111 protein-coding genes and 1 pseudogene (1 of these 112 only partly in view) are annotated in these 112413 nt (G+C 69.0%); 47 read left to right on the forward strand and 65 right to left on the reverse strand.

Translation table 11 applies throughout. The annotated features are described in order from the left end of the window. Positions 1 to 129 precede the first annotated feature (129 nt). Together BLV57_RS13735 and BLV57_RS13740 are read right to left on the reverse strand one after the other, a co-directional pair. Complete coding sequence (locus tag BLV57_RS13735; protein WP_091289141.1) at positions 130 to 501, reverse strand: four-helix bundle copper-binding protein; 372 nt, start codon at positions 499 to 501, stop codon at positions 130 to 132. A 100-nt stretch (positions 502 to 601) separates the two neighbouring features. Further along, a complete protein-coding gene (locus tag BLV57_RS13740) occupies positions 602 to 1543 on the reverse strand; it encodes a GlxA family transcriptional regulator (RefSeq protein ID WP_091289142.1) in 942 nt (313 codons plus the stop codon). A 120-nt stretch (positions 1544 to 1663) separates the two neighbouring features. Between BLV57_RS13740 and BLV57_RS13745 the strand changes: the two genes are divergently transcribed. Next, positions 1664 to 2281, forward strand: a complete 618-nt coding sequence (locus BLV57_RS13745; RefSeq protein WP_091289143.1) for a DJ-1/PfpI family protein — start codon at positions 1664 to 1666, stop codon at positions 2279 to 2281. Here BLV57_RS13745 and BLV57_RS13750 read toward each other — a convergent pair. Continuing rightward, positions 2265 to 3539 (reverse strand): helix-turn-helix domain-containing protein, encoded by a 1275-nt coding sequence (locus tag BLV57_RS13750; RefSeq protein ID WP_091289144.1) that lies wholly within the window; start codon positions 3537 to 3539, stop codon positions 2265 to 2267. The genes BLV57_RS13745 and BLV57_RS13750 overlap by 17 nt on opposite strands. A gap of 72 nt (positions 3540 to 3611) precedes the next feature. Between BLV57_RS13750 and BLV57_RS13755 the strand changes: the two genes are divergently transcribed. Next, positions 3612 to 3794, forward strand: coding sequence for a hypothetical protein (locus BLV57_RS13755; RefSeq protein ID WP_091289145.1), 183 nt, complete (start codon positions 3612 to 3614; stop codon positions 3792 to 3794). Between the two features lie 44 nt (positions 3795 to 3838). Here BLV57_RS13755 and BLV57_RS13760 read toward each other — a convergent pair whose 3' ends face one another. From BLV57_RS13760 to BLV57_RS13775, 4 genes are read right to left on the reverse strand one after another with little or no spacing between them, the layout of a single operon-like run. Further along, positions 3839 to 4609 (reverse strand): 3-oxoacyl-ACP reductase, encoded by a 771-nt coding sequence (locus BLV57_RS13760; RefSeq protein ID WP_091289146.1) that lies wholly within the window; start codon positions 4607 to 4609, stop codon positions 3839 to 3841. 5 nt (positions 4610 to 4614) lie between these two features. Beyond that, a complete protein-coding gene (locus BLV57_RS13765) occupies positions 4615 to 5979 on the reverse strand; it encodes an aldehyde dehydrogenase family protein (RefSeq protein WP_091289147.1) in 1365 nt (454 codons plus the stop codon). Continuing rightward, complete coding sequence (locus BLV57_RS13770) at positions 5976 to 6689, reverse strand: gamma-glutamyl-gamma-aminobutyrate hydrolase family protein (RefSeq protein WP_091289148.1); 714 nt, start codon at positions 6687 to 6689, stop codon at positions 5976 to 5978. Before BLV57_RS13770 ends, BLV57_RS13765 begins: the two co-directional genes overlap by 4 nt. Next, complete coding sequence (locus BLV57_RS13775; RefSeq protein ID WP_091290315.1) at positions 6670 to 8016, reverse strand: glutamine synthetase family protein; 1347 nt, start codon at positions 8014 to 8016, stop codon at positions 6670 to 6672. The genes BLV57_RS13770 and BLV57_RS13775 overlap by 20 nt, the downstream gene beginning before the upstream one ends. A 156-nt stretch (positions 8017 to 8172) precedes the next feature. On the opposite strand from BLV57_RS13775, the gene BLV57_RS13780 reads away from it, so the two are divergent. From BLV57_RS13780 to BLV57_RS13790, 3 genes are all read left to right on the forward strand, one after another. Next, a complete protein-coding gene (locus BLV57_RS13780; RefSeq protein WP_245757311.1) occupies positions 8173 to 8988 on the forward strand; it encodes an amidohydrolase family protein in 816 nt (271 codons plus the stop codon). Positions 8989 to 9066: 78 nt separating this feature from the next. Continuing rightward, positions 9067 to 9582: a YflT domain-containing protein gene (locus tag BLV57_RS13785; protein ID WP_091289149.1), complete on the forward strand. Its 516-nt coding sequence runs from the start codon at positions 9067 to 9069 to the stop codon at positions 9580 to 9582. 116 nt (positions 9583 to 9698) lie between these two features. Further along, complete coding sequence (locus BLV57_RS13790) at positions 9699 to 10151, forward strand: hypothetical protein (RefSeq protein WP_091289150.1); 453 nt, start codon at positions 9699 to 9701, stop codon at positions 10149 to 10151. Here the strand turns inward: BLV57_RS13790 and BLV57_RS13795 are convergent. The 14 genes and pseudogenes from BLV57_RS13795 to rsmD form a co-directional block, all read right to left on the reverse strand. Next, on the reverse strand, positions 10148 to 11095 hold the full coding sequence (locus BLV57_RS13795) for an alpha/beta fold hydrolase (RefSeq protein WP_091289151.1): 948 nt from the start codon (positions 11093 to 11095) through the stop codon (positions 10148 to 10150). The two genes, BLV57_RS13790 and BLV57_RS13795, sit on opposite strands and share 4 nt — an antisense overlap. Positions 11096 to 11191: 96 nt before the next feature. After that, complete coding sequence (locus BLV57_RS13800; protein ID WP_143047055.1) at positions 11192 to 12430, reverse strand: DUF1700 domain-containing protein; 1239 nt, start codon at positions 12428 to 12430, stop codon at positions 11192 to 11194. Continuing rightward, positions 12427 to 12750: a PadR family transcriptional regulator gene (locus BLV57_RS13805; RefSeq protein ID WP_091289152.1), complete on the reverse strand. Its 324-nt coding sequence runs from the start codon at positions 12748 to 12750 to the stop codon at positions 12427 to 12429. The genes BLV57_RS13800 and BLV57_RS13805 overlap by 4 nt, the downstream gene beginning before the upstream one ends. Before the next feature lie 230 nt (positions 12751 to 12980). Further along, a complete protein-coding gene (gene mutM, locus BLV57_RS13810; RefSeq protein ID WP_091289153.1) occupies positions 12981 to 13838 on the reverse strand; it encodes a bifunctional DNA-formamidopyrimidine glycosylase/DNA-(apurinic or apyrimidinic site) lyase in 858 nt (285 codons plus the stop codon). Positions 13839 to 13853: 15 nt separating this feature from the next. Continuing rightward, on the reverse strand, positions 13854 to 15227 hold the full coding sequence (locus tag BLV57_RS13815) for a polysaccharide lyase 6 family protein (protein WP_091289154.1): 1374 nt from the start codon (positions 15225 to 15227) through the stop codon (positions 13854 to 13856). A 71-nt stretch (positions 15228 to 15298) separates the two neighbouring features. Next, positions 15299 to 16051 (reverse strand): ribonuclease III, encoded by a 753-nt coding sequence (rnc, locus tag BLV57_RS13820; protein ID WP_091289155.1) that lies wholly within the window; start codon positions 16049 to 16051, stop codon positions 15299 to 15301. Positions 16052 to 16064: 13 nt separating this feature from the next. Beyond that, positions 16065 to 16247, reverse strand: coding sequence for a 50S ribosomal protein L32 (gene rpmF, locus BLV57_RS13825; protein ID WP_091289156.1), 183 nt, complete (start codon positions 16245 to 16247; stop codon positions 16065 to 16067). Between the two features lie 75 nt (positions 16248 to 16322). After that, the gene (locus BLV57_RS13830) at positions 16323 to 16922 is read right to left on the reverse strand and encodes a YceD family protein (protein ID WP_091289157.1); all 600 of its coding nucleotides are present in this window, start codon (positions 16920 to 16922) and stop codon (positions 16323 to 16325) included. A gap of 24 nt (positions 16923 to 16946) precedes the next feature. Further along, positions 16947 to 17678 (reverse strand): SPFH domain-containing protein, encoded by a 732-nt coding sequence (locus tag BLV57_RS13835; protein ID WP_091289158.1) that lies wholly within the window; start codon positions 17676 to 17678, stop codon positions 16947 to 16949. 104 nt (positions 17679 to 17782) lie between these two features. Continuing rightward, positions 17783 to 18469 carry a hypothetical protein gene (locus BLV57_RS13840; protein WP_091289159.1) on the reverse strand — a complete coding sequence of 229 codons (687 nt, stop codon included), beginning with the start codon at positions 18467 to 18469 and terminating at the stop codon, positions 17783 to 17785. Further along, positions 18466 to 18984 carry an RNA polymerase sigma factor gene (locus tag BLV57_RS13845; protein WP_091289160.1) on the reverse strand — a complete coding sequence of 173 codons (519 nt, stop codon included), beginning with the start codon at positions 18982 to 18984 and terminating at the stop codon, positions 18466 to 18468. Before BLV57_RS13845 ends, BLV57_RS13840 begins: the two co-directional genes overlap by 4 nt. Before the next feature lie 66 nt (positions 18985 to 19050). Continuing rightward, positions 19051 to 19485: pseudogene (locus tag BLV57_RS13850) on the reverse strand (guanyl-specific ribonuclease); the annotation flags it as partial. Positions 19486 to 19658: 173 nt separating this feature from the next. Continuing rightward, the gene (gene coaD, locus BLV57_RS13855) at positions 19659 to 20144 is read right to left on the reverse strand and encodes a pantetheine-phosphate adenylyltransferase (RefSeq protein WP_091289162.1); all 486 of its coding nucleotides are present in this window, start codon (positions 20142 to 20144) and stop codon (positions 19659 to 19661) included. 51 nt (positions 20145 to 20195) lie between these two features. Further along, complete coding sequence (rsmD, locus tag BLV57_RS13860) at positions 20196 to 20759, reverse strand: 16S rRNA (guanine(966)-N(2))-methyltransferase RsmD (RefSeq protein ID WP_176968611.1); 564 nt, start codon at positions 20757 to 20759, stop codon at positions 20196 to 20198. A 125-nt stretch (positions 20760 to 20884) separates the two neighbouring features. On the opposite strand from rsmD, the gene BLV57_RS13865 reads away from it, so the two are divergent. The 14 genes from BLV57_RS13865 (at position 20885) to BLV57_RS13930 (ending at position 37889) form a co-directional block, all read left to right on the forward strand. Continuing rightward, positions 20885 to 23002 (forward strand): HelD family protein, encoded by a 2118-nt coding sequence (locus tag BLV57_RS13865; RefSeq protein WP_091289163.1) that lies wholly within the window; start codon positions 20885 to 20887, stop codon positions 23000 to 23002. 303 nt (positions 23003 to 23305) lie between these two features. Then, the gene (locus BLV57_RS13870) at positions 23306 to 26920 is read left to right on the forward strand and encodes an nSTAND1 domain-containing NTPase (RefSeq protein ID WP_091289164.1); all 3615 of its coding nucleotides are present in this window, start codon (positions 23306 to 23308) and stop codon (positions 26918 to 26920) included. Positions 26921 to 26965: 45 nt separating this feature from the next. Continuing rightward, positions 26966 to 27955 (forward strand): LLM class flavin-dependent oxidoreductase, encoded by a 990-nt coding sequence (locus BLV57_RS13875; protein ID WP_218134795.1) that lies wholly within the window; start codon positions 26966 to 26968, stop codon positions 27953 to 27955. A gap of 176 nt (positions 27956 to 28131) precedes the next feature. Further along, on the forward strand, positions 28132 to 28917 hold the full coding sequence (locus BLV57_RS13880; RefSeq protein WP_091289166.1) for an MlaE family ABC transporter permease: 786 nt from the start codon (positions 28132 to 28134) through the stop codon (positions 28915 to 28917). Between the two features lie 3 nt (positions 28918 to 28920). Beyond that, a complete protein-coding gene (locus tag BLV57_RS13885) occupies positions 28921 to 29721 on the forward strand; it encodes an MlaE family ABC transporter permease (RefSeq protein ID WP_091289167.1) in 801 nt (266 codons plus the stop codon). Continuing rightward, positions 29718 to 30965, forward strand: coding sequence for an MCE family protein (locus tag BLV57_RS13890; protein WP_091289168.1), 1248 nt, complete (start codon positions 29718 to 29720; stop codon positions 30963 to 30965). The genes BLV57_RS13885 and BLV57_RS13890 overlap by 4 nt, the downstream gene beginning before the upstream one ends. After that, positions 30962 to 31963: an MCE family protein gene (locus BLV57_RS13895; RefSeq protein ID WP_091289169.1), complete on the forward strand. Its 1002-nt coding sequence runs from the start codon at positions 30962 to 30964 to the stop codon at positions 31961 to 31963. Before BLV57_RS13890 ends, BLV57_RS13895 begins: the two co-directional genes overlap by 4 nt. Further along, on the forward strand, positions 31960 to 32946 hold the full coding sequence (locus tag BLV57_RS13900) for an MCE family protein (RefSeq protein ID WP_091290320.1): 987 nt from the start codon (positions 31960 to 31962) through the stop codon (positions 32944 to 32946). The genes BLV57_RS13895 and BLV57_RS13900 overlap by 4 nt, the downstream gene beginning before the upstream one ends. 41 nt (positions 32947 to 32987) lie before the next feature. Next, positions 32988 to 33974 (forward strand): MCE family protein, encoded by a 987-nt coding sequence (locus BLV57_RS13905; RefSeq protein ID WP_091290322.1) that lies wholly within the window; start codon positions 32988 to 32990, stop codon positions 33972 to 33974. Then, on the forward strand, positions 33971 to 35017 hold the full coding sequence (locus tag BLV57_RS13910) for an MCE family protein (RefSeq protein ID WP_091289170.1): 1047 nt from the start codon (positions 33971 to 33973) through the stop codon (positions 35015 to 35017). Before BLV57_RS13905 ends, BLV57_RS13910 begins: the two co-directional genes overlap by 4 nt. Then, positions 35017 to 36219 carry an MCE family protein gene (locus BLV57_RS13915; protein WP_091289171.1) on the forward strand — a complete coding sequence of 401 codons (1203 nt, stop codon included), beginning with the start codon at positions 35017 to 35019 and terminating at the stop codon, positions 36217 to 36219. The genes BLV57_RS13910 and BLV57_RS13915 overlap by 1 nt, the downstream gene beginning before the upstream one ends. Beyond that, the gene (locus BLV57_RS13920) at positions 36204 to 36698 is read left to right on the forward strand and encodes a hypothetical protein (RefSeq protein ID WP_425425994.1); all 495 of its coding nucleotides are present in this window, start codon (positions 36204 to 36206) and stop codon (positions 36696 to 36698) included. Before BLV57_RS13915 ends, BLV57_RS13920 begins: the two co-directional genes overlap by 16 nt. After that, complete coding sequence (locus BLV57_RS13925) at positions 36695 to 37237, forward strand: hypothetical protein (RefSeq protein WP_245757312.1); 543 nt, start codon at positions 36695 to 36697, stop codon at positions 37235 to 37237. The genes BLV57_RS13920 and BLV57_RS13925 overlap by 4 nt, the downstream gene beginning before the upstream one ends. A gap of 25 nt (positions 37238 to 37262) precedes the next feature. Then, complete coding sequence (locus tag BLV57_RS13930) at positions 37263 to 37889, forward strand: hypothetical protein (RefSeq protein WP_091289173.1); 627 nt, start codon at positions 37263 to 37265, stop codon at positions 37887 to 37889. Between the two features lie 105 nt (positions 37890 to 37994). Here BLV57_RS13930 and BLV57_RS13935 read toward each other — a convergent pair whose 3' ends face one another. Continuing rightward, on the reverse strand, positions 37995 to 38903 hold the full coding sequence (locus tag BLV57_RS13935; RefSeq protein ID WP_425425995.1) for an RCC1 domain-containing protein: 909 nt from the start codon (positions 38901 to 38903) through the stop codon (positions 37995 to 37997). Positions 38904 to 39181: 278 nt separating this feature from the next. Between BLV57_RS13935 and BLV57_RS13940 the strand changes: the two genes are divergently transcribed. Then, complete coding sequence (locus BLV57_RS13940) at positions 39182 to 39787, forward strand: DUF6801 domain-containing protein (protein ID WP_091289174.1); 606 nt, start codon at positions 39182 to 39184, stop codon at positions 39785 to 39787. 13 nt (positions 39788 to 39800) lie between these two features. Further along, complete coding sequence (locus tag BLV57_RS13945) at positions 39801 to 41093, forward strand: DUF6801 domain-containing protein (RefSeq protein WP_091289175.1); 1293 nt, start codon at positions 39801 to 39803, stop codon at positions 41091 to 41093. Here BLV57_RS13945 and BLV57_RS13950 read toward each other — a convergent pair. The 6 genes from BLV57_RS13950 to BLV57_RS13975 form a co-directional block, all read right to left on the reverse strand. Then, positions 41020 to 42273: a PucR-like N-terminal domain-containing protein gene (locus tag BLV57_RS13950; RefSeq protein WP_091289176.1), complete on the reverse strand. Its 1254-nt coding sequence runs from the start codon at positions 42271 to 42273 to the stop codon at positions 41020 to 41022. The genes BLV57_RS13945 and BLV57_RS13950 overlap by 74 nt on opposite strands. Before the next feature lie 217 nt (positions 42274 to 42490). Next, a complete protein-coding gene (locus BLV57_RS13955) occupies positions 42491 to 43243 on the reverse strand; it encodes an arginase family protein (protein ID WP_091289177.1) in 753 nt (250 codons plus the stop codon). A 4-nt stretch (positions 43244 to 43247) separates the two neighbouring features. Continuing rightward, positions 43248 to 46625 (reverse strand): pyruvate carboxylase, encoded by a 3378-nt coding sequence (locus tag BLV57_RS13960; RefSeq protein ID WP_091289178.1) that lies wholly within the window; start codon positions 46623 to 46625, stop codon positions 43248 to 43250. A 102-nt stretch (positions 46626 to 46727) separates the two neighbouring features. Next, positions 46728 to 47723: a hypothetical protein gene (locus BLV57_RS13965; protein WP_091289179.1), complete on the reverse strand. Its 996-nt coding sequence runs from the start codon at positions 47721 to 47723 to the stop codon at positions 46728 to 46730. Between the two features lie 66 nt (positions 47724 to 47789). Beyond that, a complete protein-coding gene (locus tag BLV57_RS13970; RefSeq protein WP_091289180.1) occupies positions 47790 to 47966 on the reverse strand; it encodes a DUF397 domain-containing protein in 177 nt (58 codons plus the stop codon). Continuing rightward, positions 47967 to 48833, reverse strand: coding sequence for a helix-turn-helix domain-containing protein (locus BLV57_RS13975; RefSeq protein WP_176968612.1), 867 nt, complete (start codon positions 48831 to 48833; stop codon positions 47967 to 47969). Between the two features lie 102 nt (positions 48834 to 48935). On the opposite strand from BLV57_RS13975, the gene BLV57_RS13980 reads away from it, so the two are divergent. Beyond that, a complete protein-coding gene (locus tag BLV57_RS13980) occupies positions 48936 to 49139 on the forward strand; it encodes a hypothetical protein (protein ID WP_091289182.1) in 204 nt (67 codons plus the stop codon). Here BLV57_RS13980 and BLV57_RS13985 read toward each other — a convergent pair. From BLV57_RS13985 to BLV57_RS14005, 5 genes are read right to left on the reverse strand one after another with little or no spacing between them, the layout of a single operon-like run. Beyond that, a complete protein-coding gene (locus BLV57_RS13985; RefSeq protein WP_091289183.1) occupies positions 49136 to 50104 on the reverse strand; it encodes a S8 family peptidase in 969 nt (322 codons plus the stop codon). The two genes, BLV57_RS13980 and BLV57_RS13985, sit on opposite strands and share 4 nt — an antisense overlap. A gap of 9 nt (positions 50105 to 50113) precedes the next feature. Then, complete coding sequence (locus tag BLV57_RS13990; RefSeq protein ID WP_091289184.1) at positions 50114 to 50749, reverse strand: hypothetical protein; 636 nt, start codon at positions 50747 to 50749, stop codon at positions 50114 to 50116. 60 nt (positions 50750 to 50809) lie between these two features. Then, entirely contained in the window at positions 50810 to 51469 is a 660-nt protein-coding gene (locus BLV57_RS13995) for a response regulator transcription factor (protein WP_091289185.1), read from the reverse strand. Beyond that, positions 51466 to 52341 (reverse strand): sensor histidine kinase, encoded by an 876-nt coding sequence (locus tag BLV57_RS14000; protein WP_143047056.1) that lies wholly within the window; start codon positions 52339 to 52341, stop codon positions 51466 to 51468. Before BLV57_RS14000 ends, BLV57_RS13995 begins: the two co-directional genes overlap by 4 nt. Positions 52342 to 52368: 27 nt before the next feature. After that, the gene (locus BLV57_RS14005) at positions 52369 to 53436 is read right to left on the reverse strand and encodes an erythromycin esterase family protein (protein ID WP_091289187.1); all 1068 of its coding nucleotides are present in this window, start codon (positions 53434 to 53436) and stop codon (positions 52369 to 52371) included. Positions 53437 to 53467: 31 nt separating this feature from the next. Here BLV57_RS14005 and BLV57_RS14010 point away from each other — a divergent pair, with 31 nt between their 5' ends. After that, the gene (locus BLV57_RS14010; protein ID WP_091289188.1) at positions 53468 to 54079 is read left to right on the forward strand and encodes a TetR/AcrR family transcriptional regulator; all 612 of its coding nucleotides are present in this window, start codon (positions 53468 to 53470) and stop codon (positions 54077 to 54079) included. A 246-nt stretch (positions 54080 to 54325) separates the two neighbouring features. Here the strand turns inward: BLV57_RS14010 and recG are convergent, their stop codons facing one another. Further along, complete coding sequence (gene recG / locus BLV57_RS14015; RefSeq protein WP_091289189.1) at positions 54326 to 56479, reverse strand: ATP-dependent DNA helicase RecG; 2154 nt, start codon at positions 56477 to 56479, stop codon at positions 54326 to 54328. Continuing rightward, the gene (locus BLV57_RS14020) at positions 56480 to 58069 is read right to left on the reverse strand and encodes a DAK2 domain-containing protein (protein ID WP_091289190.1); all 1590 of its coding nucleotides are present in this window, start codon (positions 58067 to 58069) and stop codon (positions 56480 to 56482) included. A 134-nt stretch (positions 58070 to 58203) separates the two neighbouring features. Here BLV57_RS14020 and rpmB point away from each other — a divergent pair, with 134 nt between their 5' ends. Next, positions 58204 to 58395, forward strand: a complete 192-nt coding sequence (gene rpmB / locus BLV57_RS14025; protein ID WP_091289191.1) for a 50S ribosomal protein L28 — start codon at positions 58204 to 58206, stop codon at positions 58393 to 58395. 98 nt (positions 58396 to 58493) lie between these two features. Here rpmB and BLV57_RS14030 read toward each other — a convergent pair whose 3' ends face one another. From BLV57_RS14030 to BLV57_RS14045, 4 genes are read right to left on the reverse strand one after another with little or no spacing between them, the layout of a single operon-like run. Beyond that, positions 58494 to 59171 (reverse strand): uracil-DNA glycosylase, encoded by a 678-nt coding sequence (locus tag BLV57_RS14030; RefSeq protein ID WP_091289192.1) that lies wholly within the window; start codon positions 59169 to 59171, stop codon positions 58494 to 58496. 17 nt (positions 59172 to 59188) lie between these two features. Beyond that, on the reverse strand, positions 59189 to 59713 hold the full coding sequence (locus BLV57_RS14035) for a gamma carbonic anhydrase family protein (protein ID WP_091289193.1): 525 nt from the start codon (positions 59711 to 59713) through the stop codon (positions 59189 to 59191). Next, the gene (locus BLV57_RS14040; RefSeq protein WP_091290327.1) at positions 59691 to 60176 is read right to left on the reverse strand and encodes a GNAT family N-acetyltransferase; all 486 of its coding nucleotides are present in this window, start codon (positions 60174 to 60176) and stop codon (positions 59691 to 59693) included. The genes BLV57_RS14035 and BLV57_RS14040 overlap by 23 nt, the downstream gene beginning before the upstream one ends. A gap of 45 nt (positions 60177 to 60221) precedes the next feature. Continuing rightward, a complete protein-coding gene (locus BLV57_RS14045) occupies positions 60222 to 61184 on the reverse strand; it encodes a thiamine-phosphate kinase (RefSeq protein WP_091289194.1) in 963 nt (320 codons plus the stop codon). 134 nt (positions 61185 to 61318) lie between these two features. Between BLV57_RS14045 and BLV57_RS14050 the strand changes: the two genes are divergently transcribed. The 3 genes from BLV57_RS14050 to BLV57_RS14060 are packed head-to-tail and all read left to right on the forward strand — an operon-like array spanning position 61319 to position 62691. After that, positions 61319 to 61552 (forward strand): Lrp/AsnC family transcriptional regulator, encoded by a 234-nt coding sequence (locus BLV57_RS14050; RefSeq protein ID WP_091289195.1) that lies wholly within the window; start codon positions 61319 to 61321, stop codon positions 61550 to 61552. A gap of 19 nt (positions 61553 to 61571) precedes the next feature. Beyond that, on the forward strand, positions 61572 to 62108 hold the full coding sequence (locus BLV57_RS14055; RefSeq protein ID WP_091289196.1) for a DUF3515 domain-containing protein: 537 nt from the start codon (positions 61572 to 61574) through the stop codon (positions 62106 to 62108). A 43-nt stretch (positions 62109 to 62151) separates the two neighbouring features. Next, positions 62152 to 62691 carry a hypothetical protein gene (locus BLV57_RS14060; protein ID WP_091289197.1) on the forward strand — a complete coding sequence of 180 codons (540 nt, stop codon included), beginning with the start codon at positions 62152 to 62154 and terminating at the stop codon, positions 62689 to 62691. Here BLV57_RS14060 and BLV57_RS14065 read toward each other — a convergent pair. Both BLV57_RS14065 and pdxR read right to left on the reverse strand, forming a co-directional pair. Next, complete coding sequence (locus BLV57_RS14065) at positions 62688 to 63767, reverse strand: D-alanine--D-alanine ligase family protein (RefSeq protein ID WP_091289198.1); 1080 nt, start codon at positions 63765 to 63767, stop codon at positions 62688 to 62690. The two genes, BLV57_RS14060 and BLV57_RS14065, sit on opposite strands and share 4 nt — an antisense overlap. A 6-nt stretch (positions 63768 to 63773) precedes the next feature. Further along, on the reverse strand, positions 63774 to 65147 hold the full coding sequence (gene pdxR / locus BLV57_RS14070; protein ID WP_091289199.1) for a MocR-like pyridoxine biosynthesis transcription factor PdxR: 1374 nt from the start codon (positions 65145 to 65147) through the stop codon (positions 63774 to 63776). A gap of 81 nt (positions 65148 to 65228) precedes the next feature. On the opposite strand from pdxR, the gene BLV57_RS14075 reads away from it, so the two are divergent. Next, positions 65229 to 65900 (forward strand): pyridoxamine 5'-phosphate oxidase family protein, encoded by a 672-nt coding sequence (locus BLV57_RS14075; RefSeq protein ID WP_091289200.1) that lies wholly within the window; start codon positions 65229 to 65231, stop codon positions 65898 to 65900. Here BLV57_RS14075 and BLV57_RS14080 read toward each other — a convergent pair. Together BLV57_RS14080 and BLV57_RS14085 are read right to left on the reverse strand one after the other, a co-directional pair. Further along, entirely contained in the window at positions 65872 to 67269 is a 1398-nt protein-coding gene (locus BLV57_RS14080) for a sensor histidine kinase (protein ID WP_091290328.1), read from the reverse strand. The genes BLV57_RS14075 and BLV57_RS14080 overlap by 29 nt on opposite strands. A 5-nt stretch (positions 67270 to 67274) precedes the next feature. Then, the gene (locus BLV57_RS14085; protein WP_091289201.1) at positions 67275 to 67979 is read right to left on the reverse strand and encodes a response regulator transcription factor; all 705 of its coding nucleotides are present in this window, start codon (positions 67977 to 67979) and stop codon (positions 67275 to 67277) included. 139 nt (positions 67980 to 68118) lie between these two features. On the opposite strand from BLV57_RS14085, the gene BLV57_RS14090 reads away from it, so the two are divergent. The 7 genes from BLV57_RS14090 (at position 68119) to BLV57_RS14120 (ending at position 72857) form a co-directional block, all read left to right on the forward strand. Then, positions 68119 to 69450, forward strand: coding sequence for a ferredoxin reductase family protein (locus BLV57_RS14090; protein ID WP_425425996.1), 1332 nt, complete (start codon positions 68119 to 68121; stop codon positions 69448 to 69450). Positions 69451 to 69464: 14 nt separating this feature from the next. After that, the gene (locus BLV57_RS14095; RefSeq protein ID WP_091289203.1) at positions 69465 to 69881 is read left to right on the forward strand and encodes an FMN-binding protein; all 417 of its coding nucleotides are present in this window, start codon (positions 69465 to 69467) and stop codon (positions 69879 to 69881) included. A gap of 1 nt (position 69882) precedes the next feature. After that, positions 69883 to 70620 (forward strand): FAD:protein FMN transferase, encoded by a 738-nt coding sequence (locus BLV57_RS14100; RefSeq protein ID WP_245757313.1) that lies wholly within the window; start codon positions 69883 to 69885, stop codon positions 70618 to 70620. 51 nt (positions 70621 to 70671) lie between these two features. Continuing rightward, positions 70672 to 71052: a VOC family protein gene (locus tag BLV57_RS14105; RefSeq protein WP_091289204.1), complete on the forward strand. Its 381-nt coding sequence runs from the start codon at positions 70672 to 70674 to the stop codon at positions 71050 to 71052. Positions 71053 to 71132: 80 nt separating this feature from the next. Continuing rightward, on the forward strand, positions 71133 to 71558 hold the full coding sequence (locus BLV57_RS14110; protein WP_245757314.1) for an SRPBCC domain-containing protein: 426 nt from the start codon (positions 71133 to 71135) through the stop codon (positions 71556 to 71558). Further along, entirely contained in the window at positions 71555 to 71878 is a 324-nt protein-coding gene (locus BLV57_RS14115) for an ArsR/SmtB family transcription factor (RefSeq protein WP_245757315.1), read from the forward strand. Before BLV57_RS14110 ends, BLV57_RS14115 begins: the two co-directional genes overlap by 4 nt. A 10-nt stretch (positions 71879 to 71888) precedes the next feature. Next, a complete protein-coding gene (locus BLV57_RS14120) occupies positions 71889 to 72857 on the forward strand; it encodes an asparaginase (RefSeq protein ID WP_091289207.1) in 969 nt (322 codons plus the stop codon). Between the two features lie 47 nt (positions 72858 to 72904). Here BLV57_RS14120 and BLV57_RS14125 read toward each other — a convergent pair whose 3' ends face one another. From BLV57_RS14125 to BLV57_RS14135, 3 genes are all read right to left on the reverse strand, one after another. Continuing rightward, positions 72905 to 73384, reverse strand: coding sequence for a cysteine dioxygenase (locus tag BLV57_RS14125; RefSeq protein WP_091289208.1), 480 nt, complete (start codon positions 73382 to 73384; stop codon positions 72905 to 72907). Positions 73385 to 73595: 211 nt separating this feature from the next. After that, complete coding sequence (locus BLV57_RS14130; protein WP_091289209.1) at positions 73596 to 74615, reverse strand: NAD(P)H-dependent glycerol-3-phosphate dehydrogenase; 1020 nt, start codon at positions 74613 to 74615, stop codon at positions 73596 to 73598. Positions 74616 to 74617: 2 nt separating this feature from the next. Beyond that, positions 74618 to 75337 (reverse strand): lysophospholipid acyltransferase family protein, encoded by a 720-nt coding sequence (locus tag BLV57_RS14135; RefSeq protein ID WP_091289210.1) that lies wholly within the window; start codon positions 75335 to 75337, stop codon positions 74618 to 74620. Between the two features lie 72 nt (positions 75338 to 75409). On the opposite strand from BLV57_RS14135, the gene cofC reads away from it, so the two are divergent. The 3 genes from cofC (at position 75410) to BLV57_RS14150 (ending at position 79338) form a co-directional block, all read left to right on the forward strand. Further along, positions 75410 to 76054, forward strand: a complete 645-nt coding sequence (cofC, locus tag BLV57_RS14140; protein ID WP_245757316.1) for a 2-phospho-L-lactate guanylyltransferase — start codon at positions 75410 to 75412, stop codon at positions 76052 to 76054. 69 nt (positions 76055 to 76123) lie between these two features. Continuing rightward, complete coding sequence (locus BLV57_RS14145) at positions 76124 to 78385, forward strand: RNA degradosome polyphosphate kinase (RefSeq protein WP_176968613.1); 2262 nt, start codon at positions 76124 to 76126, stop codon at positions 78383 to 78385. Further along, a complete protein-coding gene (locus BLV57_RS14150) occupies positions 78382 to 79338 on the forward strand; it encodes an NUDIX hydrolase (protein WP_091289212.1) in 957 nt (318 codons plus the stop codon). The genes BLV57_RS14145 and BLV57_RS14150 overlap by 4 nt, the downstream gene beginning before the upstream one ends. Positions 79339 to 79478: 140 nt before the next feature. Here the strand turns inward: BLV57_RS14150 and BLV57_RS14155 are convergent, their stop codons facing one another. The 4 genes from BLV57_RS14155 to leuC form a co-directional block, all read right to left on the reverse strand. Beyond that, entirely contained in the window at positions 79479 to 82274 is a 2796-nt protein-coding gene (locus BLV57_RS14155; RefSeq protein WP_245757317.1) for an AfsR/SARP family transcriptional regulator, read from the reverse strand. 605 nt (positions 82275 to 82879) lie between these two features. After that, the gene (locus tag BLV57_RS14160) at positions 82880 to 83539 is read right to left on the reverse strand and encodes an HU family DNA-binding protein (RefSeq protein WP_091289213.1); all 660 of its coding nucleotides are present in this window, start codon (positions 83537 to 83539) and stop codon (positions 82880 to 82882) included. A gap of 253 nt (positions 83540 to 83792) precedes the next feature. Then, positions 83793 to 84392 (reverse strand): 3-isopropylmalate dehydratase small subunit, encoded by a 600-nt coding sequence (gene leuD / locus BLV57_RS14165; RefSeq protein WP_091289214.1) that lies wholly within the window; start codon positions 84390 to 84392, stop codon positions 83793 to 83795. A gap of 14 nt (positions 84393 to 84406) precedes the next feature. Further along, a complete protein-coding gene (gene leuC, locus BLV57_RS14170; RefSeq protein WP_091289215.1) occupies positions 84407 to 85828 on the reverse strand; it encodes a 3-isopropylmalate dehydratase large subunit in 1422 nt (473 codons plus the stop codon). Positions 85829 to 85955: 127 nt separating this feature from the next. Between leuC and BLV57_RS14175 the strand changes: the two genes are divergently transcribed. After that, on the forward strand, positions 85956 to 86657 hold the full coding sequence (locus tag BLV57_RS14175) for an IclR family transcriptional regulator (RefSeq protein WP_176968614.1): 702 nt from the start codon (positions 85956 to 85958) through the stop codon (positions 86655 to 86657). Between the two features lie 72 nt (positions 86658 to 86729). Here BLV57_RS14175 and BLV57_RS14180 read toward each other — a convergent pair whose 3' ends face one another. Next, positions 86730 to 87350 (reverse strand): hypothetical protein, encoded by a 621-nt coding sequence (locus tag BLV57_RS14180; protein WP_091289217.1) that lies wholly within the window; start codon positions 87348 to 87350, stop codon positions 86730 to 86732. A 191-nt stretch (positions 87351 to 87541) separates the two neighbouring features. Between BLV57_RS14180 and BLV57_RS14185 the strand changes: the two genes are divergently transcribed. Further along, the gene (locus BLV57_RS14185) at positions 87542 to 89305 is read left to right on the forward strand and encodes an alpha-L-fucosidase (protein ID WP_245757318.1); all 1764 of its coding nucleotides are present in this window, start codon (positions 87542 to 87544) and stop codon (positions 89303 to 89305) included. Between the two features lie 65 nt (positions 89306 to 89370). Here BLV57_RS14185 and BLV57_RS14190 read toward each other — a convergent pair whose 3' ends face one another. The 3 genes from BLV57_RS14190 to BLV57_RS14200 form a co-directional block, all read right to left on the reverse strand. After that, positions 89371 to 90312 carry a TolB-like translocation protein gene (locus BLV57_RS14190; protein ID WP_091289219.1) on the reverse strand — a complete coding sequence of 314 codons (942 nt, stop codon included), beginning with the start codon at positions 90310 to 90312 and terminating at the stop codon, positions 89371 to 89373. A gap of 78 nt (positions 90313 to 90390) precedes the next feature. After that, positions 90391 to 90702, reverse strand: a complete 312-nt coding sequence (locus BLV57_RS14195; RefSeq protein ID WP_091289220.1) for a hypothetical protein — start codon at positions 90700 to 90702, stop codon at positions 90391 to 90393. 73 nt (positions 90703 to 90775) lie between these two features. Further along, positions 90776 to 91180 carry an SsgA family sporulation/cell division regulator gene (locus tag BLV57_RS14200; RefSeq protein ID WP_091289221.1) on the reverse strand — a complete coding sequence of 135 codons (405 nt, stop codon included), beginning with the start codon at positions 91178 to 91180 and terminating at the stop codon, positions 90776 to 90778. A gap of 222 nt (positions 91181 to 91402) precedes the next feature. On the opposite strand from BLV57_RS14200, the gene BLV57_RS14205 reads away from it, so the two are divergent. Beyond that, on the forward strand, positions 91403 to 92197 hold the full coding sequence (locus tag BLV57_RS14205; protein ID WP_091289222.1) for an SDR family NAD(P)-dependent oxidoreductase: 795 nt from the start codon (positions 91403 to 91405) through the stop codon (positions 92195 to 92197). Here the strand turns inward: BLV57_RS14205 and BLV57_RS14210 are convergent. Further along, a complete protein-coding gene (locus tag BLV57_RS14210) occupies positions 92194 to 92475 on the reverse strand; it encodes a winged helix-turn-helix domain-containing protein (protein ID WP_091289223.1) in 282 nt (93 codons plus the stop codon). The two genes, BLV57_RS14205 and BLV57_RS14210, sit on opposite strands and share 4 nt — an antisense overlap. 433 nt (positions 92476 to 92908) lie before the next feature. Beyond that, positions 92909 to 93319, reverse strand: coding sequence for a MarR family winged helix-turn-helix transcriptional regulator (locus BLV57_RS14215; protein ID WP_091289224.1), 411 nt, complete (start codon positions 93317 to 93319; stop codon positions 92909 to 92911). Positions 93320 to 93393: 74 nt separating this feature from the next. On the opposite strand from BLV57_RS14215, the gene BLV57_RS14220 reads away from it, so the two are divergent. Then, positions 93394 to 94113: an alpha/beta fold hydrolase gene (locus BLV57_RS14220; RefSeq protein ID WP_091289225.1), complete on the forward strand. Its 720-nt coding sequence runs from the start codon at positions 93394 to 93396 to the stop codon at positions 94111 to 94113. Here the strand turns inward: BLV57_RS14220 and BLV57_RS14225 are convergent. From BLV57_RS14225 to BLV57_RS14250, 6 genes are read right to left on the reverse strand one after another with little or no spacing between them, the layout of a single operon-like run. Continuing rightward, positions 94106 to 99043 carry an RHS repeat-associated core domain-containing protein gene (locus BLV57_RS14225; protein WP_091289226.1) on the reverse strand — a complete coding sequence of 1646 codons (4938 nt, stop codon included), beginning with the start codon at positions 99041 to 99043 and terminating at the stop codon, positions 94106 to 94108. The two genes, BLV57_RS14220 and BLV57_RS14225, sit on opposite strands and share 8 nt — an antisense overlap. Positions 99044 to 99065: 22 nt before the next feature. Further along, on the reverse strand, positions 99066 to 99590 hold the full coding sequence (locus BLV57_RS14230; protein WP_091289227.1) for a YbaB/EbfC family nucleoid-associated protein: 525 nt from the start codon (positions 99588 to 99590) through the stop codon (positions 99066 to 99068). A gap of 9 nt (positions 99591 to 99599) precedes the next feature. Then, the gene (locus BLV57_RS14235) at positions 99600 to 99929 is read right to left on the reverse strand and encodes a type VII secretion target (RefSeq protein WP_091289228.1); all 330 of its coding nucleotides are present in this window, start codon (positions 99927 to 99929) and stop codon (positions 99600 to 99602) included. Positions 99930 to 99933: 4 nt separating this feature from the next. Next, the gene (locus BLV57_RS14240; RefSeq protein ID WP_091289229.1) at positions 99934 to 101727 is read right to left on the reverse strand and encodes a hypothetical protein; all 1794 of its coding nucleotides are present in this window, start codon (positions 101725 to 101727) and stop codon (positions 99934 to 99936) included. A gap of 14 nt (positions 101728 to 101741) precedes the next feature. Continuing rightward, positions 101742 to 102134, reverse strand: a complete 393-nt coding sequence (locus tag BLV57_RS14245) for a hypothetical protein (RefSeq protein ID WP_091289230.1) — start codon at positions 102132 to 102134, stop codon at positions 101742 to 101744. A gap of 13 nt (positions 102135 to 102147) precedes the next feature. Beyond that, on the reverse strand, positions 102148 to 102948 hold the full coding sequence (locus BLV57_RS14250; protein WP_245757319.1) for an ESX secretion-associated protein EspG: 801 nt from the start codon (positions 102946 to 102948) through the stop codon (positions 102148 to 102150). Between the two features lie 373 nt (positions 102949 to 103321). Here BLV57_RS14250 and BLV57_RS14255 point away from each other — a divergent pair, with 373 nt between their 5' ends. Then, on the forward strand, positions 103322 to 103900 hold the full coding sequence (locus tag BLV57_RS14255) for a carboxymuconolactone decarboxylase family protein (protein WP_091290333.1): 579 nt from the start codon (positions 103322 to 103324) through the stop codon (positions 103898 to 103900). A gap of 226 nt (positions 103901 to 104126) precedes the next feature. Here BLV57_RS14255 and BLV57_RS14260 read toward each other — a convergent pair whose 3' ends face one another. From BLV57_RS14260 to BLV57_RS14270, 3 genes are read right to left on the reverse strand one after another with little or no spacing between them, the layout of a single operon-like run. Then, positions 104127 to 104879, reverse strand: a complete 753-nt coding sequence (locus BLV57_RS14260) for an SDR family NAD(P)-dependent oxidoreductase (RefSeq protein WP_091289232.1) — start codon at positions 104877 to 104879, stop codon at positions 104127 to 104129. Next, positions 104873 to 106081 (reverse strand): cytochrome P450, encoded by a 1209-nt coding sequence (locus BLV57_RS14265; RefSeq protein ID WP_091289233.1) that lies wholly within the window; start codon positions 106079 to 106081, stop codon positions 104873 to 104875. The genes BLV57_RS14260 and BLV57_RS14265 overlap by 7 nt, the downstream gene beginning before the upstream one ends. 2 nt (positions 106082 to 106083) lie before the next feature. Then, the gene (locus BLV57_RS14270; protein WP_091289234.1) at positions 106084 to 107289 is read right to left on the reverse strand and encodes a cytochrome P450; all 1206 of its coding nucleotides are present in this window, start codon (positions 107287 to 107289) and stop codon (positions 106084 to 106086) included. Between the two features lie 307 nt (positions 107290 to 107596). Between BLV57_RS14270 and BLV57_RS14275 the strand changes: the two genes are divergently transcribed. The 4 genes in view from BLV57_RS14275 to BLV57_RS14290 are tightly spaced (each overlapping or abutting the next) and all read left to right on the forward strand, a layout consistent with a single transcriptional unit that may run on beyond the window. Beyond that, positions 107597 to 108658, forward strand: coding sequence for a polyprenyl synthetase family protein (locus tag BLV57_RS14275; protein ID WP_091289235.1), 1062 nt, complete (start codon positions 107597 to 107599; stop codon positions 108656 to 108658). Then, positions 108659 to 109612, forward strand: a complete 954-nt coding sequence (locus tag BLV57_RS14280; protein ID WP_091289236.1) for a UbiA family prenyltransferase — start codon at positions 108659 to 108661, stop codon at positions 109610 to 109612. It begins immediately after the preceding gene. Then, the gene (locus BLV57_RS14285) at positions 109609 to 111249 is read left to right on the forward strand and encodes a prenyltransferase/squalene oxidase repeat-containing protein (protein WP_091289237.1); all 1641 of its coding nucleotides are present in this window, start codon (positions 109609 to 109611) and stop codon (positions 111247 to 111249) included. The genes BLV57_RS14280 and BLV57_RS14285 overlap by 4 nt, the downstream gene beginning before the upstream one ends. Then, positions 111242 to 112413: the 5' portion of an FAD-dependent oxidoreductase gene (locus BLV57_RS14290; protein ID WP_091289238.1), read on the forward strand. 67 nt of this gene lie beyond the right edge of the window; the window shows 1172 of its 1239 coding nt (coding positions 1–1172); the start codon lies at positions 111242 to 111244; the stop codon falls past the right edge of the window. The genes BLV57_RS14285 and BLV57_RS14290 overlap by 8 nt, the downstream gene beginning before the upstream one ends.

A 112413-nucleotide genomic window follows, 5' to 3' on the forward strand; every position in this document is an offset into this window, starting at 1 on the left:
CCTCGACAGATCAGTACGCTATCAACCACTGACCAGCCAGAAACTGTCCGGAAAGTCCTGACACACATCTGTCTGCGAGGTCCTGAAACAGGACAGCCGGTTCTAACCGGCCGGAACACTCACGACTACTCAGGCGTCCATCATCATCTCGGCGGTGATGGTGCCGCAGAGGTCGGCGCAGCGCATCATCATCGAGGCCGCTTCGTGCATCTCGTGGTCATCGGTCTTCATGCACTCGTCGGCGCACATCCGCATCATCTGCGCGGCGAGGCCGCACATCTTGGCGCACATGCGCATCATCTCGAGGTCGGCCTTCATGGACGAGCAGCGCATCATCATGTCCGCGCACATGCGGGACATGTCGGCGCACGAGACCATCATCATGCCCATCCTGGCCATGCCCATTTCCATGCAGCTGGACATCATCTGCTCGCACATCTCATGGCACTGGTTGCACATATCGATGCATTCCTGCATGGCCGAGCTCATCTGACGGGTCACCGCGAAACCTCCTGGTCATCGGGGCCGGGGCGGCCGCCGCAGACCAAGATCTACCGTCAAGTGACCCACGCCACAATCCCAGCCACTGGGACGAGTGAATTCAGCCTTGACCGCGGAAGGCCGCCCGGTACGCGTGCGGGCTGGTGCCGACGACGCTGCGGAAGCGCTCGCGGAACGCGGTCGGCGAGCCGAAGCCGACGCGGACGGCGATGCGGTCGACCGCCTGGTCCGTGGATTCCAGCAGGAACTGCGCCTGCCGGACCCTGGCGCGGTGCAGCCAGCGCAGCGGCGTGGTCCCGGTCTGCTCGCGGAACCGCCGGTTGAGCGACCGCGTGCTCATGCCCGCGTGCGCGGCGATCTCGTCGAGGGTGAGCTCGCGCGCGAGGTTGTCCTCCATCCAGCGCAGGGTCGGCTCGAAGGCCGAGCCACGCGGCGACGGCGGCAGGTCGTGGACGATGAACTGGGCCTGACCGCCGTCGCGCTCGAGTGGCACGACGGACAGCCGCGCGGCGTCCGCGGCGACCGCGGACCCGTGGTCGCGCCGGATCAGATGCAGGCACATGTCCAGCCCGGCCGCCGCGCCGGCCGAGGTGATGAACTGTCCATTGTCGACATAGAGGACGTCCGGATCCACCGTGATCTCCGGATGGCGCTCGGCGAGCGCGGCGGCGGCCGCCCAGTGCGTCGTCGCGCGCAGTCCGTCGAGCAGCCCGGTCGCGGCGAAAACGAAGGCGCCCGAACAGATCGACGCGACGCGCGTGCCGTTCGCGGCCGCCGCGCGCAGTGCGCCGATGACCTCGCCGGGCACCGGCCCGGCCGGATCGGTGCCCGGCAGGATGATCGTGTCCGCCTCGGCCAGCGCCTCCAGTCCCCACTGGGGCCGGAGTTCGAAACCGGCACTCGCGACGGTCCCGCCGCCGCAGACACGCACCCGGTACGCCGGACGCTCCCCGGGCAGCCGGGTGCGCCCGAACACCTCGATCGGGGTGGCCAGATCGAAGGCCACCACGTTGTCCAGCGCGAGCACCGCCACGGTGTGCATGAGCAGGAAGCTACCCGATTCGAGGCGTTGGCGAGAATCCGTCGCAGGCTGGCAATCCAGCCACTGCCCGAGCGTCGATCAGCTGGCTAGCGTCGGTGTCACCGACGGAAAGGACCCCAGATGCTCGCCCAGTTCGTCTTGTTCAACGGCTTCGACCCGCTCGACGTCATCGCGCCGTACGAAGTGCTCTACGCCGGCGGCATGGAGGCTGAATTCGTCTCCGCCGAAGGAGCCCGCGAAGTACCCAGCGCGTTCGGCGCCCTCTCGCTCACCGCCGTCGGCCGGATCGACCCGCGGCGCGCGGACATCGTCGTGGTGCCCGGGGCGGCGGGGGAACTCTCCGGCGAGAACAGCATCCCGGTCATCCTCGGCCGCGCGGTGGACACCGAACTTCCCTTGCTGCTCAAGGAATCCCTCGATCAGCCGGACACACTCGTGGCCACGGTCTGCGGCGGCTCGATGATCCTCGCGATGGCGGGTCTCCTCGGCGGACGCCCCGCGACGACCAACCACCTGGGCTTGGACACGCTCGCGTCGGCCGGTGTCCGCGCGATCGACGCGCGCGTGGTCGACGACGGCGACCTCGTCACGGCCGCGGGCGTCACCTCCGGCCTCGATCTAGGCCTTTACCTGCTGGAACGCGAACTCGGCGCCCAAGTGGCGCTGGCTGTCGAGAAGCTGTTCTCGCACGAGCGTCGCGGCACTGTCTGGCGCGAGGAGGTCATGCCCCGAAGCTGACGGTGCTCGCCAGCGCGGGCGGCCGCTGTACCCGCCCCGACGGGAGCACCAGCTGCCGCAGCGGCCCGCCCAACGGCACTGGCGGCAGGCCGGAAGCGAGCAGCAGATGCTCGACGATCTGCTCGGACAGCCACGCGACCGTGTCGTTGATCTTGTGGCGGTTCACCGTGTCCCCGTCGACGACGTCCGCGTCGTCGATGCGGACGTCGATGCGGGACGGCAGCCCGGCGACGATGCGTTCGCGGATCTCGTCGTTCTCGCGGATGGCGATGTCCGAGTCCGGCAGGAGCACGTCGCGGTAGACGCGCACCGCGTGCTCGCGCATCCGGGGGCCGTAGGTCACACAGATCGGCAGATAGCCCTCGGTATGCACCCGCAGGCCTTGGCGGAACATGGTCGGTGGCACGGCTTTGACGAACCGCGGCGAGACGTCGGCCAGCTCGCGTCCCACCCACTCCAGGCGTTCCTCCAGCGAATCCGGCATGCCGAAGTAGCGGAAGTCGACGTTGCCGAAGCCGAGCGCGTCCGCGATCAGCGAGCCCATCAGGTAGCCGTAACCCCACACCGGGGCGAAGACGATCATCGGCGGCGCGTCGACCACCGGCAGCGAGGTCGACGGCGGGTGCGTCGATTCCTGTTCCGCCACCTGGATGATCAGCCGCGGCGGGTCCGCCCAGTCGTGCACCATCAGCCGCCGCCAGTACAACCCGAGCGGGCGCCACAGGTGACCGAGCACGTCGCGCTCGATCAGGTCGCGCGCCTCCTCGCCGGACAGCGGGAGGTCCGGTGGCGGCACCACGCCGACATAGTGGTGCAGGGTGAGCGGGACGTCCTCGCCGCGGTTCGCCGTGCGCATGCGCAGTTCCCAGTCGATGCGCGACGCCGACAGCTCGTTGATCACCTGGCTCATCGAGCTCGACGAGACCAGCGAATCGGCCCGGCGCAGGAAGCGTCCGGCCTCCTCGATCCCGTCACGCAACGACTTCGTCGCCTGCGCGAGGTGAATGCTCGAAGTCAGCGAGTCGGGCAGCACACCTGCCGCCTGCAACAGCTCGGCCTCGCCGAGACCGGTGACCTTCGCCAGCGCGGTCCAGTGGTCGAAAATCGTCACCTTGGGCGCGTGGCGGTGCTCGATCCAGCTGCGCAGCGTGGACGTCGGCACGCCGACCTGCCGCGCGGCCTCGTCGAGAGAAAGGCCGCGCGCCTTGAGCCCGGCGCGCACCGTTTCGGCCCAGCGCGCCGCCTGCCACTGGGTCATATGCAGGAAACTAACGAAAACCGCTAGCTTCCGGCAGGCCCAACACGCTGAACCAGGGCCGAACCTGGTCCCATGACCATCACGACGCCCCTTTTGCTGCTCGTCGGCACCCTCGGGTTCGCCGCGGGCGCGCTCATCAGCGCCCAGATCGCCACCTGGTCGCTGAAGGCACGCGAAGCCAAGCTCACGGCCGACCGAAAGCGCCTCAACGCGCTACGTCACGCCGGCAATCTCGCACCCCCGAGACTGCAATAAAGCGGGCTTTATCCCGGCCCGGGATAAAGCCCGCTTTATCCCGCTCAGTCGATGGGCGTGACGTACGCGCCCGCGATGCCGCCGTCGACCAGGAACTGCGACGCCGTGATGAACGAGGCGTCGTCGCTGGCCAGGAACGCGACGGCAGCCGCGATCTCCGACGGCTCGGCGAACCGGCCGAGCGGCACGTGCACCAGGCGGCGGGCCGCGCGCTCCGGGTCCTTCGCGAAAAGCTCCTGCAGCAGCGGGGTGTTCACCGGTCCCGGGCACAGCGCGTTGACGCGGATGCCCTTGCGCGCGAACTCGACGCCCAGCTCACGGCTCATGGCGAGCACGCCGCCCTTGGACGCGCTGTACGAGATCTGCGACGTGGCCGCGCCCATCACCGCGACGAACGAGGCCGTGTTGATGATCGAGCCCTTGCCCTGCTCCAGCATGTGCGGCAGGACGTACTTGCAGCACAGGTACACCGAGGTCAGGTTGACCTGCTGGACCCGCTGCCAGGCCTCGATGCCGGTGGTGAGGATCGAGTCGTCGTCGGGCGGCGAGATGCCGGCGTTGTTGAACGCGACGTCGACCGAGCCGTAGGTGTCGACCGTGGTCTGGAACAGGGCCTTGACCTGCTCCTCGTCGGTCACGTCCACCTGCACGAACAGGCCGCCGACCTCGTCGGCCGCCGCCTTGCCCGCGTCGGCCGACACGTCCGCGATGACGACCTTCGCGCCCTCGGAAGCGAGCCTGCGGGCGGACGCGAGCCCGATCCCGCTGCCGCCGCCGGTGATCACCGCGACCCGGCCTTCGAAACGCTGCACCATTGTTCTCAGTCCTCCGTGCTCAGGAATACGTTCTTGGTCTCGGTGAAGGCGTCGACGGCGTCCGGGCCGAGCTCGCGGCCGAGCCCGGACTGCTTGAATCCGCCGAACGGGGTCCAGTAGCGCACCGAAGAGTGCGAGTTGACCGACAGGTTGCCGGACTCGACGCCCCGCGCCACGCGCAGCGCCCGGCCGACGTCCCGGGTCCAGATCGACCCGGACAGGCCGTAATCGGTGTGGTTGGCCATGGTCACCGCGTCGGTCTCGTCACCGAACGGGACGACCGCGACCACTGGCCCGAAGATCTCGTCGGCCGCCAGCGGATCCTGCAGGGTGCCCGGTGTCACGACGGTCGGCGGGAACCAGTAGCCGGGGCCTTCCGGCGCGCTGCCGCGGAACGCGACCGGCGACGCGTCGGTGATGTAGGACGACACCTTCGCCTTGTGCGCGGCCGAAATCAGCGGGCCCATCTCGGTCTTCTCGGAACCAGGGTCACCGACGACCACGCCACGCACGGCCGGTTCGAGCAGTTCCATGAAGCGGTCGTACACGCTGGCCTGCACCAGGATCAGCGAGCGCGCGCAGCAGTCCTGGCCGGCGTTGTCGAACACTCCGTACGGCGCGGTCGCGGCGGCCTTCTCCAGGTCGGAGTCGGCGAAGATGATGTTGGCGTTCTTGCCGCCCAGTTCCAGCGTCACGCGCTTCACCTGCGCGGCGCAGCCCGCCATGATCTGCTTGCCGACCTCGGTCGAGCCGGTGAACACCACCTTGCGCACCGCCGGGTGCTCCACGAAGCGTTGCCCCACCACGGATCCCTTGCCGGGCAGCACCTGGAAGACGTCCTCGGGGATGCCGGCCTCGCGGGCCAGCTCCGCCAGCCGGAGCGCGGTCAGCGGCGTGACCTCGGCCGGCTTGAGCACCACGGTGTTGCCCGCGGCAAGCGCGGGCGCGAAGCCCCAGCCCGCGATCGGCATCGGGAAGTTCCACGGCACGATCACGCCGACCACGCCCAGCGGCTCCTGGAACGTGATGTTCACCCCGCCTGGCACCGGGATCTGCTTGCCGTTCAAGCGTTCCGGCGCGGCCGAGTAGTAGTTCAGCACGTCGCGGACGTTCCCGGCCTCCCAGCGCGCATTGCCGATGGTGTGCCCGGAGTTGGTGACTTCGAGCTGAGCCAGGTTCTCGATATCGGCGTCGACGGCGTCGGCGAACCGGCGCAGCAGCCGCGCGCGGTCACCGGGTGAGACGGCCTTCCACGCCGGATAAGCGGCCTGCGCGCGGGCGATGGCCGCGTCGGTCTCTTCGAGCGTGGTCAGCGCGACCGACCGCACCACCTGCTCGGTGGCTGGGTTGATCACGTCGAACGTGGTCATGCTTTCTCCTTCGCCGCGGCCACGAGAGCCTCGAAAAGCCTTACGTCGTCGATGTTCTGCTCGGGATGCCATTGGACGCCGAGCACGAAGTCCTCGCCGGGCAGCTCGGCCGCCTCGACCGTGCCATCTTCGGCCCAGCCGACGGGCACGAGGCCGTCGCCGAGCCGGTCGATCGCCTGATGGTGGTAGCAGTGGACCTTGGTGTCGGCGCCGAGGATGACCGCCGCGCGGCTGCCGTCCTTGAGCCTGATCTTGCTGTCCCCGAATGTGCCGGGCGCGGGCTGGTGCTCGGTGCTGCCGGTCGCGTCCGGGATGTGCTGGGTGAGCGTGCCACCCAGCGCGACGCTCAAAACCTGCAGGCCCCGGCACACACCCAGCACCGGGAGCTTGCGCTTCAAGGCCTCGTCGAGCAGCCCGAACTCGAACGCGTCCCGGTTCGGCCTCGTGTAGGTCGTCGCGTGCGGCTCCTGGTCGTACCGCTCCGGCCCGACGTCCGCGCCGCCGACGAGCACCAGACCGTCCACAGCGGACACCAGCGACCCGTACTCGTCGCTGACCGGCGGCAGCAGCACGGGCACTCCCCCGGCCGCGACCACGCAGTCCACGTAAACCCGGTGCAGCAGCGCGGCCTCGGTCTCCCACACCAGGAAGCGGGCGGGCTCGATATAGGTGGTGAGCCCGATCAGCGGCTTAGAGCCGTTCGAAGCCACGGATCCGCTCCCAATCGGTGACGGCCGCGTCGAAGGCGGCGAGTTCGACGCGCGCGGCGTTCAGGTAGTGGTCGACCACGTGGTCGCCGAAAGCCGTCCTGGCCAGCTTGCTCTCGCCGAACAGCGCCGCCGCCTCGCGCAGTGTCGACGGCACGGTCGGCTTGTCCGAGGCGTAGGCGTTGCCGGTGAACTCCGGCTCCAGCGGCAGCTCGTTCTCGATGCCGTGCAGCCCGGACGCGATCAGCGCGGCCACGGCCAGGTACGGGTTGACGTCGCCGCCCGGCACCCGGTTCTCGGTGCGCAGCGACTCGCCGTGGCCGACCACGCGCAGCGCGCAGGTGCGGTTGTCGGTGCCCCACGCGACCGCGGTCGGCGCGAAGCTGCCCGGCACGAACCGCTTGTAGGAGTTGATGTTCGGCGCGAGGAAGTAGGTCAGCTCACGCAGCCCGGCGAGCTGACCGGCGAGGAAGTGCTCCATCAGCTTGGAGAACCCGCCCGGCCCGTCGCCGGCGAGCACGGCCTCGCCCTCGGTCGAGCGCAGGCTGATGTGGATGTGGCACGAGTTGCCCTCGCGCTCGTTGTACTTCGCCATGAAGGTGAGCGCCTTGCCCTCCTGCGCGGCGATCTCCTTGGCGCCGTTCTTGTAGATGCCGTGGTTGTCGCAGGTGGCGAGCGCGTCGGTGTAGCGGAAGGCGATCTCGTGCTGGCCGGGGTTGCACTCGCCCTTGGCCGACTCGACGTACAGCCCGGCGCCGGTCATCTCGTTGCGGATGCGGCGCAGCAGCGGCTCGATCCGCGCGGTGCCGAGCATCGAGTAGTCCACGTTGTACTGATTGGACGGTCGCAGGTCGTGATAGCGCTTGTCCCACGCGGATTCGTAGGTGTCGTCGAAGACGATGAACTCCAGCTCGGTGCCGACGTACGCGCCCAGCCCGCGCTCGGCGAGCCTATCGAGCTGCTTGCGCAGGATCTGCCGCGGCGAGGCGGGGACGTCGCCGCCCTGCACCCATTCGAGATCGGCAAGCACCATCGCGGTGCCTTCTTGCCACGGCACCAGGCGCAAGGTGTTGAAGTCGGGGCGCATGACGAAGTCGCCGTAGCCGGTCTCCCACGACGACATCGCGTAGCCGCCGACGGTGTTCATGTCCACGTCGACGGCCAGCAGGTAGTTGCAGGCCTCGGTGGCATGCGAAACGACCTCGTTGAGGAAGTACTCGGCGGAGCAGCGTTTCCCCTGGAGCCTCCCCTGCATGTCGGTGATCGCGATGAGCACGGTGTCGACCGTCCCGTCGCCGACCAGCTCACGCAGCCGGTCCAAGCTGAGCATGCCCTTGCCAGCCATCCGAGCCTCCTTCTAAAGGATCGAACCAGATCCTTTGCCGGTACTTCCTACCTGACGGCCCGGGTCAGGGTCAACCACTCAATGGTCTTTTTATAGACCTTTTGGATGCGCGGCCGCCGGGCAGAGTCTAGGGTCGTCGCTGTGACTGCGGGCATTGTCGACGCGTGGATGCAGCACCCGAACGAGCGGTTCATGGCCGCGCCATGGCTGGAGTCGATCCTGCGCTGGACCGGCAGGCCGCGCGAGGTCCCCCAGGTCGCCGCGACCCTCGCCGCGATGGACGAGGCGCACGTCGGTTTCGGCCTGCTCTCGGCCTGGCACGGGCCGTCCGGCTCGCTGATCTCCAACGACGAGGTCGCCAGGCTGGTCGAGGCCCATCCCGACCGGTTCGCCGGCGTCGCGACCGTCGACCTGAACGACCCGATGGGCGCGGTCCGCGAGATCCGCCGCTGCGTGCGCAACCTGGGTTTCGTCGCGGTGCGCGTGGTCCCGTGGCTGTGGAACCTGCCGCCGGACGACCGGCGCTACTACCCGGTCTACGTCGCCTGCGTCGAGCAGGAGATCCCGTTCTGCACGCAGATCGGGCACACCGGCCCACTGCTGCCCTCGGAGCCCGGCCGTCCGATCCCGTACCTCGAGCGGGTGCTGCTCGACTTCCCCGAGCTGGTGGTCGTCGGCGGGCACGTCGGCTTCCCGTGGATGTCCGAAGTCCTTTCGCTGGCGATGAAGTTCCCGAACTTCCACATCGACACCTCGGCGTACGCGGTGCACCGGCTGCCCGCCGAACTGGTCGCCTACATGCGCGGCCACGGCCGCACGCGGGTGCTGTTCGGCAGCAACTACCCGATGCTCAGCCCGGCACGCTGCCTCAAGAACCTCGCCGACCTCCAGCTCGACGTGGAGGCCTCGGAGCTGTACCTCGGCGGCAACGCCCAGCGGATCTTCCGCGTTGGCTGAGAATTGCCTGTGGATCTCCGCGGCCAGGCACAAACCGGACCGGTGCCGCGTTGGACAGGGTAAGAGAGGTGAGATGAAATGACTTCCGCATTCACGCAGACCGCTTTCACGCAGCCGCAAGCGAACTCGCAGGCCCCGGCGATGCCGTCCGGGTGGCCGATCGCGTCCTACGACTCGTACGAAGCCGCCCAGCGTGCCGTCGACCATCTCGCGAGCGCCGACTTCCCGGTCACCGACGTGACCATCGTCGGAGTGCAGCCGCTGCTGGTCGAGCGGATCGCCGGCAAGCTGACCCTGAGCAAGGTGCTGAGCAGCGCCGCGATGTCCGGCGCGATCTTCGGCCTGTTCCTCGGCCTGATGCTGAGCCTGCTCAACCCCGGCGTCGGCCTGGTGTCGATCGGTATCGGCCTGGTCGCGGGTGTCGGCTTCAACCTGCTGTTCGGCGCGCTCGGGTACGCCGCCAACAAGAACAAGCGCGGCTACATCTCCCAGAGCCAGCTCGTGGCTCAACGCTATGACGTCCTTTCCCAGCCGCGCAGCGCGGAAAAGGGCCGAGACCTGCTGGCGAACATGGCGGCTCGCGCCGCGTTGTAAGCCCGGCTTGCCCGGAGGGCCTCGCCAGGATTGATCCTGGCGAGGCTTTTCGTTTGCCGCGGTAACGGAACACCCCGTCAGGCGATGGATAGGGCAATACGACATCTGGGGGAAACATGACGAATCCGACACCTGACGCTCCGGAGTTCCCGGCCGCGGAAGGCTACGTGTACGAGCAGCCCGCGGCGCCTATGGCCGCGCCACCCAAGCCGAAGAAGACCGGCCTGATCGTGCTGTCGGTGCTCGCCGTGCTGCTGCTCGGCGGCGCGGCGACGTTCGGCGTCCTCTACTTCAAGGAAAAGGACCACGCCAAGTCCCTTTCCCTGGAGCTGGACAGCACCAAGAAGGACCTCACCGCCTCGGCGTTGCGGGAGAACGCGGCGAAAGCGGACCTCTCCAAGGAGCAGGACCTGCGCAACAAGGCCGAAGAAGCGCAGAAGAAGGCGGAAAGCGCGAGCGTGTCGAACAAGGCGTGCCACGACGCCGCGAACAACCTGCGCGCCGCGGCCATCTCCCAGGATCAGAAGAAGGTCGAAGCCGCGCTCGAGAGCGTCTTCCTCAACTGCTAGGTGCCGCTGGAGACCATCGACTCGTCGATGAGCTCATGGGGTCTGCTGCCGGAGCGCAGCAGACCCCGCCAGCGGCTCGCGTCGTACCGCGCGGGCCTGGTCTCGGTGAGGAACTCGCGCAAGATCGCCAGGAAGCGCCGTGGATCGGCGCGGTGCGGGAAGTGGCCCGCGCCTTCGAAGATCTCCAGCCTGCTGCTCGGCATCGCCTGATGCGCGAGCACCGCGTGCGCGCTCGGCACGACGTGGTCCGTGGTGCCCCAGACGAGCATCGTGGGGATTCCCTCGGTGAGATAGCAGCGGTCGAGCATGTTCACCACCTGCCCGCGCCAGTCCACAACGGACCGCAGCGTCCGCAGGAACGCTTGCCGTGACGTGGATTCGACCAGGCGCATGTACTTCGCGAGCACATACTCGAGGTCGCTGCCGAGCCCGAAGTTCCGCAGGAGCCCACCGGCCCCGCGCAGCGCGGCACGCACCGGCGGAATACCGACCAGTGGAAGCAGGAGGCCGGCGCCGGGCGCCGCGGCGAGGCGCAGCAGCGGGTGGACGCCGGGGCCGATGCCGCCCGAACCGACCAGCACCAGCCGTTCCACCATTTCCGGGAACTGATAGGCGAACTGCATCGCGACACCGCCGCCGAGCGAATGCCCGACCACGGTCACCCGGTCGATGTCCAGCGTGGCCAGCAGGTCGCGCATGCCGCAGGCGTACGCGGCGACGGAATAGTCCGCGCGCGGCTTGGCCGAACCGCCGTGGCCGAGCAGATCCGGCGCGATCACGGTGAAGTCGCCGCTCAGCGCGGCCAGCATGTCCAGCCAGGTCGACGAGTCGTCGCCGATGCCGTGGATGAACAGGACGGCGGGCCCGCGACCGGCCAGCCGATACGCGCGCAGGTAGCCGTGCACCAGGCGGGTCCGCGGTTCGAAGCCGTCGACTGAGTGCACGAACCCAGCAGAGCAGGCTCAGGTTTCCTCGTTGTTTCGTCAGCCGAAAATGACCTGGGTGGGTGAGCCCCGACCGCTCACCCACCCAGGAGTCCGTCATTTCGTCGGCGTCGGGCTGGCAGGCGTCGGGATCGCGCTGGAACTCGGGCTCGGCGATGGCGTCGGCGTCGCGCTGGTGGTCGCGGGCGCCTTCGGGATCGCGACCGAGAACGGCACGCCGTAGACCTCACGGCACGCGTTCTTGTATCCGTTGTAGCCGTTGAAGTTCCCGTTGTTGTCGGTGATGCCCTGCTCGATCTTCGGGCGCGGGAACCGGTTGTCGGCGCCGATCTTCATCGGGTAGTTCGCCGACTTGTCGCAGCCCTGGCGCGAGAGCGTGATCGGCCTGCCGTCCTCGTCGTAGAGGTAGATCTCGTTGAGCGGCTTGCCCTCGGCGTCGAAGGCGTAGATGTTCTCGATCGACTGGTTGCCGTAATAGAGGCTGTCGGAGCCGTCGGAATTCCGGCTGCTGGCCGGGTACGTGTTGTAGCTCTGGTAGCGGTGGTCGACGGAGTCGAAGACGTAGCCGACGAACCCGAACGCGCCGCCGACCACGAACAGCGAGACCGGCAGCGTCAGCCACAGCCAGCGCTTGTCGGCCGTGACCTTCCGGCCACCCCACACGATCGCGACCGCGGCGACCACCAGCAGCGGCAGCGCGGCGATCCCGTCGTTGCCCCGCCGGACCAGCATCAGCCCGAACAGGATCAGCGCGGCCGCGCACACCAGCCACCAGGCGGGCGAGAGATTCCTGAAGTAGTTCAACACCTTCGGCAGGCCTTCCGGGTCCTGCTTCTTGAGGCTCGCGCGCAGCGAACGCACCTCGGGCAGTTCCGCGATCCCGGCGGTCCCCTTGGTCGTCAGGTACCAGACACCGAAGCCGAGCACCGGCAGGATGAGCACCAGCGAGACCAGCGCCTCGGCACGCAGGTTGTTCGCGACGGTGATGCCGACCAGCCCCAGCCCGGCGGACGCGGCGATCAGCCCCCACAGCGCGAGCCGCGGCATGATCCGCTTCGCCTGCTCCTTGATGACCACGGTCTTCGGCGCCTCGGTGGACGCGGCGGGCGGATAGTCACCGGCCACGCGCAGCTCGGCCGCGTAGTTCTCCGGCGTCCCGAGCCGCTCGATCATCTGCTCGACCCGCGCGCCCTGCCCGAGTTCGGCCTCGATCTCGAGCAGATGGGGCCGGACGTCCTCGAGGATCTCTTCGACTTCGGCGGAGGGCAGATCCGCCAGCGCGGTCCGCACCCGCGCCAGGTAGACCCGCACCGCGGTCGAATTCTGCGTGCTCATGCTGCCGCTCCCAACAGGCTGTTCATCGTCGACGCGAAGCTCTCCCACGTCTTGGCCGACTCGGTCAGTTTCAGCCGGCCTGGTTCGTTCAAGCTGTAGTACTTCCGGTGCGGCCCTTCCTCACTCGGCACGACATACGACGTGAGCAGGCCGGCCTTGTAGAGCCGTCTCAACGTTCCGTACACGGACGCGTCGCCCACTTCCTCCAGACCGCCGACCCGCAGCCGGCGGAGCACGTCGTAGCCATAACCGTCTTCCTCGCGAAGCACCGCGAGCACCGCGAGGTCGAGGACACCTTTGAGTAGCTGACTGATCTCCACCTGTCCTCCGTCCTACGCTTCAGACGGTACCACGCAATGCGCAGTACCGCGCACACCACTACGCCAAAGGCCCACGTGGGGTCGTGAGCGTTCCGGGCGGTTAGAACCGCCCGGAACGCTCACGAGCCGCTGGCCGTGCGTCGGTCCCGGCATCCCGGGGGCCGGTCCGCATGAGCGCCACTTTCGCAACGTTGAGCGTTGTGAAAGTGGCGCTCACAACGCGCGAACCGTTATCCCCGCGGGCGGGGTTGGCAGCGGGGGCAGGAGAAGGAGGAGCGGTTCATGAACGGGTCGCGCCGGATCGCGGTGCCGCAGCGACGGCACGGCAGGCCTTCTTGGCCGTAGGCGTCGAGTGAGCGGTCGAAGTAGCCGGACTGGCCATTCACGTTGACGTACAAGGCATCGAACGAAGTCCCGCCCTGCGCGAGCGCCTCGTTCATCACCTCGGTGGCGGCTTCGAGCAGCACTCGCGTCTTGGGCGCGGTGAGCTTGTCGGTCGGCCGGGCCCAGTGCAGCTTCGACCGCCACAACGCCTCGTCGGCGTAGATGTTGCCGACGCCGGACACGAGCGTCTGGTCGAGCAGCGCGCGCTTGACCTCGGTCCGCCGCGAACGCAAAGCGCGCACCGCGGCGTCGAGGCTGAACGCCGGGTCCATCGGATCACGCGCGATGTGCGCGATCGTGCTGGGCAGCGTGGCCCCGTCGACCTCGACGAGGTCCGCGAGCGCCAAGCCGCCGAACGTCCGCTGGTCGACGAAGCGCAGCTCGGGGCCGTCGTCGTCGAAGCGCAGCCGGACGCGCAGGTGCTTTTCGTCGGGGGTGCCTTCCTCCTGGACGAGCATCTGGCCGCTCATCCCGAGGTGCGCGAGCATGGCCTGCTCGTCGGACAGCTCCAGCCAGAGGTACTTGCCTCGCCTGCGGGCGGCGTCGATGCGGACCCCGGCGAGCCTGCCGGTGAAGTCCTCGGCTCCCTGCACGTGGCGCCGGATGGCGCGGGCGTGGAGCACTTCGACCTTGCTGATGGTCCGGCCGGTCACGTGGGCTTCGAGACCGGCGCGGACCACCTCTACCTCTGGAAGTTCAGGCACTCCTTGATTATCGGCCTAGGGAGCCAGCGGGCCGACGTCGGCCGTCGTCAGTGCCTTGCGGGCGCCGCCTGGCAGGAACTCGTCGGCGCCGATGTCGTACTTGCCCGCGCGGGCCTGGAGGTCGAAGTCCGTGGCCGCGTAGGGATAGCTGCCGACGCCCGCGTCGATCGCCGGGCTTCCCGGCGACAGGCGCCACAGGCCGTTGGCGTCCTTGACCAGCTTCGGATCCACGGACTTGTAGCCGTCGGACGGCATGCCCGCGGCGCCGCCCCAGGCGATGTTGCCCTCGTACTTCACGACTGAGCCGCTGGGCATCGAGACGAGGTTGCCGGAGGTACCGATCAGGATGTTGTTGGCCAGCACGCAGTCCTTGGGCTTGAAGGTGCCGCCGTCGCCGTGGATGACGTCCTTCTGGCCGATCACCGTGTTGTAGGCGACGACGTCGCGGTCGGGGCGGTCGTGTTCCTTGCTGGTGGGGCCGCTGTCGGCCTCGCTGCCGGAACCGAAGATGATCCCGCGGCCACCCGTGGTGTCGACGTAGTTGTTGATGATCTTGTGGTCGTTGCCGTGGAAGCGGATGCCGGAGTTGTCGAAGAGCATGTTGCCCTCGACGACGCTGCGGTCACCATGGCGGAGCACGATGAAGCCGCGGCTGTTGCGGATCGTGTTGTAGCGGATGATGTTGTCCGAGGACTTGACCGAGATCGCCTCGGAGTCGCCGTCCGCCTTCTCGAAGAGGTTGTATTCGAGGACCGCGTTGGCCGAGTACTTCTGGTAGCTGCTCAGGCCGAGGCGGATGGACTCGCCGCCGTTCGAGCCGCTGAACTGGTGATTGTAGAAGTAGTTGTGGTGCACGTGGACGCGCTTCGACATCGCGCCGGATGGCCCGAGGATCTGCAGGAACAACCCGGCCGCCGTGCGGTTCTGGAAGACGTTGTGGTCGATCTCGGTGTCGTCGGCGTTGGCCGTCAGCCAGTTGCCGTCCCCGCCGAGCTGGATGTCCAGCCGGGTCAGCCGGTTGTGCGTGGCGCCGGCCGGCACGCTGAAGTTGGCCTTGTGGCGGAGTTTGAAGCCCTGCAGCACCACCCAGGACGTGCCGCCGGAGAACGAGAACCCTGACGAGCCTTTGATTTCGGCCTTGCCGGTGTGCTGGGCCGCGATGGTGATCGGCGCGGCCGCCGTGCCGGACCGCTTGATCGTCAGCGGTGAGCTGGTGGTGTAGCTGCCGTCGGCCAGCAGTATCCGGTCACCGGGATTGGCTTTGTCCATGGCCGTTTGCAGCGCGCTGAGCGAGGAAACGACCTGATCCGCTTGCGCGGAAACGGACACCGAGACGGAAACCGTGAGAAGTAGTCCGGAAAGGACGGACACGAAGGACCATTTGTGCATCGCCGTTGAACCTCACCTTTGAGGGGAATGACGGCGGCAGCTCGTACGGTACTTATTCACGCACCGGACGGTCAACTGGTCTCTTCGTCGGCCTTCTTCTGCTCTTCGACCTCGGCGTGCAGCGTGCGCCAGGCCGTCTCGGCGGCCTTCTGCTCTGCTTCCTTCTTGGTCGTGCCCTCACCGCGGCCGTACTCACGCCCCGCGACGAACACGGTGGCGGTGAACTCCTTGCGGTGATCGGGGCCGGTGTCCTCGACCTTGTACTCGGGCACGCCGAGTCCGGCCTGCGCGGTGAGCTCCTGCAGGCTGGTCTTCCAGTCGAGACCGGCGCCACGCAGCGGGGCCTCGGCCAGCAGGCCGTCGAACAGGTGGTGCACCAGCTTGCGGGCGGCGTCGATGCCGTGCTGCAGGTACGCGGCGCCGATGACGGCTTCGAGACCGTCGGCGAGGATGCTCGCCTTGTCCCGGCCACCGGTGAGCTCTTCGCCCTTGCCGAGCAGGAGATGCGCACCCAGGCCGCCTTCACCGAGGCCGCGTGCGACGCCGGCGAGGGCGTGCATGTTCACGACGCTGGCACGCAGCTTCGCGAGCTGGCCTTCCGGCAGCTCGGGATGGGTGTTGTAGAGATGGTCGGTCACGACCAGGCCCAGTACAGCGTCACCCAGGAACTCGAGGCGCTCGTTCGGCGGAAGCCCACCGTTCTCATAGGCATAAGAACGGTGGGTCAACGCCAAACCGAGCAACTCGGCATCAAAGGTGATGTCGAGGGCTTCGAGCAACGGAGCGGGATCCGAGGCCGGCTTGACCGGCGGTTTTCCCCCCATGATCGACTCAGCCTCAGGCGGGCTCGACGACCTGGCGACCGTTGTGCTGACCGCACGCCGGGCAAGCGATGTGCTGCAGCTTCGGCTGCTTGCAGGCGCGGTTGGAGCAAGGCACCAGCTGAACCGGGGCAGCCTTCCACTGGCTGCGGCGCGAGCGCGTGTTCGATCGCGACATCTTCCGCTTGGGGACGGCCACGAGTAGATCTCCTTATGACGGTCTGCCCGCACCTCGCGAGCGAACTTTGCTTCTCCGGATCGAGCTGGACGCTCGTCAGGCTTGCTTGCCGGGGGCGTCATCACCGTCGAAGCGCTCGACAAGTGCGGCCCACCGAGGATCTATCTTCTCATGCCCGTGTCCGGGCTCGAGATCGGCCCACTTGACACCGCAGCCGGAGCAGAGACCCTGGCAGTTTTCCTCGCACAGGGGCACCAGCGGCAGCGCCAGCACGAGCGCGTCGCACACCAGCGGCTCGAGCTCGATCCGGTCGTCGACCAGGCGATAGATCTCGTCCTCTTCCGTGGTCTCCTCGGTGGTGGAGCCCGGATAGGCGAAGAGTTCGGTGAGCTCGACCTCGACGTCCTCGGTGATCGGGTCGAGGCAGCGCGAGCAGCTGCCGGTGGCGGTGACCGAGGCGGTGCCGGTGACCAGCACGCCCTCGACCACGGACTCGAGCAGCAGGTCGAGGTCGATCTCGGTGCCCTGGGGCACGACGATGACGTCCTTCACGCCCAAGGTCTCCTCGAGCGGGACCTTGCGCTGGACGGGACGGCTCAGCCCGGCGTGGCGGGCGAGTTCACGGGTGTCGACGACCCACGGGCTGCGCAGATCGACGCGCGCGGGGCGCGCGGGCGGGAGCTTGTCTTCAGGCATGAGGGTTCTAGTTTACGCGAGCCTTCACGGCTGGAAGTCGTACAGGGTGCTGCTGCGGCCGACGCCGCCCGCGAGGCCCGTCGGGGCGCGCAGGTGGTTGCGCCCGGAGTCGACGGTGCGCAGCGTGGTGGCCAGCAGCTCGGAGAACTCGGCGAGCTTGCCGTCGACGTAGGCGTCGCAGTCGGCGCGCTGCTTGTCGGCCTCCGCGTGCGCCTCGTCGACGATGCGGGCCGACTCGGCGTGCGCGGCCTGGACGACCTCGGTCTGCGAGACCAGGCGGGCCTGCTCGCCCCGGCCCTCGTCGATGGCGCGGTCGTACGCGTCACGCCCGGCCTGGATCATCCGCTCGGACTCGGCGCGCGAGCGGTCGGTGAGGTTCTGGAACTCGGCCTGCCCGGCGGCGACCATGCGCTCGGCCTCGGCGTGCGCGTCGGCCATCATCTGCTCGGCACGGGCCTGCGCCTCGGCGAGGATGCGCTCGGCGTGCGCCTGCGCCTCCCCGACCGTGCGATCGGCCTCGGCGTTGGCCTCGGTGACCGTCTTGTCGGCTTCGGAGCGCGCGGTGTGGATCAGCTGATCCCGCTTGTCGAGCACGTCCTGCGCGTCGTCGACCTCCGCCGGCAGCGCGTCGCGGACGTCGTCGAGCAGTTCGAGCACGTCACCGCGCGGCACCACGCAGCTGGAGGTCATCGGCACCCCGCGCGCCTCTTCGACGATCGTGACCAACTCGTCGAGCGCCTCGAAAACCCGGTACACGGCAACTCCCTCTGCAGCAATCCCCGATATCGCTGCACCCAGTCTGCCGCTTAACACGCCCGAACCGGTGAAAGCGCGCCGGGCCGGGCGTGTCCGAGCGGCTACTAGTAGTCGAAGGACGGATCGGTGGCGATCCTGATCACCTGCTCGTAGGTCATCGGGACCCCCTCACCCGCTGGCGGGAGGAAGGCGACGGAGATCTCGACCTGTGTGCCGTCGAGCCGGTAGTGGCGGGCTTCGAGCGTGCTCGGCTTGACCGCGCCGGTCGCTCCGTCGACGAACCGGCCCGACTGGCTGATGTGCACCTCGGACCCGTCCGGTTGCGGGAAGTTGGTGCAGCCGGCCGGGCAAGGCACCGGCTCACGGCCACCCGGCAGGATCGGACGGCCGACGTTCCCCTCGATGCGCGCGGGGCGGCCATTCAGGTCGTAGCGGAACCTCAGCATGGCGATCGCCATTTCCGGCGTGGTGACCTCGACGATGTTCTTCGCGTCCGGCTGCACTGCCTTCAGCAATGCGGGCAGGTGCTCGCGGAGCAACGTCAAGGGCATCTCCACGGGCGGCACCGAGACCGTGGTCACCGGGTCCGCGGCGGGCTGGACGACGCCACTCGGCACGACTGTCGTGGCCACGATCGCGACGACCGCCGCGAGGGTTCCCAAGCCGGAAGCAGCGACGAGCCGTTTGCGTTGCCGTGCGGCGGCTTTCGTGGCCACCGCCTCGGTGTCGAAGCCCAGTGGGGGCTCGGTGAAGGACAGGGCCCGCAGGTCCTGTTCGAGCTGTTCGGTCATTTGCTTCCCTCCGCGGCGGGTTCACGCCGTTCGACGGCCGCGCGGAGGATTTCGAGCCCCCGCGCGGTCTGGCTCTTGACCGTCCCTTCCGAACAACGCAGCGTCGCGGCGACGTCGGCTATCGACAGGTCGGCGCAGTACCGCAGCACGATGGCGGCGCGTTGTTTCGGCGGAACCTCGGCGAGGGCGTGCAGTAACAGGTCGGAGATCCCGAGACGGGTGGGATCGGCGTGCGCGTCGGGCCGGTCGGGCACGTGCCCGCTCCGGTTCTCCTTGCGCCGCCACGGCCGTCGCTGCTCGTCGAGCCAGCAGCGCAGCAGTACCTGCCTGGCGTAGTTGTCGGCGGGCCCTGTCCGGGAGACCTTCGGCCAGACCCGGTAGAGCTTCATGAGGGCGCTTTGGACCAGATCCTCGGCGAGATGCCAGTCACCGCAGAACAGGTAGGCGGTCCGTCTCAGCGTGAGCGCCTTCCGCGCGGCGAACTCCCGGAAGCTCGCGTCGTCCCCAGGTTTCATCCGTGTGCCCTCCTCGGCCGTGTTCCAGCATTACTCACGGACGAGGAGGGCCACGGGGTTGCGTCAGACGGTGATGACCTTGAACGAGGCGTAGTGGTCGCCGGTGTAGAAGTACTCGCCGCCGTCGCCGGTGATGATGCGGCGGGCGCCGCGGGTCGACGAGCCGGGCGTGATGACCGTGTACTCGTGGTAGTAGCTCGACGCGCAGGCCGGGAGGATCTTCTCGCGGTTCTGGAAGACCACGCCGTCGTTCTTCGGGTACGGGAACGGGCCGTTGGTCTGGATCAGCTTGTAGGTGTCGGTCGCCTCCTTGGGAAGGCTCGACAGTGCGGCACGGGTGAAGCCCGCGAGGTCGCCGCAGGCGTTCTGCTCGATGCTGACGGGCTCGATGCTGACGGGCTCGTTGCTGATGGGCGAGGCCTCGGCCGTGGCGGTGACGACGCCGAAGAAGGCGACGAAGGCCAGCAGGAAGGCGGCGAAACGCGATCGGTGGTTGGTCATTTTCGGACCGTAACCCGATCGGGTGATCAGGGCTGGTCGAGCAGGTTAACTCCGCGAACCCTGTCGGAAATCCCTACGACCGTCGCACGCCGTTCGGCGCAGAACTGGGAAAATTCCCACTTACCCCCGCGGGGGTCGTGAGTGTTCCGACCGGTTAGAACCGGCCGTACCACTCACGAGTCTTTTTCGCGCAGGCGCTTGGTGAGGCGCTCGAACACGACCGGGGGCACCAGGTGCTCGATGTCGCCGCCGTACGTCGCGACCTCTTTCACGAGCGAGCTGGAGACGAAGCCGTACGCGGGGTTGTTCGGCATGAGCAGCGTCTCGACCTTGGACAGCTCGTGGTTCATCTGGGCCATCTGGAGCTCGTAGTCGAAGTCGCTGACCGAGCGCAGGCCCTTGGTGATGGCCACGATGTCGTTGGCGCGGCAGTAGTCGACGGTCAGGCCCTGCCACGAGTCGACGCGCACGTTGGGCAGGCCCGCCGTGGTCTCGCGGAGCATGTCCAGCCGTTCTTCGACGGTGAACAGGCCCTTCTTGTTCTTGTTGATCCCGACCAGCACGACGATCTCGTCGAAGAGCTTGGCGGACCGCTCGATGATGTCGAGGTGCCCGTTCGTGGCCGGGTCGTAGCTGCCCGGGCAGACTGCGCGACGCATGGCGCGACGCTACCGTGAAGCGGTGGCCGTCGCCCTCTCGTGACGAGAGCGTCACACAGCTTTCGTCACGTATTCGGCCCAGTGCAACGCGGTGTCGCCGTAGCGCTTGACCCGCATGGGCTCGAACGACAGCGGCCAGTCGGGGTCACCGTCACGAGTGGCACGTTCGATGATCACCAGCGCGCCGTCGGTGACCCAGCCGCCGCCCGCCAGCGCCGACAGCACGGCGCCGAGCTGGGCCGCGTCGACCGCGTACGGGGGGTCGGCGATGACGACGTCGAACGCCATCGGGGCGGGCCCGGCGACCACGGCCTCGACCTGTCCAATGCGGACCGTTCCACCGAGATTTAGCTCACCGACATTCCCGCGAAGAACTTCGCCGGCCTTGCGGTCCGCCTCGACGAACCAGGCGTCGGCGGCGCCGCGTGAGAGTGCCTCCAGGCCGAGCGCGCCGGAGCCCGCGTAGAGGTCGAGCACGCGGGATCCGTCCAGCTCACCTGCGACTTCGAGTGCGTTGAACAACGCCTCACGCACGCGCTCCGACGTCGGCCTGGTCCCCTTCGGGGGGACTTTGAGCCGCCTGCCGCCCGCCTTCCCGGCCACGATCCTGGTCACCCCGTCATACTCGCAAACCGCGTCCGCCATGTGGTGTTCGACAGGACTTGCTGACCCTCCGGCGCGCAACGCGTAGTGTTGTTCTTCGCCCTCGAAGGCGATAGCAGCGGTATTAGGAGCAATGCGTGTCCGAACCTCGGGTCAGACGGGCCGAGATCGCCATCGAGCAATCCCACGTGGACCGGGTCTACACCCGGCTCGCGGAGCTGCGCGAGCAGGCGGAAGCCATGCGCAACAAGGGATACGAGATAGGCCATGGCGCTCAGCGCGAGGCCGTGTTCGAGCAGGCGTCGATGCTCTTCGAGCGCGACATGATGGTCTTCCACGCCAACCAGACCCTGCAGACGCTCGACGCCGAGTACGAGGGCCTGGTCTTCGGCAGGCTCGACCATCTGGCGTCCGAGACGATCTACGTCGGCCGTCTCGGGATCAGGGACGCCGACTTCGACAACCTCGTCACCGACTGGCGCGCGCCCGCGGCCGCCGCGTTCTACCAGGCGACCGCCGAGGAGCCGATGGACGTCGTGCGGCGCCGGGTGATCCGGTGCTCCGGGCAGAACGTGCTCGACGTGGACGACGACGTGCTGATCGCCGACGCGGTGCCGGACGACATGCAGATCGTCGGCGAGGGCGCGCTGATGGCCGCGCTCGGCCGCTCGCGCGGCGAGAAGATGCGCGACATCGTCGCCACCATCCAGCGCGAGCAGGACGAGGTCATCCGCGCGCCGTGGCGCGGGGTCACCGAGATCACCGGCGGGCCGGGCACCGGCAAGACCGCGGTCGCGCTGCACCGCGCCGCCTACCTGCTCTACCGCCACCGCCGCCAGCTCGGCGGGGCGGGCGTGCTGGTTGTCGGGCCGTCCGGGGTGTTCACCAGCTACATCTCGCGCGTGCTCCCCTCGATGGGTGAAACGAACGTCGAGCTGCGCGCACTCGGCGAGGTGCTCGACGGGCTCGAAGCCGTCCGCCAGGACCCGGCGCCGCTCGCGGCTGTCAAGGGCTCGCTGCGGATGCGCAAGGTGCTGCTGCGCGCGCTGCGCGACACCCCGCCGGACGCGCCGAGGGAGATGCGGATCGTCTACCGCGGCGAGGTGCTCAAGCTCGACGCCAAGGAGCTGGAGAAGGTGCGCCGGAAGGTGCACACCGCGGGCGGGCCGCCGAACCGGTCACGCGTGCGCGCGGCCGAGATGCTGCTCGACGCGCTCGCCGCGAAGGCCGAGGAGCACGCGAAGGCCGACGGCAGGCAGCTCGACAAGGCCGAGCTGATCCACGACCTGGGTGAGCGGATCGAGTTCCACCGGTTCCTGGTCGTCTGGTGGCCGATCCTCTACCCGGCGCAGGTCCTCAAGTGGCTCGCGGACGAGAAGCGGCTGGCCTCGGCCGCGAAGGGCGTGCTGAACCGCGAGGAGATCACCATGCTCGCGACCTCGATGGCCGACCGCTCGCGCGGCTGGACCGTCGCGGACGTGGCGATGCTCGACGAGCTGCGCGTGCTCATCGGCCCGGAGCCCAAGCGCAAGCGCAGGCACCACGACCCGGTCGAGTTCACCCCGGAGCGGTCCGGCGCGACCACCCACCGCCCCGAGCACTACGACGAGTACTCCCACGTCGTCGTCGACGAGTCGCAGGACCTGTCGCCGATGCAGTGGCGCATGATCGGCCGCCGCGGCAAGTACGCGAGCTGGACGGTCGTCGGCGACCCGGTGCAGAGTTCGTGGCCGGACCCCGAAGAGGCCGCGCAGGCCCGTGACCAGGCGTTCGGCGTGCGCACCACCCGCCGCCGCTTCACGCTGCGCACCAACTACCGCAACTCGGCCGAGATCTTCGACCTCGCGGCGAAGGTCGTGCGCGGCCACGCCCAGGAGGACGAGCTGCCGATCGCGGTGCGGACCACCGGCCTGCTCCCGGACGTCCGCGCGGTCGAAGCGGCGAACCTGGAGACCGCCACGCAGTCGGCCACCAAGGAGCTGCTGGACTCGGTCGAGGGCACGGTAGGCGTGATCACCGCGATGGACCGCGTGCCCGAGGTCGAGGGCTGGTTCGCCGGCCAGACCGACGAGCGGCTCAAGGTCGTCGGCTCGCTCGACTCGAAGGGCCTCGAGTACGACGCGGTGGTCTTGGTCGAGCCGACCGAGTTGATCACGGAGTCGACCACCGGCCGCCGTGTCCTGTACGTGGCGCTGACCCGGGCGACCCAGCAACTCACGGTGCTGGCCTCGAACCCGGACTGGCTGCCCGCCTGACCCTGGCCCAAGACACCAGGCCCAAGACAAAAGCCACCCAGAACCTTCTGGGTGGCTTTTGTCGTCTGGCCGTCTTCGCCCCCAGCGAAGGCGGCGAGACCTTACGCGGCCGCGGTGCCGGTCGCCGCGTGGTAGCCGTACAGGTTGATCTTGAACACGTTCTCTCCTCCTCGTTCGACCTGGTCACCGGCACCCCCCAGCGGGAACCGTGAGACCGGTCAACCCCAGGTATAACCAAAAAGTATTGTTCGGCGTCAGGTTTGATCAACCGAACAACGAAGTCCGAACAACGGGGGTGGGCCAGTGCCTCGTCCTGAGCGGCCGCTCGAGGACGGCGACGACGCCGTCGTCCAGTTCGCCACGGAGCTCCGCCTGCTGCGTGAGAAGGCGGGCTCCCCCACTTACCGTGAGCTGGCGCGGCAGACGAACTACTCCGCGGGCACGTTGTCCGACGCCGCCGGCGGGCGGAAGCTGCCGACGCTGGCGGTCACTCTCGCGTACGTGAAGGCGTGCGCGGGTGACGAGGAGGAGTGGGCGGCGCGCTGGCGCGCACTCTCCGAAGGCGCGCTCGAACCCGAACCGGAAGCCGAGCCTCCGTATGTCGGACTGACCGCGTTCGGGCCCGAAGACGCCGAGCGGTTCTTCGGGCGGAAGCGGGTCGTCGAGAAGGTACTGGAGCGGCTCGCGACGCACCGGTTCATCGCGGTGCTCGGCGCGTCCGGGTCCGGGAAGTCGTCGGTGCTGCGGGCGGGGGTGATCCCCGCGCTCGAAGCGGCCGGGACGACCAAGCTGATCACCCCGGGCGCCCGCCCGATGGCCGAGCTGGCCAAGGCCGGGCCGGTCGACGTGCTGGTGGTCGACCAGTTCGAGGAGGTCTTCACCCTCTGCCAGAACCCGGCCGAACGCGCCGAGTTCATCGCCGCGCTCGTCAAGCTCAAGAAGGTCGTGCTCGGCGCGCGGATCGACTTCCACGCGCGCTTCGCCCAGTACCCCGAGCTGACCGACGCGCTGGAAGACGGCCAGATCCTGCTCGGCCCGATGACCACGGAAGAGCTGCGGCTGGCGATCACCCAGCCCGCCGTCCGGGTCGGGCTGCGGGTCGAGACCGCGCTCGTCTCGCGCCTGATCGCCGACGCGACCGGGCAGCCGGGCATGCTGCCGCTGCTCTCGCACGCGCTGCTGGAGACGTGGAAACGCCGTCGCGGCAACGCGCTCATCCTGTCCGGCTACGAGTCGACCGGCGGCATCGAACGGGCGGTCGCGCAGACCTCCGAGCACGTGTTCACCACGCTCAGCCCGGCTCAGCAGCAGGTCACCCGGCAGATCTTCCTCCGGCTGACCGCGCTCGGCGAAGGCACGGAGGACACCAAGCGCAGGCTCAGCCGCGACGAGCTCGACGACGACCCGGACATCGACGTCGCGCTCGGCAAGCTCGCCGACGCCCGGCTGATCACCCTCGACGAGCACGGCATCGACATCGCGCACGAGGCGCTCATCCGCAGCTGGCCCCGGCTGCGCGAGTGGCTGACCGAGGACCGCGAGGCGCTGCGCGTGCACCGCCGGATCACCGAGGCGGCCGAGGCGTGGGAGTCGCTCGACCACGACTCGGGCTCGCTCTACCGGGGCGCGCGGCTCGCGATCGCCCAGGACTGGGTCACCACGCACGAAGAGGCGCTGAGCAAGAAGGAACGCCAGTTCCTCGATGACAGCTCGGCCGCCGAGGCCGCTGAGCGCGCCGCGACTCGTAAACGGACGCGCAGGCTGCGTCAGCTGGTCGCGTTGATGGCCGTCCTGCTGCTGGTCGCGGTGGGCGCGACCGTTTTCGCGGTGAACGCCTCCCGGACGGCGACCGACGAACGGAACACCGCGCTTTCCCAGAACGTCTCGCACGAGGCGACGTCCCTGCGCCCGACCAAACCGGCGCTGGCGGCCCAGCTCTCGCTCGCCGCGTACCGCCTGGCGCCGACCATGGAAGCCCGCGGCAGCCTGCTCAGCACCTTCTCGACGCCGTACTCCAGTCTCCTGCTCGGGCACACGAACAACGTCAACACCGCCGCGTTCAGCCCGGACGGCAAGCTGCTCGCGACCGGGGCATGGGACAAGACCGTCCGGCTGTGGAACGTCACCGACCCCCATCACCCGATCGAGCTGCCGACGCTGAACGGCCATGACGACAACGTGCTCGCCGTCGCGTTCAGCCCGGATGGCAAGACGCTCGCCACCGCGAGCTGGGACAAGACGGCGAAGCTCTGGGACGTCACCGATCCGCGCCAGGTCAAGCCGATCGCGACGCTGACCGGACACACCGACAAGGTGCTCGCACTGACGTTCAGCCGAGACGGGAAGACGCTGGCCACGGGCAGCGCTGACGACACGGCCCGCGTCTGGAACCTCGCCGACCGCACCGGCAAGGTGCTCACCGGGCACACCGAGGATGTGGTCGCGGTCGGCTTCAGCCCCGACGGCACGACGCTCGCCACCGGCTCCAACGACAAGACGCTGCGGCTCTGGACCGCGGGCGGCGCCGAACTCAAGTCGATCTCGACCGCACCCGCGCTGATCCGCGCGCTCGCCTTCAGCCCGGCCGGGCACACCCTCGCGGGTGGCGAGGACGGCGGCGAGAACCGGGTCCGGCTCTGGGACGTCGCCGACCCCGCCGCGCCGAAAGACCTCTCGGCCATGGCCGGGCACACGATGGCCGTGCGCGCGCTCGCGTTCAACGCCGACGGCACCCGGCTGCTCAGCTCGTCCGAAGACCGGACCGCCAAGGTGTGGAACGTCGCCGAGCCGGCGCAGCCGAGAGCGGTGCTCACACTGACCGGGCACACCGACATCGTCGCGGGCGCCACCTTCAGCCCCGACGGCCGCACGGTCGCGACCACCTCCGACGACTACACCGTCCGGCTGTGGGACATCCCCGGTCCGGTGGTCGCGAGCGGGGAAAGCGACATCTGCCGGGTGACGCTGACCCCGGACGGCCGCACGCTGATCACCGGCGGCCGCGACGGCAAGGTCCGGGTCGTCGATCCGGCGGCGCCCCGCGAAGTCACCACGCTGACCGATCACACGAAGGGCGTCTGTGGTGCGGCGATCAGCCCCGACGGGAGCACGCTCTACACGGGCAGCTGGGACCACACCGTCAAACGCCGTGACCTGGCGGCCCCGGCGAAACCGGTCGTGATCGCCACCCGCGAGGACGACATCGACGCCGTCGCGCTGAGCCCGGACGGGAAACGGCTGGCCATCGCCGGTGACAAGCACACCGTGCGGCTGCTCGACAGCTCCACCGGCCAGGAGCTGGCCGTGCTCACCGGGCACGCCGACGACGTGCACGCGCTCGCGTTCAGCCCGGACGGCCGGATCCTCGCCTCGACGAGCTGGGACTTCACCGTCCGGCTCTGGGACATGACCGCCAACGGCGCGCTGCTCGGCGTCCTGCGTGGCCACACCAAGGCCGTGACCTCGCTGGCGTACAGCCCGGACGGCAAGACGATCGTGACCGCGGGCCGCGACCGCACCGCACGGCTGTGGGACGTCCGCGATCCCCACGCTCCCCGCGAGATCTCGCAGCTGTCCGGGCATACGGACGCGGTGCGGGAGATGGTGTTCAGCTCGGACGGGCACACACTGGCCACCTCGTCACATGACCGGACCGTGCGGCTGTGGGACACCCTCGACCCGGCCGTCCCGAGGCAGGTGGCGGTGCTCACCGGGCACACCGACCGGGTGCTCGGGCTCGTGTTCGCCCCCGACGGCCACACGCTGCTGAGCAGCGGCAGCGACGACGTCGTCCTGCGCTGGGAAACCGAACCGGAGCTCGTCGCGAAGCGGGTCTGTGAGACCGCTTCCCCTCGGATCACCGAGGCCGAGTGGGACCGCTACTTCCCCGGTGTCGCCTTCCAGCCACCGTGCCCGTAGCCACACTCGGGAAGAGATCCACGGGCGATCGTGTTGCCGCTTTACGTGAGCTCTCTGTCTGACGTGCCGCTTTCCGTGCTGGACCTCGCCCCGATCGTGAACGGGTCCGACGCGGGCGCCGCACTGCGCAACACCATCGCACTGTCGAAGCACGTGGAAGCCCTCGGCTACCACCGGTACTGGCTCGCCGAGCACCACAACATGCCCGGCATCGCCTCGTCGGCGACGTCGGTGCTGATCGGCCAGGTCGCGGCGGCGACGTCGACCATGCGGGTCGGCTCCGGCGGCGTGATGCTGCCGAACCACGCCTCGCTGGTGATCGCCGAGCAGTTCGGCACGCTGGAGGCACTGCACCCCGGCCGGATCGACCTCGGCATCGGGCGCGCGCCGGGCAGTGACCAGCGCACGGCGGTGGCGCTGCGCGGACCGGGCGGGCTGTCGGCGGAGAACTTCCCGCAGCAGCTCACGGAGCTCGTCGAGTACTTCGAGGTCTCGGAGAAGCCGGTGCGCGCGGCCGTCGCCGAGGGCAACAAGCCGCCGATCTGGCTGCTCGGCTCGTCCGGCTTCAGCGCGCGGCTCGCCGGTCAGCTCGGCCTGCCGTTCTCGTTCGCGCACCACTTCGCGCCGGACAACACGCTCGCGGCCGTCCGGCTCTACCGCGACTCGTTCCGTCCGTCCGAGGTGCTCGACGCGCCGTACGTGATGCTCGGCGCTTCGGTGATCGCGGCCGACACCGACGAGCACGCCCGGTTCCTGGCCGGACCGAGCGGGCTGACCTTCCTCAGCCTGCGGCGTGGCCGCCCGATCCCGCTGCCCACGCCCGAGGAGGCGGCGGCGTACCCGTACACCGACATGGACCGGCTGTTCGTCGAGGACCGGTTCGCGAGCAGCATCATCGGCTCGCCCGAAACCGTCCACAAAGGACTGGAGACGCTGCTGGCCGACACCGACGCCGACGAGCTGATGATCACCACGATGGTCCACGCGCACGCCGACCGGGTGCACTCGTACGACCTGGTCGCCAGACTGCGCTGACCTGGCCCATTCGGCCATTTGCCCGAGCGCATTTCGCGTGTTCAGACAAAGATGACGGACGTCTTTATCAGGAATGCGCAAAAAATGCCGTGCTTCTTGTCACGGTCACCGGCACCTGGATAGCTTACTCACCAGTAAGAAAGCCGCAGTGGAGCGGCCTTTCCTGGGGAGGGCCAGTGGCGAGCAGAACAGGCATCCCCGGCGCCGCCGCGCTGCGGGAAACCGGGCGGTTGTACGCGCTCGGCCTCGACGTGGTGCGCTGCCTGTTCAAACGGCCTTTCCAAGCACGGGAACTGATCCAGCAGTTCTGGTTCATCGCGAGCGTGTCGATTCTGCCGACCGCGCTGGTGTCCATCCCGTTCGGCGCGGTCATCGCGCTGCACGTCGGCTCGCTGACCACGCAGATCGGCGCGCAGTCGTTCACCGGCGCGGCCAGCGTGCTCGCGATCATCCAGCAGGCCAGCCCGATCGTCACCGCGCTGCTCATCGCGGGCGCGGGCGGATCGGCCATGTGCGCCGATCTCGGCTCACGCACCATTCGCGAAGAAATCGACGCGATGGAAGTGCTGGGCGTTTCACCCATTCAGCGCTTGATCGTGCCGCGGGTACTCGCCGCGATGGGGGTCGCCGCGTTCCTGAACGGCATGGTGAGTGTCGTCGGCGTGGTCGGCGGCTATTTCTTCAACGTCGTCATGCAGGACGGCACCCCCGGCGCCTACCTGGCCAGTTTCTCGGCATTAGCCCAATTGCCGGATCTCTGGATCAGTGAGATCAAAGCCATCATCTTCGGTTTCGTCGCGGCGGTCGTCGCTTCGTATCGCGGGCTCAATCCCAAAGGCGGCCCGAAAGGTGTCGGCGACGCGGTCAACCAGTCGGTCGTCATCACCTTCCTGCTGCTGTTCCTGCTGAATCTGGTGCTCAGCACGCTGTATCTGCAGCTCGTGCCGCCGAAAGGGATGTGAGACGTGAACCTCGGCGTGCTCGACCGGCTGGGTGACCAGATCCTGTTCTACCTCCGCGCGCTCGCGTGGGCGCCACGGGCGCTGCGGCGCTACACCCGCGAGATCACCCGCCTGCTCGCGGAAGTCAGCTTCGGCACCGGCGCGCTGGCCGTCATCGGCGGCACGATCGGCGTGATGATCGGGATGACCGTGTTCACCGGCACGGTCGTCGGCCTGCAGGGTTACTCCGCTTTGAACCAGGTCGGCACGTCCGCGTTCGCCGGTTTCGTCTCGGCTTACTTCAACACGCGAGAAATCGCCCCGCTGGTCGCAGGGCTCGCGCTCTCGGCCACGGTCGGCTGCGGGTTCACCGCGCAGCTCGGCGCCATGCGGATCTCGGAGGAGATCGACGCGCTCGAAGTCATGGGCATTCCGAGCGTGCCGTACCTGGTCACCACCCGGATCATCGCCGGTTTCGTCGCGGTCGTCCCGTTGTACGCGATCGGGCTGCTGACCTCGTATCTCGCTTCGCGGCAGGTCACCATCTGGTTCTTCGGCCAGTCCGCGGGCACCTACGACCATTACTTCCTGCTGTTCTTGCCACCCGGCGACGTGCTGTGGTCGTTCGGGAAGGTGCTCGTGTTCAGCGTGGTCGTCGTGCTCGCGCATTGTTATTACGGCTTCCGCGCGAGCGGCGGGCCTGCGGGCGTCGGCGTGGCCGTCGGCCGCGGGGTGCGCACCGCGATCGTGGCGATCAGCGTGCTCGACTTCTTCCTCAGCCTGGCGATCTGGGGCGCGACGACCACCGTGAAGGTCGCCGGATGAAACTCAAGCTCGCCGGGATCCTGTTCCTGGTCATCATGTCGGCGTTCGTGGTGGGCACGGTCGCCGTCTACGACAAGGCGTTCGTCGACTCCGTGCCGGTGACGCTCAAGGCCGACCGTGTCGGCAACCAGCTGCGGCCCGGCGGCGAGGTCAAGGCGCGCGGCGTGGTGGTCGGCGAGATCCGCGCGGTGCACAGCTCGGGTTCCGGCGCGTCGATCGACCTCGCGCTGGAGCCCGGCAAAGTCGACATGTTGCCACGGGACGTGTCCGCGCTGCTGATCCCCAAGACACTCTTCGGCGAGCGCTACGTCCAGCTGTCCATTCCGGACGGTTCGACCGCGGCACACTTGCGCTCCGGCGACGTCATCGGCCAGGACCGCAGCGCCAACGCGATCGAGCTGGAGAAGGTGTTCGACAACCTGCTGCCGGTGCTGCAGGCCGTCCAGCCACAGAAGCTCGCCACCACGCTGAACACGGTCGCGACGGCGTTGCAGGGCCGCGGCGAGCAGCTCGGCCAGACCATCGCGTCGGCTTCGGCGTACCTCAAGGACTTCAACCCCAGCCTGCCGAAGCTCGAAGACGACCTGCGTGACCTCGCCAAGGTCAGCCACCTTTACGGCGACATCGCGCCCGATCTGCTCGACGCGCTCACCGACTCCGCGAAGACGCTGGGCACCGTCCACGAGAAGCGCGACGCGCTCGCCGGGCTGTACCCGGTCGTCACGACCTCGGCGCAGGACCTCACGACCTTCCTGCGCAACAACAAGGACAACCTGATCGGCCTCGCCGCGACCAGCCGCACGCCGCTGGAGATCGCGGCCGAATACTCGCCCAGTTTCCCCTGCACGCTCAAGGCGCTGACCGACCTCAAACCGTTGATGGACAAGGCGCTCGGCAAAGATTCCGACGAACCCGGACTGCACGTGGACATCACCGTCACCGAATCGCGCGGCAAGTACGTGCCCGGCAAGGACGACCCGGTGTACACCGCGTCCGGCGGGCCGCGCTGCTACCCCAGCGGTGTCGTGCCCAGCCAGGGCACCGCCGCCGCGCCGCCGGGCTCCGAGGCCCATCCGCTGATGCCAGGCCAGGACGACCTCGGCGTGCCGAACTCCCCGCAGGAACGCGAACTCCTCGCCTCGCTGGTCGCGCCGCAGCTCGGTGTTCCCACCGGGCAGGTCCCCGACTGGAGCAGCGTCCTCGTCGGCCCGCTCTACCGCGGCACGGAGGTGAACCTGAAATGAGGAACTTCGCCTCTCCCCTGATCAAGAGCCTGATCTTCATACTGGTCACCACGGTCGCCACCACGCTGCTCGCGTTGTCGATCACCAACACCGGGCTCGGTGATTCCGATGTGTACAGCGCCAAGTTCACCGACGCGACCTCGCTGAACGTCGGCGACGACGTCCGCATCTCCGGGGTCAGGGTCGGGCAGATCGAGTCGCTCGGCATCGCCGACCAGAGCCTCGCCCAGGTCAAGTTCTCCGTCGAAAAGGGACGCAGGCTGCCCGCCGACGTGACCGCGGTCATCAAGTACCGCAACATGGTCGGCCAGCGCTACATCGCGCTGATCCGCGGCAAGGGCACCACCGGCACGCTTGAACCCGGCGCGGAGATCCCGCTCGAACGCACCACCCCGGCGCTCGATCTCACGGATCTCTTCAACGGGTTCAAGCCCCTTTTCCAGGCGCTGTCGCCGAACGACGTCAACCAGCTCTCCGGCGAGATCGTCCAGGTGCTGCAAGGCGAAGGCGGCACCGTCGAGAGCCTGCTCAGCCACACCGGCTCGCTGACCTCGACGCTGGCCAGCCGGGACCAGGTGATCGGCCAGGTCATCAAGAACCTGAACTCGGTGCTGCAGAACATCAACGACAAGGGTGACGCACTGTCCACTTTGCTCTCCACACTGCGGCAGCTGGTGTCGGGGCTGGCCGGTGACCGGGCGGCCATCGGTGACGCGATCACCGGCATCGGCGACCTGTCGAAGGCCACCGCCGGGCTGCTCGAAGTCGCCAGGCCGCCGCTCAAGGACAGCGTGAACCGGCTCGGCCAGCTGTCGGAGAACCTGGCGAACGGCTCGGACGAGATCAACCAGTTCCTCGACAATTTGCCGACGAAGTTCAACGAGGTCGGCAGGCTCGGCACCTATGGCTCGTGGATGAACTTCTACCTCTGCAGCGCGAAACTCGAGACCGACCCGCCGCGCGGGATCGCGCCGACCGAGGCGAGGTGCCGGCCGTGAAATCGTTCAAGGAGCGCAATCCGCTGGTCATCGGCGTCATCGGCAGCACGGTGATCGCCGGGCTGCTGGCCGTCACGTTCAACTACGAGAACCTGCCGATCGTCGGCGGCGGCACCACGTACCAGGCGGAGTTCACCGAAGCGGCCGGCCTGCAGAGCGACGACGAGGTGCGCATCGCGGGCATCAAGGTCGGCGAGGTCACCAGGGTGGCGCTGGCCGACGACCACGTGCTGGTCAATTTCCGTGTGAAGGACGCCTGGATCGGCGACCGGACCTCGGCCGAGATCAAGATCAAAACCCTGCTGGGCCGCAAATTCCTCTCGCTGCGGCCGACCGGTTCGGCCGTGCAGGACCCGAAGCACGCCATCCCGCGCGAACGGACGGTCACCCCGTACGACGTCACCGACGCGTTCAACGGCCTGTCGAAGACCGTCGGCGCGATCGACACCAACCAGCTCGCGGCGAGCTTCCAGACGATCAGCGACACGTTCAAGAACTCGCCGGAGCATGTGCGCAGCGCGCTCGACGGCCTTTCCGCGCTGTCGAAGACGATCTCCAGCCGTGACGAGGAGCTGGCCAAGCTGCTCGGCAACGCGCGCAAGGTGACCGGCACGCTCGCCGCGTCCAATGAGGACTTCGACAAGCTGCTCGACGACGGGAACCTCTTGCTGGGCGAGCTGAACAACCGCCGCGACGCCATCCACGAACTGCTTGTCGGCGCGGAGAACCTAGCCACGCAGCTGTCCGGGCTGGTCGCGGACAACCAGAAGCGGCTGGGCGAGGCGCTGACCCAGCTCCAGACGGTGACCGAGCTGCTGAAGAAGCAGAACGCGAACATCGACGAGGCGCTGCGGCTGGCCGGGCCGTACTTCCGGGTGATCACCAACACCGTCGGCAACGGCCGGTGGGTCGACAGCTATGTGTGCGGCCTGCTCCCGGAGAACCGGAAACCGTGCACCCCGCCCCGGGGCGGTGGCAAGTGAACGCGACCCGCAACCAGGTCCGGCTCAGCCGGTTCCTCACGATGGCGCTGGTGCTCGCCGTGGTCACCGGCGGAATACTGTGGTGGATCTTCGACGGCCACGGCGACAAGCGGATCACCGCGTACTTCACCCGCGCGGTCGGCGTCTACACCGGCTCGGACGTGCGGCTGCTCGGCGTGCGGATCGGCGAAGTGGAGACCGTCACCCCGGACGGCGAACGCGTCGAGGTGACCATGCGGATCGACGGGGGCGTCGGCGTCGCCGAGGACGCGAACGTGCTGGTCATCGCGCCGAGCGTGGTCTCGGACCGGTACGTGCAGTTCTCGAAGCCGTCGCGTGGCGGGCCCCGGCTGGGCAACGGCGCCGTGATCGGCGTCGAGCGCACCGGCACCCCGGTCGAGCTCGACGAGCTCTACGCGAGCCTGAACACGCTGGCCACCGCGCTCGGCCCGAACGGGGCCAACGCCAACGGCGCGCTGTCCGACCTGCTCAACACCGGCGCGGCCAACCTGCGCGGCAACGGGCGGCCGTTCAACGACAGCGTCCGCGAGTTCGCCGACCTGGCCAGGACCCTTGCGGGTAACAAGGACGACCTGTTCGGCACGGTCGACGAGCTGCAGCGGTTCACGAGCATGCTGGCGGGCAACGACAACCAGGTGTCGAACATCAACTCGCGGCTCGCCACCGTCACGCAAACGCTTGCGTCGAACAAGACCGAGCTGACGGGCGCGCTGGACGGGCTCGGACGGGCGCTCGCGGACGTGCAGGGCTTCCTCAAGGACAACCGCGCGCTCATCAAGTCCAATGTGGACAACCTGGCGGTGACCACGCAGACCTTGGTGGACAAGCGGGCCGCGCTGGCGGAGACGCTCGACGACATCCCGCTCGCGGTGACCGACGTGCTGAACGCGTTCGACCCGAAGTCCGGCACCCTGCAGGGCCGCACGGTGCTCGACTACTACCTGCTGCCGCTGCCGGTCACCGGGCCGTTGTACCAGGGAGCGCCGTACCAGGGAGCGCCGAAATGAAGCGCCTCGCGGTGATCGCCGCCTGCTGCCTGCTGGTCTCGTGCTCGTCCTCGGCCGAGTTCAAGGGCGTTTACGACCTGCCGCTGCCCGGCGGCGCCGACCTCGGCGACCATCCGTACCGCGTGACCGTGCAGTTCGCGGACACGCTCGACCTGGTGCCGCAGGCCGCGGTGAAGGTCGACGACGTGCCGGTCGGCCGGGTCGAGACCATCAAGCTCGGCAAGGACGGCTGGACGGCCGAGGCCACGGTCGCGGTCAACGGGGACGTGGTGCTGCCGTCCAACGCGGTCGCGCGGCTGCGGCAGTCCAGCCTGCTCGGCGAGAAGTTCGTGGAGCTAGCGAAGAGCGAGACACCCGCGCCGGACCGGCTGAAGGACGGCGCGGTCATCACGCCGGACCGGACCAACCGCAACCCGGAGTTCGAGGAGATCTTCGGCGCGCTGTCGCTGCTGCTCAACGGCGGCGGGATCGGGCAGCTGCAGACGATCAACCAGGAACTGTCCAAGGTGATGACCGGTAACGAGCAGGAGATCCGGTCATTCCTGTCCGGAGTGGACACGCTGGTCACGGACCTCGACGCGCACCGGGGCGACATCACGTCGGCGCTCGACGGCCTGAACCGGCTCTCGGCCACTTTGGACCGTCGCCGCACGCAGGTGTCCGGGGCGCTGACCGACCTCACGCCGGGCCTGAAGACGTTGACCGATCAGCGTTCCCAGCTGGTGAGCATGCTGTCCGCGCTCGACGATCTGTCCAAAGTGGCCGTCGACACGATCGACCGCAGCCGCGAGGACCTGGTCACCGACCTGCACTCACTCGCGCCGATCCTGAAGCGGCTCGCCGACGCGGGTTCGGACCTGCCGAACGCACTGGAGATCCTGCCGACCTTCCCGTTCACCGACGAGGTCCTGCGCGGCCTGCGCGGCGACTACCTGAACATCTTCGCGACGATCGCGCCGGCGCCGGGGATGGTCATCCCGCCGCCCGGTGAGGGCGAGCCGCCGCTGCCGCTGCCGGTCGCCGGCGAGATGAGAGGCCGCTGATGCTGACCGCGAAGGTTCGGATCCAGGTTCTCGTGTTCGTGGTGCTCGCGCTGGCCGTGAGCGCGTTCGTCGGCGCCAAGTACGCCGGGCTCGGCAGGCTGCTGGGGAGTGGGTCGTACCTGGTCAAGATCGAGCTCGCCGACGGCGGCGGGCTGTTCACCAACGGCGAGGTCACCTATCGCGGGGTCGCCGTCGGCCGGGTCGGCGAGCTGCGGCTGACCCGCACCGGCATGGAGGCCGACCTGCTCATCGACGACTCCGCGCCGCGGATCCCGGTGAACTCGATGGCCATCGTGACCAACCGGTCCGCGGTCGGCGAGCAGTACGTCGACCTGCAGCCGCGCACGGACGGCGGGCCGTTCCTCGGCGACGGCGCGGTCATCCCGCGCGAGTCGACGCGGATCCCGTTGCCGGTACAGGACCTGCTCGGCAACCTCAGCGCGCTGAGCGCCTCGGTGCCGACCGAATCGCTGCGCACGGTCATCGACGAGTTCGACGACGCGCTGCGTAACTCGGGGCCGAACCTGCAGGTGCTGATCGACTCGGCAAACTCGTTCACGCAGAGCGCGGCCGCGCACCTGCCGCAGACCCAGACGCTGATCGGCGACGGTGCGACCGTGTTGCGCACCCAGGTCGACTCGACGGCGGCGTGGCGCACGTTCACCGGCAGCGCCAAGCAGTTCGCGGCCGCACTGTCCAGTTCGGACGGTGACCTGCGCAAGCTGATCGAGACGGCGCCGCAGGCGTCGACGCAGGTCACGTCGCTGCTGCGAGAGAACAGCCCCGGGCTGCCGGTGCTCGTCGCGAACCTGCTGACACTGTCCAAAGTGTTCTCCTCGCGCTCGAACGGACTGGAGCAGCTGCTGGTCAACACGCCGCGCGCGGTCGCGACCACCTCGTCGGCGATCACGCCGGACACCGCGCACCTGTCGCTGGCGCTGACGTTCAACGACCCGCCGCCGTGCCTGAAGGGCTATGAGAGCACGACCGTCCGGTCCAGTGACGTCGTGACGCCGCTGCCGCTCAACACGACCGCGGCGTGCACGCTGCCCTACGGCGACCCGAGTTCGGTGCGCGGCTCGCAGAACGCGCCGCATCCGCCCGTGCCGGACGCGGCCAAGCCCGGCGGCGTCGGCCCGGTCACCCTGCCCGGCCTGCAGGTTTCCACGGACCTGAAGGAGCTGCTGTGGCTTGGCAAATGAAGACGGGCCTGGCGGCCGTCACCGTCGCCACGGTGTTCGCGGGCTGGTCCGGCTGGTCGTGGCTCTCGGCTTCGCAGGACGAATCGCTGACCTACGCCCAGTTGCGCGATGAGGCGTTGCAGGCGGGCCGCGAGCAGATCGCGCAGCTCAGCACGCTCGACTATCACGACGCGCACGCCGGGGTCGCGCGCTGGCTCGACGTGTCCACCGGGGCGCTGCGTGACCAGCTCGAGCACACCGATGAGAACGCGCTGGCCGCGACGGCGACCGTGTCGACCGGCAAGGTGCTCGACGCCGCCGTGAGCGACCTGAACGCGCACGCCGGCACCGCGAAACTGCTGGCGTCGGTGGAGATCACGGTCGCGAAGAACGGCGTCGCGCCCGGCACCAAGCGCAACCGGTTCACCGCGCAGCTGACCAAGACCGACGGCGGCTGGAAGCTCAGCGCGCTCGACCAGATCCCGGTGGGTGCGCGATGACCGCCGTGACGCTCGACCGGACGTTCCTGCCCGCGATGCCGCCGGTCCAGCGCTCGCCGCTGGTGCTGATGGTGGTCGCGGTGCTGCTCTGCGGGCTGGGCGCGTGGTTCACCGTCGAGGCGGGTGACCTGCGCTCCTCGCCTGCCGCCTCGAACCGGGCGCTGGTCGACGTCGGCGCGACGGCCGAGGTCAACTCGGCGGTCACGCTGGCCGTCAACCGGATCTTCTCGTACTCCTACGACAAGACCGACGTCACCGAGAAGGCCGCGTCCGCCGTGCTGCGCGGCAAGGCGCAGGAGACCTACCACCAGCTGTTCGCGCAGGTGCGGCAGCTGGCTCCGCAACAGAAGCTGGTGCTGACCACCCGGGTCGTCAGCTCGGCCGTGCAGTCACTCGACGGCACGCACGCCAGGTTGCTCGTGTTCCTCGACCAGTCCGCTCAGCGTGGCGGGACGGAAAGCGTTGCCGCGTCACAGCTTTCGGTCACCGCCGAGCGGCAGGACGGCACCTGGGTCATCACCGATCTCACGCCAAGGTAAATCACCGAGAGAAGGAGAAATACCGATGCGCTCTCGTTTAGTTGTCATGCTCGCGTCCGCTTTCATCGGCGCGGGAGTGGTCACCGCGACACCCGCTCTGGCCGACGATCCCCTCGAAATCCCGGTCTCCTACACGGTCGCGGGCTCGTCGATCGTCAAGAAGACCGGCAGCGCGCTGCAACTCGGCCCCGGCCAGCTCAACGGCGCCATCGTCATCGACGGCGACAACGTCGGCATCAAGGGCGACCTGTCACTGCCGCCGTCCAAGGCCAACATCTCGCTGCTGTCCGGCATCTTCCGGATCAAGGCGACGGTCAAGGTGATCCCGCTCGGCCAGGTCCAGGGGTCCATCAAGGACGGTGACCTCAAGACGCACGCCTTGGCCAACATGGAGATCAGCGACATCTGGGCGGGCCCGATCATCCCGGTCTTCCCGCTCCCGACGGTCCCGAAGAGCTGCAAGACCGTCTCCCCGATCAGCCTCGACCTGATCACCAAGGACGTCGACCTCTTCGCCCCCTCCATCACCTCGACCGGCGAGTTCACCATCCCGTCCTTCAAGGACTGCTTCATCGCCGACATCGCCTTGGGCGCCCTCGTCTCCGGCCCAGGCAACACCATCTCCCTCACCCTCACCTCCAACCAGCGCTAAAAAAATCCCAATGTGGCTTTCGTCAGGTTCCGTCTGACGAAAGCCACATTGGCGGCCTGAAAACTGACCAATGCCACATTGGGATTTTTTTGGCTTGCGTGGGGGTCAGGGGCAGGGTTGACCTGGGGTTATGAGGGCGAGGCTGAGGCGTTCGCCCGCGGCGAGGGCGAGGATGGGGGCGCAGACGCCGTCGGCGGGGTCGCGCTCGTTGGACTCGTTGGAGCCCCAGCTGACCATGGAGCCGTCGGACTTGAGGACGAGGTTGTAGTTCCAGCCCGCGTCGATGGCGACGACGTCGGACTTGGCTTCGTCGGGGACGTCGCGCTGACCGTACTTGTTGTCACCCCACGCGATGACGCCGCCGTTCTTCAAGGCGAGGCTGTGTTTGTAGCCGGCGGAAATGGCGGTCACGCCGGAAAGGGCGTCGGCCGGGACGTTCGTTTGGCCGCTCGCGTTCGTGCCCCACGCGAGAACGGTTCCGCCTTTCAACGCCAAACTGTGATCGCCGCCCGCGGAAACGGTCGAAACGCCGGAAAGGGCGGCCGCCGGAACGTCGGTGCGAGAGCCCCAGCTGAGCACCCGGCCGCCTTTCACGGCCAAATTGTGGAAAACGCTCGTCGAAATCGACGTTACGCCTGAAGTGGCCGCCGATGGCACGTTCGACTGGCCGTACCAGTTGTTGCCCCAGGCAAGCACGGCGCCATTCTTCAGTGCGAGTTCGTGCCCCCATCCGGCGGCTATCGCCGTTACTCCGGATGCCGCGGCCGCGGGCACCGCGAGCTGGCCGTAGTTGTTGTCGCCCCAGGCGATGACCCCGCCGTTCTTGAGCGCGAGGCCGTTCAAACTCCCTGCCGACATCGCTGTCACTCCGTCCGCGACCGACGGTGGAACCGTTGTCTGGCCGTAACTTCCCCAACCCCATGGGATCACTCCCCCTGGTTCGACGGCGAGCGCTGGCGCGCTTGAGACGAGCATGAGCGCGGCGACGGCCGCGGCTCGGACGACGACGGACATCGATGCCTCATTTCCGTTTCTTTGTCACCGGCGCACAAAATTCATAATCGCAATCGGCGGTCCGTGACAAGAAAACCAGTCAGCTGACAGGTACTGCCGCTATGTCGACAAAGGAGCCTTGTTCCTTACCTAACTCGCGAGTAGCCTCCTTTTCGGCAGGTGAGCCCAGTGGTACTCCAAACCACCCGGAACGGCAATCAAGGAAAGATCACAAGATTGCCGAATGGCGCACGCAGCCAGCCATCGAGACGTAAACTGGATCAAAGGAGATGACAGGTATGTCCCGTAGACTGGGCACATTATCCGCAGGCGCGGCGATCATCGGCGCCGTCGCCATGCTGACCGCCGGAACCGCCGTCGCCGTCACCAACTACCACACCGGAACAGTGGCGTTCACGTGCAACTTCCCGTCGATCGGCTCACAGCAGCTCGACGTCACCGCGCAGTTCAACGGGCCGGACTCGGTCCCGTCGGGCGGCACGGCCACCCCGACCGGCCTCGCGGGCACCGCGACCATCTCCAGCCAGATCCACGCGCTGCTCAACGCCGCGAACTACGACGGCGTGCGCGGTAAGGCCAACGTCCCGGTGGTGGCCACCAACGCGACCCCGGTCAACTCCACGGTGACCAACGTGAACGTGCCGGAGCAGATCTTCCCGTACGTGCCGGGCCCGCTGACCATCCAGATCGTGCAGGACGCGGGCACCGGCATCCCGACGCTGACCGCGGGCTCGCCCGGTGTCGCGTCGCTTTCGCTCAACACCACGCTGAACGCGCAGCTCGAGTTCCACAAGAAGAGCGGCACCTGGTCGGCGTGGACGTTCAACTGCAACGTCAAGGCCGGGCAGAACCGCGCCTTCAGCCCTGACATGCCTGTCACGTAAGGAAAGGACTCACATGCCGCACCCGATCAGGACGAAGGTCTTCGTCGTGCTGGCCACGGCCTGCCTGATCGGGGCGGTGAGTTCCACCGGCTCGGCGTCCGAGCCCGCACCGCAGACCATCACCAAGTCGCTCAAGCACACCTGCCTCTTCGGCGAGGTGCCCCGCCCGGTCGCCTTCGAGGTGACCGCGACGCTCCCGACGGCCGTCCCCAAGGGACAGCCGGTGCCGATCGAGAACTTCTCGCTCAAGTTCGCGCTGCCCAAAGAGGCGCTGCCGCCGGAGACCACCTCGGTCGAAGGCGGCGTCTCACTGGACCTGACGGGCAAGCGCAAAGCCATCCACAGCAAGGAAACCAAGCTTCCGGTCGTGCTCGACATCGCGGCGACCCCGGTCACCTCGGAAGAGCTCACGCTGACCGCCACCGGCAAGCCAGGAGCGCTGGCGATGACCACCAGCGGCAGGCTGATCATCTCCTTCGGCGCCCCCGAACTCGCGCTGAACACCAAAGACGCCAAGGACACCAAGGCGCGCGTGAAGTGCACGCTGGACGCCGATCAGGACGCCGCGCTCGGCAGCGTCGCGGTGATCCCGCCGAAGTCCGAAGAGGACACCCCGGCCACCACACCGGACGGTGACGAGGAAACCCAGGCGCCGAAAGCGAAAGCCGACGAGCCCGACCCGAACGTCATCGTCGTCCCGCTCGACCCGCTGACCGTCAACGGCACGTCGACCATCGTCAAGCTCGGCGCGAAGGCCCCGATCGGCCCGTCGGTCGTGATCGCCGGGCACGTGCTGCTCGACGCGGTCGATCCCACCGCCCCGCTGATCTCCGAGGGCGAGGCGGTGCTCCCGCCGGTGCAGGTCGCGTTCCTGGGCTTCGGCTTCATGCCGGTCAACGCCACGGCCGAATTCCTGCCGGTGGACTACCAGATCAACAACCTGGTCCCGGTCAAGGCGGTCGTCACGGCCGAGCCGGACGGGCTGACCTACGGCCGCTCGCATATCGAGGTCTACGCGCGGCTGAGCAACGTCAAGGTCAACGGCGCCCCGCTCGACGTCGGCACCAAGTGCATGTCGTCGACGCCGATCTCGATCGACCTCTACGGCCCCTACGACGCGTTCAGCGGCGGCGTGCTCAAGACGGACCCGAACTCCCCCGACCCGGCGCTGCGCGGGTTCACCATCCCGAGCTTCGCGGGCTGCGGCGCGGCCGAGCCGCTGAGCCCGCTCTTCACCGGCATGTCATCGGGCCCGATGAACCAAGCCGAGGTGACGGTGGCGTTGCTGTTCCCCAAGCCCGAGTAGCCGCCCGGAGCACGATCTCCAGCTCGAACCGCACGTCCGAGTCGTTCAGCCGGTCGCCGAACACGGCCTGCAGCTGGCGCATGCGGTAGCGCACGGTCTGCGGGTGCACGGCGAGCGCCTCGGCGATGTCCGGCACGTTCCCCTGCGCGTCCAGCCACGCGCGCAACGTCTCCAGCAGGCGCTCGCGCTGCTTGTCGGTCATGGTGCCCAGCGGCTCGAACAGCCTGTCCTCGAGGCGGGCCACGAGATTCGTGTCGGAGTGCAGCAGCAGCGCGGGCAGGTGCTCCTCGGCCCACACCACGCGCCTGGCGGGAATCAGCCCGCGCTCGGCGAGCACCAGCGCCCGGCGTGCCCATCTCAGCGAGTCCGCGACGACCTCCAGGCGCACGGTCGGCCCGATGGCGAGCCTGCACTCCGGCATCGCGGCCTGCAACGTCGTGAGCCGGGCTCCGCCGACTTGGCCGGGGATCACCAGCCGGGGTTCCATGCCGTCGAGCTCGGCGAGCACGTCGGCGTCCAGCGGCGCATGCCGCCTCGGTCTGCCGGTGTCGGCGTGCACCGCGACCGGCGTGACCTCGTCCGGAACGGCCCAGCCGATGAGCTGCGCGAGCTCGGCGATGGCCTTCGGCGGCGCGGGCGGGAATTCGAGGATGAGCTGCAGCAGCTTGCGGCGCCAGGTGTCGAGCGCGCCCGCGGTGGACGCCTTGGCCTCCAGGTATCCGTCCAGCGCGACGGACGCGAGCTCGTCCATGAACGCGAGCATCGCGTCGGCGAGCTGCGACATCACGGCCGAGGAAAGCCCGGCGCGGCGCCCGACGCGCATGATCCGGCGCCACGAGACCCGCGCGCCCACCCGGTAGGCCGACTGCAGGGTGTCGAGGCTGCGGCCTTCGCGCATTTCGTTCTGGCCGAGCCGGTGATGCACCTCGTGCGACTGTTCCTTGGACACCGACGGGTCCGCGATCTGCGCGACGAACAGCGTGATCGCGTATTCGACACCGGCCGTGATCGATTTCCCGTACGGCCCGTCGAGCGGGCGCGCGTACGCGGGGATGGTCGCCCTGATCTCGTCGGTGATCTCCGTGGCGAGGCTGGACAACTCGGGCCTGAGCAGGTCTGCGAGCTTGCGTGGCAGCACCGCCGGGTGGGAAACCGGGTCCGGCCCGCGCTCCAGCGTCATCGCAGCTCCTTTGCTCCGCCCAGAGTTCGCCCCGCCCCCGAATTTCCGTCAGGTCGTGACACCCGACACATCGCGAAACTAGCCTCCAGCGTGTCACAAACCCCAGAAGAAACCGGTTTCTTGTCACCTTCGTGACAATTTCACGGGGTGTGGCTGTGCCGTGGTGACACTTGACCCACCGACTGCATCATCAACTTCGTACAAATGGACGAATTGGCTAGCGCAGCAGTTCGCCGACGGCCGTGATGATCGGTTCGAGCACCCGCGGATCGGTGCCCACACACTCAGTGATGCCCGCGCCGATCACCTCGTACGCGCTCAGCGCGCGGAGTTCGTCGACCAGCCGGGTGATCTTGAAACCCTCGGGTTCGGGGTAGTTGAGCCCGTCGAACTCGGCCGGATCGAGCACGTCGAGATCGAGGTGCACATAGAGCGGGCCGTCGAGCCGGGTGCCGAGCCGGGCGGCCGCTTCACGCTCGGCGTCGTCGAACACCCGCGTGCCCTTGAGCACGACCCTGGCCGGGTCCAGCGCCGGGCTCGCGGCGAAATCGGGGTCACCGTCGCCGAGCAGCGATCGCAGGACCATGCCGTGGAACGCCCCGGACGGCGACGACTCGGCGGTGTTGAGATCGGGGTGCGCGTCGAACCAGGCGACGCTCAGCTCAGTGCCGTGGCGATACCGCGCGACGCCGATCGGAACCAGCTCGACGCCGCAGTCCCCGCCGATGGTCAGTACTTTGGTCCCGGGCGCCTCCAGCGCGTTGAGCTGCGCCGTCCTGTTGGCCAGCAACACTTCCCGGTTCGCGATGCCGTCGATGGTGGCAGAGACGCCGAGCTGCTGCGGCACCTCGTTCACCGGTTCGCCGAGCACCCGCCCGGCGAACGCCGCGAGCGCCAGGCACCCGCCCGGGAGTTCTCCCGAGCGGGCACTGGTCGCGCCCTGACGCTGCGGCACCGCGTTGATGAGCATGCTTCTACTCAAGCACGAGCAGAAGATCCCCGCCTTCGACCTGCTGGACCGAGTTGATGGCCTTGCGCGAGACCTTGCCGCCGACCGAGGCGGTAATCGAGGCCTCCATCTTCATCGCCTCGATGGTCGCGACCGTGGCGCCTGCCTCGACCTGGTCGCCCTCGGAGACCTGCAGCGTGACGACACCGGCGAACGGCGCCGCGACCTGCTTCGGGTTCGACTTGTCCGCCTTCTCCGTCGCCGGGATGTCCGAGGCGATCGCCCGGTCCCGGATCTGGATCGGCCGCAGCTGGCCGTTCAGCGTCGACATGACCGTGCGCACGCCGCGCTCGTCTGCCTCGCCGATGGCCTCCAGCTCGATGAGGAGCCGGACACCCTGCTCCAGGTCGACCTGGTACTCCTCGCCGGGGCGCAGCCCGTAGAAGAAGTCCTTGGACGGCAACACGCTCGTGTCACCGTAGGCCTCGCGGTGCGCCTCGAACTCCTTCGTCGGGCCGGGGAACAGCAGCCGGTTCAGCGTCCGGCGCGGCTGCGACGCCAGCGCGTCACGGTCCTCAGTGGACAGTTCGGCCACCGGCTTGGCCGCCGCGCGGCCTTCCAGCGCCTTGGTGCGGAACGGCTCCGGCCAGCCACCCGGCGGGTCGCCGAGCTCGCCGCGCAGGAAGCCGATCACCGAGTCGGGGATGTCGAACTTGTTCGGCTCCGCCTCGAAGTCGGCGGGCGCGACACCGGCGCCGACCAGGTGCAGCGCCAGGTCACCGACCACCTTCGACGACGGCGTGACCTTGACCAGGTGACCGAGGATCCGGTCGGCCGCGGCGTACATCGCCTCGATCTCCTCGAACCGGTCGCCGAGGCCGAGCGCGATGGCCTGGGTGCGCAGGTTCGACAGCTGCCCGCCGGGGATCTCGTGGTGGTACACGCGCCCGGTCGGCGACGCGAGCCCGGCCTCGAACGGCTTGTAGATCTTCCGCACGATCTCCCAGTACGGCTCCAGGTCCCCGATGGCCTGCAGGTCGAGCCCGGTCGGCCGGTCGGAGTGGTCGGTGGCCGCGACCAGCGCGGACAGCGACGGCTGGGAGGTGGTGCCCGCCATCGACGCCACCGCGCCGTCGACCGCGTCCGCGCCGGCGCCGATGGCGGCGAGGTAGGTGGCGAGCTGGCCACCGGCGGTGTCGTGCGTGTGGATGTGCACCGGGAGGTCGAATTCCTTGCGCAGCGCGGAAACCAGGCGCGCCGCGGCGGGCGCGCGCAGGAGCCCGGCCATGTCCTTGATCGCCAGCACGTGTGCGCCGGCGCCGACGATCTGCTCGGCCAGCTTGAGGTAGTAGTCGAGCGTGTACAGCTTCTCAGACGGGTCCGACAGGTCCGAGGTGTAGCAGAGCGCCACCTCGGCCACGGCCGAGCCCGTCTCGCGTACCGCCTCGATCGCCGGGCGCATCTGCTCGACGTCGTTGAGCGCGTCGAAGATGCGGAAGATGTCGATGCCGGTGGCGGTGGCCTCCTCGACGAAGGCGTTGGTCACCTCGGTCGGATAAGGCGTGTAACCCACCGTGTTCCGGCCGCGCAGCAGCATCTGCAGCGCGATGTTCGGCACGGCCTCGCGCAGCTTCGCGAGCCGCTCCCACGGGTCCTCGGCGAGGAACCGCAGCGCGACGTCGTAGGTCGCGCCGCCCCAGCACTCGAGCGAGAGCAGCTGCGGCACCGTGCGCGCGACCACCGGCGCGACGGCCAGCAGGTCCTTGGTGCGCACCCGGGTGGCCAGCAGCGACTGGTGCGCGTCGCGGAAGGTCGTGTCGGTGACGCCGATGGTCGGCGACTCGCGCAGCCAGCGCGCGAACCCCTCCGGCCCGAGCTCGTCGAGCTTCTGCTTGGACCCGGCAGGCGGTTCGGTGTTGCGGTCCCACTTGGGCAGTTTGAGGTGCGGCTCGATGGTGCGCGGCCGCTCGCCGTGCGGCTTGTTGACCGTCTTGTCGGCGAGGTAGGTCAGCAGCCGGGTGCCGCGGTCGGCGGAGTGCCGCGCGGTCAGCAGGTGCGGGCGCTCCTCGATGAACGAGGTGGTGACGCGGCCTTCGCGGAAGTCCGGGTCGTCGAGCACGGCCTGCAGGAACGGGATGTTCGTGGCCACACCGCGGATCCGGAACTCGGCGACCGCGCGGCGCGCACGGCCGACGGCCGTCGTGAAGTCACGGCCGCGGCAGGTCAGCTTGACCAGCAGCGAGTCGAAGTGCGCGGAGATCTCCGTGCCCGCGAACGCGGTGCCGCCGTCGAGCCGGATGCCCGAGCCGCCCGGCGAGCGGTACGCGCTGATCATGCCGGTGTCGGGACGGAAGCCGTTGGCGGGATCCTCGGTGGTGATCCGGCACTGCAGCGCGGCGCCGCGCAGGTACACCTTGTCCTGGGACAGCCCGAGGTCGTCGAGCGTCTGCCCGGACGCGATGCGCAGCTGGGACTGGACGAGGTCGACGTCGGTGACCTCTTCGGTGACCGTGTGCTCGACCTGGATCCGCGGGTTCATCTCGATGAACACGTGGTTGCCATCCCGGTCGAGCAGGAACTCGACGGTGCCCGCGTTGCGGTAGCCGATCTGGCGGGCGAACTTCACCGCGTCCGCGCAGATCCGGTCACGCAGCTCCGGATCGAGGTTCGGCGCCGGCGCGAGCTCGACGACCTTCTGGTGCCGCCGCTGGACCGAGCAGTCACGCTCGAAGAGGTGGATGACGTTGCCCGCGCCGTCGGCGAGGATCTGCACCTCGATGTGGCGCGGCTCGACGACTGCCTTCTCGATGAACACCGTCGGGTCGCCGAACGCAGACTCGGCCTCACGCGCGGCCGCCTCGATGGACTCGCGCAGCACCTTCGGGTCCTCGACGCGGCGCATCCCGCGGCCGCCACCACCGGCGACCGCCTTGACGAACACCGGGAAGCCGAGCTGTTCGGCGGCTTCGACCAGTGCGTCCACATCGGACGAAGGCTCGGACGAGCCGAGCACGGGCACCCCGGCCTCCCGCGCCGCCTTGACCGCACGCGCCTTGTTACCGGTGAGTTCAAGGATTTCGGCGCTCGGCCCGACGAACGTGATCCCCGCTTCCTCGCACGCGAGCGCGAGGTCGGGGTTCTCGGACAGGAAGCCGTAGCCGGGGTAGATCGCGTCCGCCCCCGCCTTCTTCGCCGCCTGCACGATCTCCTCGACCGAGAGGTACGCGCGAACCGGATGCCCCGGCTCGCCGATCTCGTAGGCCTCGTCGGCTTTCAGCCGGTGCAACGAGTTGCGGTCCTCGTGCGGGAACACAGCCACCGTGCCCGCGCCCAGCTCAAAGGATGCGCGGAACGCACGGATGGCGATCTCGCCGCGGTTGGCGACCAGCACCTTGCGGAACATGCCCGGTCCTTCCCATCTCATCGGATCGGTAGGAGGCGCACGTTACCCGGTCGGTCCCGCTCTGCGGGAGTTCAGTACCAGGTGATGGACATCATCACAACCTCAGTACGGAGTGATGCTCCAGGCTCCCGCGGCGCTCACCTGGATGATCGACGGGCCTTTGAGCCTGCCGTGTTCGACGCGGGTGCCGGAGAAGTTCGCGGCGTCGAGCCCGCTGACACCGGTCAGCCTGACGGAGTCCTTGGTCCCCTCGTAGAGGAAGACGGAGTCGCCGGCGCCCACCGGATCCTGCCCGCCCTGGTAGAACTTCGGCAACCGGTCGTAGTCGGCCACCGTCAGCGTCCACGCCGAGGTCGCCTTCACCTGGTAATAGTCGACCGGGTCCTCGTCGTCCATGTTGATCCAGCGCGTGCCCTTGTACGGCCCGGTCGCCCGGAAGAGGACGTCACCCCGCGACGTGGTCACGGTCGTCTCGCCTTCGCAGCGCGCGCAGTCGAACGTGACGAACCCCGGCTTGGCGGGCCATGACGTGAAAACCTGCCCGACGCCCTCGTTGGTGTGCACCTCGGGCTGCCGGAACACCGACGGCGGCAGGTACGGGTGGGTGGGCCTGATCCGTCCGCTGTGGACGTGCAGGACCGCCTCATCGCCTTGGACCACGACCTGGTCGACGATCCAGTCGGCGCCGTTGCTCTCGTCGGCGACCCCGCCGTGCCGGTAGACGAGCCCGGTCAGCCCGGCCACCCGCGCCTGCTCGACCACGTCCTGCACGGAGACGTTGGACATCCGCGCCAGCGCCCGCCGCGCTTGGTCCTTCTCGCCGTCCGACGAAGCGGCGAGCCACATGAGGAGGGCGGCGACCAGCAGAACGGCCAGCACCACCCACAGCATGGCCCGCTTGCCGTGTGCGTCCTCGGCCCGCTCGACCTCGCTGACGGACGGCGGCTCCACCCCGATTCCGCGCGGCTGGTGTTCGGTCAGCCGCGCGGGCGGGGCGAACGGATTGTGCTGCAGCCGTTGCGCGCGGAGCTGCACGGTGTCCAGCTCACTGCGGTTCAGGAACGGGTCGACCAGCCGAGGGTCTTCGGGTACGTACACGTGATCCTCCCCAAGGTCGCGCATGTCCCCTCGTACACGCGCGGTTCCCCGCGAAGGTTGCCCAGGTCACCCGATGCGGCGCAGGAGGGCCGTCCAGGCCGCCGAGCTCACCGTGAGCGCGCCCGACGCGCGGTCCTTGGTGTCACGCACGCCAATCGCGTCCGGCGCCAGTCGGATCTCGACACAGTCGTCACTCCCGGAGCCGCTATAGCTGCTCTTGCACCAGCCCGCGTCCGACTTCAACTACAACTCCCTAAGCCTCTTTTCCAGTACAGCCTTCGTCTCCGCCGGCGAAAGGGCGAGTTCACGCAGCTTGTTGAACGCTCGCATGATCCGCTCGGTGTCCTCCGTCTCATCAAAGTAGACAGACGGTCCGTAGGCGACAGGCACGAACCCTACCGGCCTCAGCACGGCGCCGAACCTGAGCATGATGAGTCCGCCCGACTGCGCGGGATTGCCGCTCGCGGCGTTGGGAACCATGCGCACGGTCAGCGTGGGATGACGCTCGATCATCGCCAGCACGTGCTCCAGCTGGCCGCGCATGATGGCCGGGCTGCCGACCATGGCCGACAGCGTGTCGTCGGTGAACATCATGTCCATCCGCTTGGGCTCATCGGCTTCGAGCACGCGGCGCTGACGTTCGAGCCGGAACGCCACCAGGTCGGCGCGAGCGCTTCCCGACTGCTCCCACCAGATCCCTTCACCGGTGCGCATGACGGCGTCCAGGTAGTCGGGCGACTGGATCATCGAAGGGAAGATCCCCTTCTGGTAGTTCCAGATGTCCTTCGATATCGCTTCCAGCCAGGCGAGCCGCCGGTAGGAGTCGGGCGCGAGGTCCATGTACGGGCTGCCGCTGGCCCGCTTGCGCGCCTGGATGCCCAGTTCCAGTATCTCCGCGCGCAGGGGGTCCTGGGCGCCGAAGCAGTCGACCAGCGCGGCGAGTTCTTCCGTTGAGAGCGTCGCTTTGCCGTCCAGGACCTTGATCAGCCGCGGCCGGTCCTTGCCGATCACCTTCGCCGCCGCGTCGAGGGTCACCCCGGCCTCGGCACGCAATTGCTTCAACGCCTCGCCGAGCAGGACTCTCGGGATCGTCTGCACACCAACAGCCATTCGGCACCACCCAGTTGGACGCATCCGCCGGACACAGGTGTCCCTACTATAGAAGGACACAGTGTCTACGCAACACTAGTGTCCCTTCCCCGGAGGCTCGCGATGAACGAGGTAGTGGTGTCCGCCTGGGCGCAGATATCGGGCGAATGCGAAATCAAGTACCACGTCGCCCCGGAGGAAGCCGAAATCCAGGTCGGCGGGCGGTCCGGGTTCATCATCTTCGCATCGGAAGCGGGCTTGGCGCACCTCATCGAGCAGAGCACGAAGGCGCTGGGCGCGCTCCGCGCCCTGCGGGACACGCCCTAGCGGGTGGGCGGCGGCTCCGGGCCGGGGTCCGGCGCCGGAACCGGGGTAAGTGTGTAGAGCAGGCGGTTCGCGGTGCCTTCGGGGACACCGGTGAGCGCGTTCTTCGTGGCGTTGTCGACGAGGCCCTGCGCCACCTCGGCAGGCTTCTTCTCCGGGTTGAGCGAGCGGTACAGCGCGGCCGCGCCCGCGACGTGCGCTGCGGCGATCGACGTGCCGGTGATCGAACCCGCGGCCTGACCGCCCTTGCGCGGCGCGAAGATGTCGACGCCGGGTGCGTAGAGATCAAGCCCCGGACCGAAATCGGAGGTCTTGGAGACCTGGTCCTGCTTGTCGCTGGCACCGACGGTCAGCACCTCGGGCACCCTGGCGGGCGAGAGGCCCGCGACGTCGGCGGAATCGCCGCCTGCCGGGACCACGACCGGCATGACCTCGGCCAGCCGTTTCACGGCCGCGTCCAGCGCGTCGTTCGGGACACCCGCGATGCCGAGCAGCGCGACCGCGGGCTGCTTCGCGTTCTTGGCGGTCCAGTCGATACCGGCCAGCAGGTTCTCGGTCAGGCCGGTGCCGTCGGCCCCGATCACCCGCACCGGCACGATCGCGGCGCCCTTGGCCACGCCGTACGACTTCCCGCCGACGACGCCGGCCAGCTGGGTGCCGTGGCCGTTGCCGTCGGACGTGTCGGCGCCGTCCTTCTTGAGGAAGTCCTTGCCCTGCTCGACACGGCCGCCGAAGTCGGCGTTCGTGCTGTCGACGCCGCTGTCGATGATGTAGACGGTGACGTTCTCGGCCCGCGTTTCGTAGTGATACGTAGAGTCGACACCCTTGGCCTGATCGATGCGGTCAAGCCCCCAGGCGGGTGGATTCGCCTGCTCCTTGACATCGGCTTGGGCAGGCGCGACCGCGGCGAGGGTCATCGCCGCCGTCAACGCCATCGCGAACAGGCCACGCGCGAGTCGAATACTCATGCCATGCGTCTACTCGCGACCGTCACGCACGGCAACCGGAGACTCGTCGCCTGATCGGGTTTTTCTGCTTGGTTTCATGTGAAACCGCAGGTAGCCGAGGTACGCGAAGGCCACGACAATGAGCCCGTCGACGAGATGCGCGGCCCATGCCACCCTCGGCACACGGGAAAGCGGGAACAGCACGCCGGCCGCGCAGACCACAATGGACGTCCACAAAGGAGCCATACGCGACCGGATCAGCCCGATGCCGATCGCCAGCAGGCTCAACGGAAAGAGCGGCCCCGGCCAGTAGAAGACGAGGTCCGCCCTGACGCCGAACGTGGTCAAGGCTTGCACGGATTGTTCCCGCGAAAAGGAAAACAACTCGTCATAGAAGCCGCGCACCCCGAAGGCGGCACCACCGATCGCCCCGTAGACGAGCGCGAGCTGCACGACACCCGCGTACACCGGCAGGCGCGCACGCAGGGTTTCGAGCACACCGATCAGCCCGTAAGTCCAGAAGACCAAAGCCAGCACGAGCAAAGTCCCGGTCGCGGCACTGTACGTGCCGTTGGGACGCCAGAAGAACGTCGACGCCGCGAAGAGCGCTGGCCCGATGACCAGGCAGCCGCCCTGCAGCCGGTAAAGGAACTTTTCGCTGTTCATAACGGCAAGTCTTCGCGAAACGGGCACCGATCTCGTCAGCCCGAGTCGCGTCTTCGGCTACTACGAAGTTGCAGACCCCGGCCGCACGAGCCCCGACTCGTAGGCACGGACGACCAGCTGCGCCCGATCCCTCGTATCCATTTTGGACAAAATCCTGGACACGTGCGTCTTCGCGGTGGCGAGGCTGATCACCAGCCGCGCGGCGATCTCGTCGTTCGCCAGACCGGCCACGACCAAGCCCAGCACCTCCCGTTCCCGCTCGGTCAGCCGCTCCACCGGCAGCGGTGGCGCGAGCACCGCGGGCGCCGCGGCGAACTCGGCGATCAGCCGCCGCGTGACCCCGGGCGCCAGCATTCCGTCACCCTCGGCGACCGCCCGCACCCCGCGCACCAGCTCCGCGGGCTCGATGTCCTTGAGCACGAACCCGCTCGCACCCGCCTTGAGCGCGCGGTAGACGTACTCGTCGCGGTCGTAGCTGGTCAGGATCAGCACCTTGGCCTCGGGCAGCTCGGCCATGATCACGGTCGCGGCCTCGATACCGTCCATCCGGGGCATCTGCACGTCGGCCAGTACGACATCCGGGCGAAGTTCCCGCGCGAGCCGGACCGCCTCCCGCCCATCGGCCGCCTCCGCGACCACCTCGATGTCCGGCTCGCCCAGCATCGTGCGCAACCCGGCACGGACGAGCGCCTGATCGTCCGCGATCAGCACCCGGATCACCGCGGCAGCTCCACCCGCACCGCGAAACCGTCCTCGCTCGGCCCGGCCACGCAGGTCCCACCGGCTGACTCGGCACGTTTCCGCATGCCGCGCAGGCCATGCCCGCTGTCGACGGCGATCGCCACCTTGCCTTCCCGTCGCTCGACGCGGACGTCCACCTCGGCACCCGGCGCGTGCCGGACGGCGTTGGTCAGCGCCTCCTGGACGATCCGATACCCCGCCCAGCCGACCTCCGGCACATCGTCGTCCAGGTCGGCATCCAGGTCGCCGTTCCGGTTGTCGTTCAGCCGGACATCCACGCCGGCCGCCCGCACGTTCGCCACCAGTGCGCCGATCCTCGGCGCGCACTCGGGATCTCGCAGCGCTCCCAACGCTTCGCGCAGCTCTCGCGACGCGGTCTTGCTTGCCTCCTTGATAGCCGTGAGCGCGACTTCCGGTCGGATGTCGCGGCCGAGCAGCGCCGCGTTGGCCTGCACGCTGATGACCGCCAGGTGATGCGTCACCGAGTCGTGCAACTCCCGCGCGATCCGCGACCGCTCTTCATAGGCGGCCTTCTCCCGCACCCGGGCACGCCGCACCCGGGTCAACTCGCCCAGCAGGACGACCACGGCCAGCGCACCGGCCACGGCAGCCACTTCGGACCACACGATCCGCTCACCCAGCAGCACCACGACGCCTTGCGTCAGCACGACACAGGCGGCCGCGCCGGCCATCGCGACCCGCCTGAGTCCCGCCGCCGCCGCGAAGTACAGCGCCAGCACGAACGGTATGGGCTCAGGCCCACCGGGAAGCCCGAGCGAGTAGTAGGTCGCCATACAGCCCAAGGTCACCGCGAAAACCAAGGCGTAGGCCCGTTCACCTCTTCCTTGCACTCTCCGAGCGTACGGCGGCGGGGAGGGTCAAACACTGTGGTTAACCCCAGGAACGCATGCGGAAACCCGCAGGTTTCCAAGGTGGATCGCCGCGTCGAACGCCCGCGAGACCTCGACCTCCGACCACAGGTGCGCATGCCGGATCTTGGTCGCCTTGCTCGTCGCGAGGTCGGTGACGGTGTCCGCGTCACCGAGTTCCGCCTCGAGACTGCCTTCGACGGGCTCCCCGAGCGCCTGCTCGTACATCCGGAATCCCAGCCGAGCGGACTCGTCGTTCGCCAGCCCGGTCGTCGTGCCGGAAGCCCCGGTCAGCGCGAGCGCGAAGTACTCGTCGCCATACCGTTCGGCCAGGTAGGTGCCCGCAGATGGAGTGCTGTGACCAGGCATGATCTGGAACGGGACCCGCTGCAGGTGTCCATTGTGGACCATGACGACGATCTTCTGCCCCTGGTCGAGATACTGGACGCTCTCGGCCATGTACCGATCACGCGAGGCACCGGCGATGGGCTTCCCGGCCATCATGGCGGCGATCTCTTTGAGATAGGCGTCCAGCCGAAGCGCACCCGTCGCGAGGTGGATCTCGCGAGGGTCGTCCAGGCTGTCACGCAACTTGGTCAGCGCCACGGTCGCGGTTTCGCTGAGCTTGTCATAAGGCACAAGCGCACTGTTCAACGCCGAGTACGGCGCGGTCGCTTCGATCGCTTGCCGGGCCAGCGGCGAATCAATGGCCGCGAGCGCGTTGACAGGCGATCCGCCCGACCCCGGAACGTCCAGCCCCGAGTAGCGGATGTCCTGCGTGCGCAGCCAAGTCAGCATCTCGTGCATCTCGGGCGAATCACCCAGCCCGAAGGTGAACCCGTCGCGCCCGATCTCGGCGACGTCACCGGCGCCGCCTCGCAGCCACGCGTCGACCTTCGCCCCCTCGGCGAACCCCGACTCGAAGCCCAGGGTGCGGAACCCCTTCGCCTTCAGTCTCCGCAGCAGTTGATGCCGGATGACCCCGAATTCATGAATGTGATGGTTGTTCTCCCCGATCGCGACGATCCGCGCGTCCCCGACCAGATCCATGACGCCATCGAGCTCACTGTCGTGCATACTGGGCACACTAACGCAACAGGAGTAGCAATTGGCAACCGAGTTACCGGGCACCACCCGCCCCGGCGGCCGCACCGAGCGCACCCGCCAAGCCGTACTCCACGCGACCCTCGCCGAGCTGGCCGCCCACGGCTACGCGGCCCTCACGGTCGACGCGGTCGCCGAGCGCTCCGGCATCCACAAGACGACGATCTACCGCCGCTGGGGCTCGGCCGAGGGCCTCGTCGCCGCCGCGCTCGGCCTCGGCAGCGAAGACGAATGGGAAGCCCCCGACACGGGCTCACTCCGCGGCGACCTGGCCGCGCTGCTCGGGGAACTGGTGGACTACTTCACCGACCCCGCGTTGCTGGCCTTGCCCACCGCCTCGGTGACGGCGGCTTTTCTTTCGGAACGCGCCGCCGACGCCTTGCGTGACTTCTACCGAGACCGCCATGCGCGGTCCGCCGTGGTGGTCAGCCGCGCCATCGCCCGAGGGGAAGCACCGGCGCGGACCGATGCTGTCGAGGTCATCCGGGCGGCTTGCGGGCCGCTGTTCTATCGGCTCTTCATCTCGCGCGAGGTGGTGGACCGGTCGGTTTCCGAGGAGATCGCGCGGTCGGTGGCGATCGCGACCGGCGCGGGGGCTTACGTTCCGGCGTCGTGAGTGAGGGGATTCCCTGCTGCGTTCAATGCAGCAGGGGATCCCCTCGCTCCAGCGCGACGAGGCTCGCGCGAGTGGTACCTCTGCTCCGTTAGACGCAGCGGAATTACCACTCGCGCCGACACAACTCTGATCCGAGCTTGGTCACCTCACTTCACAGGGCAACCACTCGGCCAAGGAACTCCACACCGGCCAGCCCCGGAACACGCCTCGATAACCGCCCGCAACGCGCACGACCCCAGGCGAGGATCAGGTTTTTTCGAGGTACTCGGCGCGGTCGGCGTCGACGACGTCGCTGACCATGTGGGCCAGCCCGGAGTACTTGTCCAGCGCGGGGTCCTCCGACACGATCGACTGGGCCCGTTCACGGGCCTCGGCGATGACGTCCTCGTCCTGCAGGAGCGAGAGCAGTTTCAAGCCCGAGCGCTTACCTGACTGGGCGGCGCCGAGGATGTCGCCTTCGCGGCGGATCTCGAGGTCGAGGCGGGAGAGCTCGAAGCCGTCCGTGGTGGACTCGACGGCGTTGAGGCGCTCGCGGGTGGTGGTGCCGTCGAGGGCTTCGGTGACCAGCAGGCAGAGGCCGGGGACGCTGCCCCGGCCAACGCGGCCGCGGAGCTGGTGGAGCTGGCTGACGCCGAACCGGTCGGCGTCCATGATGACCATCGCCGTGGCGTTGGGGACGTTGACGCCGACCTCGATGACCGTGGTCGCCACCAGCACGTCGAGCTTGCCCGCCGAGAACTCGCGCATGACCTGGTCTTTGTCGTCGGTGGGCATGCGGCCGTGGAGAACGCCGATCTTCAGGCCCTTGAGCGGGCCGTTGGCGAGGTCCGGGGCGATGTCCAGTACCGCCAGCGGCGGGCGCTTGTCGCCCTTGTCGGAAGCGGGTTCGTCGCCGATGCGGGGGCAGACCACGTAGGCCTGGTGGCCCTTGCCGACCTCTTCGGACACGCGCTGCCAGACGCGGTCGAGCCAGGCGGGCTTTTCGGCGACCGGGACGACGTTGGTCTTGATCGGGGAACGGCCGACCGGCATTTCGCGCAGCGCCGAGGTTTCCAGGTCGCCGTAGACGGTCATGGCGACCGTGCGGGGGATCGGGGTGGCCGTCATGACGAGGACGTGGGGGCTGGTGGAGTCGGCGCCGCGAGACCGGAGTGCGTCGCGCTGCTCGACGCCGAAGCGGTGCTGCTCGTCGACGACGACGAAACCCAGCTCGGCGAACGAAACCGTGTCCTGGATGAGGGCGTGGGTGCCGACGACGATGCCCGCCGCGCCGCTGGCGGCGTCGAGGAGGGCCTGCTTGCGTTCCTTGGCGCCCATCGAGCCGGTGAGGAGGGTGACGCGGGTGGCGTTCTCGGCCGCTCCGAGTTCGCCCGCCATGCCGATGTCGCCGAGCATCTCGCGCAGCGAACGGGCGTGCTGGGAGGCGAGGACCTCGGTGGGGGCGAGCATGGCGGCTTGGCGGCCGGAGTCGACGGCCTGCAGCATCGCGCGCAGTGCCACGACGGTCTTGCCGCTGCCGACCTCGCCTTGGAGCAGGCGGTTCATCGGGTGATCGGTGGCGAGCTCGGCCGCGATGACGTCGCCGATCTCGCGCTGACCGGCCGTCAGGTCGAACGGGAGACGCTTGTCGAAGGCGTCGAGGAGGCCACCTTCGACGTGCGGGCACGGCAAGGCGGGACGGGAGACCGTGGAATAGCGGCGCTGCGCGAAGATCAGCTGGACGGCCATCGCCTCGTCCCACTTGAGACGGCGGCGGGCGGCCTCGCGGTCGGGCCAGTTCGGGGGCCGGTGGATGTGCCGCAACGCCTTTTCGAGGTCCACCAGGCCGTATTCGGCGAGGAGCTCCGGGGGCATCGGGTCCTCGTCGAGTTCGAACTGGTCGAGGATCTGGCGGACGCACTTGCCGATCACCCAGGTCGGGATGCCTTGCGCGGCCGGGTAGACCGGGATGATCTCGCCGAGGAACTCGTCCATTGTGGACGCGTCGGCCTCGTCATCGAGCAGCTCGTACTCGGGGTTGGTCAGCTGGAGCTGGTCGCGGAACGCGGTGACCTTGCCGGCGAACAAGCCCATCGCGCCGAGCTTGAGCTCCTTTTCGCGCCAGGCCTGGTTGAAGAACGCGCACGACAGCCTGCGACGGCCGTCGGTGATCGTCATCTCGATGATCGTGCCGTACTTGGCCTTCATCGTGCGCTTGTTGACCCGCTCGATCCGGGCCATGACCGTGACGTGCTCGCCCAGCTCGAGTCCGGCGATGTCGGTCAGCTTGCCGCGCTCGGCGTAGTCGCGCGGATAGTGCCGCAGCAGGTCGGAGACCGTGTGGATGTCCAGCGACCCGCCGAGCGCCTTCGCGGTCTTGGCACCCAGCAACGGGGTCAGCTTGTCGCGCAGCCCGGCCACTTACTCGACTCCAATCAGCAGCACGGCGTCCGCCAGGCCGCTCGAATAGCTCGTCATCTCCACTTCAGGATGTTCCAGGCGCAGCTGCTCGGCGAGTTCGGCGTCCACCCCGGTGGGCGCGTCGACCCCGAACAGCACGGTGACCATCTCGCCGCCCGCCGCGAGCATCCGGTTCAGCACGCTCATCGCGGCGGCGACGAGGTTCGTCTCGGAGGCGGGCGCGGGCTCGATGAGCACCACCTCGCCGTCGACGAAGCCGATGACGTCGCCAGCCTGCGCGCGGCCGACCCAGGTCAGCGACTCCTCGTGCGCGATCACGAGCTCGCCGCGCCGGGTCGCGGCCGCCGCCTCTGCCATGGCCACCACGTCGTCGTTCGTGCGGCGCGACGGGTCGTGCACCGCCAGCGCGGCCAGCACCTGCACCGGCGACGAGCACGGGATGACCACCACGTCCCGCTCCCCCGCCATGGCGTGGCCCGCCGCCGCGTCGGCGGCGCCGGTGAGCGCGACACCGCCGGGCAGCACGGTCACATGCCGTCCGGCCGCCTCGTTGATGAGCCCGAGCATTTCCTCCACACTCGGAATAGTGCCGCTCGGCACCGACAAAACCGCGATCCCCTCGGCGCGCAGCAGCTCGGCGATCGCCCAGCCGTGCACGACCGCGACCACCGTGCGGTCGACGCCGCTGCCCGGTTCGAGCGGGGTCGGCGTGATGAGCGGCTCGACCCGGATCCTGCGCGGGCGGCCCGCTTCGATGCCCGCCTCGATCGCGCCGCCGATGTCGGCGCAGTGGACGTGCACCGCGTGGGAGCCGGAGCCGTCGGCGGCGACGGTGACGCTGTCGCCGAGCCCGGTCAGCGCCTTGCGCAACGCGGGCAGCGCGGTCTCCTCGACGCCGTCGAGCAGGTACATGACCTCCCAGGCGTGCGGCGCGGGCAGGCCGTGGTCGTGGGTGTGGGCCTCGAGCGAGTGCGGGGGCACGCTGTTGGTGCCGGTGATCACGCCGACCAGCGCGTCGAGCACGGCGACCAGCCCGCGGCCGCCCGCGTCGACCACACCAGCCTTGGCCAGCACCGGCAGCTGGTTGGGGGTCTCGTCGAGCGCCGCCGCCGCGGCCGCCGCGGCGCGCGTGGCCACGTCGGTGAGCGAGCGGGTGTCGTCCTTGACCGCGGCCGCGACCGCGTGCAGGACGCTGAGGATCGTGCCGGCGACCGGCCTGGTCACGGCGCCGGTCGCGACGATGTCGGCGTGCACGAGCGCGGCGGCCAGCCCTGGCCCGTCGATGTCGCCCGTCACCTTGGCCGATTCGGCGAAACCCCTGATGACCTGGGACATGATGATCCCGGAGTTACCGCGCGCGGTCGCGACGGCACCCTTCGCGAACAGGCTGAGCGCCTCGATCGCGTCCTTCGGGTCGGCGCCCGCCAGTTCCGCGTTGGCGCCGGTCATCGTGTGCAGCAGGTTGGAGCCGGTGTCGGAGTCCGCGACCGGGTACACGTTGATGCCGTTGATCGCCGGTCGCAGCTGGTCAAGGGTGTGCACGCAGGCCGAGGCCCAAGCCGAAACCGCACCCGCGTCCAGCACTCGCACGCTGTAACCTCCTACTGGTCTTGGGCAGGGTATCGACCCCCTTGCCATCAGCGGGGGACCCACTAGTTACTATGGTCGAGTTGCCCAGTCGACCTGGGCCGTGATTTGTCTTCCCATATTCAAAGGAGTTCGACGTGGCTGCCGTGTGCGACGTCTGTGCCAAGGGACCTGGCTTCGGTAAGTCGGTTTCGCACTCCCACCGGCGTACCAACCGCCGCTGGAACCCGAACATCCAGACCGTTCACGCGAAGATCGGCCTGTCCCAGCGCAAGCGCATGAACGTGTGCACCTCGTGCATCAAGGCCGGCAAGGTCACGCGCGGCTGAGCTTGGGGTTCGGACAGCGGCCCGGGAGACTCTCTGAGTCCCCGGGCCTTTTGTCGTGCCCGGGATAAAGCGGGCTTTATCCCGGGCTTCCTTGCGGGCTAGGGGAGCTTCCAGTCGACGGGGGCGGCGCCTTGCTTGACGAGGAGTTCGTTGGCGCGGCTGAAGGGGCGGGAGCCGAAGAAGCCGTTGTGGGCCGAGAGTGGGCTCGGGTGGGCCGACTCGATGCACGGGATCTCGCCGAGCATCGGGCGCAGGTTGCGGGCGTTGCGGCCCCACAGGATCGCGACCATCGGCTCCGAGCGGGCGGCGAGTGCCTTGATGGCCTGGGCGGTGACGTCTTCCCAGCCCTTGCCCTGGTGGGCGTTGGACTTGCCGGGCTGGACGGTCAGCGCCCTGTTGAGCAGCAGGACACCCTGCTCGGCCCAGGGGGTCAGGTCGCCGTTGGACGGGAGCGGGTGGCCGAGGTCCTCGGCGTACTCCTTGTAAATGTTGACCAGGCTCTTCGGGATCGGGCGCACTTCGGGCGCCACCGAGAAGCTCAGGCCGACCGCGTGGCCGGGCGTCGGGTACGGGTCTTGGCCGACGATCAGCACGCGCACGTCGTGGAACGGCTGCTGGAAGGCGCGCAGCACGTGCGGGCCCGCCGGTAGGTACGTGCGGCCCGCGGCGATCTCCGCGCGGAGGAACTCCCCCATCGCGGCGATCTTGTCCGCCACCGGTGCGAGGGCTTCCGCCCAGCCTGCTTCGACGATTTCGTTCAACGGGCGCGCTGTCACGGCGAGCGAGCCTACTGCTACAGGTCGAGCCGCCGAAGTTCGGTACGGAAACGTTGGCCACGCGCTACATAACTGTCGACGACCATGGCGATGTTGTCCGGTCCGAACGACTTGTTCTCGCGGATCTTCGCGGGCACGCCGAGCGCGATGTGGCCGCTCGGGACATGCCCGTTGTACGACAGGACCGCGCCCGCGCCGACCATGCCGCCGTCCTCGACGACGGTGCCGTTGAGCACCACCGAGCCCGACGCGATCAGGCAACCGGTGCCGATCGTCGCGCTTTCGATGTGCACCGCGTGGCCGACCGCCGACGACGGGCCGAGCAGCGTCGGCTGGGCGCGCGTGCAATGGATGACGCAGCCGTCCTGGACGTTGGAGCGCTCGCCGATCTCGATGTAGCCGTGGTCGCCGCGCAGCACCGTTTGCGGCCACACCGAAGCGAAAGCGCCGATGCGGACGTCGCCGATCACCGTCGCGTCGGGGTGGACGTACGCGTCGGGGTGGATCTTCGGTTCGAGGTCACCGAGTGCGTAGATCGCCATTGAGCTCCTTCGCGAAACACATGCTTTCCGGGGTGTGGCGGTAGATCCCGAACTTCGGAATCCCGGTATAGCCCGAAGATCGGTACAACGCGATCGCCTCCGGCTGCAGCGTGCCCGTCTCCAGCACGGCACGCGTGCGGCCCGCCGCGAAAGCGGTGCGCTCGAGCTCGGCGAGCAGATCGCGCGAGAAACCCTTGCCACGCGCGGAAGGCGTGACGTACATGCGCTTCAGCTCGGCGTCGCCGGAGCGCAGTCCTTCGGCCGTCGCGACCCGCCACGACCCGCAGGCGATCGGCACGTCGTCCAGGTAGCCCACGAGGAACAGCCCGTTCGGCGGCACGAAGTCGGCGGGGTCGACGGGCGTGGCGTCGGGCCCGCCGTACCGCTCGACGTACTCCTGCTGCACCTCGGCGATCAGCTTCACCGCGTCCGGGTGGACGTAATCGACCGTGCGGATGTCCATGACCAGCACACTAGGCGACGGGTACGACACTTTTCCTCGCACTTTTCATCGCCAGTGTTCCCAGCCGGGCGGTGCTTCGTAGGGCTTCCCGTCGACGGTCACGCCGGTGCCCGGCATGGTCACCGAGCCGATGCGCCGCCAGCCTTCCGGCAGCGGCGGGCCCGGCGCGAAGGTCGCCGCCAGCGCGTGGTCCTCGCCGCCGGTCAGCACCCAGGTCAACGGGTCCGCGCCGAGCGCGGAGCCGACTTCGAGCAGCCGGGTGGCGATCTCCAGGCGTTCGGTCTGGACGTCGATGCCGACCTCGGAGGCGGCCGCGATGTGGCCAAGGTCGGCCAGCAGGCCGTCGGAGATGTCGATCATCGAGGTCGCGCCCGCCTCGGCGGCCTGCGGGCCGGCGTCGTAGGGCGGCTCGGGGCAGCGCTGGGCGTTGACGACGCCGACCGGCGAGCGGAAACCACGGCCCAGCACGGCGAGACCGGCCGCCGCCCAGCCGAGCCTGCCGCGGACGGCGAGCACGTCGCCGGGGCGGGCGCCGGAGCGGGTGATCATCGCGCGGCCGCCGAGGTCGCCGAGCGCCGTGACACTGATCACCAGCTGGTCCGCGCGGACCATGTCGCCGCCCACGATGCCGACGCCGACCGCCGAGGCCTCGACCCACATGCCGTCGACGAGCTCGGTGATCACCGCCGTGGGGGTGTCCGGCGGGCAGGCGAGGCCGATGAGCACCGAGGTGGGCGTCGCGCCCATCGCGGCGATGTCGGCGAGGTTGACCGCGACCGCCTTGCGCCCGACGTAGCCGGGGCTGGACCAGTCGAAGCGGAAGTGCACGCCCTGGACCAGCACGTCCGTGCTCGCGACCACCCTGCCGTCCGGCGTGGCGACCACGGCGGCGTCGTCACCGGGGCCGAGCAGGGTCGGCGCGGGCTGCTTCCGCCCTTTCGTCACGGCGCGGATCAGGCCGAACTCGCCCGTCTCACCCACCGTGACCTGAGAATTCTGTGGTGACACCTGTCACCTCCGTTCGTTCTTGAACAACGAATGCTGATCACCGATAGTCGGATGCCCTATGTTTCTTGTACGTTGCTGGCGACACCCACAACGTTCCTACCTTGAGCCGATCGATCCAGACGAAGGGGCGCGCCGTGGTTCACGCATACATCCTCATCCAGACCGAGGTCGGCAAGGCGGCGGCCGTGGCCGCTGAGATCTCCGGCATCCCTGGCGTGACGAGCTCCGAGGATGTCACCGGGCCGTACGACGTGATCGTCCGCGCCGCCGCGGACAGCGTCGACCAGTTGGGCCAGCTCGTCGTCGCGAAGGTGCAGAACGTGGACGGGATCACTCGGACGCTGACCTGCCCCGTGGTGCACCTGTAACCCATGCTGTAGTTAGCGGGTGGCTGAAACGGACAACGGCGCGCCGCCGCGTGCACTGCTCATCGTCGCGGCGGTGCTCGCCGTGGTTTTCGCTGGTGGGGTCGCCTACTTCGGACTGAGGGGCAGCACGGCCGAGCCCGAGGGCGACACCGCCCCGCTGCCGCTGGTCTCGGTCCCCGCGCCGCAGGCAGGCTCGGCCGACTGCGCCAAGCTCGTCGGCGGACTGCCCGCCGACCTGACATCCAACGGCAAGAAATTGTCCCGTCGTGAGCTCGCCGAGCCGGCGCCCGCCGCGACCGTCGCCTGGGGCACTGAAGCAGTCGTGCTGCGCTGCGGGCTTGATAAGCCTTCTGAGCTGACGCAGACCGCGCAGCTGCGCACGATCAACGGCGCCCAGTGGCTGCCGATCGAGTCCGATGGCGTCTCGACCTGGTACCTGGTGGATCGCTCGGTGTACGTCGCGCTCACCATCCCGCGTTCGGCGGGCACCGGCCCGCTGCAGAGCATTTCCGACGCCGTCGTCGCGGCGCTCCCGCCGCAGCCGCTCAAGTTTTAGCGTTTCGCGGGCGGCGCCGAACACAGCGGGTTAGCATCCGGGCGTGCAGAGGAAACTTGCCTGGATCGGCGCCGCGCTGCTGGCGCTGGCGCTCACCGCCTGTGACGACAAGACCGAATCGGCTCCCCCGCCGTCCCCGGTGCCGTCGAGCAGCGCGCCCGCGCCCACGACGGCCCCGTCGTCCAGCTCGGCATCCCCGACTCCGACCAGCGAGAAGGCCGAAGGCTCCGACTCGTCCGTCGAAGGCGGGATCGCGCGCTACACGAAGTTCCTGCGCGCACTCGGCAACCAGGACCTCGACGTGCTGTGTGACATCGGGGCCCCCGCGGCCAAGAAGGCCGAAAAAGACGGCTTCGGCCCGTGCAAGCAGACCATGACCATCATGTTCGGCATGATCTCGGCGAAGCAGAAGGAAGCGCTGCGCAGCGCGACGATCGACGCCGCCGCGGTGAAGAAGGTCAGCGCCACTCAGATCCAGATTCCGGCCAAAGCCATCAAGGCGAGCGTGAAGTTCGCGGAGAACGAGCTCGGCACCCAGACCCTCAAGTTCGAGGGCGGCGACTGGTTCGTCTACGACAGCTAGCGCAGGCCGGTGCCCCGCGCGATCGCGGTCTCGACGAGGGTCGTCAGCAGTGTCGGGTAGTCGACGCCGGTGACGGCCCACATCTTCGGGTAGGCCGAGGTGGTGGTGAACCCGGGCATGGTGTTGACCTCGTTGATGGTCAGCTCGCCGTCCGCGCCGACGAAGAAGTCGACCCGGGCCAGGCCCTGGCAGTCGAGCGCCTCGAAGGCACGCAGCGCCGTGGCACGCACCCGCTCGATGATCTCGTCGTCGAGCTTGGCGGGGATGTCGAGTTCGGCGTCCTCGCCGACGTACTTGGTCTCGAAGTCGTACCAGGCCTCGGCTTCCTCGCTGAGCACCCGGATCTCCGCTGGCAGCGACGCCTCGACACGGCCGTCGGGGAACTCCAGGACCCCGCATTCGACCTCGCGGCCGACGACCGCGGCTTCGACGAGCACCTTGGGGTCGGTCTGACGCGCCAGCTCGATCGCGGCGTCGAGCTGCGACCAGTCGGTGACCTTGCTGATGCCGATCGACGAGCCCGCACGCGACGGCTTCACGAACACCGGCAGGCCGAGCTTGTCGCGCTGCTCTTCGGTCAGCGTCGTCGCGCGGCGCGACAGCTCGACGTACGTGCCGACCGGAAGTCCTTCCGCGGCAAGGAGTTTCTTCGCCGTGGCCTTGTCCATCGCCGACGCGCTGGCGAGCACGCCGGGGCCGACGTACGGGATGTCCGCGAGTTCGAGCAGGCCCTGGATGGTGCCGTCCTCACCGAACGCGCCGTGCAGCACGGGGAACACGACGTCCACCGACGACAGCACACCGACCTCGGCGCCGCGCTCCAGCGAGACGACGTTGCGGCCGCTCAGCACGAGTGACTTGCCGTCGGTGACCGAGGGGAACTCGGTGCCCCGGATCGCCAGCTGCGAGGCGTCGGAAGTGCCGAGCACCCAGCCACCCTCGCGGGTGATGCCGATGGGGACGATCTCGAACCGCTCCGCGTCCAGGTTCGCCAGGATGCTGCCGGCGGATACGCAGGACACCGGGTGTTCGCTGCTCCTGCCACCGAACACGACCGCGACTCGAGTCTTACTCATGGCAGGTCACCCTACCGGGCGCTTGCCAAGCAACCCGACGAGCGTGGGCAGGGCCGAGGCCAGCGCCTCACGCGAACACCCCGCGTAACCGATCGCCACGCCGTGCACGGTCGGCGTGCCCGCGAAGTGCCTGGCGAGCCCGTCGAGGCGGATGCCGGCGCGTTCGGCTTCGGCGAGCCGGGCGCGTTCGGTCTCGGCGGAGTCGAACGGGACGACCAGGTGCGCGCCGGCGTCGTCGCCGAGCAGCGGGATGCCCGCCGCGGACAGTGCCGCCGAGAGCATCGTGCGGCGCTCGGACAGCTCACGGCGGAGTTTGCGCAGGTGACGGCCGAGGTCGCCGTGCCTGGCGAGTTCGACGACGATGCGCTGGCCCGCGGGCGACGGCCGGGTGCCGGTGCGTTCGCGGTACTCGAGCACGGCCGCGGCGACGGGTGGCGGCGCCACCATCCATCCGGCGCCGAGTGTCGGCGTGAGGATCTTGCTCGTGGTGCCCAGATGCGCGACGACGTCCGGAGCGAGCGCCGCCAGCAACGGCAACGGCGCCACGTCGAAGCGCAGCTCGCCGTCGTAGTCGTCTTCGATCAGCAGGATGCCGTCGGTGCGCGCGCGGTCGACCAGCTCGACCCGGCGCGACGCGCTCATCCGGCTGCCCATCGGATATTGGTGCGCCGGAGAGCAGTAGACCGCGCGCACGCCCTGCGGGATCGCGTCCGGGCGCAGGCCTTCGCCGTCGACGGGCACGCCGACCACGCGCAGCCCGGCGCGGCGGAACGTCTGGACGGCACGCTGGTAGCCGGGTTCTTCGATCGCCACGACGTCGTCACGGCTGAGCACCGCGCCCGCGAGTTCGAAGACGGCGGCCGTGGTCCCGCCGGTCGACAGCACCGCGTGCGTCGCGAGACCGCGGTGGCGCAAAAGATGTTCGGTGACCGCCGCGCGGTAGTCCGGCAGTCCCGCGCGATGCTCGCGGTAGGCGGGCATCGGGTCGCCCGCGGCACGCCAGGCCCGGCGCCACGCGGCGCGATCGAGCCCGTCGGCCCAGGGCACGCCCGGGGTGAGGTCGAGCAGATCGGTGCGATCCCTGACCTCGCCGGGCACGGCGCCGCTGACCGAACGCGAGCCGGGCGGCGAAGTCGTCACATACGTGCCTGAACCGTGGCGGCCGGCGATCCAGCCTTCGGCATGCAGTTGTTCATAGGCGGCGGAGGTGACCGTGCGGCTCACGCCGAGGCGTTCGGCGAGCGCGCGGGTGGACGGCAGCCGGTCGCCGCCGCGCAGGTGCCCGGTGGCGGCCGCGTCGCGCAGCGCGTCGGCGAGCTGCACCGCCAACGGCAGCTCCGACTTGCGGTCGAGCCGCACGGGCAACGCGGTTTCGGACACCGGGCCTCCTCGAAGTGGACTGCTCAATCATACACAAATTGGCCATTCCGTAATGCCACTGACCCCGGCGAGACTGGGGGCATGACCGAGCTGCCACCCCTTTCCCCGACCGGACGGACCACACTCGGCCGGAAGAAGATCCGCGCGGTGACCGACCGGGCGACGCTCTACTCCGTGCTCGACGAGGCGCTGATCTGCCACCTCGGCGTCGTGCGTGACGGCGTCCCGATGGTGGTCCCGACCGGCTACGGCCGCGACGGTGACACGCTCTACCTGCACGGCTCGACCGGCGCGGCCAGCATGCGGAAGGCGGCGACCGGCATCGAGGTCTGCGTGACCGTGACGCTGCTCGACGGCATCGTCTACGCGCGCTCGGTCAACAACCATTCGATGAACTACCGCAGCGCGATGGTCTACGGCGAGGCGAAGCCGGTGACCGAGCCCGAGGCGAAGATGCACGCGCTGCACGTGATCAGCGATCACCTCGCGCCCGGTTCATGGGAGCACGCGCGCGACGTCAACGCCAAGGAGTTCGCCGCGGTGTCCGTGCTGGCGCTGGACCTGGCCGAGGCGTCGGTGAAGATGCGCGCCGAGGGACCCGGCGACGAGCCGGAAGACCTGGAGGCGAACAGCGCGTGGGCGGGTGTGCTGCCGGTCTACACGGTCTTCGGCGAGCCGGAGTCCGACAAGGAGGTGCCGCCGGTCGTGCCGGTGCCCGCGCACGTCAGCGGCCGAGGGGCAGCCGGACGGTGAACGTGGTCCGGCCCGGCCTGCTGGCCACCTCGACCGAGCCGCCATGCGCGGCGACGAGCGAGTTGACCACGGCCAGGCCGAGCCCGGTGCCGCCGTTGCCGCGCGTGCGTGAGTGGTCGACGCGGTAGAAGCGGTCGAAGATCCGGGGCAGGTTCTCCGGCGCGATCCCCGGTCCCTCGTCGGAGATCCGCAGCACGATGCCGTCTTCGAGACCGACGGTCACGGTCACCGGGGTGCCGGGCGGGGTGTGCACGGCCGCGTTGGTCAGCAGATTGTCGAGCACCTGCCGCAGCCGCACCGGATCCGCGCGCAGCCGGGCGGATTCGGCGAGATCGAGTGTCAGCGGCCGGTCGGGATGACCGGCGCGGAAGGCGTCGGCCGCGGCGGTGACGAGCTCGACGAGGTCGGTGTCCGCGAGCCGCAGCGGCGCGTCGGCTTCGACGGAATCCAAGCGCGCCAACAACAACAGGTCGTCGACGAGCACGCTCATCCGCGCCGTCTCCGCCCGGATCTTGGCCAGGTGCGCGTCGCGCTCGGCCGGTTCGTTGGCCGCCGCGTACTGGAAAAGCTCGGCGTAGCCCCGGATCGACGTCAACGGCGTCCGGAGTTCGTGGGACGCGTCGGCGATGAACCGGCGTAGCTTCTCGTTCGCGGCCGTGCGCGCGGCGAGCGAGCTCTCGATGTGCTCCAGCATCACGTTGAACGCGGTCCGCAGCTCCTCGACTTCGGCGCCGCCGCCGGAACCCGACGCGCGCACCGGCAGTTCCGGGCTCCCGGTGAGGTCGTGCGAGGCGATGTCGTGCGCGGTGCCCGCCATGTCGCCGAGTGGTTTGAGCCCGCGCCGCAACACGATCCGGCCGAAGAGGACCAGAACGCCCAAGGCGACGGCGAACGCGCCGACCTCGATCCAGATCAGCCTGCTGACCGTGGACTCGAGTTCGCTCTGCGGCGCGGCGCTGACGAGGACGATGTTGTTCGCCCTGTCGACCGGGCAGGCGCGGACGCGGTAGAAGCCTTCCTTCACGTACACCGTGCGCAGGACCTCGGTGTTCGTCGCGGCCTCCGCCACTTCGGCCAGTGGCTTCGAATCCGGCGGCAGGGTCCCGTCTTTCGCCTTCGCGACGCCGTCGCGCACCTCGAACAACGCCGAGTACCACCCGTAGGACTGCAACGGGCTGCCGTGGCTGTTCTTGAGCGGATCGACCTGTCCCTGCTGGGTCTTGGTGAGCTGCTCGTCGAGCCGGTTGGCGAGGAACTCCCGGATGAAGATGGTGCTGAACACACCGACCACCGCGAACACCACGAGCGAAAGCGCGGCCAGCCCGAGCGCCAGCCGCGTGCCGAGGCGCGACGCCCGCCACTGTCTCATCAGGTTCACTGCTTCACCTGGCGCACCACGTACCCCACGCCGCGCACGGTGTGGATCAGCGGCTCGTGTCCCGAGTCGAGCTTGCGGCGCAGATGCGAGACGACGAGTTCGACCACATTGGAGCGGCCGCCGAAGTCGTACTCCCAGACGTGATCGAGGATCTGGGCCTTGGTCAGCACCGCGGGCGAGCGGCGCATGAGGTAGCGCAGCAGCTCGTACTCGGTCGGGGTGACCGTCACCAGCGCGCCGGCGCGGCGCACCTCGCGGGTGTCCTCGTTGAGCACGAGGTCGGCGACCTCGAGCACGGACGGCTTCCACGCGGGACCGTTGCTGCGGCGCAGCACCGCGCGCAGCCTGGCCATCAGCTCCTCGACGGAGAACGGCTTGACGAGGTAGTCGTCGCCGCCCCTGGTCAGCCCGGCGATGCGGTCGGCGGTGGCGTCCTTGGCGGTGAGGAAGACGACCGGCACGGCCGTGCCGTTGTCGCGCAGCCGGTCCAGCACGGTGAAGCCGTCGAAGTCGGGCAGCATCAGGTCGAGCACGACGATGTCCGGCGCGAAACCCGCGGCTTGACGCAGCGCGTCCTGGCCGGTGCCCGCGGTGACCGCTTCCCAGCCCTCATACCTCGCGACCGTCGCGACCAGATCGGCGATATGCGGCTCGTCGTCGACGACCAGCAGCCGCACCTTCTCATTGCTCACGAGGTCCATCCTGCGGTAGTTCGGGCGCGCGGGCGAGGCGGGAGCTCACACGACAGGAAGTCGACAGGTTATCCCCAGACCTGACACAGGTTCGCCGACGAAAGTCTTCGGCAGTGAACCGACTCGAGAGGGCATCCGTGTGACCACCATGTCTGAAGCACCAGTACTTCGACCCCGTGTCGCAGCCAGGACCGGCCTCTACGTCTTCCTCGGCGCCAACGTGGCCGTCGTCACCGCGCTGTTCGCCGCCGCGGGGCCGTCGGGCAACGCGCTGATCACCATCGGCAGGCTGGCCGGGCTGTACGGCGCGCTGGTCATGGCGTTCCAGCTGCTGCTGGTCGCGCGGATCCCGTGGCTGGACCGGCGGCTCGGGATGGACCGGCTGACCAGCTGGCACCGCTGGACCGGATTCGGTCTCTTGTGGACACTGCTGGGGCACCTGGTCTTCATCGTCTTCGGCTACGCGCAGGTCGAGAACAACGGGCCGGTCGACGAGCTGGTCGAGATGGCCAACACGCTCGACGGGATCCTCCGCGCGATCGTCGCGTTCGCGCTGATCCTGGTGATCGGCGGCACTTCCGCGCGGTTCGCGCGCAAGCGGATGGCGTACGAGACGTGGCATTTCATCCACCTCTACACCTATGCGGCGGTGGTGCTGGCGTTCAGTCACCAGATCGCGCTGGGGCAGTCGTTCACCAGCTCGCCGTTCGCGCAGGCTTATTGGTGGACGCTCTGGGGTGTCGCGCTGGGCGCGGTGCTGCTGGGCCGGGTCGTGCTGCCACTGTGGCGGAATCTGCGCCATCAGCTGCGCGTGGTCGCGGTCGTGCCGGAGTCGCCGGACGTGGTTTCGGTCTACATGAGCGGGAAGCGGCTGAACGAGCTGCCCGCGCGCGCCGGTCAGTTCTTCCTGTGGCGGTTCCTGACGCGGGAGCGCTGGTTCCAGGCGAACCCGTTCTCACTTTCGGCCGCGCCGGACGGCAAGACGTTGCGGCTCACCGCGAAAGCACTCGGCGAGGGCAGCGCGAGCCTGCGGAACCTGAAGGTCGGCACGCGGGTGTTCGCGGAAGGACCGTACGGCGCCTTCACGACTTTGCAGCAGACGCGGTCGAACGCGCTGCTCGTCGCGGGCGGTGTCGGCGTGACCCCGATCCGTGCGCTGCTCGAAGAGATCAAGGGACACGTCGTGGTGATCTACCGCGTCGGTTCCAGCCGCGACGCCGTGCTGCTGCACGAGTTGCACGGGCTGGCCCGCGCCCGTGGCGCCCGGGTACACGTGCTGACCGGGCCGTCACAGGTTTCGGGGCCGTACGGTCCGCTGCTCGGACCGGCGAGCCTGCTGAAGCTCGCGCCCGACCTCAACGACCGCGACGTGTTCGTCTGCGGGCCGCCGGGGATGACCAACGCGGTGCTGGCGAGCCTGCGTGAGCTTTCCGTGCCACGCCAGCAGGTGCACGCCGAACGTTTCAGCCTTGCCGGATAAGGAGATCTGCCGCCGTGAAGAAGACCATTCTCGTCCTGCTGCTGTCCGCGGGTGGTTTCGCCGCCGTGTGGAACTTCGAGCCGACACCGATGGGCAGCACGACCGTCGCGCAGACGACCGCGCCGACCACCCAGGCACCGTCCACATCGGAAGGCACCAACGCGGAGGGCACCACCACGGTCGCCGGCACCGCCGAGAGCAGTGACTACGGAACCGTCCAGGTCCAGGTCACGTTCTCCGGCACCAAGATCGAAGACATCCAGCTGCTGAAGCAGCCGCGCAGCGGCCGGGCCGTCGACGCGCTGCCCCGGCTGCGGGAGGAGGCGCTGGCCGCGCAGAGCGCGGACATCGACACCGTGTCCGGCGCGACCTCCACGAGTGAGTCCTACGTCAAGTCGCTGCAAGCCGCCATCGACGCCAAGGGATCCTGAAATGCGAGCGAAAGCCATGAACCGGGTCGAGCACATCATGGGCCTGCCGATCTCGATGAGCGTCGACGGTTTCGACGACGCGCAGGACGACGCCTTCGCGTGGCTGCGCGAAGTCGACGAGCGCTTCAGCCCGTTCAAGCCCGGCAGCGAGGTGAGCCGGTACGACCGCGGCGAACTCGCGCTGGAGGAGATGAGCGACGAGCTGCACTTGATACTGGCGCTTTGTGCGTACTACGAACAACTTTCCGGCGGTGCGTTCAGCGCGCGGCCACCCGGCCGCGGTTTCGACCCGTGCGGGGTCGTGAAGGGCTGGGCCGTGCAGCGCGCGGCCGACATCCTGCGCGCGGCAGGCGCTTCGCGGTTCTGCCTCAACGCGGGCGGCGACGTGGTCACCGCGGGCGAAGCCGCGCCGGGGCGGCCGTGGCGGGTCGGCGTGCGCCATCCCGACGAACCGGATGTCCTGTGCTGCGTGCTGGCGAGCCGGGACGGGGCGGTGGCGACTTCGGCGGCGTACGAACGGGGTTCGCACATCGTGGACGGCCGGACCGGCGCGGCGGCCTCGGGTCTGGTGAGCGTGACGGTCGCGGCGCCGGACCTCACGTCGGCGGATGCGTTGGCCACGGCCATCTTCGCGATGGGGCGGGACGGGATCGCCTGGGCGGCCGAGCAGGACTGCGAGGTCTTCATCGTCGACGCGGACCGGAAGGTGCACCGGTCCGCGGGTCTGCGACTCGCGTGAAACGGGATAAAGCCCGCTATATCCCGGCCTCGCGGGCGTAATCTGCCGCGCATGAGTTCTTTCGTACAGAACATCGCGTTCGACTGCGCGGACCCCTACAAACTGGCTTCCTTCTGGAGCAAGGTCGTCGACCGCCCGCAGGCCGAGGAGGATTTCCCCGGTGACCCCGAAGCCATCGTCGAGCTGGTGGCCGGCGGGCTGACGCTGTTCTTCCAGCGGGTGCCCGAGGAGAAGTCGGTGAAGAACCGGGTGCATGTCTGCTTACGCCCGAGTGACCGCACGCGGGACGAAGAAGTGGGCCGCCTGCTGGAAATCGGCGCGGGCTTCGTGTCCGACCAGCGTGAGCCGGACGGCACCGGCTGGGTCGTGCTGGCCGACCCCGAAGGCAACGAGTTCTGCGTGCTCCGCAGTCCCGGCGAACTCGCCTACTGAGCTCGACGTGCTACCCAGGGGTTGCACATCGCGGGGAGATAGTGCAACCTATGGGTAGCACGTCAACTCAGGAGGCAGTCATGGACAGCATCACCCGCGAGGTGGAAATCAACGCCCCGATCGACCGGGTTTGGGGCCTGGTAACGGAACCAGGCTGGTGGATCGGCGAAGGCGGCGCCGACGAGCGGCAGCTCCGCCAGGAGGGCGAGCTGCACATCGTGGAGCACGCCAAGTACGGGACCTTCGCGCTGAAGATCGAGAAGACCGACCCGCGCAAGTACATCTCGTACCGGTGGATCGGTGGCTACCCCGACCCGGACGGCGACTCGACGCTGGTCGAATTCTCCTTGCAGGAGCGGGAAGGCGGCACGCTGCTGCAGGTCGTCGAGAGCGGTTTCGAGTCGCTGAAGAAGACGGCCGAGGAGCGTAAGAAGGCCTACGACGGCAACAATGAAGGCTGGAAGTTCCAGCTGAACGTCGTGAAGGAATGGGCGGAACAAGGGTGACCGAAATCGGCGAGGTGCTCGCCGCGCTGGCCGATCCGACGCGGCGGCAGCTGCTCGACGTGCTCGCCGACGCGGGCCAGGCCAGCGCGACCACACTCGCCGGGCAGCTGCCGGTGAGCAGGCAGGCGGTCGTCAAACATTTGAACGTGCTCGAAAGCGCCGGTCTGGTCAGCGGCGGGCGATCGGGGCGCGAAGTGCTTTACCGGGTTCGCCCGGAAGCGATCGAAACGTCGGCACAATGGCTCACCGAACTCGCGGCGAGCTGGGATCGGCGGTTGAGCAAGCTCAAGCGGATCGCGGAGCAATTCCCGGCTCAATAAAGTCCGTGTCATGAAAAGCAGGCCTTTGATCGCCGTCGCCGCGCTCGGCGGAACCATTTCCATGGCACCGGCGGAACGCGGGGTCGTGCCGACGCTGACCGCCGCCGAACTGCTCGACGGGGTCGAACTCGACGTCGACGTGCGGGCGGCGACGCTATCGACCATTCCCGGCACTTCGCTCACTTTCGCGGGGCTGACCAGCTGTTATGAGTGGGCGGCCGCGCAGGAGGCCGACGGGATCGTCGTGGTGCAGGGCACGGACACGCTCGAAGAGACGGCCTACTTCTTCGAATGCATTTGGCCTGGTGAGCGGCCGGTCGTGCTCACCGGCGCGATGCGGCATCCGAGCCTGCTCAGCCCGGACGGACCCGCCAACCTGGCGAACGCGCTGACCGTGGCGGCGGCGCCGTCGAGCCGGGGCCGTGGCGCGCTGCTGGCGTTCAACGACGACATCCACCAGGCGCGCTGGGCCCGGAAGGCGCATTCGAGCCACCTGGAGGCGTTCTCGTCGGCGCCCGCCGGGCCGGTGGGCATGGTCGCGGAGGGCGCCGTGCACTACTTCCACCCCGCAGGCCCGCGCCTGCCCGCGCTCCCCGCGCCGCGCTCGGACCTGCTGATCCCGCTGCTGGAAAGCGGGCTCGACGATTCGGGCGCGGTGCTCGACGCGGTCGTCGAGGCGGGCGCGGCTGGGGTGGTGCTGGCCGCGAGCGGGGTCGGGCACGTCTCGGACCGGATGGCCGACGCGATCGAGCGGGCGCTCACCCGTATCCCGGTGGTCGTCGCTTCGCGGACGGGCGCTGGCACGACGTTCCGCGGCACGTACGGCTACCGCGGCGCGGAGGCGGACCTCATCGGCATGGGCGTGACCATGGCGGGCTGGCTGGACCCGCGCAAGGCCCGCGTCCTGCTGTACCTGACGCTGGCGGCGGGCCTGAGCGTCCCGGCCGAGTTCCGCCTCCGCGGCGCTTCGGGGTCGTGAGTGTTTTGACCGGTTAGAACCGGCCGTACCACTCACGACCCTTGGGGCTAGAGCTGGACGGGGCCGAAGCGGGGGTCCAGGTGGAACGGCCGCATGTCGCGGCCGCCGTCGCGGTAGACGTGGATGCTGATCGCCGGGTCCGGGCCGTCGTTGACGACCTGGTGGACGTAGCCGGGCCCGAAGACGCGGGACTGGCCGGTCACCAGGGCGTGTGACTCGGTGATCGCGCGGCCGCCGGGGGCGCGGCGGGCGACCGTCTCGGTCAGCGCGCCGTCGACCACGGTGAACGCGCCCGAGCTGAAGGCGTGGTCGTGCAGGTCGGTCTGCTGGCCTGGCAGCCAGGACATGAGCCAGATCTCCTCGCGCTCGTCGGCCGAGATGAGCGCGTGGAAGCGCTCGTCGGGGTCGTAGCGCAGGAGGTGGCCCCAGCGCCCGCGGTCGGCCGCGAACTCGAGCGCGACGCGGACCGGGTGACGCAGTGCGGGGTTCTCGGGAACGAGCAGGGTGTTGTCAGGTACGGCGAACATGAGGGGTCCTCGAAAGCGGAAGGTGTCGAACAGGGCCGGGGCTGGGTTCACCGACAACAACGACACAGCGCACACGAAACCGGGCTGGGGTGCTGGGCACCGCGCCTCTCGGTCATTCGTGTCGCGAACATGCCATCAATGGAACCAGCCCCGGCTACTCTCGGTCAACCCATCTCGCAGTTTGGGAGAACCTGGGCTCTTTCGAAGAAACCTACGACCACTCGTGCTTCTGCGAGCGGCCCAGCAGCTCGGCGCCCGCCTTGCGGGGGTCGACGCCCTCGTGGCAGACCCGGTGCATGGCGTCGGTGATCGGCATGTCGACGCCGAGGCTCATCGCCAGCTCCCGGATCGAGGTGCACGACTTCACCCCCTCCGCGACCTGGCCGCCTGCCGCGAGCTGAGCCTGCTCGAGGGTCTCGCCGCGGCCGAGGCGCTCGCCGAAGGTCCGGTTGCGCGACAGCGGCGACGAGCAGGTCGCCACCAGGTCGCCGACGCCGGCGAGCCCGGCGAAGGTGAGCGGGTCCGCCCCGAGCTTCGTGCCGAGGCGGGCCATCTCGGCGAGGCCACGGGTGATCAATGTCGCCATCGTGTTGGTGCCGAGGCCGAGCCCGGCCGCCATCCCGCAGCTGAGCGCGATGACGTTCTTGCAGGCGCCGCCCAGCTCGCAGCCGACCACGTCGGTGTTGGTGTACGGCCGGAAGTACGAGTTGAACGAGGCACGCTGCACCGCGACCGCGCGTTCGTGATCACTGCACGCGACCACCGCGGCCGACGGCTGGCCCTGGGCGATCTCGCGGGCCAGGTTCGGGCCGGAGACCACCACGATCTGCCCGTCGGGGACCTCGGCGATCTCGGCGATGACCTGGCTCATCCGCTTCAGCGTGCCGAGCTCGACGCCCTTCGCGAGGCTCACCAGCACCGAATCGGGCGAGAGCAGGCCCTTCCACGCCGAGAGGTTCGCGCGCAGGCTCTGCGACGGGACCGCCAGCACCACGGCCTGGGCGCCGTCCAGCGCCGCGGCGGGGTCCGCGGTCGCCGTGATCCGCGAAGGCAGCTTCACGTCCGGCAGGTACGAGCCGTTGGTGTGCTCCTGCGCGATCTCCGCGGCCACCGACTCGCGGCGCGCCCAGATGGTGACGTCGCGGCCCGCGTCGCCGAGGACCTTCGCGAAGGCCGTGCCCCACGAGCCCGCCCCGAGCACCGTGATCCGCTGCAAGTCCTTGGCGAACATTCTCAGTCCTCGTCCTTCGCGGGCGGCTGCTCCTGGCGGATCTCGGCCAAGAGCTTGGTGATGTCGTCCATGATCAGTCCGGTGACCTCGCGCAACAGCGTCGCGCTGCGGGTGCGGCCGCCGCGGTAGGCCGACAGGTCGATCGGGTCGCCGACCAGGTGCGTGATGGTCTTGCGCGGGAACGGGGTGAACTTCTTCGTGTACCCGTTGAACACGTGGTTGGTGCCCCACCGCGCGACCGGGATGACCGGGATGTCGTTCTCGAGCGCCATCCTGGCCGCGCCGGTGAACGGCTTGTCGAGCCAGCCGTCTTCGCGCTTGGTGATCGTGCCCTCCGGGTAGACCACCACCAGCTTGCCGTCACGCAGCGCCTGGTGGGCGGCCTTGAGGCTGTCGCCGGCCGCCGCCGAGCCGCGGGAGACAGGGATCTGGCCGGAGCCGGTGAAGATCTTGCCGAAGATCGGCATCCGGGTGAGGCTCTCCTTGCCGAGGAACCGCGGCACCCGCTTGCAGCGGTGCACGAACACCGCGTCGACGACCGGGTCCAGGTGCGAGACGTGGTTCATCACCAGCAGCGCCGGTCCCTCGCGCGGGATCTTCGCCGCGTCGAGGTAGACCCGCTTCGCCACCAAAGCGGTCGCCGGATAGAACAGTGCGGCGGCCAGCCCCACCCAGAAGCCGCCCTTCTCACGCCGAGCCAAGGCTCCTCCTCCTAGATCCATGTGCGAGCAGATTCATGCGAGCACTGGAGAGGATCCTGCACCACGCGCTCTGTATTCGGTAAAGATGGTGGGGTGGCACCTACGGTGGACCTGGTCGTCCCGTTGAAACCGCCCCGCGACGGCAAGTCGCGGCTGCGCGGCGCGCTGACGTCGCCAGGCGACGACGTCCACCACGCGGAACTGGTGCTGGCGCTGGCGCTCGACACGCTCACGGCGGCCACCGCGGCGCCAGGGGTCCGGCGGGTGCTGGTGGTCGCGGCGGATCCGGAAGCGATCGAATCGGTCAAATCACTCAGCGTGGAAATTGTGGCGGAACCGGGCGCGGGTGGTCTCAACGCCGCTTATCAATATGGCGAATCAGTACTGCGCGCCGGTGACCCGAATGTGATCGTCGGCGCACTGCAGGCGGACCTGCCCGCATTGCGGGCGGTCGATCTCGGCGCCGCCATCGCGCTGGCCGGGGGCAGGCGTGCCTTCTCCCCCGACCGCCAGGGCACCGGGACGACGTTCCTCATTTCCGCTCCCGGCCTGCCGCTCGACCCGCTGTTCGGGGTCGGATCCGCAGGCAGGCACGCGAATTCGGGGGCGCTCACGCTCGACGCCCGCCTGTCGCTGCGCAGTGATGTGGACACCGCGGACGATCTTCTCGAAGCGCGCCTGCTGGGTGTCGGGGAACACACGAAGGCGATCTTGGATCGGCACTGTTCACCTTTGTGACACATGTGATTCAGGTGTTCACCCGAGCGTCCAAGACGGTATGCGCATTCGGGCGCGAAGTGGTGAAGAATGGGCCACGTGAGCAACGACGACGGATCGACACCGGTGACCCGCCGTAAGGCCAAACCCCCCGCGGCGAAGCCCGCGACGACCAAGCGCCAGCCGACCGCGAAACCCCGCGCGACCCGCGGAGGCGCGGCCAGCAGGCCGCAGCAGTTCCACGCGGTCCCGTCGGCTCCCCCCGCGGTGACGCCGACCGCGGGCGCGACCGTGGAGACACTGCCCGATGACCGGTACTTCAACCGGGAGCTCTCGTGGCAGGACTTCAACGCGCGCGTGCTGGCGCTGGCCGAGGACGAGTCGCAGGCGCTGCTGGAGCGGGCCAAGTTCCTGGCCATCTTCGCGTCCAATTTGGACGAGTTCTACATGGTGCGGGTGGCCGGGCTGAAACGCCGTGACGAAACCGGCCTCTCGGTGCGCAGCGCGGACGGGCTCACCCCGCGCGAGCAGCTGGCCTACATCGCCAAGCGCAACCAGGACCTGGTGGAGCGGCAGGCCGGCGCCTTCGAACGGCACCTGCGCCCCCAGCTGGCGGAACAGGACATCCGCATCGTCGGATGGTCCGATTTGGACGGTGCCGACCAGCTCCGGCTGTCGAACCTGTTCAGTGAGCAGATCTTCCCGGTGCTCACCCCGCTGGCGGTGGACCCGGCGCACCCGTTCCCCTATATCTCCGGCCTCTCGCTCAACCTCGCGGTCACCGTGCGCGACCCCGAGGGCGGCACCGAGCGGTTCGCCCGCGTCAAGGTGCCGAACAACGTGCCCCGGCTGGTCCGCATCGAGCAGCAGCGCGAGAACCGCACGGCCACCTTCCTCCCGCTCGAAGAGCTGATCGCCGCGCACCTCGGCGAGCTGTTCACCGGCATGGAGGTGACCGAGCACCACGTGTTCCGGGTCACCCGCAACGCCGACTTCGAGGTCGAGGAGGACCGCGACGAGGACCTGCTGCAGGCGCTCGAGCGCGAGCTGGCGCAGCGCCGGTTCGGCCCGCCGGTCCGGCTGGAAGTCGCCTCGGACATGAGCGAGCACATGCTCGAGCTGCTGCTGCGCGAACTCGAGGTCGACCCGCGCGACGTGGTCGAGGTGCCCGGCCTGATCGACCTGACCTGCCTGTTCCAACTGTCCGGAGTGGACCGCAAGGAGCTCAAGGACCCGCCGTTCGTGCCCGCGACGCATCCCGCGTTCGGCGAGCGCGAGACGCCGAAGAGCGTCTTCGCCACGCTGCGCGAGGGCGACGTGCTGGTGCATCACCCGTACGACTCCTTCTCCACCAGCGTGCAGCGCTTCATCGAGCAGGCCGCGGCCGACCCCAAGGTCCTCGCGATCAAGCAGACGCTCTACCGGACCTCGGGTGACTCCCCGATCGTCGACGCGCTGATCGACGCCGCCGAGGCGGGCAAGCAGGTCGTCGCGCTGGTCGAGATCAAGGCCCGCTTCGACGAGCAGGCCAACATCACCTGGGCGCGCACGCTGGAACGCGCGGGCGTGCACGTGGTATACGGCCTCGTCGGGCTGAAGACGCACTGCAAGGTGTCGATGGTCATCCGCCAGGAGGGCTCGACCCTGCGCCGCTACTGCCACATCGGCACCGGCAACTACAACCCGAAGACCGCGCGCCTGTACGAGGACCTGGGCCTGCTGACCGCGGACCCGACCATCGGCGCCGACCTGACCGACCTGTTCAACGTGCTCACCGGCTATTCGCGCCAGGACACCTACCGCAACATCCTCACCTCGCCGCACGGCATCCGCCGCGGCATCGTCCGCAGCATCGGCGAGGAGATCGAGCTCGCCCGCGCCGGGCAGCAGGCCGGTATCCGGCTCAAGTGCAACTCACTCGTCGACGAGCAGGTGATCGACGCGCTGTACCACGCCTCGCAGGCCGGTGTGCCCGTCGACGTGGTGGTGCGCGGGATCTGCGCGCTGAAGCCGGGTGTCGAGGGGCTCAGCGAGAACATCAGGGTGCGCTCGATCCTCGGCCGCTTCCTCGAGCACTCGCGGGTGTTCCACTTCCGCGCCGGTGGCACGCACTGGATCGGCAGCGCGGACATGATGCACCGCAACCTCGACCGCCGGATCGAAGCGCTGGTGCGGGTCAAGGATCCCAAGCTCACCGGGCAGCTGGACGACATGTTCGAGTCCGCGCTCGCGCCGTCGACCCGCTGCTGGGTGCTCGGCGCCACCGGCGAATGGACGCCGTTCCCGACCGACGTGGCGCAGGTCAGGGATCATCAGACGGAACTCGCGAAGAAGCATGGTGCGGCTGGATGAGCTCCCTGATCAGAGCCGCCGGTGCCGTGCTGTGGCGCGACATCGGCGGTGAACTGTCGCTCGCCGTCGTGCACCGGCCCCGCTACGACGACTGGTCGCTGCCGAAGGGCAAGCTCGACTCCGGCGAGACGATCGCCGAAGCCGCGGTCCGCGAGATCGACGAGGAGACCGGGTTCCGCGCGGTGCTCGGCCGGTATCTCGGGCAGATCCGCTATCCGGTGCTCGTCAAGGGCAAGCCGGTGCCGAAGACGGTCGACTACTTCGCGGCCGAGGCCGTCGAAGGCGGGTTCGAGCCCAACGAAGAGGTCGACGAGCTGCGCTGGCTCAGCCTGGCCGACGCGGAGGACATCCTCACCAGGCCTGCCGACGTCGACATCCTCAAGGCGTTCGCCTCCGCGCCCGCCCGGCTGACCACCATGCTGTTCGTGCGGCACGCGAAAGCGGGCAAGCGCAGCGAATGGCGCGGCGACGACGACCTGCGCCCGCTGGCCGACGCCGGGTTCCGGCAGGCCGAAGGGCTGCGCAAGCTCGCGCCGCTGTTCGGCGTCGACCGCGTGCTGGCCGCGCCGAGGCTGCGGTGTGTACAGACTGTCCAGGGTGTCGCCGACGACTTGGCAGTCGACATCCGCCACGAGGTGCTGCTCTCGGAAGAGGGCTACTGGCCCGATCCCGTGCTCGGCGTCGCGCGGCTGCTCGCGATCGCGGGTGATGGCGGGACACCGCTGGTGTCGAGCCAGGGCGGGGTGATCCCGGACGTGGTCAGCACGCTGGCCGATCGCGACGGCGTCGAGCTGACAGCCGCACGGGGCGGTGTCGTGCCGAGCAAAAAGGGCTCGCTGTGGATCTTGTCGTTCAGCGCGCCTTCGGGCAGCAATGGCCCTAAGCTCGTTTCGGCCGACTATTTCCCCAGTCCGCTGCCGACTCCGGACCCCTCGAGGGCCGAAAAACCTTAAGTCGGGATCAAGAACCTTAAAACCAGCTCAAGTGTCAGGCCGCTGACAGCGCACTGACAGCGATCGCTGCTGTACTAGACCGGTCAACGCGTAGAGGTGAGATGCGCCGGTCTAGGGGTGCGGCGCATCTCCCTCCGCGGTCACACCGCTGGTGGCAACGAGGCCAGCAGCGTCAGCAGATCTTCCGTCCGGGGGTCGCCGAGGCGCTGGCACACCGCCAGCGCCTCGGCCCATTTCTCCGCGCCTGCCGTGCGCTCACCGGTCTGGACCAGCACCCGGCCGAGCGTGATCAGAATGTCGATCGTGCCGTAGTCGGCGCCGCCGCCACCCGCGTCGAGTTCCCGTAAGAGTGACAGCGCGCGCTCACATGTCTCGATCGCTTCGTCGTATTTACCGGCGCCCGCCAGTGCTTCGCCGACATTTCCGAGCGAAAGGGCGGCGTGATAGCGGTCGCTGAGCGAGTCGAACGCCTCGGAAGCGCCACGGGCGTGTTCGGCCGCCTCTTCGAACCTTTCCAGCCCGATGCAGTTGGCGCTGATGTTGAGCAGCGCGTGCGCGACGTAGGTCTTCTGCCCGCGTTCGCGCGCGATCAGCACCGATTCGGTGCCGTACCGATACGCCTTCTCGTATTCCTTGCGCTGGTAGTAGGCGCCGGCGAGGTTGCTCAGGATCGCCGCGGTGACCACGCTTCCGCCGCTGTCGGCCGCCGCCTTCCTGCCCTCCTCCAGCGCCTCCAGCGCGCTGTCGGTGCGCGCGGCGCGCAGATACGCGGAGCCGAGGTTGTTGGCCGCGTACTGCAGCCCCAGCAGGTCGCCGGCCTCGCGGACGGACCGGACCGCGACCTCGGCGGAGCCGATCCAGTCATCGATGTCATGACGCTCGGCGAAAAGCCCGCGCAGCAGCCAGGCGAGCTTCCACGACGACGCCGACCAGCCGCGTTGCGCGGCCTCGGAAACCAGCGCGACCAGTGTCGCCCGCTCGGTCACGTACCAGCCGATGGTCTCGGCATGATCGGAGAAACTCATCTTCGGCCCGCTCGAGACCGGCAGCACGACGCCGTCGGCGACCAGGTCGGGGCGCACCAGCTGGTTCGCCTCGGCGAGCGCGCAGAGATACCAGTCGAGCAGCCGCCGCATCGCGACCTCGGACTCGCTCGCGTCGTCCTCCTGCTCGGACAGTTCCGCCGCGTAGACCCGGAGCAGATCGTGGAACTGGTACCGATCGGTGCGCGGCTGGTTGATCAGGTGCGCCGACGCGAGCTGGTCGAGCAGCTCCCGCGCCTCGCGCACGGAACTGCCCGCCAGCACCGCCGCGGCCGGCAAGCCGATGTCCATCGCGGGATGCAGTCCCAGGAGGCGGAACATCCGCGCGGCCGCCGGGCGCAAAGCGTTGTAGGACCATGAGAAGGCCGCACGCAGGTCGGTGCCCGCGTCCTGCGGGTCGCGCAGGGTGTCGAGCCGGACCCGCTGATCCCTGAGCTCGTCGACGATCCCGGCGATCGAAAGCTCCGAGAACCGCGACGCCCGCTCGCCAGCCAGCGCGAGCGCGAGCGGCAGCCGCCCGCACAGTTCCGCGAGCTCCGCGACGGCGTCCGGCTCGGCCTGCAGCCGCTCGTACCCGACGCTGCCCGCGAGCAGCGCGGTCGCGTCGGCCGTGTCGAAGGAGCGCAGCGGCAGGCGGTGCGCGCCCTCGCGCGCGACCAGGCCCCGCAACTGGTTCCGGCTGGTCACGACCACCAGGTTGCCGGATCCGGGCAGCAGCGGGCGAACCTGGTTGGCGTCGTGGGCGTTGTCCAGCAGCATCAGCATCCTGGCTTCGGCCAGCCGGCTGCGGAGCATGGCCGAGCGTTCCTCCACTGTGGAGGGAATGGTCTCGGCGGCCACCCCGACCGCGCGCAGGATCCGCGCGAGCGCGGCGTCCGGGGTCATCGGGGTCGCCGCGGAATGCCCGCGCAGGTCCAGGAACAGCTGCCCGTCCGGGAACTGGTCGCGCACCAGATGCGCCCAGTGCACGGCGAGCGAGGTCTTGCCGACCCCGGCGGTGCCCTCGATCACCGCGATCGCGGTCGAGCGGCCACGCCGGTCGGCCAGGAACCGGTCGAGCTGGGCGAGTTCGGCGTCGCGCCCGGTGAAACTCGCGACGTCGAAGGGAAGCTGGCGCGGCACCTCGGCGACCTGGGGCGCCGGCGCGGGTTCGGAGTCGGTGCTGAGCAGTTCGGCGTGCAGCCGCCGCAGGCGCGCGCCCGGCTCGACGCCGAGTTCGTCGGCGAGCAGCTCGCGCAGCTTCGCGTACCGGGCCAACGCCTCGGCGCGGCGGCCGGAGCGGGCGAGCACCCGGACCAGCCGTTCCCACAACGACTCCCGCAGCGGATGCTGCGCGACCAGATCGGTCAGCTCGGCGGCGAGGTCGGAATCCGGTGCCACGTCGGCGTCGAGGTCGATCCGGCGTTCGACCGCGAACAGGTACCGCTCAGTGAGCAACGGCGCCCAGTCCTCGACGATCACCGCGGATCCGACGCCCTCCAAGGGACTGCCTGCCCACAGCTCGAGCGCCTCGCCCAGCAGCGCGCGCTCCTTGCCCGTGTCCCCCTGCTCGGCGGCGGAGTCCAGCAGCCGGAGGAAGCGCAGCGCGTCCACGACGGACGGATCGATGGCGAGCCGGTAGCCGTCCTGCTCGGTGACGACCGCCTCGTCGCCCAGATGCTTGCGCAGCCGCATCACATAGGTCTGCAGGCTGCCGCGAATCCGTTCGGGTGGCTCCTCACCCCAGACCGCCCGCGCGAGCGCGTCGATCGAAACCAGGCGCCCCGCGGAAAGTGCCAGCGTGGCCAGCAGCGCACGCTGCCTGCTGCTCGTGAGCGGGAGTGACTTGCCGCCGACGCTCACGGTGAACGGGCCTAGAAGCCGGATGTCGATGGCGCTCGCTCCTCCCCTCACTCAGGATCTGCTCCACCATAGTCGGGTCGGGGCTCCCCAAACGAACGGTAGGGCACTCCTGCCCGATGGCGGACAAACCTTGTCAGCGCGGTCGTTGGGTCGACGTCCCCATGCCGGCCGCGGTAACCCCTTTAGGCCTTTGAGAGCTTTCGCGCGGGTGGGCCTTGGGCTTCCGGGAGCCTGTATGAAGGCTCCCTTCATACAGAGCGCGTCGTATGAGGGCTCCCCTCATCCGGCCCTGCTGGATGAAGGCTCCCTCCATACAGCCCAGGTAGATGAAGGCTCCCTTCATACGCCCCAGGTAGATGAAGGCTCCCCCCATACAGCCCCCTCGTATGAGGGCTCCCTTCATCACGCTCTGCTGGATGAAGGCTCCCTTCATACGGCCCGGGTTGGATGAAGGCTCCCCTCATCAAGCTCCCGCTGTATGAAGGCTCCCTTCATCCACACCAACGCGAGGCGGAGCCAAGGGCTGGAGCGAAGGCCGGGCGCGGAGGCCGGGCAAGGGCGCGAGTGCCCCGAAACGAACGGTAGGGCCCCACGTGGCGTGGGGCCCTACCGAAGAAGTTCGCCCTGATTAGTTGCAGAGCCTTACTTCTTTGTCGTTACTTCTTCTTGGCCGCGGCGGTGGTCTTCTTCGCCGGGGCCTTGCGGGCCGTGGTCGCCTTCGGAGCGGCCTTGGTGGCGGCCGGCTTCTTCGCGGCGGTGGCCTTGGCGGCCGGCTTCGCGGCGGCCTTCGGTGCTGCCTTGGCGGCGGTGGCCTTGGCGGCGGGCTTCGCGGCAGCCGTCTTCGTGGCGGTGGCGCGAGTGCGCGTGGTGGCAGCCTTGGGGGCGGCCGCGGCGGCGCGGGTGGTGCGAGTGGTGGTGCTGCGGGTCGCGGTCGGGCGGCTGGCGGTCGCCTTGGCAGCGGTGGTCCGCGTGGTCGCGGCGGCGCGCGTCGTGGTGGACGCGGTGGCGCGCTTGACGACCGTGGCCTTCGGCAGCTTCTTGGTGCCGCTCACCACGTCCTTGAAGGTCGTGCCGGCGCGGAAGGCGGGCACGTTGGTCTTCTTCACGCGGACGGTCTCACCGGTACGCGGGTTCCGGGCGGTACGGGCAGCGCGGGCACGCTTCTCGAACACACCGAAGCCGGTGATGTTCACCTTCTCGCCCTTGTTGACCGTGCGGATGATGATGTCGACAAGACCGTCGACAGCCTCAGAAGCAACCTTCTTGTCGCCCAGACGCTCCGAAAGCGCCTCGATCAGCTGGGCCTTGTTGGCCATTCCAGTCCTCCAAGCGGAACTACTTCTCACGGCCCCGATGGCCGACTTAGCGCACACGGTATTACCAATGCAGCACAAATTCCAAACGGCACGCGGAAATTTTCCCTTATTTGGGGTGGGTTCCGCCTCTTGAGGGACCCTCGCGGGGGCCTCAGGAGTGCCGTTTGGCGGGTTTTCGGGGGTGCTGAGCAGGTCCTCAGGGGACCTGAGATGGGGGCGGGATTCCCTTGCTGAGCAGGGAATCCCTGCCCCGTCAGGCCTCGATTGCCGTGGTCAGAGGCTTCCAGGAGGGCCGAGCGGCCTCAAATTTGTCGATCTCCGCGGCGTGTCGGAGTGTCAGGGCGATGTCGTCGAGCCCTTCGAGGAGCCGCCAGCGGGTGTAGTCGTCGATCTGGAGGGGCGCGGTGAAGTCCTTGGCCCGCACGGTCTTCGCCTGGAGGTCCACCGAGACCTCCGTGCCGGGCTCGTTCTCGAGGATCTTCCACAGCAGCTCGACGTCCTGCTGCGCCACTTCGGCGGCCAGCAGGCCCTGCTTGCCCGAGTTCCCACGGAAGATGTCCGCGAACCGTGAGGAGATCACGACCCGGAAGCCGTAGTTCATGAGCGCCCAGACGGCGTGCTCACGCGAGGATCCGGTGCCGAAGTCCGGTCCGGCGACCAGCACGCTGCCCGCCTTGAAGGGCTCCTGGTTGAGGATGAAGTCCTCGTCAGAGCGCCAAGCGGCGAACAGGCCGTCCTCGAAACCCGTGCGGCTGACGCGCTTGAGGTAGACGGCCGGGATGATCTGGTCAGTGTCCACGTTGGACCGGCGCAGCGGGACACCGACGCCCGTGTGGGTGGTGAACGGTTCCATGGATCGATGGCTCCTTACAGGTCGTCGGGCGAGGACAGGGTGCCGCGGATGGCCGTCGCGGCCGCCACGAGCGGCGAGACGAGGTGAGTCCGGCCACCCTTGCCCTGCCTGCCCTCGAAGTTGCGGTTGGAGGTCGAGGCGCTGCGCTCGCCCGGCTTGAGCTGATCGGGGTTCATCCCGAGGCACATCGAGCAGCCCGCCTGCCGCCACTCGGCGCCAGCGTCGGTGAAGACCTTGTTGAGCCCCTCGGCTTCCGCCGCCTGGCGGACCCGCATCGAGCCGGGCACCACCAGCATCCGCACCGAGGAGGCCACCTTGTGGCCCTGCAGGACGCTCGCGGCGGCACGCAGGTCCTCGATCCGGCCGTTGGTGCACGAGCCGAGGAAGACCGTGTCCACGGCGATCTCACGCAGCGGCGTGCCCGCCTTCAGGTCCATATAGGACAGCGCCTTCTCCGCGGCGATCCGCTCGTTCTCGTCGGCGATCTGCTCGGGGTCGGGAACGCTGGCCGAGAGCGGAAGTCCCTGGCCAGGGTTGGTCCCCCAGGTGACGAACGGGGTCAGCTCGCTCGCGTCGAGATCGACTTCGACGTCGAAAACGGCGTCGTCGTCGGTGCGCAGCCCGCGCCAGTTCTCGACCGCCGCGTCCCAGTCCGCGCCCTTCGGCGCGTGCGGCCGATCCTTGAGGTACTCGAAGGTAACGTCGTCCGGCGCGATCAGCCCGGCGCGCGCGCCCGCCTCGATCGACATGTTGCAGACGGTCATCCGGGCTTCCATCGACAGGTTCTCGATGGCCTCGCCGCGGTACTCCAGCACGTAACCCTGCCCGCCGCCGGTGCCGATCTTGGCGATGACCGCCAGGATGATGTCCTTCGCCGTCACGCCGGGGCGCAGCGTGCCCTCGACGTTGATCGCCATCGTCTTGAATGGACGGAGCGGCAGCGTCTGGGTGGCCATCACGTGCTCGACCTCGGAGGTGCCGATGCCGAAGGCCATCGCGCCGAACGCGCCGTGCGTGGAGGTGTGGGAGTCGCCGCACACCACGGTCATCCCCGGCTGGGTCAGGCCGAGCTGCGGGCCGATGACGTGCACGATGCCCTGCTCGAGGTCGCCCATCGGGTGCAGCCGGACGCCGAACTCCTTGCAGTTGCGGCGAAGGGTGTCGACCTGGGTGCGCGAAACCGGGTCGGCGATGGGAAGTTCGATGTCGATCGTCGGGACGTTGTGGTCCTCGGTGGCGATCGTGAGGTCCGGCCGCCGCAGCCGCCGCCCGGCCAGGCGCAGTCCGTCGAACGCCTGCGGGCTGGTGACTTCGTGCAGCAGGTGCAGATCGATGTAGATCAGGTCCGGTTCGGCACCTTCGCCTTTGCGCACGAGGTGCGAATCCCACACTTTTTCCGCCAACGTGCGGCCCTGTGTGGTGGTGGACTCGGTCATCAGGGCTCCTCCCAATGAGGGTGGGCCGGGTGGAACTCGGGGGCTTTGTCTTCGTGGCTCAGCCGCGCGGGAGTCCGTTTGTCCCAGCATCTGGACTTCCCAAACTTCGGGAAGATAGTATCGCGTCGTGGGACAGCATAGCGGTATCGGAGTACTGGACAAGGCAGTGGCCGTTCTCCAGGCGGTGGCCGAAGATCCATGCGGACTGGCCGAACTGTGCACGCGGACGGGCCTGCCCCGTGCCACGGCGCACCGGCTCGCGGTGGGCCTGGAGGTGCACCGATTACTGCGCCGAGGGCCCGACGGGCGCTGGCGCCCGGGCACCGCGCTGGCCGAGCTGGCCGGCGGATCGACCGATCCGCTGCTCGACGCGGCGGGCTCGGTGCTGCCCAAACTCCGGGACATCACCGGCGAAAGCGTCCAGCTGTACCGCCGCGACGGCGTGCAGCGCGTCTGCGTCTCGACGGCCGAGCCGCCGAGTGGTCTTCGCGACACCGTGCCGATCGGCTCGCGGCTCCCGATGACAGCTGGCTCCGGCGCGAAGGTGCTCGCCGCATGGTCGGATCCGCACACCCAGCGCACGATCCTCAACGACGCCGTCTACGGCGAGCGCACGCTGCTCGAGGTCCGGCGCCGCGGCTGGGCGCAGAGCGTCGCCGAGCGCGAGCCGGGTGTGGCGTCCGTCTCAGCGCCGGTAAGGGATTCCTCGGGCACCGTGGTGGCGGCGGTCTCGGTTTCCGGCCCCATCGAACGGATCGGCCGCAAACCGGGCGCGCGCTGGGCGGCGGACCTGCTCGCCGCCGCCGACGCGCTCCAAGAACGCCTCTAGGACTCGCGATTTAGCGGGCTTTATCCCGGGCGCTTTCCCGGGATAAAGCCCGCTAAATCCCCCAGGACCCGGTCATGAGTCTCCCTGGACCGCGAGGCGCTCGTCGATGTCGGGGATCCAGAAGCACAGCTCCAGTGTCTTGATCGACGCCCAGTGGCCCATCTTCCGGCCCTGCGCCACGAGTGAGACCGATCCCACAGCGAGCAGCAGCAGCGAAACCACGGCCAGCACCGGTTTCGACCCGGTGAAGATCTCCACGAACGCGACGAGCGCGCCCAGCAGCAGCGGCGGCGCCGAGTTCCGCAGCATCAGGCCGGAGGCACGCAACCGGGTCACTTCGACCGCGACGTCCTTGTCGTGCAGCTGGATCACCGAGAGCAGCAGATGCGGGTCGGCCTCGACGTAGGCGCGGTCGCGGGCTTCGGGGTTCCGGCGCAGGAACTCCTGGCGGGGACGGCGGTCGCGGCGGCGGGTGACCAGGCGGTTGATCGCCGCGCCCAGCGGATAACCCAGGTACCCCAGCAGATGGGTGACCAGCACGAGCGCGATCACCAGCAGCACAACGGGTGCCCGCCCGGCCGCCGCCGGGTCGATCCAGTCGAACCTGGCGCCGACGTAGCCGAACAGGCCGAGGTACAGCGCGCCGGGGATGGTGTAGGTAAACAGGTCGAAGACACCGATGGCGAAGTTCACCCGCCCATCCAAGGGGTCCACGGGCCCGCGGGGCAACCATCGGTCGCGTTCCGCTCACCGAGGCATGACTGTCCACTGTGGAGTATTCTTCGACATACATCCCATCTATCAGGACATCAGGCAGGCATTTTCCGGTATTTTCCGTCTTTTGGAGGTGTTTACATCCGATGTCTGCTGCCTACCGTGGCAGCATGCTGCGGACCATCGTGATCGCTGTCATCTCGGCACTCCTCTCCCCCGCGCCGGTGGCGGCGGCGCCGGGGCCCGGCACGAACTACGCCGTCGACGACGCGTTCACCTCGCCGCGCACGGCCTGGTGGCGCGACGCGAAGTTCGGCATGTTCGTCCACTTCGGCGACTACTCCGGCTGGGGCGGCGAATACCGGCGCCCGGACGGCACGATCTGCCGGGACGCCGAGTGGATCCGGCTGCGCTGCGAGATCCCGTGGCCCGAGTACGAGGCGGCGGCGAAGAAGTTCAACCCGGCCAAGTTCGACGCGGGCGCCATCGTGAAGCTGGCCAAGGACGCCGGGCAGAAGTACCTGGTGGTCACGTCGAAGCACCACGACGGCTACGCGATGTGGCCCACCAAGGTCAACAAGTGGAACCTGCGCGACACCTCGGCCTTCGACCCGAACCGCGACATCCTCGCCGAACTCAAGCAGGCGGCGGACGCGGCCGGGCTCAAGTTCGGGCTGTACTACTCGATCAACGACTGGCACACCACCGGCACCGCCGACAACTACGCGCAATACAAGAAGGACATGCATGCCCAGCTCAAGGAGCTGATGACCGCCTACCACCCGGATCTGATGTGGTTCGACGGCCAGGGCCAGCCGTGGTGGTCGCTCGCCGACGGCGAGGAACTCCAGTCCTACCTGCACGGGCTGAACCCGAACCTGATCATCAACGACCGGGTCACCAAGAGCAGGGGCATCGTCGACGGCGACTACGAAACCCCCGAGCGCCAGGCGAACATCCCGGCCGCGCCGATCGCGGCCGTGCCCTGGGAATCCTGTGTCACCACCAGCGACCGCTGGGGCTGGGCCCGGTACGACACGAACTTCAAGTCCTCCAGCGTGCTGACGCGGTATCTGCTCGACATCGTCGGGCGGGACGGCGATTTCCTGCTCAACGTCGGCCCCGACGACACCGGTGTCATCCCGAAGGGCGCGCAGGACAGCCTGCGCGGTGTCGGCCAGTGGCTGCGCGCCAATGAGAATTCCCAGGCGGTGTACGGCGCCACTTACACCGGGCTGGTGGCCGACCCGGCTTGGGGCGCGGTGAGCCGCAAGGGTGACAAGCTGTACCTGTCGGTCTACGACTGGCCCGACGTCGGCAAGCTGCATCTGTCCACTCTGGACAAGTTCGGCATCACCGGCGCCCGGGTGCTCGGCAGCGACCAGGCCGTCGGCTGGGCCGCGGCGGGCGACGGCTTCGACCTCACCCCGTCGGGCGCGGCGACCGGCCCGATCGCGACGGTCATCGAACTGACGATCACCACCCCGGCGGCCGTACCGGGCTCCGGCACCGGGTTGAAGGCCCAGTATTGGAAGAACACGACCTTCAGCGGCACGCCGGAGGTGACCCGGGTCGAGCCGGCGCTGAACTTCGCCTGGCGCACCAAGGGTTCACCGGCGCCGTCCATCCCCGCCGACGGTTTCTCCGCCCGCTACACCGGCTTCGTGCAGCCGCAGTTCACCGGCGAGCACACTTTTCTGACCGTGTCCGACGAGACCGTGCGGGTGTGGGTCGACGGCAAGCTCGTCATCGACAACGCCACCCCGCACGGCCCGGCGGTGAACAAGGCCGCGGTCACCTTGCAGGCCGGGAAGAAGTACTCGATCAGGGTCGACTACACCGAGAGCACCGGCGAGGCCTATCTGAAGCTCTTGTGGGCCAACCCCAACCGCAAGCAGCGCGTCATCCCGGCCGCGCAGCTCTACCCGGCCTAGCGGGATAAAGCGGGCTTTATCCCGGGTGCTTTCCCCGGGATAAAGCCCGCTTTATCCCGGTCCGCCTAGCGCGGAGCGGCGATGCGCCACAACGAGGTGGCCGACTCGCCGGGTTCCTTGGTCGACTCGAAGGCGATCCACTGACCGTCCGGTGACCAGCTCGGTGCGCCGTTGTACCAACTGCCCGCGTTGGTGACGCGCACCGGCTGGCCGCCGCTCGCGGCGATCACGAAGATCTGCGAGCGCGCGGTGCCAGCGCGGTCCGACGAGAACACCACGCGGCTGCCGTCGGGCGACCAGCTGGCGTCCGTGTCTTCACCGACCGGCTGGGTCAAATCCGCGACCGCGCCCGCGGGCGTGACGGTCTTGAGGCTCCAGTTGCCGGTGCCTTCTTTCCGCGACTGGAACACGATCTTGTCGCCGCGCGGCGACCAGTTGGGCTCACGATTGTCGGTGTGGGTGTTCGGCCCGTCGACGAGGCGAGTGAGACCCGTGCCGTTGGTGCGGACCTTCCAGATGCTGCCGAGCGCGCCGGGGCCGCTCTGGTTCAGGTTCTCCTGGAAGACGATCCACGCACCGTCCGGCGAGAAGCTCGGCTCGGTGAAGCCGCGCGGGCCCTGGTGATCGGTGACCTGACTCGGCTTGCCGCCCGGCGCCATCACCCAGATCTCGTCGAGGTCGGTCTCGTCGTAGGAGAAGGTGATGAGGTTCGCCGGGCCGTTCCAGGCGGCGCCGGGGAGGTTGACCGCGCTCTGGTCACCCTTCTGGAAGAGCTTGGTCGCCTGGCCCGCGGTGAGCGTGTAGAGGCCGGCGGGGCCGTCGTTGTAGCCACGCGGGAACTGGGTGAACAACACCGTTTTGCCGTCGGGCGAGTAGGCCGCGTTCTGCCCGCTGGCCGGGGCGACCGGCCGGAAGAGGAGTTCGGCGCCATCGGCGCGGGTCTCGGCGGCGGCCGTGCCCGGCACGGCCAGTAGCAGCGCGGCGATCGGCAGCAAAGTCTTCAGCATGCCGCCATCGTGTGCCCGGCGCCGTCCCGGCGGCCCGGGAAATGTGCCCGGGCGGGCCGGGATTGTCACCCGGGTGACTCAGGAGGCGAAGCGGAAACGGACTTCGGCGCCGTACCAAGCGCCTTCGTCACCCGATCGGGCCTGCTGATAGTGCCACGTCGGGTGATTGGAGCTGGCGAGCGCGGGGCGGCACCGACAGGGGGTGGCGCACCACCAGCCGGGATGGATCACGCGGATCCGCACCAGGCCGGGCTGGCGGTCGTGGATCGCGGCCGCCGCCCTGGTCACGATCTCTTCGAGGCTGGCGCCGTGCACCAGCAGCTGACCGTGCGCCTCCAGGTGATGGGAGACCCATTCCACGAGTTCGAGAGTGGCGGCCGATTCCTTCATGCCGTGAAGACGTGGCGGCCGTACTGGCGTGACGCGGATCACCTCAAGAATCCACTGTGGATTCTCCGGGTCCTCAGACCAGCTTGCTCAGCTCCAGGTCGAAGTCGAAGCAGGCCTGCTCCTCGCCGGGCGCGACGACCTCGTACGTGCGGTTGACGAACGCCGCCAGCTGATCGGCGGGTGCTTCCAGCACCGCCGAGCCGCCCGGGGTGTTCAGCTCGACCAGCACGAGCGCGGGATGCGTCGCGGGCCGGACGATCACGTCACCCTCGCCGGCGGGCGCGAGCAGGCCGTCGGCGAGCAGGTCACGCCCGAACATCCAGCGCACGGTGCCGCGCCCGGTATGAAAGCCGATGAAGACCGCGTACGGATCCGCCGGGTCGTACCTGAGGTCGGCCTGGACCGGCCGCGGCCGGGCGCCGAACGTCCGGAACCCGAAGGTGATCGTCGCTTCGACCACGTCGCGCATGTTCTCCATATCCATCCCCCAGCTAGGTAAGTCGGTGAGATCCCCCTCTCGATTTATAACACGCGGTGACCGCCGTCGAATCTTCAGAAAACGTCATTCACACGAAGGGCTGAGCGCTGCGGTGTCATAGGGCACAAAACGTGAGAAATTAAGCTGGATCAAGATCAAGAACGTGAACGCGCTGGCCAGAGATTCACGTCCCGCGCAACGACTCCGGGAGGCTTCACCCGAATGCGACTCGATCTCAGCGGAAAGACGGCATTGGTCACCGGCTCGACCCAAGGAATCGGAACAGCGATCGCGAAAGGCCTCGCCGCCGCCGGAGCGAAAGTGGCGATCAACGGCCGCCGCGCCGCAGGTGTCGACGACGCGATCACCCGTTTGCGCGCCGAACTCCCCGAAGCCACACTCATCGCGGCCCCCGGCGACGTCTCCACCGACGAAGGCACCGCCCAAGTCCTCGAAGCGGTCCCCGACGCCGACATCCTGATCAACAACCTCGGCATCTTCGGCGCGAAGGACCCACTCGAGATCACCGACGACGAATGGCGCCGCTACTTCGAGGTCAACGTGCTCGCCGCCGTCCGCCTCACCCGCGCGTACCTGCCGGGCATGACCGCACGCGGCTGGGGCCGCGTCCAGTACATCGCCAGCGACTCCGCGGTCGTCATCCCGGCCGAGATGATCCACTACGGCGTGTCCAAGACGGCGGTGCTCGGCGTCTCACGCGGCTTCGCCAAGGCCGCCACGGGCACGGGCGTGACGGTCAACGCGGTTATCGCGGGCCCGACGCACACCGGCGGCGTCGAGGACTTCGTCTACGAGCTGGTCGACAAGGACCTGCCGTGGGACGAGGCGCAGCGCGAGTTCATGCGCCTGCACCGGCCGCAGTCGTTGCTGCAGCGCCTGATCGAGCCGGAGGAGATCGCGAACATGGTCGTCTACCTCAGCTCACCCCAGGCCTCCGCGACCACGGGCGGCGCGCTGCGGGTCGACGGCGGCTACGTCGACGCGATCCTTCCCTAGCCTTCGATGATGTAGCCGCCCGCGGGCGCCGTGCCGATGATGATCGGCGGGCCGAGCTTGCGGCGCAGCTGCGCGATCACGGCGTCGACCTCCGCGGACTCCGAGAGTTCATCCCAGCAGCACTCGACGAACTCGGCGTGCGACACCGCCTGCCCGGCCCGCACGACGAGCAGCTCCAGCACGGCGAACTCGGCCGCGGCCAGGTACAGCATGACCCCGCCTCGGCGCACGCGCTTGCGTGCGGTGTCCAGATCGAGGTCACCGATGCGCACCAGCATGATCCCGACTCTAGGGGTCGTGAGTGTTTTGGCCGGTTAGAACCGGCCGGAACACTCACGACCCCAGGGTTGGACTCGGCTTTGAGCTGGCGTGCGCGGGCTTGGCCGAGTTCGATGGGGTCCCAGGCCTTGGGCGCCCCCGCACTGGGAACTCGGGTCGTGCGCGTTGCGGGCGGTTAGAACCGCCCGCAACGCTCACGACCCACCTCACGCAGGCCCCTTACGCGAGCCCGATTTGGTGAGGGCCTCCCTCACCCAAGCAGCTGGGTGAGAGAGGCCCTGACCCGCATATCTGGGTGAGGGAGGCCCTCACCAACCCGAACCGGGCGAGGGAGGCCCTCGCCCAGCAGCAGCCGCGTTCCTGGCCACCCTGGGGTCGTGAGTGTTTTGGCCGGTTAGAACCGGCCGGAACACTCACGACCCCAGGGCAAGCTCAAGAGTCGAGCAGGCGCAGGAGGAGGGCGTCGAACTCGGCCAGTTCCTGCTTGCTCAAGGCGCTGAAGGACTGCGCGAGCACGCGGTCCACGATCACGCTCCCGGCCTCGCGTAGTTCCCGGCCGCGGTCGGTGAGCCGGTGCCGCAAGGCCCGTCCAGGGCCGGGCACGCGTTCGAGCAGCCCGCGCTCGATCATCCGGCCGGCGAGCGCGCCGAAGGACTGGTCGGTCTGGAACGTCAGCTGCGCGAGGTCGTGCAGTGAGGCCTCGGGGTTCTGGTCGACGTGCCGGAGCGCGTCCCATTGGACCAGGCTGATGTCCAATGCGGCCAGTTCGGCGTTGACCGTGCGGTGGTGGCGGGCCTGGAGTCGCTTCACCGACAGCCCGATGTCCTGCAGTCTCCTCGTCACGGTCCACAGCGTATCAGCTTGCTTATATCAGCATGCTTATATAAGCTCCCTTACATCAACCAAGGGAGAAACGCATGAACCTCACCATCGACGAACAAGGCGACGGGAAGCCCACGCTGCTGCTGCACGGCGGTGCGGGGCCGCAGTCGGTGGCCGGGTTCGCCCGGCTACTCGCCGGACGGGCCCGGGTCATCACGCCGACGCATCCCGGGTTCGGTGGCACCGAGCGGCCGGACTGGCTGACCACGGTCGCCGGGCTCGCCGACGTCTACGCGCGGCTGCTGGACGAACGAGACCTGCGGGAGGTCGCCGTGATCGGCAACTCGATCGGGGGCTGGATCGCGGCCGAACTCGCGTTGCGGTCGCCGCGGGTCGGGAACCTCGTGCTGGTCAACGCCGTCGGGATCGTCGTCGACGGGGAACCGATCGCGGACGTGTCGCAGCTGTCCATGGACGAGCTGGCCAAGCTGAGCTACCACGACCCGGAGAAGTTCCGGGTCGATCCGGAAAGCCTTTCGCCCGAACAGAAACTGGGCATGGCGGCGAACCGGGCCGCGCTCGCGGTGTACGGGAACGGCACGGCCATGACGGACCCGACGCTGAAAGAACGGCTCGCCGGGATCACCCAGCCGACGCTGGTCGTCTGGGGTGAGAGCGACGGGATCGTCACGCCCGGCTATGGGCGTGCGCTGGCCGCGGCCATCCCCGGTGCGCGTTTCCAGCTGCTCACCGGGGCGGGCCACGTGCCGCAGATCGAAGCTCCCGAACGGCTTCTCGAAGCGATCGCTACGTGAGGCTCATCGGGGATCCCGGTGGGCTCGGGAGGTCGGTCATCTCGCCGGTCAGCGTGTCCATCTTCTGACCGTTGGGCGGGAACTCGTGCAGGTAGCCGGGCCCGTAGCGGAAGTCGAGGTACTTCTGGACGTCGGGGGTGACGCCCTCGTAGCCGGCCTTCAGCTCCAGGTGGTCGCGGATGGACCGCTCGAACTCGTTGGGCGAGTTGGGGAACTTGAGCCCGCCGGAGCCGGTGCTCGCGTCCACCGAGTAGTTCAGCTTCAGGTCCTTGAGGTCATTGCGGACCTTGTCGTACTGGGACGGGTCGATACCGGGGATCTGCGCCAGCTTGTTGTCGTTGGGCACCTCGGACTTGATCAGCCTGAGGTGGTCGTTGCTCTCCTTGACATAGCGTTCGAAGCCCTGAGACATGTTCTTGTTGGCGGTCTGGGTCAACGGCGTCATGTTGTCCTTGGTGCCGGGACCGTCGAGATTGTCGTTCTGCAGATGCCCCTTGACCCATTGGGCCGTACCGGTGGGCGGGTTGCTCGGCTTGTAGCCGTTGACCTTGTCGAGCGCGTTCTGCAGCTCGGGGCTGTAGTCCTTGTGTTTGGTCTTGAGCAGGTCTTCGACGTCGGTGAGGTGACCGGGCTTCGGCGACCAGTCGGCGTTGCGGCCGATCGGCGACCCATCGAGGGTCTGCTTGCCGGAGCTCGTCGCCCCGCCCTGCGACTCCCAGCGGCCGCTGTCCGGGTCCTTCGGGCCCTTGGGGACCTTCGGACCGGACGACGAGGTGCCGCCGGAGCCCTTCTTCGGGGCGGTCTGCGGGTACGGCTGGAAGTGGTTGCCGGAGTTCGAGGGCTTCTTCTTGCACTTGCCGGTGGCCGACTGGGCCGCGGCGACGGCGGTCGGGTTGGGCCCGGCCGCCGCGGCCGCTGCCGCCTGCGCCGCCTGCTTCGCGGCGTCGGCTTGCTGCTGCACGTACTTCGCGGCGAGCCGGGCGGAGCCGGAACCGCCGCCGCCCCAGGTGAGGCCCAGCGGGTCGCAGGCGAGCAGCGGGTCGGCGACGTAGGTGAGCGGGTTCGGCGCCGGGTCCAGCCCGAGCGGGTCCGCCGAGAGGTACCTGGCGTTGCGCGGGTCGTAGTACCGGAACACGTTGTAGTGCAGGCCGGTCTCGGCGTCGAAGTACTGGCCGGGGAACCGGAGCGGGGTCACCGCGCCGTCACCGGTCAGCCCCCACAGGCTGGTGCGCACCGGGCTGACCGCGCCGGCGTCCGCGGCGATCAGCTCGACCGGCGTGCCGACGTCGTCGGTGACCACCACGGAAACCCGGGCGGTGCCGTCCGGCGAGGTGACCACCTGCGCGACCGGCTTGCCGTCGTCGGGGTGGTACACCCAGGTGAACGTGTGGCCCGCGGAGTGCGACGCCTCGATCAGCGTGTTGCCGTCCCAGGCGAAGTCGACCTGTTCGGCGATCCCGCCCGCCGCGTCCAGCCGCTGCTTGGCGACACGGCGGTCGAGCGCGTCGTAGCGATAGCGCCACTGCGCGCCATCGGGGGTGCGCACGCCGGTGAGGTGATCCTGCGCGTCCCAGCCGAACGTCCACACCAGATCGCCGACGGTCCGCTGGACCAGCCTGCCCTGCGCGTCGGTCACGTAGTGCGCCAGTCCCGGCGAGGCCGCGATCAGGTTGCCGGTGACGTCGTAGGCGTAGCGCTCGGTGCCGCCGTGCGTGTGCACCGCGGTGATCCGGCCGACCGGGTCGAACTCGTACCTGGCGCCACCGCCCGGGTCCTCACGGCTCATGACGCTGCCGTCGGGACGGCGGTGATAACGCCGCGGCCCGGCGGGCGTGCGCTGCGCGGCAAGCCTGCCCGCGGCGTCGAATTCCTGCTGTACCAACGGGTTCGCGCCGACCGTGACCGCGACCTGACGGCCCGCGGCATCGCGGTGCAAGGTGAGCTCGGTGCCCGCGACCGTCAGGGTGTCGACGTCGCCGGTCCGTCCCCAGTGGACGTCCACACCGGACGGTGAGCGGCGGTCCGTGTCGGTGTCGCCCGTGTAGCCGAACGTCGTGGTGCGGCCGGAAATGGTGCTGCGCACCACGCGGCCGTCGAGGTCGTGCTCCAGCGCGAGTTCCGTGTCGGGGCTCGTCGCGCGCACGAGCTTGCCGACCGGATCGTGCTGGTACGTCTCGGCTCCCGCCGCGCTGATCCGCTCACGGATGTTGCCCAGCTGGTCATAGCTGAACTCGACCCGCTCGCCCGCCGCGTTGATCAGGTGGACCAGCTGCCCGGCCGCGTCGTAGGCGCAGCGGGTGATCCGGCCGTCGAAATCGGACTGGCTGAGCAGCCTGCCCTCGGCGTCGTAGCCGAATTCCCAGGTCCGCCCGGCCGGGTTGGTCACGGCGAGCAGCCGCAACTCGGTGTCGAAGCGCCGCGTGGTGCGGGCGCCGACGGGGTCGGTCGTCGCGGTGAGCACGCCGAACGGGCCGTGCTCGGCGACCGCGACCCGGTTCAGCGCGTCGGTGTGCGAGACCTCGCCGCCCTCACCGTCGTAGGTCCACTGCTGACGAGCGCCGTCCGCGCCGACCGTGGTGCGCAGCTTGCCTTCCACGGTCCAGGCCAGCGTGACCTGACCGCTGGGCTTGCGCAGGACACGCGGCCGTCCGAAGAGGTCGACGTCCACATCGGCGGACTCGCCGTCCGGCGCGGGCACCTCGTCGATGTCCTGGAACACACCGAGCGGCTGGGTGTACGGATCGAAGGAACCCGGGTAGGACCGCGTGTAGACGCGTTCGCCGTCGGTCACCTCGATCTCGAGCCCGGCCTCCGTCCACGCGGTGATCACCACCCGGCTGCCGTCCGGGCGGATCACCGCGACCAGGGTCCCGGCCGCGTCGTGCTCGAACTCCGTGCGCCTGCCCAGCTGGTCGGTGCGGGCCAGCAAGAGATCGTGCGGGCCCCACTCGCTGCGGGTGACGCCGCCGAGCTTGTCCGTTTCGGACACCACGTTGCCCGCGGCGTCGAACTCGAAGATCTTCTGGTGGCCCAGCGAGTCCGTGGTCACGGTGCGGCCGTCGGCGTAGCTCAGCGAGCCGTCGAGGTAACCGCCGTCGCCGACGGTGCGCACGCAGCGCCCGGACTCGTCGTAGACATAGCGGTACCAGGTGCCGTTGTGGTCGGTCCAGCCGCGGACCCGGCCCTCGGCGTCGTGGTCGTAGCGCGCGGGCCGCGGCGTCGAGTTGGCGCGCAGGGACAGATGCCCGTTCTGGTCGTACTCGTAGCGGGCGACCGGCACATCGCCACCCGGAGCCAGCGCGCGGACGCTCCGCACCCGCCCGGCGGCTGTCTCGAAGGCGATCCGGGCGCCACCGGAGTGCGAAAGCACGGTCGGGGCGCCATCGGGGGCGCGGTCGAGGATGACCAACTCGTCGTTGTCGGCGTGGACCTCGCGCAGCAGGAACTCGTCCTGGCCCGCACGGGTGAACCGGCGGAGCAGACCACGTCCCGGGTCGGTGATCAGGTAACCGTCGCCGTCCGCCTCCAGCGTGCGCGGCGGGCCGTACACAGCCGTGGACGCCTTGCCCGGCAACGGAATCGGGAACGTCAGCACCATCGCGTCGGCCGAGTAGTAGCGCACCACTCCGGCGTCGAAGATCAGCCGTTCGTCCACAAGGGACGTCCACGAAGGACCGAACCAGCGGCCGTCCCGGTAGGACGAGACGTGCTCACGGGCGATCAGCCCGCCCAGCACGCCGGGCACCACCAGGTCGACCTCGGACAGCAGCACGTCGCCGGTCGCGACGTCGATCGGGTCGAACTCGCAGGGCTTGTTGTCCGGGTCCTTGGTCTTGGCCGGATCGTTCTTGCCGCCCGACGGCGTGGTCGACTCGTTGCCGCCGCGGTTCAGCGGCGGCGGATCGGGCTGCTTGACCGGCGGAGGCGGCGGTGGCGGCGGATCGCTCTTGGTGGCCGGCGGCGGAGGCGGCGGGTCGTTCTTGACCGGGGGCGGCGGTGGCGGATCCTTCGGCGCGCCCGACGGGCTGGTGGACTCGCCGCCGCCCCTGGTGGTGTTCGGCGGCGGATCCTTGGGAGCGCTTTGGGGACCGGTCGATCCGTCACCGCCCCTGGGCGGCGGCGGTTGCTTCGGCGGCGGCGGGAGATCACCCGGCTTGCCGGACGGGCCCGGCTTGCCGCCCTTGATCCCCTTGAGCTGCTTGGCGACATCGTCGAACAGGCCGGTCGCCTTCTTCAGCAGCGGCGCGAGCGCCTTGAGCGCGTGCACCAGCCGCTTGGTCAGGTTCGCGATCTTCGCGGCGGTCTTCGCCACCTCGGTGACCACCTGCGGCACCACCCAGGCCAGCCCGATGCCGAGGGTGAACAGCACCTGCAGCGCCCAGCTGATCATGTGCCCGACGACCTCGGCGATGATGTCGCGCACCAGCATCCGGACCGCGGCGACCACCTCGCCCGCCGTCTTCACGCCGCTGGAAGCGCCCTCGGCCGCCTCCTTGGTGGTCTTCAGCAACGCCTCGACGTCGGCGGCCTGCTTGCGGTAGGCGTCGGCCGCCTCGCCTTTCCAGGCCGTGGTGTCGGCGGCGACCATCGCCTTGAGGTCGTCGCTGATGGAGCCGAGTTCGGTGGCGACGTTCTTCCAGGTCTCCGAATGCGCCTTGACCGCGTCGGGGCTGCCGGCAAGCGCGTCGAGCGCCTCCTTCAGCGGGCCGACGTGCTCCAGCAGCCAGCCGACGCCCGCCGCGAGGATCGTGCCGAACGGGTCGAGCACGGCGCCCAGCGCGTCGAGTGCCGCGCCGACCGCGCCGAGCGCGACACCCGCCCAGTCGCCGCTTTCGATGGCCTGCTTGAGATCGAACGCCGATTCGAGCAGCACGACGCCGGAGTACGCCTTCGTGCTGTCCGTCGGGGCGGCGACCAGTGGGTTGCTCACAGCTGCTTCATCCCTGCTTCGGTCACCACGGGTTGTTGTCGTCCTCGATCGGATCCGTCGTGCGGCGCGGCGGCGGACCGGCCGCCGGGCCCGCCGACGGCAGGGCGGGCGGCGCGGACGGCGGTGCCGGTGGCGCGGACGGCGGGATCTCGGGTTCCTGCTCGGGGAACCGGCTGCGCAGGTTGTCCAGCATCAGCGCCCTGGTCTGCTGGTCCTCGTCACCGAGCTGCTCGGTCATCACCTCGGCGACCCGGTTCGCGATGTCGCCCTGCGCGCGGCGCATGGTGGTGAGGATCTGCCGCGACAGCTCTTCGAGCGCGTACGACTTCGCCTTGTGGGTGAACTGCAGGTCACGCACCGCGCCGTCGGCGCCGACCGTCACCCGCACCGCGCCGTCGGAATTGACCGCGGTGAGCCGGATCTGCTCGGTGCGCTCCTGCGCCGCGCGGTACCGCTCGGCCTTGTCCGCGAAGCCCTGCGCCCACTCGTCCATCTTGCGCTGCGCCTCGTCCGGGTCGCGCATGAACTCGCCAAGACCGTTCGTCATGGGTTTTCCTTATCGCCGCTTGATGATCGGGGAGGCGTCGGCCAAGAACTTCGTGAAGGGGGCCGACTGGGTGTCGTCGCCGTCGCCGTACGCCTTCGCGGCGGCGCGGATGTTGTCCCCGATGGTGTGCACGCCCTCGACCGACGCGGAGAGCGCCTCGTGTGCCTTGTCCTCCATCGGGTTCACGATCAGCGGCATGAACGCGCAGAGCAGGCCGAACGCGCCGTCGTCCATCGACGCGGTGGTGGCCGCCGAGACGACCGTCTTCAGCCGGTCACTCAGCCCGTCGAGATGGCTGGCATGCGCGACGAGGTCGTCAGCGACTACTTCGAACCCCATGGGGTCACCGCCAATCCGTGTTGTTCCAGTCGCCGATGACCGGCGGTGCCACGATCTCTTCCGACGAGAACAGCTCCTTGTCGCCCTCGATGTACTCGGCGACGCCGTGTTCCTTGTCCTCTTCGCCCTTCTTGCCCGCGCCGGCGCCGCCCATGCCGCCCGCGCCCGCTGGCATCGGCCGGTTGGCCTGGGGCCCGGCGCCGCGTGCGGCCGACTCGGCTTCGAAGCCGCGGCCGACCGGTCCGGCCGCCGTGCCTTTTCCGCCGGTCAGCGCGGATTCGCCGGCCGCCGATCCGCCTGGCCCGAAGCTGCCCATCGAGCCGCCGCGCGTCGAACCGCCGCCACCGCCGAGCTTCGGCGCGCCGCCCCGGCTGCCGCCGGTCTCGTCCGGGCCGCCGCCGAGCCTGCTGGCGATGCTGTCGCCGTTGATCCCGCCGGTCCGCCCGATGGTCGGGATCTTGCGGGGATCCACCGGCGGTGCGCCGACCGGCCCGCCGGTGTTGGTGGGCCGCGTGCCGGTCGGGCCGGTGCCGGTGGGGATAGGCGGCGGCATGGGGTTGACCGGATAGGGCGTGTTGCGCGGTGTGCTGTGCTCCGGGATCGGCGGCATGCCACCGGGAGTCGGGCCACCGCTCAGTGGCGGCGGGTCCGGAGTGAAGCCCGTGGTCCGGGTCCGCTCGTCGAGCGGGGGTGCGTCGCCGCTGACGGGGAACGCGGTATGGCTCGGGATGTTGGACCCGGTGTCCCCGAGTGGAGGCGCGCTCGGCGGGACCTGCTGCGCGGGCTGGCCGTCCTTCGACCCGGTCTGGAACGGCTCGAGCGGCGCGGTGCGCGATGCGGGGAAGGAGTCGGCGGTCACGTCCGTCGGGTCCCGCCGATCCCGCAGCTGCTGTGCGGGCTGGGTGGCGCCGCCGCCCGCGCTGGAACCGGAGCCGGAGCCGGGCAGCTTGGGCGGTGGCGGGAACGCGGGCGTGATGGTGGCGGAGCCGACCGTCTCGTCGAACTGCGTCATGATGCGCGCCGCCTGCTCGCGCCCGGCCTGTTGTGCCTGGTAGACCTTCAAATCCTCGTTCGAGCGCAGTGCGTACTCGACGGGATCGGTGATCTGCACGAGCCGCGCGTTCGCCTCCTGCGGCGAGAACGCGACCGGCGGGTTGGCGGCCATCCGCTTCTGCGTCTCGTTGAGCGTCTGCGAGTGGATCTGCTGCTGCCTGCCGGTCAGCGCCGCGCCCTGCGAGGTGACGCCCAGCCATTTGCCGACACCGGCCAGATGTTCGCGCACCGCGTCACCACCCGCGCCGCGCCAGTCGGCCGTGCTGTCGGCGATCGCGTCGGCGAGCACGCGCTGATGGTGGGCGAGCTCGTTGCCGACGCGGACCCATTCCTCGGAGGACTCGGCGATGGTGGCCGAGTCCGCGCTGGTGAAGATCGCGTCGTTCATCTGCTCGTGGGAAGCGTTTTCCCAGGCCGTGCGCGGGATCGTGGCGGCGGGGCGCAGCTCCAGCCCGGCGTCGAGGCCGCGGCGGGCCTCCTCGAGCCGCTGCTCGTAGAGCCGCTGGATCCGGGCGTCGCGGACCGCGGGGTCGATGACCTGGTGCGTCCAGTGCTCTTCGTCGGCGATCTGCCTGTCGACGTCGGCGGTCGCCTGCTCGCGGATCTCGCCGCCGGACTCGACGCCGTCGGCGAGCGGGCCGACGTAGTACTTCGACGAGGAATCGGCCGTCACGTCGTAGTACGGGCTGTTCGGGTCGTACTCGGGCGAAGCCGGGTCGGACACCGCGGCCGTCCGGTCGTCCACGTGGTGCTCTCCGCTCACTCTGTCCGCCCCGTGCGCTTGATGAGGTCGTGGGTTTCCTGCTCACGCTGCTTGTAGTTGCGCTTGGCGATCCGGATCGCCTCGACGTACGCGGGGAATTCGGCCTTCGCGTGCTGAAGCTGCGTGAGCAGGCCGCGCTCGTCGACCGCGGTGCCGACCATGTGCGAGGACACCCATTGCGCGGTGGCCGTGGTGCTCAGCCTCGGCGTGTCCTGCAGCCGCTGGATGGCGGCCCAGCGGGCGGTGAGCGTGTCGATGACGCCTTCGAGCGCTTCGATCATGCGGTTCCCGGTGTTCTCGTCCACCGCGAAGCTGCCGCTGGCGGCCATCTTCCGCAGCCTGACGCCACTGAACATCATCGGCCTCAGCTCGGCTTTTTCTTCGCTCATCGGCTGCTCCCTTTCAGTAGACGCCGGCGATGCGCCGCCGGATCGCGGCGACGAGATCGGCGAAGCCCGCCGGGCTGTAGTGCGCGATGAACGTCCCGGCGTCTTCCTCGACGTCGATGAGGAAACGGCCGTGTTCGGTGTCGAGCCAGGTCAACGGAGAAGCCGCGCCCCGCGCGCCGGTCACCACGATGCGGCCGCCGCCGAGCCGCGCGCCCGCCATGAGTTCGGTCAGCGTTTCCTCGTCCGAGCGAGGGGCGCGGGGTTCGCCGACACCCGAGCGGACGGCGCCGGTGAAGCGCACCGAGCCGAAGGCCTCGTCTTCGTCCTCTTCGAGTTCGCGAGCGGCCCGGCGCCGGGCGGTCATCGCGGAAACACGCTGCTCGGCCTGGCGGCGCACGGTGTACGAGCCGGTCGCCGCGGCGGGCATCCTTGGCAGCACCCCGGCGATCACCTCGGCGAATTGCTCGTCGGTGAACAGCGCGAAGTCCAGCGTGTCCCCGTGCGCGGCCTGCGTGACCCCGAGCGCGCGGGCGCCATCGGTGAACGCGAGTACCGCGATGTCGTCGCCGAGACCGTCGATGCCGCTGACCGAAACCGAGACGTGCGGACGGCTCCACAGCTCGAACGCGGTGATCACGGCCGGATCGAGCTTGCCGCCCGCGGCGAGCCCGTCAGCCGTGAGAACCTCGTCCACCTGCCGCGCGAGCCTGGCGAAACGCTCGGGCTCCGCGGTGGTATTACGAATTCTCAAGGGAAAGCTTCGGACGTCAACGCCGAATGCCCTGCCGACCACGGTCGCTTCGACGGTGCCCATGCAAAAGTCGAGTTTGCGCGCCATTCCTCTTCCTCAAAGACCTCCACCCGACGGCCAGCATACACACGAGCGGAACCACTCCCCCGGTTGCCGAATAGCGGAACCACGAACGTATGGGCATTAACACAAGCCTTGACAAAAGGGTCACCCACCCCTAGGGCCACCCACTGACAACCAAGTCCGCGACCCCGTTTTCACGGAGCGAGAAACCTGGGCCCGGCACCCGCTGCCCGTTCGCACGCGGGCGATGTCCGTTCGCGCACAGCTGCCCTCGGGCACGGGCACTGCGGGATAAAGCCTGCTATATCCCGGCCTCGAGCAGGACGAACAGCGCAAGCCGGGCGTGCGCGCGACGCCCCGATACCATCTGACCATGGATTCCTTCGCGCAGGGGCTGGCTCTCATCCAGCGATTGGGCGGCGCCGAGCGGCCCGCGGTGCTCGACCTTTTCGAAAGCCTCGGCGAGGCCGAATTCGGCGAAGCCTGCATTGGCTTCATTTACGGCGACGTTTATCACCGCCCCGGTCTCGAATTGCCGCAACGTCAGCTCGCCACAATAGGCGCATTGACCGCACTCGGATATGCCTCGGCGCAATTACAATTCCACGCACAGGCGGCACTGAATATCGGCTGCGGCCGACGGCAAATAGCCGAAGCTATCGAAATCGCCGATTCGATCGCGGGGACGGTCACCCCGACGGAATTCGCCGGAGCGGCGGACGGAGACGGCCTGACCACGAAGGAACGCGAGATCATGGCGATCGCGGCCTGCGTGGCGATTGGCACAATGATCCCACGTTTACGCGATCACCTCCGCGCCCTGCTCGCCGCGGGCGGCACCCGTAAGGAAGCCGTCGAGACCCTGCTCCATCTCGCTTTCTACACGGGCTTCCCCGCCGCGTTGAACGCGATGATCGCCGCCCGCGACGTTTTGACAGAAAAGGGGTCGTGACCGCCCCCCGCTTGTTGTACGCGAAGTCAATGGTGGCGCGCTCTGGTTTGTCAGGTATGCGGGACGGCGTGTCGTCCATCTGTGTACGCGTGTCGTCCATCTATGCACGATTGGCGTCCGTCTGTGTACGGGCGCCGTCCATTCACGTACCTACGCCCGGTACCTGGATGGACGACACGCGTGCACAGTTGGACGACACGCGTACATGGATGGACGACACGGCCGCTTAAGCGCGTTTGCGGGTTAGGCGTTGTCCGAGTGCGCGGACGATGGGGCGCGGCAGGAGGTCGAGGGCGAGGACGAAGGCTTTGTAGCGCCGGCCAGGAACCGAGAGGACCTTGCCGCGGCGCAGGTCGGCGAGCGCGTCGCGGACGACGCGTTCGGGGGTGAGCCAAAGGAAGCCCGGGCCCGGTCGGCGCACGCCCGCGCGCTCGTGGAACTCGGTGCGGGTGAAGCCAGGGCACAGCGCCATCACGAGGACGCCGTCCGCGCGGACCTCGGCCGCGACGCCTTCCGAGAACGAGGTCACCCAGTTCTTCCCGGCGGAATAGGTGGCCTCGTAGCCGGACAGGAAGCCCGCGACGCTCGACACGTTGATGATCGCGCCCTCGCCGCGGGCGACCATCCCGGCCACCGCGACCCGCGTCAGCCGGAGCACGGCGGTCACGTTCACGTCGAGCTGGCGCTGCACGAGGTCGAGCGGTGCCTCGTGGAAGCGGTCAGCGATGCCGAAACCGGCGTTGTTGACCAGGATCCCGGCCTGCGACGCGGCCAGCTCGGCCTCGACCAGCGCGCATCCGTCGGCGGTGGACAGGTCGGCAGGCAGCGCGCGAGCCGCAGGGCCCAGCTCCGCCGCGAAAGCCTTGAGACGCGCGCCATCGCGGGCGATCAGCACGACCTCGTGGCCCTCGGCCGCGAGCGCGCGGGCGAAGCAGGCGCCGATGCCGGAGGTGGCGCCCGTGACGAACGCGGTCACCATGTGACGGGGATGGTCTTCGCGCCGGAACCGAGCAGCCGGTACGTCCAGCTCACCTCCTCGGAGGCCACCGCGAGCGCCAGATCGGGGAAACGGTCCAGCAGCGCGGTGAAGCCGCAGGACATCTGCAGCCGCGCGAACGACGCGCCGATGCAGAACGACGGGCCGTGCCCGAAGGCGAGATGCCGGGTTGGGGTCTTGCGCCGGATGTCGAACGTGTGCGGCTCGTCGATCCACCGCTCGTCGTGCTGCGCCGAATCCCGTGCCACCAGCACGGTCGCGTTGCACGGGATGACCTTTTCGCCGAGCTGGACCTCCTCGGTCGCGAACCGGGGCAGCGCGGTGTAGACCGGCGTCGAGCGCAGGATCTCTTCGATCGCACCGGGCAGCAGCGAGCGGTCGGCGCGCAGCTCGGCGAGCTGATCGGGGTGGTTGAGCAGGAGGAACATGCCCTGCCCGAGCTGGCGGGCGGTGTTCTCGTTGTTGCCGACGATCAACGCGATGATCGTCATGACCAGCTCGTCCTCGCTGAGCTTGCCGTCCTCGTCGTCGTGCACCGCGATGAGCCGGTCGATCAGATGCTCGCCCGGATGCGCACGCTTGTCCGCGATGAGCCCGAGCGAGTACTGCCACATGGCCATCCCGGCCTCGGCCCGCTCGGCGAGGTCGGCTTCGCGGCTGGTGGCGAGCGCGTCGACCCAGCCACGCACCTGCCGCTGCTCGAGCACCGGAATGCCGAGCAGCTCGCTGATCCCGCGCGCGGGCAGCTGGAAGGCGAAGGCCTGCAACAGATCCACCGGGCGCTCCCGCCCGGCCAGCTCCTCGGCGAGCTCGTGCGCGATCGCCTGGACCGACTCGCGCATGGTCTCCACCTGCTGCGGGGTGAACGCGCGGGTGAGCAGCTTGCGCCAGCGCAGATGCCAGGCGCGGTCGGCGATGTAGGGGTTGGTGAAGTTGCCGTCCGACCCCTCACGCAGCCGCGCGGCCTCCGGGCGCCCGATGTCGGAGCTGAACCGCCGGTCGCCGAGCACGGCCTGCGCGTCGGCGTACCGGGTGATCAGGTACGCCGTGTCGCCGCTGGGCAGGGTGACCTCGGGGACCGGATCGTGCTCGCGCAGCTCGCCATAGGTCCGCGCGAGTGCGCCGAGATCGTCGGCGTCGAACGGGAAGGGGCACTTCTTCTTCGTGGTGACCGGCTCGTCCATGGTCACCACTCCACCGGCAGCTCGACCGGGCCGCGCACCACGCCGGTCCGCCAGGTCAGTTCGGACTCCGGCACCGCGAGCCGCAGCTTCGGGAAGCGCCCGAGCAGTGCTTCGAGGCCCACCCGCAGTTCCATCCTGGCGAGCTGGGACCCGATGCAGTGGTGCGGGCCGTGCCCGAAACCGAGGTGGGCGCCTGCTTCCTTCCTGGTGAAGTCGGCGCGATCGGGGGCGGGGAAGACGGCCGGGTCGAAGTTGGCGCCCTGCACGTCGGTCACCACCGCCTCGCCGGCGCGGACCAGCGTCCCGCCGACTTCGACGTCCTCCTTGGCGACCCTGGCGAACATCGAACCGGCCACCCCGATCGGCACGAACCGGATGAGTTCCTCGACCGCGTTGGGGATGAGCTCCGGTGATTCAACAAGCTCATTGAGCAGTCGCGGCTCGGTAAGCAACAGGTAACTGGCATTGACCAGCTGACTGGAAACGGTTTCCACGCCCGCTGTCAACAACGTGGTCCCCAGTTTGACCAGCTCGATCTCGCTGAGCCGTTCTTCTTCGTCCTTCGCCTGCACCATCGCGCTCAGCAAATCGTCGGCTGGCTCTTTCCGGCGCTGCGCGACGAGTGAGGCGAGATATTTGCCCAAGCGCATCCGCGCTTCCATCGCCTGCTCGGCGGGCAGGTCCGCGGCGGTGGACAACAAGGAGACCGACCAGCCCCAGAAGTCCGCCTGGTCCGCCTTCGGGACACCCAGCAGTTCGCACAGCACGGTGATCGGCAACGGCTCGGCGAAAGCGCTCACCAGATCGACCGGCGCGCCCCGGGTTTCCATCTCGTCGAGCAGCCTGCCCGCGACGGACTCGGCGTCCGCCTGCAAGGTCCTGATCCGGCGCTCGGTGAACGCGTGCATCACTACCCGGCGCAGGCGGGTGTGCTCCGGGGCGTCCATGGTCGACATCGACACCGAGGTGTTCGACCTGGCGTAGACGCGGGGTTCGTCGTCACCGATCGCCATCGCCCGGCTGAACCTGTTGTCCCCCAGCACCGCGCGGACATCGGCGTAACGCGTGACGAGCCAAGCCGGTCGCCCGTATGGCATTTGCACCCGGACCAGGCCGGATTCCTCGCGGCAGCCACGCAATCCGGGGTCCGGCTCTAGCCGCTCAGCCGGGGTGAACGGGTAGGTCCTCGGTGCTTCGACGCCTGTCATGCACAACCTCGTTTCTCCAGCGATTTCGATCACCGAGTAGGCGGAGTCAATTCAATTAGGGGCTGCTAGGGGTTTTCGGTAATTAGGGGTCCGTAGGGGCCGTCGTCATTGCCGCGCAACGGCAGCGTACGTTAATTGCCGAACATGAGTTGACATACCCGCGCGGACTTTTCGGGCAAAGATCCCGAGATCGGCGCACCGTCTTAGAAGGTTGATAAGCCAAACTCACGAACTTCCGCCGAATAGGCTGAATGCATCAACGTCGATTCAACGCCGCTTCTGATGAATACGACACGAAACCTCGATTATGGAGAGGCTGGACGACACGGTGATCAGCGCGCTCACAGTCAATTCCCCGCACGTCCCATCATCCGCGAAGGCCGCCGCGGCGGACCACATAACCGAACTGGTCCGCCCCATCCAGGACGAGCTGGAGGACCGCTGGCTGGAGGAGACCGATCGGCTGGACGCCATTTGCCGGTACGCGCTGCTCCCCGCCGGCAAGCTGTTCCGCCCAGCGCTGCTGGTCGAGTCCGCGCTGGCCGTCGGCGGCGTGCTGGAGCAGGTGCTGCCCGCCGCGATCGGCACCGAGTACGGCCACACCGCCAGCCTGGTGCACGACGACATCATCGACGGCGATTCGATGCGCCGCGGGCGCCCGTCGACGTACCACAAGTTCGGTACGGACAACGCGATCGTCGCCGCCGACGCCCTGATCTTCCATCTCTTCCGCTGCCTGGCCGAATGCCGCGACAAGGGTGTCCCGGCCGAGCGCGTGGTCACCGCGCTGGAGATCGCTTCGGCGTCGGGCATCGCGCTGTGCAAGGGCCAGAGCCTCGAAGCCGAGATCACCGAGAACTCGATCCGCGACGTGGCCACCTACCTGCGCATGATCGACGGGAAGACCGCCGCGTTGTTCCGCAGCTCCTGCCAGTGCGGCTCGGTGCTCGGCGGTGGCTCGGACGAGCAGGTGGACGCGCTGGGGCGCTACGGCACGCATCTCGGGCTCGCGTTCCAGATCATCGACGACCTGTTCGCGTTCACCGGCGACAGCGAGACGATCGGCAAGCAGACCACCAGCGACATCCGCAACCGCAGGCTCACCCTGCCGATCCTGCTGGCCTACCAAAGCGGCGACGCTCAAGACGTGCGTGAGCTGGACATGGTGTTCGAGGGCGGCTTGGTCCCCGAGAAGGCGCTTGCGATGGTCAGCGACGTACTGGTGAGCACCGGCGCGCTCACGGCGGCACGCAAGATGGCCTGGGAGCACGCGACCTCCGCGCAGGACGCGCTGACCACGTTGCCCGCCACGGCCCACCGTGAGCGGCTGCACTGGTTCGCGGCGCACGCGGTCGAGCGGGTGTCCTGAGTGGACAGACTCAAGGCGCACTTCGAAACCTGGCGGCCGTACACGACCACCTACGTCGGCCTCGTCGGCTTGGCGGGCGCGACGCTCGCCAGCCCCGATCCGTCCGGCTGGCGCCTGCTGGGCGCGTGGGCGGTCCCGACGCTCGGCTGGCTCGCCGGGCTCTACGGCGGTGACTATTTCGACCGCGAACTCGACGCCATCGCGAAGCCGCATCGCCCGATCCCGTCCGGGCGGATGACCGCCCGCGGCGCACTGGTCGCGATGGCGCTGTGTGTCTCGATCGGCGCGGCGGCGGCGCTGGCGCTGAACTGGCGGACGGTGTTCCTGGTGGTGGCCGCGCTGGTCGCCGGGGTCTCGTACAGCACGTTCTTCAAGGCACGCGGGCTGTCCGGCAACCTGGTCCGCGGCGGGCTGACGGCTTTCGCGTTCCTGTTCGGCACCATGATGACCGCGACGTACCCGCCGGTGGGACTGCTCGGGATCGCGGGGTTGTTCTGGCTGCACGACGCCGGGACGAACCTGGTCGGCGCCTTGCGCGACCTGGACGGCGATGCCGAGGGTGGCTATCAGACGCTGCCGGTGCGCCGTGGTGTCTCGGTCGCGCTGGCCTGCGCCACGGGTCTGTACGCGCTGTGGCTGCTGATCGCGCTCACACTCCCCCTGAGTCCCGGCTACGTGGTGTTGCTCGGCATCGCCGCCGTGCTGGGCGCGTCCGCGCTCGTCGTCGTGCTGCGCGCGCCACGGCCGTTGCCGCGCAAACCCGCGCTTCGGGCGCACGAAATCCTGGTGCTGGAACGGATCGTGCTCGCCTGCGCGCTCCTGTGTTCAGGCGCGGGGCCGGGGTTCGCCGTGCCGCTGGCCGTCGTCGCGGTGTCGGTGACCTGGCTGGCGCAGCACTACATGAGGCATCGCTACGAGTTCGCACCGACGTTGGGGATGGTGGCCGGGCCATGACGGAACTCGCACTCGACACCAGCCTCGCCCGCGCGGTGGACGCGCTGTTCGCGCTCCGGCGCGAGGACGGGTCGTGGCAGGACACGCTGCCGTCGGCCGCCGTCTCGACCGCGTCCGCCATGGTGGCGCTGCATTTCGCGGACCCGGACCGGTCCGCGGGCTTGATCTCGGCCGGCGCGCGGTGGCTGCGGGAGACCCAGAACCCCGACGGCGGCTGGGGTGACGCGGCAGGCGCACCGTCCACATTGAACGTGACCCCCTACGCGGTGGGCGCGCTGCAATTCCTTGCGCCCGAGGCGTCCGCCGAAAACGTGCGACGCGGCCTGGAACGGATCGAGCGGTTCGGCGGCATGGCGGCCGTCGGAGACCGCCAGCAGTGCAAGCTTTTCGTGATGTGCGAACAGTTCCTGGCATGGGCCGGGTTGCACGACGAGAACAAGATCATGCGGCTGCCGATGCAGGTCATCCTGATGCCGCGCTGGCTGCGGCAGAAGGTCTCGTTCACGGTCCCGTTCATCCTGTCCTGGGGCCTGATGCAGGCGAACACTCGCCCGGCGGGGCGGATCCGGCGGGCGATCAACCGGCTCTGCGAACCCCGCATCCTGTCCTATTTGGACGATCTGCACGAGTTCGAAGGGCCCGGCGGCGGCTATCAGGAGTCCCCGTTCATGGTGGCGCTGGTGTGCATCGGGCTCGCCCGCGCCGATGTCCGGCCGGACATCGTGCGCCGGTGCGTCGACTACCTGCGCGCGACAGTCCGGCCCGACGGGGCGTGGCCGGTCAACCGGGATCTGGAGCTGTCCGCGACCACCTTCGTCACGCACGGCATGCAGGACGCGGGCGAAGGTGATCGCCTGGCGCCGACACTGGACTGGATCCGCCGTTGCCAGCGCGACGTCGCGTTCCCGGCGACCGGCTGCCCTCCCGGCGGCTGGGGCTGGTCGCTGCGCTGCGGCTGGCCGGACACCGACGACACGGCCGACGCGCTCATCGCGCTCGCGCGTGCCGGTCACGACCGCACCGACGGCCAGGTCCGGCGCGGGCTCGACTGGTTGCGCGCCATGCAGAACCGCAACGGCTCGTGGAGCTGTTTCACCACCGACAACCCCATCGACCTGGACGCGGCCTGCTCGGTGATGAGCGCGCACGCGGTGACGGCGTTGCGCGAGGCCGGCGGCCTGACCGTCACCGACGAGCCGATCGCCAAGGCATTGCGCTGGTTCGCCAGGACGCAGCGCCCGGACGGCGCGTTCACCTGCCCCTGGTACCGCGGCCTGACGGCGGGCACGGGCGCGGTGCTGGACGCGCTCGGCGGGCTCGGCCTGGCGGACAGCGCCGTCGCGCACCGCTGCTCGGAATGGCTGCTGGCCAACCAGAACGCCGACGGCGGCTGGGGTCCCGGCTCGACCGCGGAGGACACGGCGTGGGCGTTGATCGGCCTGCTCGGCGCGGGCGCACACGGTCATCCGGCGGTCTCGCGCGGTGTCGAGTGGCTGACCAGGAACCAGCGGCCGGACGGCTTGTGGGAGCCGGATCTGCTCGGCGTGTACTTCCTCGACCTCATGTATTCGTGCGACCTGCTCGCGACCGGTTACGCGGTCCAGGCACTCGCCAGGTTCGGAGCGGGCCATGAGTGACTTCGACGTGCTGATCTGCGGCGCGGGCGCGGGCGGTCTCACGCTGGCGCACTTCCTCGGCACCCAGGGCCGCAGGGTTCTGCTGGTGGACAAGCAGTCGCGCCCCCGCAACGTCCACAAAGGCGAGTTGCTCCAGCCCAGGACGGTCCAGATACTCGAAGCCGCGGGCTTGGTCGAGCCGCTCGCCGACCGGGGCGCTCGTATCGTGCGGCGGCTGACGTGCAGCACCGCGCGCGACGCCGAGCTGATCAATCTGGACTTCGGCCTGCTGGACGCGCCGTACGATTATGGGCTGCTGCACTTCTACAAGGACTTCCGCGAGGTGGTCGGCGCGCAGCTTCCGTCCACTGTGGAGTACTGGCAGGGCACCCGGGTCGAGGAACTCCGGCGTGCCGACGGCCGGGTCCGCGGGGCTCGGCTGCTGCGCGGCTCCTCGCGGATCGACATCGAGGCCGGCCTGACGGTGGCCTGCGACGGCCAGGTCTCGCGCCTGCGCGACGACGCGGGGATCGCGGTGCACCGGCGGCTGTACGACCACCAGCTCGTGGCCTTCGAACTCGAGGACGCGCCGGAACTCGGCCAGAACATGACCATGTACCTGACCCCGGACGGCCTGCGCGTGCTCTTCCAGATGCCCGGCGGGCGCGCGCGGCTGTACGCGCAGATCCCGTCGCAGAGCTTCCGCGGCGTGGGCAAGGCGGGTCTCGCGTCGTGGACTTCGGACCTGGTGCGCACTGTGCCCGCCCTGGAGAAGGTGGCCGGACCGTTGCAGGCCGCCGCCCCGGGGATCCAGGTGCTCTCGGCGGCCCGGTTCCACACGCCGGCGTGGCAGGTGCCGGGGCTGGTGCTGCTGGGCGACACCGCGCACGCCGTGCATCCCATGGTCGGCCAGGGCATGAACGCCGCGATCGGCGACGCGTGGTGCCTGGCAGCACAGTTATCCACAGTGGACGCCCTGACCCCGCTCGCGGTCGACGCGGTGGGCGCGCGCTACGAGGCCGAACGGCGTCCGGTGCTGGACTACGTGTCGCGCCTGAGCCATGTGCTCGCGCTGCTGTTCACGAGCACTTCACGCGGCGCGCGGCTCGTCCGGCCGCGGCTGCTCCGGGCGAACCGGGACAACGACGAGCTGCGGCGGCGCATCGTCTACAACATGGCGGGGTT

Source organism: Amycolatopsis xylanica (genome assembly GCF_900107045.1).
GTDB classification, from domain to species: domain Bacteria; phylum Actinomycetota; class Actinomycetes; order Mycobacteriales; family Pseudonocardiaceae; genus Amycolatopsis; species Amycolatopsis xylanica.

Excerpts from the sequence above, each read along its gene's own strand:
- BLV57_RS14230 (WP_091289227.1), bottom strand. The coding sequence starts at position 99,590 with ATGACGAACGGTCTTGGCGAGTTCATGCGCGACCCGGACGAGGCGCAG.
- BLV57_RS13950 (WP_091289176.1), bottom strand. The coding sequence starts at position 42,273 with ATGACGCTGGAGCGCGGGCCGGACCCGGTTTCCCACCCGGCGGTGCTG.
- BLV57_RS13945 (WP_091289175.1), top strand. The coding sequence starts at position 39,801 with ATGCCGCACCCGATCAGGACGAAGGTCTTCGTCGTGCTGGCCACGGCC.
- BLV57_RS14250 (WP_245757319.1), bottom strand. The coding sequence starts at position 102,948 with ATGGGCACCGTCGAAGCGACCGTGGTCGGCAGGGCATTCGGCGTTGAC.
- BLV57_RS14085 (WP_091289201.1), bottom strand. The coding sequence starts at position 67,979 with ATGGACCTCGTGAGCAATGAGAAGGTGCGGCTGCTGGTCGTCGACGAC.
- BLV57_RS14005 (WP_091289187.1), bottom strand. The coding sequence starts at position 53,436 with ATGCACGACAGTGAGCTCGATGGCGTCATGGATCTGGTCGGGGACGCG.
- BLV57_RS14265 (WP_091289233.1), bottom strand. The coding sequence starts at position 106,081 with ATGGACGAGCCGGTCACCACGAAGAAGAAGTGCCCCTTCCCGTTCGAC.
- BLV57_RS13905 (WP_091290322.1), top strand. The coding sequence starts at position 32,988 with ATGGCGCTGGTGCTCGCCGTGGTCACCGGCGGAATACTGTGGTGGATC.
- BLV57_RS13960 (WP_091289178.1), bottom strand. The coding sequence starts at position 46,625 with ATGTTCCGCAAGGTGCTGGTCGCCAACCGCGGCGAGATCGCCATCCGT.
- leuC (WP_091289215.1), bottom strand. The coding sequence starts at position 85,828 with ATGACCGAGTCCACCACCACACAGGGCCGCACGTTGGCGGAAAAAGTG.
- BLV57_RS14195 (WP_091289220.1), bottom strand. The coding sequence starts at position 90,702 with ATGAAGGAATCGGCCGCCACTCTCGAACTCGTGGAATGGGTCTCCCAT.
- BLV57_RS14150 (WP_091289212.1), top strand. The coding sequence starts at position 78,382 with ATGAGCTCCCTGATCAGAGCCGCCGGTGCCGTGCTGTGGCGCGACATC.
- BLV57_RS13895 (WP_091289169.1), top strand. The coding sequence starts at position 30,962 with ATGAGGAACTTCGCCTCTCCCCTGATCAAGAGCCTGATCTTCATACTG.
- BLV57_RS14080 (WP_091290328.1), bottom strand. The coding sequence starts at position 67,269 with ATGAGACAGTGGCGGGCGTCGCGCCTCGGCACGCGGCTGGCGCTCGGG.
- BLV57_RS14075 (WP_091289200.1), top strand. The coding sequence starts at position 65,229 with ATGACCGAGCTGCCACCCCTTTCCCCGACCGGACGGACCACACTCGGC.
- BLV57_RS14275 (WP_091289235.1), top strand. The coding sequence starts at position 107,597 with ATGGAGAGGCTGGACGACACGGTGATCAGCGCGCTCACAGTCAATTCC.
- BLV57_RS14220 (WP_091289225.1), top strand. The coding sequence starts at position 93,394 with ATGAACCTCACCATCGACGAACAAGGCGACGGGAAGCCCACGCTGCTG.
- BLV57_RS13800 (WP_143047055.1), bottom strand. The coding sequence starts at position 12,430 with ATGAGCACGCAGAATTCGACCGCGGTGCGGGTCTACCTGGCGCGGGTG.
- BLV57_RS14160 (WP_091289213.1), bottom strand. The coding sequence starts at position 83,539 with ATGGCCAACAAGGCCCAGCTGATCGAGGCGCTTTCGGAGCGTCTGGGC.
- BLV57_RS14040 (WP_091290327.1), bottom strand. The coding sequence starts at position 60,176 with ATGGACATCCGCACGGTCGATTACGTCCACCCGGACGCGGTGAAGCTG.
- BLV57_RS13815 (WP_091289154.1), bottom strand. The coding sequence starts at position 15,227 with ATGCACAAATGGTCCTTCGTGTCCGTCCTTTCCGGACTACTTCTCACG.
- BLV57_RS13990 (WP_091289184.1), bottom strand. The coding sequence starts at position 50,749 with ATGAACAGCGAAAAGTTCCTTTACCGGCTGCAGGGCGGCTGCCTGGTC.
- BLV57_RS13935 (WP_425425995.1), bottom strand. The coding sequence starts at position 38,903 with ATGTCCGTCGTCGTCCGAGCCGCGGCCGTCGCCGCGCTCATGCTCGTC.
- BLV57_RS13845 (WP_091289160.1), bottom strand. The coding sequence starts at position 18,984 with ATGAAACCTGGGGACGACGCGAGCTTCCGGGAGTTCGCCGCGCGGAAG.
- BLV57_RS14190 (WP_091289219.1), bottom strand. The coding sequence starts at position 90,312 with ATGCTGAAGACTTTGCTGCCGATCGCCGCGCTGCTACTGGCCGTGCCG.
- BLV57_RS13750 (WP_091289144.1), bottom strand. The coding sequence starts at position 3,539 with ATGACCCAGTGGCAGGCGGCGCGCTGGGCCGAAACGGTGCGCGCCGGG.
- BLV57_RS14260 (WP_091289232.1), bottom strand. The coding sequence starts at position 104,879 with ATGGTGACCGCGTTCGTCACGGGCGCCACCTCCGGCATCGGCGCCTGC.
- coaD (WP_091289162.1), bottom strand. The coding sequence starts at position 20,144 with ATGCGTCGCGCAGTCTGCCCGGGCAGCTACGACCCGGCCACGAACGGG.
- BLV57_RS14235 (WP_091289228.1), bottom strand. The coding sequence starts at position 99,929 with ATGGGGTTCGAAGTAGTCGCTGACGACCTCGTCGCGCATGCCAGCCAT.
- BLV57_RS13765 (WP_091289147.1), bottom strand. The coding sequence starts at position 5,979 with ATGACCACGTTCGACGTGATCAACCCAGCCACCGAGCAGGTGGTGCGG.
- BLV57_RS13775 (WP_091290315.1), bottom strand. The coding sequence starts at position 8,016 with ATGCTCAGCTTGGACCGGCTGCGTGAGCTGGTCGGCGACGGGACGGTC.
- BLV57_RS14255 (WP_091290333.1), top strand. The coding sequence starts at position 103,322 with ATGGATTCCTTCGCGCAGGGGCTGGCTCTCATCCAGCGATTGGGCGGC.
- BLV57_RS14105 (WP_091289204.1), top strand. The coding sequence starts at position 70,672 with ATGAGTTCTTTCGTACAGAACATCGCGTTCGACTGCGCGGACCCCTAC.
- BLV57_RS13925 (WP_245757312.1), top strand. The coding sequence starts at position 36,695 with ATGACCGCCGTGACGCTCGACCGGACGTTCCTGCCCGCGATGCCGCCG.
- BLV57_RS14185 (WP_245757318.1), top strand. The coding sequence starts at position 87,542 with ATGCTGCGGACCATCGTGATCGCTGTCATCTCGGCACTCCTCTCCCCC.
- BLV57_RS14130 (WP_091289209.1), bottom strand. The coding sequence starts at position 74,615 with ATGTTCGCCAAGGACTTGCAGCGGATCACGGTGCTCGGGGCGGGCTCG.
- BLV57_RS13790 (WP_091289150.1), top strand. The coding sequence starts at position 9,699 with ATGACGAATCCGACACCTGACGCTCCGGAGTTCCCGGCCGCGGAAGGC.
- BLV57_RS14120 (WP_091289207.1), top strand. The coding sequence starts at position 71,889 with ATGAAAAGCAGGCCTTTGATCGCCGTCGCCGCGCTCGGCGGAACCATT.
- BLV57_RS14090 (WP_425425996.1), top strand. The coding sequence starts at position 68,119 with ATGTCTGAAGCACCAGTACTTCGACCCCGTGTCGCAGCCAGGACCGGC.
- BLV57_RS14035 (WP_091289193.1), bottom strand. The coding sequence starts at position 59,713 with ATGGCGATCTACGCACTCGGTGACCTCGAACCGAAGATCCACCCCGAC.
- BLV57_RS13955 (WP_091289177.1), bottom strand. The coding sequence starts at position 43,243 with ATGCTCATCAACGCGGTGCCGCAGCGTCAGGGCGCGACCAGTGCCCGC.
- BLV57_RS13740 (WP_091289142.1), bottom strand. The coding sequence starts at position 1,543 with ATGCACACCGTGGCGGTGCTCGCGCTGGACAACGTGGTGGCCTTCGAT.
- BLV57_RS13745 (WP_091289143.1), top strand. The coding sequence starts at position 1,664 with ATGCTCGCCCAGTTCGTCTTGTTCAACGGCTTCGACCCGCTCGACGTC.
- BLV57_RS14285 (WP_091289237.1), top strand. The coding sequence starts at position 109,609 with ATGACGGAACTCGCACTCGACACCAGCCTCGCCCGCGCGGTGGACGCG.
- BLV57_RS13760 (WP_091289146.1), bottom strand. The coding sequence starts at position 4,609 with ATGGTGCAGCGTTTCGAAGGCCGGGTCGCGGTGATCACCGGCGGCGGC.
- BLV57_RS14065 (WP_091289198.1), bottom strand. The coding sequence starts at position 63,767 with ATGAGTAAGACTCGAGTCGCGGTCGTGTTCGGTGGCAGGAGCAGCGAA.
- BLV57_RS14100 (WP_245757313.1), top strand. The coding sequence starts at position 69,883 with ATGCGAGCGAAAGCCATGAACCGGGTCGAGCACATCATGGGCCTGCCG.
- BLV57_RS13890 (WP_091289168.1), top strand. The coding sequence starts at position 29,718 with ATGAAACTCAAGCTCGCCGGGATCCTGTTCCTGGTCATCATGTCGGCG.
- BLV57_RS13840 (WP_091289159.1), bottom strand. The coding sequence starts at position 18,469 with ATGACCGAACAGCTCGAACAGGACCTGCGGGCCCTGTCCTTCACCGAG.
- BLV57_RS14135 (WP_091289210.1), bottom strand. The coding sequence starts at position 75,337 with ATGGATCTAGGAGGAGGAGCCTTGGCTCGGCGTGAGAAGGGCGGCTTC.
- BLV57_RS13930 (WP_091289173.1), top strand. The coding sequence starts at position 37,263 with ATGCGCTCTCGTTTAGTTGTCATGCTCGCGTCCGCTTTCATCGGCGCG.
- BLV57_RS13985 (WP_091289183.1), bottom strand. The coding sequence starts at position 50,104 with ATGAGTATTCGACTCGCGCGTGGCCTGTTCGCGATGGCGTTGACGGCG.
- BLV57_RS14145 (WP_176968613.1), top strand. The coding sequence starts at position 76,124 with ATGGGCCACGTGAGCAACGACGACGGATCGACACCGGTGACCCGCCGT.
- BLV57_RS14210 (WP_091289223.1), bottom strand. The coding sequence starts at position 92,475 with ATGCTGGTGCGCATCGGTGACCTCGATCTGGACACCGCACGCAAGCGC.
- BLV57_RS14125 (WP_091289208.1), bottom strand. The coding sequence starts at position 73,384 with ATGTTCGCCGTACCTGACAACACCCTGCTCGTTCCCGAGAACCCCGCA.
- BLV57_RS13830 (WP_091289157.1), bottom strand. The coding sequence starts at position 16,922 with ATGCCTGAAGACAAGCTCCCGCCCGCGCGCCCCGCGCGCGTCGATCTG.
- BLV57_RS13940 (WP_091289174.1), top strand. The coding sequence starts at position 39,182 with ATGTCCCGTAGACTGGGCACATTATCCGCAGGCGCGGCGATCATCGGC.
- BLV57_RS14200 (WP_091289221.1), bottom strand. The coding sequence starts at position 91,180 with ATGGAGAACATGCGCGACGTGGTCGAAGCGACGATCACCTTCGGGTTC.
- BLV57_RS13915 (WP_091289171.1), top strand. The coding sequence starts at position 35,017 with ATGCTGACCGCGAAGGTTCGGATCCAGGTTCTCGTGTTCGTGGTGCTC.
- BLV57_RS13980 (WP_091289182.1), top strand. The coding sequence starts at position 48,936 with ATGAACGAGGTAGTGGTGTCCGCCTGGGCGCAGATATCGGGCGAATGC.
- BLV57_RS14245 (WP_091289230.1), bottom strand. The coding sequence starts at position 102,134 with ATGAGCGAAGAAAAAGCCGAGCTGAGGCCGATGATGTTCAGTGGCGTC.
- leuD (WP_091289214.1), bottom strand. The coding sequence starts at position 84,392 with ATGGAACCGTTCACCACCCACACGGGCGTCGGTGTCCCGCTGCGCCGG.
- BLV57_RS14205 (WP_091289222.1), top strand. The coding sequence starts at position 91,403 with ATGCGACTCGATCTCAGCGGAAAGACGGCATTGGTCACCGGCTCGACC.
- BLV57_RS13755 (WP_091289145.1), top strand. The coding sequence starts at position 3,612 with ATGACCATCACGACGCCCCTTTTGCTGCTCGTCGGCACCCTCGGGTTC.
- BLV57_RS14270 (WP_091289234.1), bottom strand. The coding sequence starts at position 107,289 with ATGACAGGCGTCGAAGCACCGAGGACCTACCCGTTCACCCCGGCTGAG.
- BLV57_RS13785 (WP_091289149.1), top strand. The coding sequence starts at position 9,067 with ATGACTTCCGCATTCACGCAGACCGCTTTCACGCAGCCGCAAGCGAAC.
- rnc (WP_091289155.1), bottom strand. The coding sequence starts at position 16,051 with ATGGGGGGAAAACCGCCGGTCAAGCCGGCCTCGGATCCCGCTCCGTTG.
- BLV57_RS13975 (WP_176968612.1), bottom strand. The coding sequence starts at position 48,833 with ATGGCTGTTGGTGTGCAGACGATCCCGAGAGTCCTGCTCGGCGAGGCG.
- BLV57_RS14110 (WP_245757314.1), top strand. The coding sequence starts at position 71,133 with ATGGACAGCATCACCCGCGAGGTGGAAATCAACGCCCCGATCGACCGG.
- BLV57_RS13910 (WP_091289170.1), top strand. The coding sequence starts at position 33,971 with ATGAAGCGCCTCGCGGTGATCGCCGCCTGCTGCCTGCTGGTCTCGTGC.